Source organism: Sorangium sp. So ce375 (assembly GCF_051473855.1).
Classification (GTDB): domain Bacteria; phylum Myxococcota_A; class Polyangia; order Polyangiales; family Polyangiaceae; genus Sorangium.
Genome location: NZ_CP150335.1, coordinates 3230014 through 3345356, shown reverse-complemented (window position 1 = coordinate 3345356; position 115343 = coordinate 3230014). Strand labels below are relative to the sequence as shown.

81 protein-coding genes, 1 tRNA gene and 1 pseudogene (2 of these 83 only partly in view) are annotated in these 115343 nt (G+C 70.9%); 36 read left to right on the top strand and 47 right to left on the bottom strand.

The features are described from left to right. Nucleotides 1-322: the end of a transglycosylase SLT domain-containing protein gene (locus WME90_RS12685; protein ID WP_437281365.1), read on the top strand. Its footprint begins 380 nt before the window's first position; the window shows 322 of its 702 coding nt (coding positions 381-702); its start codon lies beyond the left edge, outside the window; it ends in the stop codon at nucleotides 320-322. A gap of 232 nt (nucleotides 323-554) precedes the next feature. Beyond that, nucleotides 555-1940, top strand: a complete 1386-nt coding sequence (locus WME90_RS12680; protein WP_437281364.1) for a KamA family radical SAM protein — start codon at nucleotides 555-557, stop codon at nucleotides 1938-1940. A gap of 182 nt (nucleotides 1941-2122) precedes the next feature. Here the strand turns inward: WME90_RS12680 and WME90_RS12675 are convergent, their stop codons facing one another. The 4 genes from WME90_RS12675 to WME90_RS12660 form a co-directional block, all read right to left on the bottom strand. After that, nucleotides 2123-3550 (bottom strand): WYL domain-containing protein, encoded by a 1428-nt coding sequence (locus tag WME90_RS12675; RefSeq protein WP_437281363.1) that lies wholly within the window; start codon nucleotides 3548-3550, stop codon nucleotides 2123-2125. A gap of 240 nt (nucleotides 3551-3790) precedes the next feature. Continuing rightward, nucleotides 3791-4411, bottom strand: a complete 621-nt coding sequence (locus tag WME90_RS12670) for a hypothetical protein (protein WP_437281362.1) — start codon at nucleotides 4409-4411, stop codon at nucleotides 3791-3793. Between the two features lie 260 nt (nucleotides 4412-4671). After that, nucleotides 4672-6735 (bottom strand): MopE-related protein, encoded by a 2064-nt coding sequence (locus WME90_RS12665; RefSeq protein WP_437281361.1) that lies wholly within the window; start codon nucleotides 6733-6735, stop codon nucleotides 4672-4674. A gap of 209 nt (nucleotides 6736-6944) precedes the next feature. Beyond that, nucleotides 6945-8591, bottom strand: a complete 1647-nt coding sequence (locus WME90_RS12660; protein ID WP_437281360.1) for a hypothetical protein — start codon at nucleotides 8589-8591, stop codon at nucleotides 6945-6947. A 202-nt stretch (nucleotides 8592-8793) separates the two neighbouring features. Between WME90_RS12660 and WME90_RS12655 the strand changes: the two genes are divergently transcribed. Together WME90_RS12655 and WME90_RS12650 are read left to right on the top strand one after the other, a co-directional pair. After that, nucleotides 8794-10119 carry a porin gene (locus WME90_RS12655; RefSeq protein ID WP_437281359.1) on the top strand — a complete coding sequence of 442 codons (1326 nt, stop codon included), beginning with the start codon at nucleotides 8794-8796 and terminating at the stop codon, nucleotides 10117-10119. Nucleotides 10120-10130: 11 nt separating this feature from the next. Continuing rightward, a complete protein-coding gene (locus WME90_RS12650) occupies nucleotides 10131-13760 on the top strand; it encodes a PHP domain-containing protein (RefSeq protein WP_437281358.1) in 3630 nt (1209 codons plus the stop codon). Between the two features lie 243 nt (nucleotides 13761-14003). Here WME90_RS12650 and WME90_RS12645 read toward each other — a convergent pair whose 3' ends face one another. The 4 genes from WME90_RS12645 to WME90_RS12630 all read right to left on the bottom strand — a co-directional run bounded on the left by WME90_RS12645 (nucleotide 14004) and on the right by WME90_RS12630 (nucleotide 20870). Then, nucleotides 14004-15734: an OmpA family protein gene (locus WME90_RS12645; protein WP_437283600.1), complete on the bottom strand. Its 1731-nt coding sequence runs from the start codon at nucleotides 15732-15734 to the stop codon at nucleotides 14004-14006. A 610-nt stretch (nucleotides 15735-16344) separates the two neighbouring features. Continuing rightward, nucleotides 16345-18183, bottom strand: coding sequence for an IgGFc-binding protein (locus WME90_RS12640; protein ID WP_437281357.1), 1839 nt, complete (start codon nucleotides 18181-18183; stop codon nucleotides 16345-16347). A 301-nt stretch (nucleotides 18184-18484) separates the two neighbouring features. After that, on the bottom strand, nucleotides 18485-19513 hold the full coding sequence (locus WME90_RS12635) for a cytochrome d ubiquinol oxidase subunit II (protein ID WP_437281356.1): 1029 nt from the start codon (nucleotides 19511-19513) through the stop codon (nucleotides 18485-18487). Continuing rightward, nucleotides 19503-20870, bottom strand: a complete 1368-nt coding sequence (locus WME90_RS12630) for a cytochrome ubiquinol oxidase subunit I (RefSeq protein WP_437281355.1) — start codon at nucleotides 20868-20870, stop codon at nucleotides 19503-19505. The genes WME90_RS12635 and WME90_RS12630 overlap by 11 nt, the downstream gene beginning before the upstream one ends. A 154-nt stretch (nucleotides 20871-21024) precedes the next feature. Between WME90_RS12630 and WME90_RS12625 the strand changes: the two genes are divergently transcribed. Genes WME90_RS12625 through WME90_RS12615 form a run of 3 tightly spaced genes read left to right on the top strand, consistent with a single transcriptional unit; the run spans nucleotide 21025 to nucleotide 24164 of the window. Next, a complete protein-coding gene (locus WME90_RS12625) occupies nucleotides 21025-22335 on the top strand; it encodes a thymidine phosphorylase (protein ID WP_437281354.1) in 1311 nt (436 codons plus the stop codon). Between the two features lie 49 nt (nucleotides 22336-22384). Then, a complete protein-coding gene (locus WME90_RS12620) occupies nucleotides 22385-23410 on the top strand; it encodes a sensor histidine kinase (protein ID WP_437281353.1) in 1026 nt (341 codons plus the stop codon). 49 nt (nucleotides 23411-23459) lie between these two features. Next, nucleotides 23460-24164, top strand: coding sequence for a response regulator transcription factor (locus WME90_RS12615; RefSeq protein WP_437281352.1), 705 nt, complete (start codon nucleotides 23460-23462; stop codon nucleotides 24162-24164). Between the two features lie 206 nt (nucleotides 24165-24370). Here WME90_RS12615 and WME90_RS12610 read toward each other — a convergent pair whose 3' ends face one another. Further along, nucleotides 24371-24811: a hypothetical protein gene (locus WME90_RS12610; RefSeq protein ID WP_437281351.1), complete on the bottom strand. Its 441-nt coding sequence runs from the start codon at nucleotides 24809-24811 to the stop codon at nucleotides 24371-24373. A gap of 129 nt (nucleotides 24812-24940) precedes the next feature. After that, on the bottom strand, nucleotides 24941-25408 hold the full coding sequence (locus WME90_RS12605; protein WP_012235064.1) for a DUF3293 domain-containing protein: 468 nt from the start codon (nucleotides 25406-25408) through the stop codon (nucleotides 24941-24943). Between the two features lie 313 nt (nucleotides 25409-25721). Here WME90_RS12605 and WME90_RS12600 point away from each other — a divergent pair, with 313 nt between their 5' ends. The 7 genes from WME90_RS12600 (at nucleotide 25722) to WME90_RS12570 (ending at nucleotide 33993) form a co-directional block, all read left to right on the top strand. Then, complete coding sequence (locus WME90_RS12600) at nucleotides 25722-26813, top strand: ABC transporter ATP-binding protein (RefSeq protein WP_437281350.1); 1092 nt, start codon at nucleotides 25722-25724, stop codon at nucleotides 26811-26813. Then, entirely contained in the window at nucleotides 26810-27556 is a 747-nt protein-coding gene (locus tag WME90_RS12595; protein ID WP_437281349.1) for an ABC transporter permease, read from the top strand. The genes WME90_RS12600 and WME90_RS12595 overlap by 4 nt, the downstream gene beginning before the upstream one ends. Continuing rightward, entirely contained in the window at nucleotides 27556-29244 is a 1689-nt protein-coding gene (locus WME90_RS12590) for a GldG family protein (protein ID WP_437281348.1), read from the top strand. Before WME90_RS12595 ends, WME90_RS12590 begins: the two co-directional genes overlap by 1 nt. After that, the gene (locus WME90_RS12585) at nucleotides 29244-31595 is read left to right on the top strand and encodes a DUF4340 domain-containing protein (RefSeq protein ID WP_437281347.1); all 2352 of its coding nucleotides are present in this window, start codon (nucleotides 29244-29246) and stop codon (nucleotides 31593-31595) included. Before WME90_RS12590 ends, WME90_RS12585 begins: the two co-directional genes overlap by 1 nt. A gap of 71 nt (nucleotides 31596-31666) precedes the next feature. Beyond that, on the top strand, nucleotides 31667-32581 hold the full coding sequence (locus tag WME90_RS12580) for an SH3 domain-containing protein (RefSeq protein WP_437281346.1): 915 nt from the start codon (nucleotides 31667-31669) through the stop codon (nucleotides 32579-32581). A 202-nt stretch (nucleotides 32582-32783) separates the two neighbouring features. Further along, nucleotides 32784-33266, top strand: coding sequence for a hypothetical protein (locus tag WME90_RS12575; RefSeq protein ID WP_437281345.1), 483 nt, complete (start codon nucleotides 32784-32786; stop codon nucleotides 33264-33266). A gap of 520 nt (nucleotides 33267-33786) precedes the next feature. Continuing rightward, nucleotides 33787-33993, top strand: a complete 207-nt coding sequence (locus tag WME90_RS12570) for a hypothetical protein (protein WP_437281344.1) — start codon at nucleotides 33787-33789, stop codon at nucleotides 33991-33993. Between the two features lie 113 nt (nucleotides 33994-34106). On the opposite strand, the gene WME90_RS12565 is transcribed toward WME90_RS12570, so the two are convergent. From WME90_RS12565 to WME90_RS12520, 10 genes are all read right to left on the bottom strand, one after another. Further along, nucleotides 34107-34592: a response regulator gene (locus WME90_RS12565; protein ID WP_437281343.1), complete on the bottom strand. Its 486-nt coding sequence runs from the start codon at nucleotides 34590-34592 to the stop codon at nucleotides 34107-34109. Between the two features lie 321 nt (nucleotides 34593-34913). After that, a tRNA-Phe gene (locus WME90_RS12560) sits at nucleotides 34914-34986 on the bottom strand. A 158-nt stretch (nucleotides 34987-35144) separates the two neighbouring features. After that, on the bottom strand, nucleotides 35145-36104 hold the full coding sequence (locus WME90_RS12555) for a hypothetical protein (RefSeq protein WP_437281342.1): 960 nt from the start codon (nucleotides 36102-36104) through the stop codon (nucleotides 35145-35147). Next, nucleotides 36101-38137, bottom strand: coding sequence for a M1 family metallopeptidase (locus tag WME90_RS12550; protein ID WP_437281341.1), 2037 nt, complete (start codon nucleotides 38135-38137; stop codon nucleotides 36101-36103). The genes WME90_RS12555 and WME90_RS12550 overlap by 4 nt, the downstream gene beginning before the upstream one ends. A 140-nt stretch (nucleotides 38138-38277) precedes the next feature. Continuing rightward, nucleotides 38278-39612 (bottom strand): hypothetical protein, encoded by a 1335-nt coding sequence (locus WME90_RS12545; RefSeq protein WP_437281340.1) that lies wholly within the window; start codon nucleotides 39610-39612, stop codon nucleotides 38278-38280. 34 nt (nucleotides 39613-39646) lie between these two features. After that, entirely contained in the window at nucleotides 39647-41476 is a 1830-nt protein-coding gene (gene dnaK, locus WME90_RS12540) for a molecular chaperone DnaK (protein ID WP_437281339.1), read from the bottom strand. 161 nt (nucleotides 41477-41637) lie between these two features. After that, entirely contained in the window at nucleotides 41638-43455 is a 1818-nt protein-coding gene (locus tag WME90_RS12535) for a DnaJ domain-containing protein (RefSeq protein WP_437281338.1), read from the bottom strand. Nucleotides 43456-43539: 84 nt separating this feature from the next. Further along, a complete protein-coding gene (locus WME90_RS12530; protein WP_437281337.1) occupies nucleotides 43540-44142 on the bottom strand; it encodes a hypothetical protein in 603 nt (200 codons plus the stop codon). After that, nucleotides 44142-44984: a hypothetical protein gene (locus WME90_RS12525; protein ID WP_437281336.1), complete on the bottom strand. Its 843-nt coding sequence runs from the start codon at nucleotides 44982-44984 to the stop codon at nucleotides 44142-44144. The genes WME90_RS12530 and WME90_RS12525 overlap by 1 nt, the downstream gene beginning before the upstream one ends. Then, the gene (locus tag WME90_RS12520; protein ID WP_437281335.1) at nucleotides 44981-45643 is read right to left on the bottom strand and encodes an RNA polymerase sigma factor; all 663 of its coding nucleotides are present in this window, start codon (nucleotides 45641-45643) and stop codon (nucleotides 44981-44983) included. Before WME90_RS12520 ends, WME90_RS12525 begins: the two co-directional genes overlap by 4 nt. Before the next feature lie 310 nt (nucleotides 45644-45953). Between WME90_RS12520 and WME90_RS12515 the strand changes: the two genes are divergently transcribed. The 3 genes from WME90_RS12515 (at nucleotide 45954) to WME90_RS12505 (ending at nucleotide 49182) form a co-directional block, all read left to right on the top strand. Further along, nucleotides 45954-46958 (top strand): rhomboid family intramembrane serine protease, encoded by a 1005-nt coding sequence (locus tag WME90_RS12515; protein ID WP_437281334.1) that lies wholly within the window; start codon nucleotides 45954-45956, stop codon nucleotides 46956-46958. 93 nt (nucleotides 46959-47051) lie between these two features. Beyond that, the gene (locus WME90_RS12510; RefSeq protein WP_437281333.1) at nucleotides 47052-47753 is read left to right on the top strand and encodes a PA14 domain-containing protein; all 702 of its coding nucleotides are present in this window, start codon (nucleotides 47052-47054) and stop codon (nucleotides 47751-47753) included. Nucleotides 47754-47880: 127 nt separating this feature from the next. After that, a complete protein-coding gene (locus tag WME90_RS12505) occupies nucleotides 47881-49182 on the top strand; it encodes a GTP-binding protein (RefSeq protein WP_437281332.1) in 1302 nt (433 codons plus the stop codon). A 21-nt stretch (nucleotides 49183-49203) separates the two neighbouring features. Here WME90_RS12505 and rodA read toward each other — a convergent pair whose 3' ends face one another. The 8 genes from rodA to WME90_RS12465 all read right to left on the bottom strand — a co-directional run bounded on the left by rodA (nucleotide 49204) and on the right by WME90_RS12465 (nucleotide 57743). Then, nucleotides 49204-50340, bottom strand: coding sequence for a rod shape-determining protein RodA (gene rodA, locus WME90_RS12500; RefSeq protein ID WP_437281331.1), 1137 nt, complete (start codon nucleotides 50338-50340; stop codon nucleotides 49204-49206). Then, nucleotides 50337-52292, bottom strand: a complete 1956-nt coding sequence (gene mrdA, locus WME90_RS12495) for a penicillin-binding protein 2 (RefSeq protein WP_437281330.1) — start codon at nucleotides 52290-52292, stop codon at nucleotides 50337-50339. Before mrdA ends, rodA begins: the two co-directional genes overlap by 4 nt. Beyond that, entirely contained in the window at nucleotides 52289-52813 is a 525-nt protein-coding gene (locus tag WME90_RS12490; RefSeq protein ID WP_437281329.1) for a hypothetical protein, read from the bottom strand. Before WME90_RS12490 ends, mrdA begins: the two co-directional genes overlap by 4 nt. A 4-nt stretch (nucleotides 52814-52817) precedes the next feature. Next, nucleotides 52818-53675 (bottom strand): rod shape-determining protein MreC, encoded by an 858-nt coding sequence (gene mreC, locus WME90_RS12485; protein WP_437281328.1) that lies wholly within the window; start codon nucleotides 53673-53675, stop codon nucleotides 52818-52820. Nucleotides 53676-53824: 149 nt separating this feature from the next. After that, nucleotides 53825-54859, bottom strand: a complete 1035-nt coding sequence (locus tag WME90_RS12480; RefSeq protein ID WP_276598056.1) for a rod shape-determining protein — start codon at nucleotides 54857-54859, stop codon at nucleotides 53825-53827. 114 nt (nucleotides 54860-54973) lie between these two features. Continuing rightward, nucleotides 54974-55135: a 50S ribosomal protein L33 gene (rpmG, locus tag WME90_RS12475; RefSeq protein ID WP_012235039.1), complete on the bottom strand. Its 162-nt coding sequence runs from the start codon at nucleotides 55133-55135 to the stop codon at nucleotides 54974-54976. 195 nt (nucleotides 55136-55330) lie between these two features. Beyond that, on the bottom strand, nucleotides 55331-56260 hold the full coding sequence (locus tag WME90_RS12470; protein WP_437281327.1) for an RNA recognition motif domain-containing protein: 930 nt from the start codon (nucleotides 56258-56260) through the stop codon (nucleotides 55331-55333). Nucleotides 56261-56771: 511 nt separating this feature from the next. Then, nucleotides 56772-57743, bottom strand: coding sequence for a prolipoprotein diacylglyceryl transferase (locus WME90_RS12465; protein WP_437281326.1), 972 nt, complete (start codon nucleotides 57741-57743; stop codon nucleotides 56772-56774). A 241-nt stretch (nucleotides 57744-57984) separates the two neighbouring features. Between WME90_RS12465 and WME90_RS12460 the strand changes: the two genes are divergently transcribed. The 5 genes from WME90_RS12460 (at nucleotide 57985) to carB (ending at nucleotide 66413) form a co-directional block, all read left to right on the top strand. Continuing rightward, complete coding sequence (locus WME90_RS12460; RefSeq protein WP_437281325.1) at nucleotides 57985-58521, top strand: MogA/MoaB family molybdenum cofactor biosynthesis protein; 537 nt, start codon at nucleotides 57985-57987, stop codon at nucleotides 58519-58521. Beyond that, nucleotides 58518-59735, top strand: a complete 1218-nt coding sequence (locus WME90_RS12455; RefSeq protein ID WP_437281324.1) for a molybdopterin molybdotransferase MoeA — start codon at nucleotides 58518-58520, stop codon at nucleotides 59733-59735. The genes WME90_RS12460 and WME90_RS12455 overlap by 4 nt, the downstream gene beginning before the upstream one ends. A 162-nt stretch (nucleotides 59736-59897) precedes the next feature. Beyond that, the gene (locus tag WME90_RS12450; RefSeq protein ID WP_437281323.1) at nucleotides 59898-61616 is read left to right on the top strand and encodes a carbamoyltransferase family protein; all 1719 of its coding nucleotides are present in this window, start codon (nucleotides 59898-59900) and stop codon (nucleotides 61614-61616) included. A 354-nt stretch (nucleotides 61617-61970) separates the two neighbouring features. Further along, the gene (gene carA, locus WME90_RS12445; RefSeq protein ID WP_437281322.1) at nucleotides 61971-63137 is read left to right on the top strand and encodes a glutamine-hydrolyzing carbamoyl-phosphate synthase small subunit; all 1167 of its coding nucleotides are present in this window, start codon (nucleotides 61971-61973) and stop codon (nucleotides 63135-63137) included. Between the two features lie 3 nt (nucleotides 63138-63140). After that, a complete protein-coding gene (gene carB / locus WME90_RS12440) occupies nucleotides 63141-66413 on the top strand; it encodes a carbamoyl-phosphate synthase (glutamine-hydrolyzing) large subunit (protein ID WP_437281321.1) in 3273 nt (1090 codons plus the stop codon). A gap of 324 nt (nucleotides 66414-66737) precedes the next feature. On the opposite strand, the gene WME90_RS12435 is transcribed toward carB, so the two are convergent. The 8 genes from WME90_RS12435 to treY form a co-directional block, all read right to left on the bottom strand. Continuing rightward, entirely contained in the window at nucleotides 66738-68069 is a 1332-nt protein-coding gene (locus tag WME90_RS12435; RefSeq protein WP_437281320.1) for a collagen-like protein, read from the bottom strand. Between the two features lie 970 nt (nucleotides 68070-69039). Further along, the gene (locus WME90_RS12430; RefSeq protein WP_437281319.1) at nucleotides 69040-69654 is read right to left on the bottom strand and encodes an HMA2 domain-containing protein; all 615 of its coding nucleotides are present in this window, start codon (nucleotides 69652-69654) and stop codon (nucleotides 69040-69042) included. Next, a complete protein-coding gene (locus tag WME90_RS12425) occupies nucleotides 69651-69935 on the bottom strand; it encodes a hypothetical protein (protein WP_437281318.1) in 285 nt (94 codons plus the stop codon). The genes WME90_RS12430 and WME90_RS12425 overlap by 4 nt, the downstream gene beginning before the upstream one ends. Beyond that, a complete protein-coding gene (locus WME90_RS12420; RefSeq protein WP_437281317.1) occupies nucleotides 69932-73108 on the bottom strand; it encodes an HAD-IC family P-type ATPase in 3177 nt (1058 codons plus the stop codon). Before WME90_RS12420 ends, WME90_RS12425 begins: the two co-directional genes overlap by 4 nt. A gap of 243 nt (nucleotides 73109-73351) precedes the next feature. Beyond that, the gene (locus WME90_RS12415; RefSeq protein ID WP_437281316.1) at nucleotides 73352-75715 is read right to left on the bottom strand and encodes a PAS domain S-box protein; all 2364 of its coding nucleotides are present in this window, start codon (nucleotides 75713-75715) and stop codon (nucleotides 73352-73354) included. A gap of 252 nt (nucleotides 75716-75967) precedes the next feature. After that, nucleotides 75968-76777, bottom strand: coding sequence for a tRNA (N6-threonylcarbamoyladenosine(37)-N6)-methyltransferase TrmO (gene tsaA, locus WME90_RS12410; RefSeq protein ID WP_437281315.1), 810 nt, complete (start codon nucleotides 76775-76777; stop codon nucleotides 75968-75970). Next, entirely contained in the window at nucleotides 76771-78615 is a 1845-nt protein-coding gene (gene treZ / locus WME90_RS12405; RefSeq protein ID WP_437281314.1) for a malto-oligosyltrehalose trehalohydrolase, read from the bottom strand. Before treZ ends, tsaA begins: the two co-directional genes overlap by 7 nt. A 1-nt stretch (nucleotide 78616) precedes the next feature. Beyond that, the gene (treY, locus tag WME90_RS12400) at nucleotides 78617-81820 is read right to left on the bottom strand and encodes a malto-oligosyltrehalose synthase (RefSeq protein WP_437281313.1); all 3204 of its coding nucleotides are present in this window, start codon (nucleotides 81818-81820) and stop codon (nucleotides 78617-78619) included. A gap of 382 nt (nucleotides 81821-82202) precedes the next feature. Between treY and WME90_RS12395 the strand changes: the two genes are divergently transcribed. Next, entirely contained in the window at nucleotides 82203-82853 is a 651-nt protein-coding gene (locus WME90_RS12395) for a winged helix-turn-helix transcriptional regulator (RefSeq protein ID WP_437281312.1), read from the top strand. 84 nt (nucleotides 82854-82937) lie between these two features. Here the strand turns inward: WME90_RS12395 and WME90_RS12390 are convergent, their stop codons facing one another. From WME90_RS12390 to glgX, 3 genes are all read right to left on the bottom strand, one after another. Next, the gene (locus tag WME90_RS12390; protein ID WP_437281311.1) at nucleotides 82938-84506 is read right to left on the bottom strand and encodes a serine/threonine-protein kinase; all 1569 of its coding nucleotides are present in this window, start codon (nucleotides 84504-84506) and stop codon (nucleotides 82938-82940) included. A gap of 238 nt (nucleotides 84507-84744) precedes the next feature. After that, nucleotides 84745-89793 carry an AAA family ATPase gene (locus WME90_RS12385; RefSeq protein ID WP_437281310.1) on the bottom strand — a complete coding sequence of 1683 codons (5049 nt, stop codon included), beginning with the start codon at nucleotides 89791-89793 and terminating at the stop codon, nucleotides 84745-84747. Between the two features lie 191 nt (nucleotides 89794-89984). Further along, complete coding sequence (gene glgX / locus WME90_RS12380; protein ID WP_437281309.1) at nucleotides 89985-92309, bottom strand: glycogen debranching protein GlgX; 2325 nt, start codon at nucleotides 92307-92309, stop codon at nucleotides 89985-89987. A gap of 261 nt (nucleotides 92310-92570) precedes the next feature. On the opposite strand from glgX, the gene WME90_RS12375 reads away from it, so the two are divergent. Together WME90_RS12375 and WME90_RS12370 are read left to right on the top strand one after the other, a co-directional pair. Beyond that, a complete protein-coding gene (locus tag WME90_RS12375) occupies nucleotides 92571-94211 on the top strand; it encodes a 4-alpha-glucanotransferase (protein WP_437281308.1) in 1641 nt (546 codons plus the stop codon). A gap of 229 nt (nucleotides 94212-94440) precedes the next feature. After that, complete coding sequence (locus WME90_RS12370; RefSeq protein WP_437281307.1) at nucleotides 94441-95748, top strand: ammonium transporter; 1308 nt, start codon at nucleotides 94441-94443, stop codon at nucleotides 95746-95748. Between the two features lie 233 nt (nucleotides 95749-95981). Here WME90_RS12370 and WME90_RS12365 read toward each other — a convergent pair whose 3' ends face one another. Next, nucleotides 95982-96773 carry a hypothetical protein gene (locus tag WME90_RS12365; protein WP_437281306.1) on the bottom strand — a complete coding sequence of 264 codons (792 nt, stop codon included), beginning with the start codon at nucleotides 96771-96773 and terminating at the stop codon, nucleotides 95982-95984. Nucleotides 96774-96878: 105 nt separating this feature from the next. Continuing rightward, nucleotides 96879-98387, bottom strand: a complete 1509-nt coding sequence (locus WME90_RS12360; protein WP_437281305.1) for a hypothetical protein — start codon at nucleotides 98385-98387, stop codon at nucleotides 96879-96881. Between the two features lie 172 nt (nucleotides 98388-98559). Between WME90_RS12360 and WME90_RS12355 the strand changes: the two genes are divergently transcribed. From WME90_RS12355 to WME90_RS12345, 3 genes are all read left to right on the top strand, one after another. Next, the gene (locus WME90_RS12355) at nucleotides 98560-100254 is read left to right on the top strand and encodes a recombinase family protein (protein WP_437281304.1); all 1695 of its coding nucleotides are present in this window, start codon (nucleotides 98560-98562) and stop codon (nucleotides 100252-100254) included. A gap of 646 nt (nucleotides 100255-100900) precedes the next feature. Beyond that, nucleotides 100901-101368 (top strand): hypothetical protein, encoded by a 468-nt coding sequence (locus WME90_RS12350; RefSeq protein ID WP_437281303.1) that lies wholly within the window; start codon nucleotides 100901-100903, stop codon nucleotides 101366-101368. Nucleotides 101369-101389: 21 nt separating this feature from the next. Further along, nucleotides 101390-101665 (top strand): hypothetical protein, encoded by a 276-nt coding sequence (locus tag WME90_RS12345; RefSeq protein WP_437281302.1) that lies wholly within the window; start codon nucleotides 101390-101392, stop codon nucleotides 101663-101665. A gap of 307 nt (nucleotides 101666-101972) precedes the next feature. Here the strand turns inward: WME90_RS12345 and WME90_RS12340 are convergent, their stop codons facing one another. After that, nucleotides 101973-102908, bottom strand: coding sequence for a hypothetical protein (locus tag WME90_RS12340; protein ID WP_437281301.1), 936 nt, complete (start codon nucleotides 102906-102908; stop codon nucleotides 101973-101975). A 450-nt stretch (nucleotides 102909-103358) separates the two neighbouring features. Here WME90_RS12340 and WME90_RS12335 point away from each other — a divergent pair, with 450 nt between their 5' ends. From WME90_RS12335 to WME90_RS12325, 3 genes and pseudogenes are all read left to right on the top strand, one after another. Then, nucleotides 103359-104948 carry an IS1182 family transposase gene (locus WME90_RS12335; protein WP_437281300.1) on the top strand — a complete coding sequence of 530 codons (1590 nt, stop codon included), beginning with the start codon at nucleotides 103359-103361 and terminating at the stop codon, nucleotides 104946-104948. Nucleotides 104949-105304: 356 nt separating this feature from the next. After that, nucleotides 105305-105463 (top strand): hypothetical protein, encoded by a 159-nt coding sequence (locus WME90_RS12330; protein WP_437281299.1) that lies wholly within the window; start codon nucleotides 105305-105307, stop codon nucleotides 105461-105463. A 130-nt stretch (nucleotides 105464-105593) separates the two neighbouring features. Continuing rightward, nucleotides 105594-105785: pseudogene (locus tag WME90_RS12325) on the top strand (hypothetical protein); the annotation flags it as partial. A 110-nt stretch (nucleotides 105786-105895) separates the two neighbouring features. On the opposite strand, the gene WME90_RS12320 reads toward WME90_RS12325, so the two are convergent. Next, nucleotides 105896-106264 carry a hypothetical protein gene (locus WME90_RS12320; RefSeq protein WP_437281298.1) on the bottom strand — a complete coding sequence of 123 codons (369 nt, stop codon included), beginning with the start codon at nucleotides 106262-106264 and terminating at the stop codon, nucleotides 105896-105898. A 1836-nt stretch (nucleotides 106265-108100) separates the two neighbouring features. Here WME90_RS12320 and WME90_RS12315 point away from each other — a divergent pair. Further along, a complete protein-coding gene (locus WME90_RS12315) occupies nucleotides 108101-108541 on the top strand; it encodes a hypothetical protein (protein WP_437281297.1) in 441 nt (146 codons plus the stop codon). Nucleotides 108542-108581: 40 nt separating this feature from the next. Then, nucleotides 108582-108938 (top strand): hypothetical protein, encoded by a 357-nt coding sequence (locus WME90_RS12310; RefSeq protein WP_437281296.1) that lies wholly within the window; start codon nucleotides 108582-108584, stop codon nucleotides 108936-108938. 212 nt (nucleotides 108939-109150) lie between these two features. Here the strand turns inward: WME90_RS12310 and WME90_RS12305 are convergent, their stop codons facing one another. The 4 genes from WME90_RS12305 to WME90_RS12290 form a co-directional block, all read right to left on the bottom strand. Continuing rightward, nucleotides 109151-109282, bottom strand: a complete 132-nt coding sequence (locus WME90_RS12305) for a hypothetical protein (RefSeq protein ID WP_437281295.1) — start codon at nucleotides 109280-109282, stop codon at nucleotides 109151-109153. A 16-nt stretch (nucleotides 109283-109298) separates the two neighbouring features. Further along, nucleotides 109299-109859 (bottom strand): sigma-70 family RNA polymerase sigma factor, encoded by a 561-nt coding sequence (locus WME90_RS12300; RefSeq protein WP_437281294.1) that lies wholly within the window; start codon nucleotides 109857-109859, stop codon nucleotides 109299-109301. 55 nt (nucleotides 109860-109914) lie between these two features. After that, entirely contained in the window at nucleotides 109915-110802 is an 888-nt protein-coding gene (locus tag WME90_RS12295; RefSeq protein WP_437281293.1) for a helix-turn-helix transcriptional regulator, read from the bottom strand. Between the two features lie 119 nt (nucleotides 110803-110921). Then, nucleotides 110922-112001, bottom strand: coding sequence for an RNA polymerase sigma factor (locus WME90_RS12290; protein WP_437281292.1), 1080 nt, complete (start codon nucleotides 111999-112001; stop codon nucleotides 110922-110924). Nucleotides 112002-112345: 344 nt separating this feature from the next. Here WME90_RS12290 and WME90_RS12285 point away from each other — a divergent pair, with 344 nt between their 5' ends. The 3 genes in view from WME90_RS12285 to WME90_RS12275 are tightly spaced (at most 51 nt apart) and all read left to right on the top strand, a layout consistent with a single transcriptional unit that may run on beyond the window. Continuing rightward, the gene (locus WME90_RS12285; protein ID WP_437281291.1) at nucleotides 112346-113338 is read left to right on the top strand and encodes a PEGA domain-containing protein; all 993 of its coding nucleotides are present in this window, start codon (nucleotides 112346-112348) and stop codon (nucleotides 113336-113338) included. 51 nt (nucleotides 113339-113389) lie between these two features. Continuing rightward, complete coding sequence (locus WME90_RS12280; RefSeq protein WP_437281290.1) at nucleotides 113390-114988, top strand: hypothetical protein; 1599 nt, start codon at nucleotides 113390-113392, stop codon at nucleotides 114986-114988. Between the two features lie 37 nt (nucleotides 114989-115025). After that, a protein-coding gene (locus WME90_RS12275) for a hypothetical protein (protein WP_437281289.1) crosses the window boundary here: on the top strand, nucleotides 115026-115343 show its 5' portion. 1212 nt of this gene lie beyond the right edge of the window; the window shows 318 of its 1530 coding nt (coding positions 1-318); the start codon lies at nucleotides 115026-115028; its stop codon lies off the right edge, out of view.

Sequence of the window (115343 nt, the reverse complement as noted above, 5' to 3'; positions counted from 1 at the left end):
CCCGCGGGCCGTCTCGCCCGTCGGCGCGCAGGGGCTGATGCAGCTGATGCCAGAGACCGCCCTCCGCATGCAGGTGCGCGACGCGTTCGACGCGAGGGAGAACATCTTCGGGGGAACGCGGTACCTGCGCATCCTGGCCAACCTCTTCAACGGAGATCTCGATCTCACCATCGCCGGCTACAACGCCGGAGAAGGGGCGGTCATGAGGCACGGCGGCATCCCGCCCTTCGAAGAGACGCAGGCCTACGTGACGCGCGTTCGGACCTACTACGCGCGCTACCGCACCACGCGGGACACCGCGGTCGCCTCGATCGAGCCCTGACCGGCTCGCCCGCCGCGCGCGCTCGCGCGTTCGCCGACCGCCCGTCCGCCCGCCAGCCGGGGACGCCGTTCGGCGACATGAGGCGCACATCGCCCCCGACCGGGGGACCGCGATGCTACGCTCCCAGGAACCGCTGCCGCAGCCTCTCCCGGGCAGGCCCCGGGACGCGCAGGCGCAGGCACGCGGCCATCCCCGACGCTCTCTTTGCTCCGCGCGAGCAAGGGTCCACGACATGACGACCACCTCGAGCCTCATCGAACTCACAAAGCGAAGCCACGACATCGCGCCCCTCAAGCCGCCGGTGGACCCGGCGTCCCTCCACCACGCGAACCTGCTCGAGCTGCCCGACTTCCGCAGGATCCCGGCCTACGCCGACGTGACCGACGAGCAGTTCATGGACCACCGGTGGCAGGCGAAGAAGTCGATCACCCGCCCCGACAAGCTGCTCGACACGCTGCGCGGGATGGTGTCGGACGACTTCATCCGGGACGCGACCGAGGGCTTCGCGCGCGCGCCGATGAGCGTCCGGGTCTCGCCGTACATGCTCTCGCTGATCGACTGGAACGATCCGTACACCGATCCGCTCCGGACGCAGTTCATCCCGCTGGCCTCGCGCTTCCTGCCGGATCACCCGAAGCTCGGGCTCGACTCGCTCCACGAGCGCGCGGACGCGCCCGTCCCCGGGCTGACGCACCGGTACGCCGACAAGGCGCTCTTCCTCCCGCTCGACACGTGCCCCGTGTACTGCCGCTTCTGCACGCGCAGCTACGCGGTGGGCATCGACACGGAGGAGGTCGAGAAGACCCACTTCAAGGTCGACGAGGAGCGCTGGAAGCGAGCGTACGCCTACATCGCGTCGCGCCCCGAGCTCGAGGACATCGTCGTCTCCGGCGGTGACGCGTACAACCTGCGGCCGGAGCAGCTCGGCGCGATCGGCGAGACGCTCCTCAAGATGCCGAACATCCAGCGCATCCGCCTCGCCACGAAGGGCCCGGCCGTGATGCCGCAGAAGATCCTGACCGACGACGAGTGGATCGACGCGGTCACGCGCACGGTCGAGCTCGGCCGGAAGCTGCACAAGGAAGTCGTGATCCACACGCACTTCAACCACCCGAACGAGATCACGGGCGTCACCCGCGACGCGATGAACAAGCTCTTCGAGCGGGGGATCACGGTCAGGAACCAGTCCGTGCTGCAGCGCGGGGTGAACGACGCGCCCGAGACGATGAAGCTGCTCGTGAAGCGCCTGGGGCACGTGCACGTGCACCCGTATTACGTCTACATCCACGACCTCGTCCGTGGCGTGGAGGACCTCCGGACCACGCTGGCGACCGGGCTCATGATCGAGAAGCACGTGCGCGGCTCGACCGCCGGGTTCAACACGCCCACGTTCGTCGTCGACGCGCCCGGCGGCGGAGGCAAGCGCGACGCGCACTCGTTCGAGCACTACGACCGCACGACCGGGATCTCGGTGTTCGAGGCGCCGAGCGTCAAGCCGGGGCAGCGGTACACGTACTTCGATCCGATCGATCAGCTCCCGCCCGAGGGGCGCGCCCGCTGGGCGGACCCGGCGGAGCACCAGAAGATGATCGACGAGGCGCTCCACGCCTCGCGCTGATGCGGGCTGGCTCCGCGTGTCGTGGATCCCGCAAGGGATCGCTGAACCGCGGAGCAAGAGCGGGGCGCAGATTCATGGGATACGGGCTCAGCCGCTAGGCAGGCGAGTGAGGCGTACGAAAGTACGCCGCAGCGAGCTTCACTCTGCGGCTGAGCCCGCAGCGCACGAATCAGCGCCCCGCTCTAGGCCTCGGCGGTCGACGGCGGCTCCTCGTAGCGCGCGAGCGCGCCGGCGAGCTCGCGCTTCACGCGGTCCACGAGATCGGGCGGCTCGACCACGCGCGCGGTCTCGCCGAAGCCGAGGACCCACGTCGCGAGCTCGGTCATGTCGCCGATGAGCATCGTGAGCCGCACGCCCCCGCCGGACAGCGGCGTGATCTCCTGGGACGGGTGCACTTTGCGGGTCCGCACGAACTCGGTCACGCGCTCGTCGAAGTCGATGACGACGCGCCGGGGCTCACCCCCGCGCCAGATGCCGAACTGGCCCTGGAAGTAGTCGTCGATGGAGAAATCCGGGGGCAGCTCGAAGCGCTCGGTGACGGCGCACTCCGTGTCGCGCATGCGATCGAGCAGGAACGTGCGCACCTCGCCGCGCCCCACGTGGAGGCCCACGCAGTAGATCGCGTCCTTGTAGAGGACGAGCGCGTACGGGTGGATGAGCACCCGCTCCTCGCGCCCGTCCCGCGAGCGGCGGTAGCGGCACCGCAGGGGGCGCAGGTCGGCGACGGACTGGAACAGGTCGTCGAGCTCCTCGGTGCGCGCGGCGTAGTCCTTCGGGGCGAACGGGAGATAGAGGAAGCGCTCCTCGAGCCGCGCGTCGGCGACGCCGGCGTTCGGGCCGCGCCCAGGCCTGCGCGCGACGCCGAGGAGGCGCTGCGCGGCGAGGTCGATCTCCTCGAACAGGGTCGAGCCGCGCATCGGCTCGAACAGCCGGCGCGCGGCGAGCAGGGCGTACGCCTGCGTGCGCCGCACCTCGACGCGCCGGGGCGCCTCGCTCGGGGAGAGCCGCCAGAGTCGAGGGCCCCCGGGGCGTGTGGCGACCGACACGAGATCGAGCTCGCGCTTGACCTCGACAAGGTAGCGCCGGAGCGAGCGCGGCGTGACGTTGAGCTCGCGCGCGAGATCGTAGATCGTCAGGCCGGCCGGGTGCTTCTGCAGCAGGCTGCGCAGCGAGTCGAGCCGCCGGTGCTGCGTGAACGGGCCTCGCGGCCGGCCGCGCTGCGCGCCAGCCCTGACCTCGTCGTCATCGTCGTCGTCCTCCGGCGGAGGCGGCCGCTTCGAGGCGGCCGCGGGAGGACCAGCCTCAGCTCGCGGAGAGGCCGCAGGAGGGCGCACGCTCGGCGCGGGCGGGGCCGCCGTGCTCGACCTGACGTCGAGCGCCGCATCCCCGGTGAGCCGCGGCGCGCCCGCGCGCGGCTTCGAGGGCGGCGTCGCGCCGCTCGAGAACGGGTCGGCGGTCTGGCTGGCGCGCGGGCGCGGAGCAGCCGCTGCCCCGCTCGCTCTACCGGCCCCCCGCGCGCGGGGTGTGGAAGACGACGAGGTGGCCGGCGCATGGGCACCCCCAGGGCCTGTGCGAGCAGCGCGCGCCATCAGCTCAGCGCTGTATCGCATCACCCCTTCCCGTCCAAGATGTTTGTCCCGCGCCCGCCGACCGAGCAGCGATCGCCGACCGGGCGCGCGAGGCGGCGCTCGTCGCTCGCGGAGCTCCGGGCGGTGGCGCGCGGCGCTCGCGAGGGCGCCGTGGGCCCGCGAAATGTCGTTCGGTTACGGGAATTTCGCTGCGGCGAGCCGCGGGACGCAGCGGCGAGCGGCGCGAGCCGGAGCAGGTCCGCCGCGCTGCCGGCGGGCGGCTCACCAGGGGCGATCGCGCATCGTCTTCTTGTACTGCTCCTTGTAGAGGTCGTGGCACTGCTTGCAGCTCGCCTTCGCGCCGTCGACATCGCCGGCCTTCGCCTTGGTGATGCCGGCCTTCGTGATCGCCACCCAGCTGCCCATGCCGGGCGGCGGCTTGCCGGCCACGTACTGCAGCGCCGCCGCGATCTTCGCCGCGTCGCCGCTCGAGGTCGCGGAGGCCATCGTGCTCTTCATCCAGGCCTGCATCGGGCAGAGCTTCTGGCCCTTCGCGCCGCACTCGAACTTCTTCTCGCCGGCCTGCGCAGCGGCGGTCGCCGCTGTTCCCGCGGCCGCGGCGGCCGTCGCCTTCGGCGCCGCCGTGGCGGCTGCCTCCGCCGGCTCGGCGGTCGCCGCGGCCGTCTCCGCCGGCGCGGCCGTCGGCTCGGCGGTCGCCACCGCCTGCACGGCCGCCGTCGCCGCCGGCGCAGCCGTCGTCGCCGCAGGAGCGGCGCTCTCGATCGGCTTGCCCTCGGCCTCCGCCCCCGGGGGCGTCGCGTCGCTCCCCTTGCTGCCGCAGCCGAGCGTGGCGAAAGACAGGCTCGCGAGCAACAGCGCGAGCGGCGTGATCGTTCTCCTCATGCAGTCTCCTTGGGTGATGAACGGAAGCGCTCTTGACGAGCGCGAGGCCGAGGGGTGCGTGCCGCGGTCCTCGGTGCGCCGCGCAGTGTAATCGGGTCGCCGTCCGTCCGCTGCGGTCGCGCGCCCTCCCTCGGGCGGCACCCCCGGAGCGCCGCTGCCTCACGGCGCCCTCGCCGGGGGCGCCGCCGAGGCACATCCATCAGGGCGTCGGGCGCCCACTCGCCCGGCGCGCCGCCTGCCAGACGGCCCTGCGCGGCGTTTCAGTCGCGCGTGCCGGGCGTCGAGGCAAACGTCGACCACTGGAAGTTGTCGAGGAGGGCCACGGAATCGTTCCAGGGATCGCCGGTATCCCAAAGTACGAAGCGCAGCTCCATGATCTCACCCGGGGTGACATTGCCGTTCATGACCAGCCACCCGGTCCCGCCGCCCGCGAGCTCGCTCGAGCCGCACCAGCCGGGCTCGCCGTCGAACTGGGCAAGCGGCCTCGTGACATCGAACCCCGTCCCGCGGAGCTGCGCGATGCCCGTGCAGGTGGTCGTCGTGCCGGGGGTGGCGCCGCCGCCGCACCCGGTCGGCCCGTTCACGCACTGGGTGAAGAGCCCTGTGCCGCCGAACGCGAGGTTCGTGCCCAGCGGGTAGAGCGGCTCCCCGGCGGGCGGAGGATCATAGAAGGCGAGGTTCCCGTCCGCCGGGTTCGGCGTGTCGCCTGGAAAGGGCTCGAACGTCGAGTCGAGGAGCGCCAGAAAGAAGTCGTTGAACCGGCTGCACACCCACTCGGGATACTCGGACGAGAGGAAGAACGTCGAGACGCTGAACGCGCTCGCGTTCGTCGGCACGCGGATGCGCAGCCGCAGCATCACGGGATCGTAGGCTGTCGCGCCGCCCTGTGGACCCGGGCACCCGGGCGCGTTCGGGAGGTCGCCGCCGTTCGCGCCGAGCCAGTCCGCGGGCACCCTGCTCGACGTCCCCATGTCCTGGCCGCCCTGGAACGCGGCGAAGCTCGGTCTCGTGTTGTTCGGCGCCGCCTGGGCTGCGGCGACGCCGGTCGAGAGCACCGCGAGCCGCGCGCCCCGGAGCGGCGCGATGCCGGATCCGAAGCCCTGGCGGATCGACCGCTGCGCCGCCGCCGGCGCGCCGGCGCCGTCGGCGCGGTGGAAGCTCGCGGAGAGGACACCCCACGTGCGCTGCGAGCGCGACGGCGGGCTCGCCGTCGTGGTGACGCAGAGGTCCATCGCCCTCGCGTAATCGAGCGCGGTCGCCGAGTCGCTCGCGAGCCCGGCGTCACAAGGCGCGGTGTTGTCGACCGCGCCGTCGCAGTCGTCATCGAGCCGGTTGCCCGCCACCTCGAACGCGCCGCGGTTCACGAGGGCCGGAGCGCCGCACCCGTCCGACGGGGCGTCGCAGCAGTCGCCGTCGCAGATCGTCCACCCGTCGCCGTCCTGATCGGGCGGGTTGTCGACGCCGCCGTCGCAGTCGTTGTCGATGCCGTCGGCGCACACGTCGAGCTGCGGCAGCACCTGGTCGAGGCACGGCCCCCACGAGAGGCCGCTCGGCCTGCAGGTGGAGACCCCGGGGGCGCAGGGAGCGACCCCCTCGGTGCCCGGCGATCCCTCGTAACACGCCCTCGTCGCGCCCGGCGCGCACGAACAGGGCCCGCGCTCCGCCTCGTCATGCTCGCACCCGTCCGCCGGGTCGTGGTTGCAGTCGAGAAACCCGTCCTCGCAGGCCGTGAGCGCGCACGCGCCCGAGACGCAGGCGATCCCGGCGTGCGAGAGCTCCGGGCAGGCGCGACCGCACACGCCGCAGCTCAGCGTGTCCGTCTGGAGGTCTCGACAGACACCATCGCAGCACGCCGCGCCACCCTGACACGGGTGCGCCGCCGAGCAGCCCTGAACGCACTCGCCCTCTGCGGTGCACAGCGCGCCCAGGGGACAGTCGCCATCGGTGATACAGGCAACACAGGTGTGCTTCGCGGGATCGCAGGTGAGCGAAGCTGCGCAGTCGGACTCGGCTTCGCAGCCGGCCAGACAGCGCTTCGCCTCGGGATCGCAATAATGGCCTGGCGGACACGCGAAAGGGCCGGGAAGACATGCAACGCAGTTGCCCGTCTCCAGGTCGCAGAGCGGCGCGCTCGGGTCCGCGGAGCAGTCGCTCGTCCGACAATCGGCGGCGTCTTCGCCTCCACCGCCCCGCGGGGCGTCGGGGCCTGCCGCGCCGGCACAGGACGGCGCCACGCCGGACGCGAGCGCGAGCCCGATCACGGCGGTGAGCCCTCCTGCCCAGGCCAGCGGGCGGCGGCGGACAGCGCGGGTTCTGGTCGACATCGGCAAGCGGCTCCCCTCCTCTCGGTGCGACGCACCCGAGGGGTGCCCGACCGCTGGGATCATCGTAGAGTACCCGGTCGGGACCTCGAACGACGGCGGATCAATGGGCGTGAGGCGCCTCGCCAGAACGGCGCCGGCGCGTTCGCCGGGCGCTCGGCGACGCGCGGCGCGGCCGGCTGCGCCGCGCCGAGGTGCGACCGGGGCGTCGATCAGCGCGTGTGCTCGTAGAGCGTGAAGGCACCATCGCGCTCGATCCGGCGAAACGAGCGGTGCGCCGCGGTGAACACCGGCCTATCCGGCCGCTCGTTCCGGAGGATGACGTAATCGTACGCGACGCCGTGGACATTCGGGTCGAACCGCTCACCGCGGTTCGCCGGCGGCGCGGGGAGACGGCGCTTCAGCTTGAAAGGGAAACCCACGTTATACCAGCCGTCCGCGCTGAAGCCCCCGTGCATGATCTGCACCCACGACGCGAAGTGGTTCGTGCCCTCGATGATCAGCGATTCATCGGTCCGCGGAGGCAGCGCCACGAAGAGGACCTCGGCGCCCGGCGGGATCCGCTCCACCAGCCGGGCGAACGGCTCGACCCGCTCGTCGAAGCGTTCGTATTTCTCCGAGAGGTGGAGCGGCAGCACGAGCGCCGCGGCCACTGCAGGGACCATGAGGAGGCGAGAGCGGCCCTGGAGCGGCGCCGTGATGGCCAGGAAGCCGAAGAAGCAGATGAACGGCGAGAAGCGCCCGCTCACGAACCACCAGTCGAACGGGCGAGCCAGGTGCAACGGCACGAGGAAATAGCAGGCTGCCATGGCCGCGCAGAGCGCGAGCGAGCGATGGCGGTGCAGCCGGTCGAGGAGCGAGCCGGCAGGCGGGCCTTCGTCGCGCGCCGGAAGGCGGCTAACGAGGGAGCGCGGAACGACGCCAGACAGGCCCAGCAGCGACGCGACAGCGAGCAGCACCCAGAAGACCCGGGTGTCGAGATCGCCCGATACCGAGTCGAGCGTGTACTCGGGGAACGATCGGAGCATCTCGTACCATGGCACCCAGGCGCCCTGGAACCGCGGGCCGCTCCGCAGATCGACCATGGGGCTCTTGAAGGCGACGAGCTGCCATAGAACGAGCGCGACGGCGGGCGCGAAGAGCGGCAGCGCGCCCGCGATCCGCGACCACCGGGGCAGGTGGCAGAGCATCAGCACGGCGACGCAGACGTAGTAGCCGAAGAGGATGAGCGGATGGCTAAGGCCGCAACCGACGCTGAGAAGGGCCACGGCGACGCCGCGCCCGGCGCTCGGCCGACCGAGGTAGGCGTCGAGCGCGACGACACCTGCGAGCAGCAGCGCGACGCCGACGAGGAACGGCAGGAAGCCGCACGCCCAGGAGAGGCTGAAGGCCAGCGGGAAGGTGAGGACCGAGAGCCAGGGGCTGCGCTGCGTCCGGCGCGCCCAGCCGAGCGCGGCCGCGGGGATGGCGAGCACATAGCCGGAGAGCACGACGCGATTCGCGTTCTCGAGGCCGACGCCATAGGCGATCACGTGCGTCAGGATGTGATAGGCGCCGTAGGGGGCCGGACGGAGGCTGAGCTCGTAGAAGTCCCTGAAGCGCGTCCACGGCTCATCGAAGCTGTGCCAGATATGGACGGCGGCGAGGTGGTTCGGCAGATCGAGCAGCGGCAGGAAGCGCACCCGCCATATCGGCACGATGGCCGCAACGGCGAGGAGCGCGAACACCACGACGAACGCCCTGTCGCTCGCCCAGCTCCAGGCCGCGGAAGGCGCCTCCGCAGCGGGGTGGCGGGGCGGCGGGGCGGCGGCCGGGGGCGTGGGATCGCTGTCAGTCGGGATCGAACCGGGCATTTCCATAAGAAGAGTGGCGCTCCCCTACCCTCGGCTGCCGCGCGAGGCGCCGCGAGGGTTAGCACAGGGCGCCGCGCGGATTGCAGCGCTGCGTGTCTTCCTCTAGTTTCCCGGGCGCCTCGCCGGCGGGCACGGCACGAGGTGACACCGACACGCCATCCGGAGCGGCACCGGGCGCTCCACGCAGCCCTCCAGGAGACCTGAATCCATGAGGCACCTCGCTCGCGTCGCAGGCGGCGCAGCAGTCCTGCTCGCCGCCGCCACGCTGCGCGCGCAGGAGCCCGAGCCCGCGGCGGAGGAGCCCGCCGCCGCCGCGAGCCCGGTCGACGCGCAGGCAGGACACGGCGACGCGACCGGCGAGCCGGATGACACAGGGGCGCCGGCCGCTCCGCCGAGCGCGCCGGTGCGAGGTCCGCGGCCGCGCGGGGCGCCCGCGGCGGCCTCGCCTGCGCCCGGGAGCGGCGACCTCCTTCCGCCAGGCTTCCGGGAGCGGGCGCGGGTCGCGCTCGGGCCGCTGGAGATCGCGCCGATCGCGCTGATCGCGCTGCAAGCCGCGCCCTACGTGGGCGACGACGCGCTGACCCAGGCCGGCGACGTCGCCGAGCAGCCCGGCTTCCGGCTGCGCCGGGCCCGCGCCGGGCTGCGCGGCGACGTCGCGGGGCTCGTCCGGTTCGCCCTCTCGACGGAGCTCGCCGAGGACGACGCGGGGACGGCGCGCATCCACGAAGCGTGGGCCGGCGTCATGGCGGCGCGCGCGCTCGAGGTGATCGCGGGCGCGCGCACCGTGCCCTTCTCGCGCTCGGCGATGACCGGCGCCGGCGACGGGGCCCTCGCCGAGCGGCCGCTCGCCGTCCGCGCGATCGCGCCGTTCACGCAGGTCGGGATCCAGGCCGAGGGGCACTTCGAGGACCGCGCCTTCAGCTATCATGCGGGCGTCTACAACGCCTTCCAGCGCTCCGATCGGTTCTACGCAGGCCACGCCGAGGGCCTCGCTCCCCTCGGCAACCGCTTCGAGGGGATCGCCGTCGCCGGCCGGCTCGCCACCGAGCCGCAAGGCCCGCTCGGCCGGACGCTCCAGGACGTCGCCCGCTCGCCCTTCCGCCTGGGGGTGGGCGCCGACGGCTTCTTCAGCGACGGCGGCGCGCGCACGCTCTACGGCGCGAGCGCCGATGTCCTTGTGCACGCCGCGGGGCTGCACGCGCTCGTCGAGGTGCTCTGGACCGCGGCGAACCCCAAGGCGGTGCCCACCCAGCCGATGGCGCAGGTCACCTCGGTCTCGTCCCTCGCGCTCGTGCTCGAGGCAGGCCACATGATCGTCGCGCGGAAGCTCGGTGTCTCGGGTCGGGTGGAGTGGATCGATCCCAACCTCGATGTCGAGGACGAAGGGGACAACCTCGTGCTCACCGGCGGCGTGAGCTACCACGCGTACGACGATCTGGTGAAGGCGCAGCTCGAATACACGCATCGTGAGGAGCTCGGCGGGCTGTCGCTCTCGAACGACGCGCTCCTCTTGCAACTCCAGCTCTCGCTGTAGGGGAGATCTCTGTGCGGCGAACCCACCGCTCGGTCACGAGAGCAGCGCTCGTCCCGCTCGCCACCGCGGCGCTCGCCGCCCCCGCGCTGCCGAGCTGCGGGGCCGACAGGCTGCTCCGCGCGAAGCGGATCGAGCAGCGCGCCGAGCTCGTCGGCGGCCCTGTGGCGATGGCGGACGTCGGCGACTTCCTGCTCGAGAACGACCAGATCCGCGTGGCGATCCTGGGCGGGCGGGACTCCCCTGGACCGGGGATCTTCGGTGGAGCCATCGTCGACGTCGACCGGCGGCGCGGGCGGATCGGCGAGGAGGGCGGACAGGGGCGGGACCGGTTCGCGGAGATGTTCTCGCTCGCCAACCTCATCGTGCCCGATCCCACGGCGACCGACGTCTCCGTGCTCGCGGACGGCTCCGACGGCGCGGAGGCCGGGATCCGCGTCGAGGGAGACGGAGAGTTCCTGTTCGAGGCGATAGGCCTGCTCCGGGCGCAGGAGGATCTGCTCGGCCTGTTCTTCCCCCACGTCCGCTCCAGGATCCGCTTCCGCACAGACTACCTCCTTCACCCGGGCGATCGGTTCGTGACGGTGCGCACCGCGCTCCTGCTCGACGACAGGCCGCCGCCCGGCTGCGAGCCCCAGAGGAGCTGCGGGCCGTGCCCGAACGGGTACCAGCAGGATCCGGACGGCTGCCTGACCTGTGCGTGCAGCGACGTCCTGCCGCTGGACAACGCCACGGCCCCCGTCTCGGTGTTCGGCGGCATCCTCGGCGATCCGCCGGAGGCCGCGCAGGAGGCGTCGTCGCGCCGCGCCGGCATCGTCGCCGGCGATTTCGTGTTCTTCGGCAACCAGAACGACGTCTTCGCGCCCGGAGCAGGCTTCGACGAGGACACGGCGGTCCAGGACGCGTGGAACGCTGGGCGAAACTCGTTCCAGGCGCCGCTCACCTTCGATTTCGTGGCCGCGGCGGGCGGCGACGTCAGCTACGGCTACTTCACGAGGGCAGCGGAGGGCGCGGCGCCGCCCGTGGTCAACGTGCCCCTCTTCGCGAGCGCGGCGACGGCGTTCGTGTCTGCCAGCCGATCGTGCCTGTACAGCGAGGAGGACGACGCGGCGTGCGACGCCCACCGCGCGTTCAGCTACGAGCGCTACCTGGCCGTCGGCGACGGCGACGTCTCGAGCGTGACGGGCGTGATGCACCGGCTCCGCGGGACGGCGACGGGCACGGTCAGCGGCCACGTTCTGTGGGAGGACACCCTGGAGGCCGCGCCGAACGCCCGGGTGTTCGTCTTCGCCGATCCCGATCCCTCGCGGCCCTTCGGCTCGCTGGACGAGCTCGTGGCGGCCAACCGGGAGACGCGCGGCGACGTGGGCCTCGTCGACGAGATCGACGCGGATCTCGGCCTCGACCCGTCCGAGGACGGCGATTTCCGCGGCGCCCTGCCGCCTGGCAGCTACCTGCTCGTGGCGAGGAACGCGTCGGGGACGGCGATGTCGGCGCCCATCCGGGTGCCCGTGCGGGCTGGAGACGAGGTCGCGGTGTCGCCGCGCCTCCCTGCGCCCGCGAGGGTGCGCTACCGCGTCGCGGACGAGGCCGGGCAGCGGGTGCCGGCCAAGCTCGCCTTCGTCTCGCTCGACGAGGCGGGGCGGAGGCTCCCGGGGGACGGCCGGCGCAGGGTCTACCTCGGCGACGGCCGGCTCGGGAACGGCAACCGCGCCGTCGAGGTCACGGCCACCGGAGAGGGAGAGGTCGAGATCGAGCCTGGGCGATACCAGATCACCGTGTCGCGAGGCATCGAGTACGGCATCTACGTGGAGCGCGACGTCACGCTCGCGCCGGGCCGTGTGTTCCAGCTCGATGCCACGCTCGTGCGCGAGGTCGACACGAGCGGCTGGATGTCGGCCGACATGCACCTCCACTCCGAGCCGAGCTTCGACAGCGGCATGGCGCTGCCGCGGCGTGTGGCCACGGCGGCGGCCGAGGGCGTGGAGCTCGCGGTGTCGACCGACCACGACGTCGAGACGGACTACCGGCCGACCGTGCGCGCGCTCGGGCTCGCGCCCCACCTGGCCACGGCGATCGGCGCGGAGATCACCACGCTGGAGCAGGGGCATTTCATCGGTTTCCCGCTCGAGTACGACGGGCTCGACGTCCCGGGCCACGGGGCGCACGACTGGACCTGCGAGCCCGGCGGGGCGATCCTCGACGCCATCCGCGCCTCCGGCGACGGCACGGTCGCGCCGCTGACGATCGTCGCGCACCCGCGCGACGGCTTCTTCGGCTACATCGATCAGCTGGGCGTCGACACCTACACGATGGGCCGGACGCCGACGTTCCTCGAGGAGAACAACCCCGTCTTCCGGACCGCGAGCTGCGCGTTCGATGCCATGGAGGTCATCAACGGCAAGCGGTTCGATCTGGTGCGCACGCCGAGCGTGGCCGAGGTCGCCGACTGGAACCGCTGCCTCGGGCGGCTGAACGCCGCCGGGAGCGCCGCCGAGATCGAGGCCGCGTGCCCCGAGGAGGCGGGCTGGCTGCGCGCACCGTGCGCGGCGACGTCCGCGCCGGGCGGCGCCTCCGGCGCGGGGGCGACCGCCGCCGTCGCGGACTGCAGGCGCCGCGCCCGCACCGACCTGGCGTGGGCGCTGATGAAGCGCATCCTGGCCCGGACGCCCGACGAGCAGGAGAAGAACTGGAGCTTCTCCGGAGCGACCTCCGACAGCCAGGAGCTCTGCGGGCCCGCTGCGCTCGGCGGCGCGCCGGTCCCCGAGGAGGAGCGCGACGCGCCTTGCACGTACCGTGCGGGCCAGGTGGACGACTATTTCCGCTACCTCGAGCGCGGCTTCGCGCCGGCGCAGATCGCCAGCAGCGACAGCCACGACGGCTCGAAGGAGCCGGGCTTCCCGCGGACCTATTTCCGGAGCGCGACCGACTCCCCTGCTGCCCTCGAGACGCCGGCCGCGGTCGAGAGCCTGAGAGCCGCGCACGCCTTCGCGACGTACGGCCCTTTCATCCGCGCGACGATCGGCGGCAAGACGTATGGTGAGGTGGCGGCGGCGAGCGCCGGGGAGCCGCTCGAGCTCCTCTTCGATGTCCAGACGGCGAGCTGGTTCGGCGTCGATCGGGTGGAGATCTACCTCAACGGCGGGATGGTCCGCTTGCTGGAGCCGGCCATGCCCCCGAGCGCGCTCGTGGACGTGCGCGGCAAGGTGACCTTCACGGCGCCGGCTCGCGACTCCTGGGTGGTGATCATCGCCATGGGGCTCGAGGACAGGAACCTCATGAGCCCAGTCGCTCTGGACGTCCCTTTCGGAGAGATCCAGCTCTCCCGGCTGGCAGGCGACGCGTTCGGCAGGATCCCTGCGCTCAGCGCCCTGTTCGCGGCCACGCCCACGGTGCCCGACTGGTCGCCGGTCCCGCCGTATGCGATCACCAACCCGATCTACATCGATGTCGACGGCAACGGCCGCTACGACGCTCCGCTGGCGAGGCCCGACTTCTGCTCTCGCCCCTGCAATCCCGACGTCCTCGCGCCGGAACAGTGTCCGGCGGACCAGGATTGCCTGACGGAAGAGGCGGTTTGCGGCTTTCCGATCCCGGGCAAGTGCGACCATCGCCGCCCGGCGCTCGGGTACCGCGACCACTGAACGCCGGTCCCCGAGAGCACCGCCGCGCGAGCGTGGGGCACCGCCGCGCAAGCGTAGGGCGCCGCCGCGCGAGCGTGGGGCACCGCCGTGCGAGCGTAGGGCGCCGCCGTGCGAGCGCGCCCGCCGCCCCGGCCGACGCCGGCCGGCTCTGGCGGGCGACGCTTGCGTGCACATGACGAGGCATGTGCGCGCAAACGTCGCTCGATCTAGGGGGGAGGATCGGCCAGCCGCTCCGGTCGGAGCTTACCGGCCCTCGATCGACTGCGACTTGATATGGAACTCGACGCGCCGGTTGCGCTGCCGGCCTTCCGGCGTGTCGTTGGACACGAGCGGCCGGCGGGAGCCATAGCCGATGGAGGTGAGCCGCTCCGACTGAATGCCCTTGTTGATAAGGTAGACCCTGACCGCGATGGCGCGGTTGTGCGCGAGCCGGTCGTTGTAGTCGATGGTGCCCTGGTTGTCGGTGTGCCCTTCGATGCTGAGCAGCTTGATCTCCGGGTTCGCCTTGAGCAGGCGCACGACCTCGTCGAGGATCGGATAGCTCTGCGGGAGGATCCTGGAGCTGTCGAACTCGAACTCGACCTGCTTCATGATCTCGATCTCGGCGGAGCCCGTGATCCTGCGGATGTAGAAGGGGCAGCCGTTCTTCTCCGGGTCCTCGACGACGACCTGCCCCGGCTCCTTCGGGCACTTGTCGACCGCATCGGGGATGCCGTCCTGGTCCGCGTCCTCCTCGGGGCAGCCGTCGCGGTCGTCGATGCCGTCCTTGTCCTCGGGGTCGTCCGGGCACTTGTCGACGACGTCGGGGATGCCGTCGCCGTCGCGGTCGGGCATGTCTGGGCAGCCGTCGCTCGGCTTCGGCTGCTTGCCGTCCTCGGGGTCTTCCGGGCAGATGTCGATGACGTCGGGGTAGCCGTCGCCGTCGCTGTCCTTCTCCGCGGTGATCACGTAGTTGAAGCCGGGCGAGCGGGCGTCGGAGTCGGTGATGCCGAACGAGCCGCCGACGAGCGCGACCCCGCGAAAATCGGGCGCGTAGCCGCCGCTCATGCGGGAGCCGACGCCGGCGCCGACGTAGACCGCCTTGTCCTTGGTGAGGAACATCTTGCTGTTGAGCTGCCACTCGATGGGCGAGGCATCGAGCTCGCCCGCGGTCTCCTTGAGGAGGCCGAACGAGCCGAAGATCTCGGCACCGAGGCGGAGCCTGCCGTCCTGCAGCGGGACGTAGCCGCCGACGCCGTACGTGAGCTCGCTGCCGACGACGAGATCGTTGAGCGCCACGCGCGGCCGGAGCGCTACGCCGGTGTTCAGGGTGACGAAGAAATCCTTGAAGTCGTACTCGGCGCCGAGGCCGAACGAGCTGCTCACGCCCCGGTCGCCGGCGAAGGAGTAGTTGTTGCCGATGGGCACGAAGACGGCGCCGGTGACGCCCAGCCGGAAGCGGCGCTCATCGAGCTCCAGGGCGACGAGGCGCGCGTCGACCCGGAGGTCCATGGGGGCGGCGGTCTTCAGATCGACGCTCTGGTTGAGGCCGAGCTCGCGGTGGTAGGTCTGGTTGCCGTCCTGGAACACGACGATAGGGAACGAGACCTGGAGCGCGCCGCGCCCGAGGATCTCGACGCCCGCGTTCAGGTAGGTGATGAGCTGGGAGGTGACGGGCCCGTCGCCCTCGATCCGCTCCTCGATGGCGAGGTTGTCAACGTAGTTGTCGTCGCGGAGCGGGTGGACCGACACCCCCAGCCCGAGCTGCCCGAAGAACCGCGTCCGTTCCCCCATGTGCGGGCGCCAGACGCCGATCCCGTCGTCGGGGGCGCCGGCCATCCTGAGGCGATCGAGGTAGAAGGTCCGGTCCTGCGCGCGGGCGGCGGAGGGCGCGAGCGCGGCGAGGGCCGGCGCGGCCAGGGCCGCTGCGGTCAGCGCGCAGCGAAGGCGCGACGGGCGTCGCGGCGTACGGCCCGGCAGGTGTCGTCGATCCATCACGGTGAGCAGTCCTCCAAGCAACGCTCGAAAAACGAGGTTGACGCGGGCGTTCCGCCGCATGCGGGCCGGCGTCCGGGCGGGAGATTACTCGGGCCGGGGGAGGATGTCTCCTGGGTCGAACCAGGAGGTGGGAGGATCGGCGAGCGAAGGGGCGACTGTGTCCAGGGCGCGCGGGGTGGGCGGGCAAGCGGCGCTTCCGCGTCCGCAGCGCGGTGTGTAGCGTAGGGCGCGTGGTGAAGGTGAAAAGGCGACGCACCGGCCACGGCGCGGGCGCGCGGATGGCTCCGCTAGCGATTGCGGCCGGGATCACCAGCTGCGGCCTGGTGCTCGGGGCTTGACGACTTCGAGGACGCTCCTCGAGCGAGCGCCGGGGGAGGCGGCGCCGGTGGCGAGGGCGATTCGAGCTCGGGAACGGGGCGTTGCGCGCAAGACGAGCGCGACTGCGTCGGCGACACGCCCCGACAGTGCGCAGATGGCGAGTCGCCGGGCCCTCCTCCGGAGCGCCTATGCCGGCGCCGAGTCGTGGGCCGACGCCGTCCCCGCGCCCAGCAGGGCCGTGCCTATGGCGATGACCGGGCGCTTACGGCAATATCGGGACGAGAACTAGCTAGTTGGCAATGGGCGGAATCTCGACCTCGTTGATGGGCAGGAACCCAGCACCGGCAGGGTAAGCGTAGGAAACACGATAGTTTTGCTGAATCGCGCCCCACCCCCATACCGTGACCCCGAAGGGAAGGTCGCTCCGCATCTCGTGCCGGCCATTGGCACAATCACCTACAGGATCGAAGTTCCCCGTGGTAATATCGACGACGGTGTACTCGTACTCTCCGTCGCCGACCGGTGTCCACCCGGTGAGCTTGCCTGCGCAGTCCAGCTCGACGTCGGCGAACTCGTTATTCAGCCTGGAACGGGTGCGGACGACGACGAGGCTCGTCTCGGGGTAGGTCGGATCTGTGAAGAACACATAGTAATCCAGGAATTGAGACGGCGGGACCACATTGACCCAATCCGGATCGCCGATGTTCGTGTATGCGCTACCGCCGGTCATGTACTGACCGACATAGAACGGATGATTCACGTCCTGGCTCTTGACGACAAATGGCCCGCCACTATCGAACTGATACACTTCACCGAGCTTGATGGTATCCGGCGCGCCCTCCGGCTTGGCCGGCTCCCAGGTGAGCTTCGTATCGTCCACCATGCCTACGATCCGCCAGGGCGGCGACTCCTCGCGATCCGCGATGCGGTTCCGGTAGCGGACCGACACGTACTCGCTCCCGGTAGCCCGAACCGGCGCGATCTGCTGTTGACCTGAATCGCAGTCGGCGACACCGTTCGGCACGACCATGCAAGCATGGGCTCCGAAGAGGCCGATGGGCTTCGTCGACTCGATAGGGCTGCCAGTCAGCTCTTCCGCCTGGGTAATCTGCAGGAATTCACCGGCGTTCAACCGGTAAGTCTTCGCCACACCTTGTTCGGCCCCCTCGACATCGGTGCTCTCCTGAATATTCACCTTCGGCAAGAGAGTCACATCCGTCTCATCCTGATGGGCGACGATGGCCAGCGAGGGAAACGCACCGCGGTAGGCGGCCGAGTCTGATGACGAGTAGCCGTTGATGGCGACGTAATTGGTGTGCCAGGCGCTGGTCGGCAAGAGCAAGGTCGCGGAGGTGATGGCGGCCTGCCCTCCGCCGTAGGGCAGCATCTGATAGGCTACGACTGGATAGTCGGTCGTGATGTGAAACGCTGTCCCACGACCGGTGCCATCGACACCGGTCTCCTCATCTAACGCGCCCGGCTTAGGACAATCAACGACGCTCGATCCCGCAGAGAGCCTCGAGAGGAACAGGACAGCGACCTCTCCGACGCCGAGCCCAGCGACCGGATCGTAGGGCTTATACTGGATGTCTTCGATGGCACCTTGCCCCTCCGGAATGTAGGCGAAGTTCTCTACTTGAAGCGGCTGCCCACCGCGCTCAACATTGATATGGACCGGCAGGTCCCACGTGTTCGCGACGATCGCGGAGAAACAGGCCCCCTGAGCGGTCGGACGGAGGGCCGTCTTGAGCGCCCAATAGTCGCATCCGTACGAGCTCTTCGACCTCTCCGCGGCCTCGCACGGGTTGGGCACGCACACCGCGTTGACGCAGCCCTCGTCAGGCTTGCACTCCTCGACCGTCACGCCATTGCAGCTGATGACCTTCTTCAGATCGTTGGAGCAGGTGTACTCGCACCGCCCCCCCTCCCCGAAGGCCCCCGTGCTCCCCGCCTCCCCGCCCGCACCACCGCTGGTGGCGCCGCCGCCGGTCCCGGTGGGGCCCGAGCCGGAGCCGGTGAGCGCGTGACGGTACGAGTCCGTGCACGCGGCGAACGAGCCCGTCACACCGGCTGTCGCTGCAAGTAACCCCACAATTGCGTGTCGACGGTATCTAGCCATGTTCGCCATCTCTACAGGGCTCCTTCCCCCACAAGCATCCTGAAAACTTCGCGCCTGCAAGCGTAACACGGTTCGCCCGCCATGGGGAGGCCCGCGAAAGCGCTCGCATTTTTTCGGGGGAGCCGCGAGAGCGGGTTGCAGGTCCCAGGAATGCAATAGGCAGCCGGCATCGCGCCATCACCCTCTGGCGTCCGGACGGACAGAGAGCCGCTGTTCCGCTCGCCGTCCTCACGCCTCTCTTGCGGGTAGGTCGAGGTGGTCCGTCAATTTCGGCTCCCGCGACTTCCACGTACGTCGGCCCCACTCCCGCTCAGTGCTCGTCGTCCCCGTCCGATGCCGCCCCCGCCCGTCCGCTGCCGAAGACACGGAAGAGCACGTACAGCGAAGGGAACAACAGCACGGATCCGACGCCGAGCACCCAGACAAGCAATCCCAACGTCCTCGGGTTCGCCGCTGCACCCGCGAGCGTCACGTCCGGTACCACGAGGAACGGGTACTGCGAAGCCGCCCAGCCGAGCAGTATCAGGGTGACCTGCGCCACCGCCGCGAGACGCGCCAGACGGAAACGGCGGGTCCACAGCCCGAAGAACGCCGCGATGGCCGCGAGGCCCGTCGTGACGTGGAGCGGCCACGTGATCGGATGATCCGTCAACCCCTCTCGGATGAGCGGGGCGCCCCGGAACGACGCCGCGAACGACGCCAGCGCGAGCGCCGCCACCACGCAGCCCGAGGCGAGCGCGCGGCGCCGGAAGTCGTCGATCAGCGCAGGCTCCTTCGCCTCGTTCGTGAGGTACACCGCCGCGAGGAACGCGAACAGCGCCAGGGCGAACAGCCCGACAACGAACGGAAACAGCGAGAGCCACGGCGCAAAGAAGCCGCTCGTCACCACCCCCGACGAGACCCGGATCCGCCCGGACGCCACCGCGCCGACGATCATGCCGAGCAGCACCGGCGCGGTCACGCTCGCGAGCGAGAAGACGAACCCCCAGCGCTTCTGCCGCCGATCCCCGCGAGCGTCGTAGCTGCGGAAGCTGAACGCCGAGCCGCGGAACACGACGCCCACGAGGAACAGCGTGATGGGGACGTGCAGCGCGATCGAGATCGCCGCAAACGCGGGAGGAAACGCGGTGAAGAGCAGCACCACGACCAGGATGAGCCACACGTGGTTGGCCTCCCAGATCGGGCCGATGACCCGCTCGATGAGCGCTCGCTGCTCCCGCTTCCGCGGGCCAGAGGCGAGCAGATCCCACACGCCACCGCCAAAATCGGCGCCCCCGAGCAGCGCGTACAGCACGAGCGCCGCGACCATCACCCCGCCGAGGAACCACTCAGTGCGCATCGGCCTCGCCTCCCCCGGACGCGTCGTCCGACGCGCGCGGCGCGGCGCCGCCGCCCGTCACCCCGAGCGGCGCCGCGCGCAGCTGGCGCACGAGCAGGTAGACCACCACCACGCCGAGGAAGACATAGAGCACCGTAAACGTCCAGAAGGGCGCCGCGAGGTGCGGGAACGGGGTCACGGCGTCGCGGGTGCGCATCGCGCCCCGCACGATCCACGGCTGGCGCCCGAGCTCCGTCACAAGCCAGCCGGCCTCCATCGCCACGATGCCGAGCGGGCTCGCCAGGATCGCCGCCCACAGGAACGGGCGCTGATCCGGGATCCCCTTGCGGCGCCACGCGAGCGCCGCCCCGACCACCGCGAGCAGCGCCATCGCGGAGCCCGCGGCCACCATCACCTGAAACGAGAGGTGCGTCGCCGCGACCGGCGGCCACTCGTCGCGCGGGACCGCGTCGAGCCCAGGCACCACAGCGTCAGGATCCCCGTGCAGGAACACCGAGAGCCCCGCCGGGATCTCGATCGCGTAGTCGACCTCGCCCCGCTCGACGTCAGGCAAGCCGCCGATGAGGAGCGGCGCGCGGGCCGAGGTCTCGAAGTGCGCCTCCATCGCCGCGAGCTTGTCGGGCTGCCCCTCCCCGACCTCCACCGCCGCATAGTGCCCGACGAGCGGCTGCGCCAGCGCCGTCACGCCGGCGATCGCGAGCGTCACCGCGAACGCCTTGCGGAACAGCGGGCTCGACGGGTGCCGCAGGAGCACCAGCGCGTGGATCCCCATCATCACGAACGCCGTCGCCTGATAACACGCGAGGATGCCGTGCAGCGTCTCGTGCTTCCACGGCGGGCTGAACATCGCCACGACCGGGTCGATGTCCGCCGGGCGCCCGTCCACCATGGTGAAGCCGGCGGGGTCGTTCATGCAGGCGTTCACCAGGATCACGAAGAACGCCGACAGCGCGCCGCTCAGCGCGACCAGCGCGCCCGAGAGCAGGTGCAGCCTCGGCGGGAGCTTGCCGCGCCCGTAGAGATAGATGCCGAGGAAGATCGCCTCGGTGAAGAACGCGAACCCCTCGAGCGAGAACGGGAGCCCGATCACCTCGCCGAACGTGCCCATGAAGCTCGGCCACAGGAGCCCGAGCTCGAACGAGAGCACCGTCCCCGACACGGCGCCGACGGCGAACAGGATCGCCGTCCCCTTCGCCATGCGCTTCGAGAACTCGAGGTAGTCTCGATCGCCCGTCCGGTGCCAGAGCGCGTCCGCGATGACCATGATCAGCGGCAGCGCCACCCCGGCGGCGGCGAAGATCATGTGAAACGCCAGCGACAGGCCCATCTGGGCCCGGGCGTAGAGGAGGCTGTTCATGAGGCCCAGTGCGGCTCCCTTCTCTCGCGCGACCGCGAACGGCGCCGTGCCCGCTCCTGCGGGGACGGCCGGCGCGCTCCCGCCGACCATAGGGGGGCCCGCGCCTGGGACAAATAGGGGCGAACCCGGCTTTGCTCGACTAAGCTCGACGGCGATGCAGACCCTTGTCGAGCTCGTCGCGAAGAAGCGCGACGGCGGGCGGCTGTCCGAGGACGAGATCGCGCGGATCGTCCGCGCCCACGGCGACGGCGAGCTCGCCGACTACCAGATGGCCGCGCTGCTCATGGCGATCTTCTTCCGCGGCATGGACGACGCCGAGACCGTCGCGCTCACGCGCGCGATGCTCCACTCGGGCGACGTCCTCGACCTGTCGGGCGTGCCCGGGCGGAAGGTCGACAAGCACTCGACCGGCGGCGTCGGTGACAAAGTCTCGATCTGCCTCGCCCCCCTCGTCGCGGCCTGCGGCGTCCCCGTCCCGATGGTGTCCGGCCGCGGCCTCGGCCACACCGGCGGCACGCTCGACAAGCTCGAGGCGATCCCGGGGTTCGACGTCGCGCTCGGCGTCGACGCGTTCGCGCGCATCGTCCGCGAGGTGGGGACGTGCATGATCGGGCAGACCGAGCGCATCGCGCCCGCGGACAAGCGGATCTACGCGCTGCGCGACGTGACCGCGACGGTCGAGTCGATCCCGCTCATCGTCGCGAGCATCCTCTCGAAGAAGCTCGCGGAGGGCATCGACGCGCTCGTGCTCGACGTGAAGGTCGGGCGCGGCGCGTTCATGAAGACCCTCGGCGACGCCCGCGCCCTCGCGACCGCGCTCGTGCGCGTCGGGACCGCGGCCGGCAAGCGCGTCTCCGCGCTGCTCACCGACATGAGCGCCCCGCTCGGGCGCACCGTCGGCAACGCGATCGAGACCCGCGAGGCGATCGAGGTGCTGCACGGCCGCGGGCCGGGCGACCTCGTCGCGTGCACGCTCGCGCTCGGGGAGGAGATGCTGATCGCCGGCGGCGCGGCGGCGAGCGCGGCCGAGGCGCGGGCGAAGCTCGACGCCGCCGTCGCGAGCGGCGCGGCGGCCGAGGTCTTCGCCCGGATGATCGCCGCGCAGAAGGGCGATCCGGCCGTGGTGCAGGACCCCGGCCGGCTGCCCCGCGCCCCCGTCGTGATCGAGGTCGGCGCGCAGGACGAGGGGTACGTCACCGCGGTCGATCCGCTGGAGATCGGCCTCTCGGCCGTCGCGCTCGGCGCCGGACGGACGCGCGCCGACCAGCGCGTGGACCCCGCCGTGGGAATCGAGCTCGCCGCCGTGCGCGGCGATCGCGTGGACCGCGGGGCGCCCCTCGCCCTCATCCATGCGCGCCGGGCGGACGAAGGGCAGGCCGCGGCCGATCGCGTCCGCGCCGCCTTCCGGCTAGGCCCGGCGCCCGCCGAGGCGCCCGCGCTCGTGCTGGAGCGGATCGAGGCATAGCCGCGCGCGGACGGTCGCCGGCGGCGCGTGGCCCCACTAAGCTGCCGGCATGCGGACCCCGAGGCGCGACCTCACCACGCTCGGCTACCGGCGGATCATCCAGCTCCTCGTCTACCTGGTGATCGTCCCCGGCGTGCTCCTGTCGGGCGTCGGCTTCCTCCTGCTCGTCCTCGGCGAGGCCAAGTACAACCTCATCATGGGGATCCTTGTCCTCACGTTCTGCGGGACGCTGGCGACCGGGGTCATCCTCGTGTGGGTCTTCCTCCGGCGCGAGCGCAACCTGTCCGAGCTCCAGGCCGATTTCGTGTCCAAGGTCTCGCACGAGCTGCGCACGCCGCTCACGTCGATCCGGATGTTCACCGAGACCCTCACGCTCCGGCGCGGCGACGCGGTCAGCGAGGATCGCTGCATCGAGGCGCTCACGAAGGAGAGCGCCCGCCTCCAGCAGCTCATCGATCGGCTGCTCGACTGGGGGCGGATGGAAAGCGGCCGGCGCGTCTACGAGCTCTCGGAGCACCACCTCGGGGAGATCGCCGACGAGGCGATCCACGCCTTCGAGCCGACCCGCGAGAAGCGCAGCGTCGACCTCGACGTCTCCATCGACGCGAACCTCCCGCCCGTGCTCTGCGATCGCAGCGCGCTCGTCGACGCGATCGTGAACCTCCTCTCGAACGCCTACAAGTACGGCGGTCAGCCGAGGAAGATCAGCGTCTCCGCCCATGTCCTCAACAGGTCGGCGCTGCTCACGGTCCGCGACAACGGCAAGGGCATCGCCCGCGCGGAGCACAAGCGGATCTTCGAGAAGTTCTACCGGGTCGACGATCTCCTGGCCCGGCAGCAGGAAGGCTCCGGGCTCGGGCTGTCGATCGTCAAGCACGTCGTCCGCGCGCACAGGGGCAAGATCCTCGTCGACAGCGAGCCCGGGAAGGGCAGCACGTTCACCCTCGTGCTCCCACTCCGGGGCACGCCCAAGGCGGGCGCCGTCGAGCGACGCACGAAGGACGCCGCGCCCGCGGTCGCCGCGGCGCGCCGCGACGCGGCCGATCACGGCGCCGACGCGAGCGCGCCGCCGTAGCGCGGCCGCCGCCGGTCAGGACATGGACATGCTAGAGGACCTCCTCAGCATGACCCGAACCCCTCAGACACCGGCGCGGACCGTCCTGCTCGTGGAGGACGACCCCAGCATCGCGATGGGTCTCGAGATGAACCTGACCGCGGAGGGCTACAGCGTCGTCGTGGCCGAGGACGGCGAGCGCGGGCTCGCGGTCGCCCGCGGCGGCGGGATCGATCTCGTCATCATCGACGTGATGCTCCCCCGCTTGAACGGCTTCGAGCTGCTCCGCATGCTCCGGAGCGAGCGGCACACCCTGCCGGTGATCATGCTGTCCGCGCGCGGCGCCGAGATGGACAAGGTGATGGGCCTCGAGCTCGGCGCCGAGGACTACATCACGAAGCCCTTCAGCCTGGCCGAGCTGCTCGCCCGCGTGAAGGCCGTGCTCCGGCGCGACGCGATCGCGCGCGCTGACGGGGCGCAGCTGCGCGCGGGCGACATCGTGATCAACGCGGCGACGCGCGAGGTCCGCCGCGGCAACGCGCTGATCGAGCTGACGGCGACCGAGTTCGACGTGCTGCTCTGCCTCGCCGAGGCGGGCGGCCGGGTGCTGTCGAGGGAGCAGATCCAGGCCAAGGTCTGGGGCCCGACGCACCACGGGACGCCGCGCACCATCGACAATTTCATCCTCCAGCTCCGCAACAAGCTGGAAGAGAACGCGACGACGCCGCGCCACCTCCTGACGGTGCGCGGCGTCGGCTATCGCTTCGTCCCCTGATCGCAGGCGCTAGAGCGGCGGTCACCCGCGTCGGATACGGGCCCATCTCGACGTTTTCGGTGCTCAGCGCACAGGAGTGCGCTTCCGCGCCGAAAACGCCGATCTGGGCCCGTCTCCTGTGCGGGTGACCGCCGCTCTAAGGCCGCGCCGCCCGGCGGCCCGGGCGCGCCGCGATCGAAGAGGGAGCCCTTCGGGGGCGCCCCCCGTCAGGGGGCCTGACAGAACTTGTTGATGTTGTCGACGAGGGGATCTTCCTGCTTGATCGCCTTCTCGATCGCGGCCTGGGCGGTGTTGCTCTTCTCGGCGTCGTTGGCGTCCGCCGCGGTCGCGAGATCGCGCGCCGCTTTGGCGACGTCCTTCGCCATGGCCTGGTACTCGCCCGAGAACTTCTGCAGCTCCGGCGTGGTCAGCTTCACCTGCGCCGCGTCGGCCGCCACCTTGTCCATCGCATCGGCCATCGCCTTCAGCTCGCTCGACCCGCCCTGCTCGGTGCCGGCCTTCGTGCCTTTCTCGATGCTCTGAACGCCCTTGTTGATGACCTCGATGAGCGCGTTGCACTCCGAGACCTTGTTCTGGCCGCAGCCGCCAGCGCCGGCGACGAGCCCGAGCGCCGCGACGAGCGCTGCGAGGGTGACCTGGGTGCGCATTCTGCTGTGTCTCCTCATGTGGTGAGCGAGGCCGGTCCGCCCATCCCTAAACGCCAAGGCATGAACCCACATTTTGCGGGTACGTTTCAACATGGAATCGGCGATCCGCGTCCGCGGGGGCCGCTCCGGTCAGGAGCGCACCCGCCAGTTGCCCTGGAAAGTTCGGCCGATGTCGTCTGCTGTCGGATCCGTGATGATGAGCTCCGGCCGGCCGCCTTGCGCGAACACGATCGTGTTCTGCCGGAAGACGCGGCCGAAGGCGATCGCCTCGTCCCGGTCCATGCCGTGGACGAGCCAGGCCGGCTCACGCCAGATGCCCTCCGGCTCCGCCTCGGAGCCGACGCACGGCTCGACCCGGTAGCAGCCGAGGATCAGGAGATCGCGGAGGACGTGGTGGCGCTGATCGTTGACCCGGCGGGGAATGAGCATCGACCGCGGGTTGTAGGCGGTGAGCACCGCGAACTTGCGGGTCAGGAGCTCGGGGAGCCCGGCCTGATCCTGGACGATCTCGCCGTCCAGCGAGACGCGCAGCGTCCCTGCCGGCGTGGGAAACTCGTAGATGGTCGAGAAATACGACCGGAGGAGCGTCTGATCCATGGTGCAGCGGTGAGTGTGAGGGGGCCGCTGCGCTCGGCGCACCGGGTGCGTCGCCTTGCAGAGGGGCCCATGGCGTGAGCGCCCGGGCCGCCGGGCGCGACGGCGCAGGGTTACCAGAGACGCGCGGCTCTGGCTACTCGCCGGCGTCCATCGTCGCGCTCGTCGTCGTGCGCTTCGTCCCCAAAGCGCGCCAGAGCCCGGCGCGCGCTTCCCCTGCCCCGCCCGGTGCGCTAAGCGTTCCGCGCGATCGACCGGCCTGCCCGCGCGCACCGCGCCGCGCCGGCGGCCCTGACCCCTTGCGCCCGATGCCACGATGATCGAGGTCGAGCACCTCTCCAAGTCCTACGGTTCCCACCAGGCGGTGAGCGACCTCTCGTTCCAGGTGAGCCAGGGGGAGATCGTCGGGTTCCTCGGGCCGAACGGCGCAGGCAAGAGCACGACCCTCCGCATCCTCGCGGGGTTCCTCGGGGCGACGTCCGGCCGGGTGCGGGTCGCCGGCCACGACATCGCCGAGGAGCCGATGCGCGCGCGGGCCGCGCTCGGGTACATGCCCGAGACGTCGCCGCTCTATCCGGAGATGCGCGTGTCGGAGTACCTCGCGTTCCGCGCCGAGCTCAAGCTCGTGCCGCGACGCGCGCGCCGCGAGGCGGTCGCGCGCGCCCTCCGCGACGCGCGCGTCGAGGACGTCGCGAGCGTCCTGATCGGCCACCTCTCGAAGGGCTACCGCCAGCGCGTCGGCCTCGCGGACGCGCTCGTCGGCGACCCGCCGCTGCTCATCCTGGACGAGCCGACGGCGGGCCTCGATCCGAACCAGATCCGCGAGGTGCGCGCGCTCGTGCGCCGGCTCGGCCGGGACCGCACCGTGCTCCTCTCGACGCACATCCTCTCCGAGGTCGAGGCGACGTGCACGCGGGCGCTCGTGATCGCCCGCGGGAGGCTCATCGCAGAGGGGTCGATCGACGAGATCCGCGCGATGCGCCGGTCGTCCGGCGTGCGCGTCGTCGTGCGGGGAGCGGCGGACGCGGCGCTCGCGGCGGCCCGCGGCGCGGCGGGGGTCCGCTCGGCGGAAGCGGAAGCGGAGGCCGCCGGCGACGCGGCGCGGCTCACGGTGGAGTTCGACGCGGGCGCCGACGCGGGCGAGGCCGCCGAGCGCCTCGTGGCCGCGCTCGTCGGCGCGGGCTTCGGCGTGCGCGAGCTCGTGCCCCACGCGCCTTCGCTGGAGCAGGTCTTCTCGGAGCTGACCGCGGCCGACGACGCTGACGCGCGGAGCGCGCGGGGCGTCGACGGAGACCCGGCCGAGCCCGGAGCGGACGGCGGCGAGGCGCCTCGGCCGGCGGTCCGCAAGCCGAAAAAGAGCGGCGCGCTGCGGCGCGGCGCGGGCGGCGCGGCGAAGGAGCGGCGGTGAGGGGCTTCTGGCCGATCTTCAAGCGAGAGCTCTTCTCGCTCTTCGTGACGCCGCTCGCGTGGGTGCTCATCACCACGTTCCTGCTCGTGCAGGGCGTGCACTTCTTCCTGATCGCGACCCAGTTCGCGGGCGAGGTGGAGCTCTCCGCCGACACAGGCCCGGTGCAGGTCTTCTTCGGCCAGACGATCCTGATCTACCTGCCGCTGCTCTTCGTCTGCCCGCTGCTCACGATGCGCCTCCTCGCGGAGGAGCGCAGGAGCGGCACGATCGAGGCGCTCCTCACGGCGCCGGTCAGCTCCGCGGGCGTGGTGCTGGCGAAGTACGCCGCGGCGCTCGTGACGTACGTCGCCATGTGGGCGCCGACGCTGCTCTACGTGGTCCTCATCGGCCGGACGGGCGAGCTCGACTGGCGGGTCGTGGGGGCGAGCTACCTCGCCGTCTTCGCGGTCGGCGCCGGCTACCTCGCGATCGGGACGATGACCAGCGCGCTCACGAAGAGCCAGCTCATGGCCGCGGTGCTCAGCACGATGGCGGTGATGGGCCTGTTCATCCTCGGCATCGGCGAGTTCATCTTCCCGGACGGCCCGGCGCACGACCTCTGCGCCTACATCTCGGTGTGGACGCAGATGAACGATTTTTCCCGTGGGATCGTGGATCTGCGCCGCCTCGTGTTCGACGGGACGGTGATCGCGCTGCCGCTGTTCGTGACCGTGCGCGCGGTGGACGCGTGGAGGTGGGGCTGATGTCCGGAGAGCGGCCCGCGCAGGCCGGGGCTCCGCCGCCGGGCACGTCGCTCGGCGAGAAGGTCTCGGTGAGCATCGGGATCATCGCGGCGATGGTGCTCGCGGTGCTCGTCAACTTGCTCGTCGCCCGCCATTACAAGCGCTGGGACTGGACGCAGGGCGGCCTGTACACGCTGAGCGACGCGACCGTCTCGACCCTGCGCTCGATCGAGGAGCCGATCCGCGTCTACGTCCTGCTCTCCGAGGGCGACCCCCTGACGCTGTCGGTGCGGCACCAGCTCGACGCGTACCGGGCCGAGAACCCGCGGATCGAGGTCCAGGTGACCGATCCCGACCGGCGCCCCGCGGAGTTCCTGGCGGTGCAGCAGCGCTACGGCGTCGTCGCGGGCAAGACGGAGGACGGGCGCATCGTCACGGACGCGGCGATCATCGTCGCGCGCGGCGATCGGCCCCATTTCCTGACCGCGAGCGACCTGGTCGAGGTCGAGGACGAGGACGACCTGCGGTCGCGCCCGCGGCTCGAGCAGGCGCTGACCGGCGCGATCCGGAGCGTCCTGCGCAGCGAGCGGCCGATGGTCTGCTTCGCGACCGGGCACGGCGAGAAGTCGATCGAGGCCGGCGGAGCCGGCGGGCTCGCGGCGCTCAAGGACCGGCTCAACAAGAACAACTACGAGGTCGCGGAGCTCGGCGGCGGCCGCGGCGACGACGGACACGGCGACGAGGAGGAGGCCCGCGCCGCGCCGGCGGAGCCCGCGCCGGAGGTCGATCTCGGCCGCTGCCGTGTCCTCGTCCTCGCCGGGCCGAGCCAGCCGGTGCCGGCCAGCGACGTGGCCCGCTACCGCGCGTTCATCGAGAAGGGCGGCAGCGCGCTGCTCGCGCTCGGCCCCGTTCCGGACGAGAGCGATCAGCAGTACGTGGATCTCGGGCTCTCGAGCCTGCTCGCCGTCGCGGGGGTCGAGCTCCGGTCGGACTTCGTGTTCGAGCTCGACCCGAAGCTCCGCTCGACGCAGGGCTTCGGCGAGACCTTCTCGCCGATCGTAAGGCCACACCCGATCACCGAAGGTCTCGTCAAGGCGGCCGATCATGGGCTCGGGCCGGTGCTCACCGTGGCGAGCTCGCTCGCGTCCACGGCGAGCGGGCCGGTGGTCCCGGCGCCCCTGCTCGTGACGAGCGACAGCGCCTTCGGCATGGTCGATTTCTTCGGCTGGGCCCGGGACCCGTCCGAGCCGAAGCCGCGCGACGGCGATCACCCAGGACCGCTCACGGTCGCGTGCGCCTCGGAGCTGCCCAAGCCCGCGGGATCCAGCGCCGCGCACGGGCCGCGCGTCGTGGTGGTCGGCTCGCCCGGCGTGCTCTACGGCGCGAACTGGCAGAGCCCCGAGCTCCGCGGGACGGCCGTGTTCGTCGAGAGCGCGCTGTCCTGGCTCGCCGCGAGCCCGCCCATGCTCGACATCCCCGACAAGCCGTCGGTCACGGCGGGCCTGCGGATCAGCGAGGACTCGCTCGCGGGGATCTTCCGCTACGTCGTCGTGTACATGCCGCTCGCCGCGGCCCTCCTCGGCCTCGCCGTGTACCTCGCGCGGCGCGGCGCCGAGCGCCGCCCCGGCGACAAGGGGGGCCCCGGCTCGCCGGCCGGCCGCGGCGCGCGCGGCGCGTCGGCCGAGGCCGAGCGCGAAGGACCGCCGTGATGCGGCCCCTCCGCCGGCACGCGACGACGTTGCTCCTTGTCGCGCTCGCCGCCGCGGCGGCCATCGCGCTGTTCGTGCTCGACCGGGGCTCGGTGTCCACCGACGAGGCCGGGCGCCGCAAGAAGCACCTGTTCGAGGCGTGGCGGCCCGACGAGATCACCGAGCTCACCGTGACGATGGCGTTGCCCGGAGCGCCGCCCGGCGCGCAGCAGACCGCGCGGCTCACCCGCGGCGAGCCCGACGACGCGGGTCAGCGCGCCTGGAACGTCGAGATCGACGGGCAGCGTTACCCGGCCGACGAGCCCACGGTCGACCAGCTCCTCGGCACGCTCGAGTTCGCGACCGCGGAGCGCCGCGTCTCCGCCGAGGCGAGCGACCCGGCCGCCCTCGGCCTGGCCTCGCCCAGGATCTCGATCGCGCTCGCGATGGGCCCGCGCCGCGAACGCCTGCTGCTCGGCGCCGGCGCCCCCACGCCGCCCGGCGCTGTCTACGCCGAGGTCGCGGGCCGCGGCGTCTTCGTCATCACGAAGCAGCTCGCCGCGGCCCTCGACGTGCCTCCGGATCGCTTCCGCTCGCGGAGCTTCGTGCCCTACGTCGCCGCGGAGCTCTCGGGCCTCACGCTCGACGGCGACGGCGGCTCCCGGCGTTTCTCGCGCGCCCCCTGGGGCGGCGGCCGTGGGGCCGGCTTCCGCTTCGAGGAGGGCTCGCCCGAGGGCAGCGGCGTCCGGGTCAGCGCGCCGGCGCTCGACCTCGTGCTCTCGGCGCTCGATCGCATGCAGGCCGAGGCGTTCCTCTCCGAGGAGGAAGCGCAGCAGGCCGCGGCCTCCGGCGGCCCCCGGGTCACGCTGACGCTGAAGCCGAGCGATCCCTCGGCGAAGCGCGGCGTGATCGACGTCGGCGGCGCTTGCCCAGGCCGGCCCGACCACGTCGTCGCGGTGCGGCGCGAGCCCACGCGCGCGGCCGCCTGCGTGCCCGCGAGCGTGCTCGACCCGCTCACCGAGGAGGCGTCGCGCTTCGTCGATCTCGCGCTCGTCGCCGCCCCGCTCGACGAGATCGCCGAGGTGAAGCTCGTTGCCGGCGAGCGCTCGTTGGAGCTCGCGCGCACCGGGAGCGAGTGGCACCTGCGGGCCCCGGAGGACCGGCCTGTCCCGACGGAGACGGGCCGCGCCCTGGCCCAGGCGATCCTCGACGTCCGCGCCACCCGCCTCCTGCCCGGGGCCAGCGATCTCGAGGCGCTCGGCCTCGCCCCGCCCCGGGCCACCCTCCGCGTGGTCTCGACGCCGCCCAGGGCGACCGACGAGGGCGAGCCGCAGGAGCGGATCGAGACGCTCGAGATCGGCGCCGAGCGAGAGGGCATGGTGCACGTCCGGCGGCTCGAGGACGGCGCGATCGCCGAAATCCCGGCCCTGGCCGCCGGCGCGCTCCTCCCCTCCGACGTGTCGTTGCGCTCGATGAAGGTGTTCGATTTCGCGCCCGACCAGATCAGCGCGCTGCGCGTCGAGCGCCACGGCCAGGTCCAGCGGCTCCGCCGGACGGGGGACGGCGCCTGGCGCCTCGTCGAGCCGAGCGGCGAGGGCCTGGCGGCCGACGGCGGGTTGGCTGACGAGCTCGCCGAGCAGCTCGCCGACCTCCAGGCCGAGCGCTGGGTCGCCGCGGGCGCCGGCCAGGGCTATGGGCTCGGCGCGCCCCGGCTCGTCGTCGAGGCCGAGCTCGGCCCCGGGCCGGAGCCCGGCGAGGGGACCGCCGGCTCGGCGACACACACGGCCCGCGTGGACCTTGGCGCGCGCGCCGGCGCGGGCTCCTTCGCGCGCACCGGAGACGGCGCCACCGTGTTCATCGCGCCGCCGGCGATCGAGGCCGCGGCCGATCGCCTGCTGCTCCGCCGCGACGTCTTCCTCGTCCCGCCTGACGAGCTCGCTCGGGTGACGCTGGTCCCTCAGGGAGCGAAGCCGGTGGTGATCGAGCGCTCGCCGGATGGCTTCACCCTCGTGGGAGCGGCCGATCCGGCGAGCGCCACCGCGACGGCCGCAAGCGTCCGGGACGCGCTCGCCGACCTCCGGGCCGAGGGCGCCGTCGCGCTGGGCGAGCCGGAGCGGCACCATGGCCTCAGCCCGCCGCGCCTCCGGATCACCGTCGAGCTCTCCCGGCCACGGGCCGCGCCGGCGGGTGACGGCGACGCGGGCCCGCTGCGTGCGCCGACGGGGTCCTTCACGATCGCGATCGGCGCGGGCGACGTCTACCGCGGCACGAACGTCGTCTATGCCAGGCGCGATGGCGTGCGAGCGGTCTACGCCATCGCCCAGTCCCGGGTGCGACCGCTCCTCCAGGCGGCGGGCGCCGCGGGCGACTGAGCGGCCCGCGGCCCCGAGCGAACGGACTATTTCGTTCTGACGGCTCACCTGTGCTAGGCGACGTGCTGGACATGGCGAAGGCGGACATGGCGAAGAGGCAGCGCCCGCTGACGGTCGACATCCCCCGTCCCGGTGATGAGCAGCCGGTCTGGTCGCGGATCGGGGTGATCGCGCTCGTGGGGTTCGTCGTCGGCATCGCGTGGCCCAAGCTCGCCGGCGTCCGCATCGGCCCGACCGTGCCCGCCGACACCAAGCCGACGGCCGAGGCCACGGCGGCGCCCGCGCAGCCACCCCCCGCGGCTGCCGCGCCCGGGACCGCGGAGCCCGAGGCCAAGCCTCAGGAGGCCGCCGCGAAGAACCAGCAGCAGGTCGTGGTCGGCCCCGGCAGGATCACGCGCTGCTCCGACAAGAAGAACAAGAAGGTCGAGGACTGCGGAGAGCTCCAGTTCGATCCGATCGCCCTGCCCCGCCTGAAGGAGCTCGCCCAGTGCCCGGCGGCGCTCGGCGTCGACGGCAAGCTCCCGATCGGCTTCGAGCTCAACTTCGAGAAGAAGGAGGTCCAGGTCGTCAAGGGGAAGAAGACGAGCCTGCCCGGCTCGACGGTCAGCGCCATTCTCCAGTGCGCAGCGCGCGAGTTCTCGAACGTGTCCCTCGAGGAAGTCCCGCACAAGTACCGCCGGTACTCCCTCGTTTACACTGCCACGTTCCTTCCTCCGGGCGCGCAGGCCGACGCCGCGAAGGCGGAGGCGGGCGGCGACGAGCGGGAGCAGGCCGCCGGCACGACCACGAGCGAGACCGCGGTGAGCGGCATGGCCACGGTGAGCTGGGACACTGCGCTCGTCCGCGGCGCGCCCAAGGAGGGCGATGTGGTCATGCGGCTCGTGCGTGGCACTCGGGTCAAGCTCGTTGGCCGGCAGAACGATTGGTACAAGGTCGAGCACCGCGGCAAGACGGGGTGGATGTACCGCGGCGCCATCGGCCTGTAGCCGCGGGCCGGCAGCGCCTGCCTTGCGGGAGACACCCGGGCGGCTTCAGGCGCGGATTCCGGGACTGCCCCCGAGCGAGGGCGCGTCGGTTCGGGTAGAATGATCGGGGTCGATGGTGCGCAAGCTCTCGCTCCCCCTGCTCCACCTGGGCCGCGCCGATCGCATCACAGCGCCTGCCGCCGCGCCGCCCACGGTGGACGCGGTGCGTGAGCGCCTCGGCGGGCGCGCGTCGAGCGAGCCGGGTGTGGGTGAGCTGGTCATGCTCACGACCGCCACGGGCAAGGCGCTGCCCGGGGTGGTTCTTTTCAGGCGCGGGGCCACGGTCGACGTGTGGGTCGACGCCCCAGAAGCAGCACATTCCGTCCACAACGAAACAGACCTGTCGGTGCCTGCGCGCTCCAGGAGCCATCGTGGCCTGGTTCGCCGCGCTCGCCTCGCGGATATCGCGCCATTGCGCGTCCCCGCCCGGGAATCCCTCGGTGTCGTGGCGGCGGACGCCCGCGTCTTCGCCGCCCTGAGCGAAGGACAGCGTATCCGGTTTCAGGACGGCGGTGATCTCGCGGAAGGCACGCTCATCGAGAAGTGCCGTTTCGGGGGCCTGGTGCAACGCGACGACGGCGTCATCCTCGGCGTCGGCTTCCGTCGGCTCTGGCCGGCGCAGGCTGACGGCGCCACGCGGAACTGAACGGGACGGGGTCGCATGGAGTGGGAGTTGAGCGGAACGAAGCGGGCAAGGGCGGCCCCGGAAATACCTGCGTGGGCGGGGGTCCGATGGCCAATACCGCTCGTCGCCGGCGCGGGAGCCTCCGTAGAGGCGTGAGCCGGGCGCATGAGCCCCGGCAGCAGACGAGTCGACGCGCTGCGTGGCCGGCATGGCGAAGCGACGGCTGCAAAGGTGCCTGGAGGCACGCGGGCGAACGCGCCGCCGGGCGCCATCCCGCAGCGCCGCGAGCGCGCTGCCTCGCGTGCTCAGGAGGCCGAACGTGCGACTTGTACCTCCTCCGCAGACGGGATAGACAGGCTACAACATCGTCGCTCGCGCGCCGCGCGACCAGCTCGGAGGTACGACATTGAAGCTCGCTTGCTCGTTCACGGTCGCCCTTGCGCTCGCCATGCTTCCGGGCTGTGGGACATCTATCTCGGGTATGTGCGAGGACACGTGCAATTGCACAGGGGACTGCAGCCCAAACGACGAAGAGGACTGCGTGGACGACCTCGAAGACATCGAGCGCGACGCAGTAGCGGAGGGCTGCGAAGACCAGTTCGACGAAGCCCTCTCCTGCCTGGATGACGAGTTCGCGTGCCGCGGCGGTGTGGTCGACGCCGATGGCTGCAACGCGGAGGTCGACAACCTGGATGGCTGTGTCGGTCTCGGGACCAGGCTCAGGTTCTGGAACGCCTTCGCCCATTAACAACTGATCGCTGACCGCGCGAAGGGCGCCGGGCGCCTGTCCGCGTAGAGTCTCGGCTCGGTTCCCGGAGCGGAGCCTCCTGCGCCCCGGACACGCCGGGGAGGCGAGAGCGCTTATTCGCCGAGGTGGGTGCGGACCTTCGTGAGCAGCGTATCGCTGTCGAAAGGCTTGATGAGGTAGTCGGTACACCCGTTCGCGAAGCCGATCTTGATGCTCGTCTGATCGCTCCTCGTCGTCATCATGATGATCGGCACAGTCTTCGTCGCGTCGAACGCGCGGAGCCACCTGCAGGCCTGGAAGCCGTCCATCGCCGGCATGACGACATCCATCAGGATGAGATCGGGGCGCTCTGCGATCGCCTTCGCGATGGCCTCCTTGCCGTTGCGCGCGATGACGATGTCGTAGTCGTCCACGCCGAGCGTCAGCTGCTGTGACAGCAGCGAAGTCAGCGAGTCGTCGACGACGAGGATCTTCTTCTTCCGAGCGGTCTCGCTGGCCTCGCTACTTGGCGCGGACGGCCGGCTCCGCGGCGCCGAGTCGGAAGCGGAGGCCGTTTCCGGAGAGCTCTTTCGCGAGGAGTCGACACGACGATCGGCCATGAGGGAGCCTCCATGAGGAGACGCCGTTCCCTGGGGCGCCTCCGGAGTGTTCAGGTTGCAACGAGTGATCCCCCCGCCACCTTATCAGGATCGCTACCGCACCGGAACCAAGTTCCACTGTCACCCGATGTGGCCAAACCCGCGAAAGTATTCCTGAACAGGCCGCTGCGCCTCGCTTGCGAGCCGGCCGCCGAGGCCGCCTGGCGAGAGGCGGAGTTCGCGAACCCACGACAAGGGTTGCAGGCGTAGCTGCAGCTCACACAACCACTGCGAGGATGGTGCGGCTGCGTCTGCTCGCCGGTACAAGAAAGAGAAGGGTAGTGCCCAGGGACGGAATCGAACCGCCCACACGAGGATTTTCAATCCTCTGCTCTACCAACTGAGCTACCTGGGCTTGCTGCGGGCCCCGCGCTTGCGCCGGAGGCGTCGGTCACGGGCGGGCTACGTTACGCGGATGTGGCCGAATGTCAAGGAATTCTTCGGCACGTTCCCTACCCTGCCTACCCTACCTACCCTACCCGCGCGCGGGCCGCAGGTGCGGGAGCGGAGCGGTCATCCGGCCCCGTCGTCTGGCACCGTGTGCTCGTCGCGCTCGTGCGTGGGCGCGGCGCGATCCAGCAGCCGGAAGGCGGCCGCGAGCCACGAGGCGCGCAGGTAGGCCGCGGCGGCGAACGCCGCGAGCTGCGCGGCGAACGCGGCGGCGACGCTCGGGCCGTCGCTGGCGCCGGCAAGGTGCACGCCCCACGCCCCCCCGGCGAGCGCGACAACCGTGAGCGCGCCGCGGTACGCCCACGCCCAGGCCGCCGCGAGCGGCGCGGCGCGCAGCGCGTCGAACCCTCGGGAGACGGCCATATAGAAGCCCCGCTGCTCGCCGACCACGGCGACCCGCGCGAGGTCGTGGACCAGGCCGAGGGCGGCGACCGGCACCAGCGCGATCACGGCGACGGCTATCGCCGCGAGGTCGCGGTTGCGCGGCAGCACCAGGAGCTCCGCGCACAGCTTCGTCCCGGGGAGCAGGACGAGCGCCGCGGCCGCGACCTGCGCCGCGAGCGCGATGCCCCAGAGCAGCGCGAGCGGGCCGAGGGCGCGCGCCGCGCGGCCTCCCACGGCCTGCGCGGAGAGCGGGCCCCCCTGGCTCAGCGCGGCGAGGAGCACCGCGAGCGGGACCAGCCCGAGCGCGGCGGCCAGCAGGGCGCCCACGCCGAGCTGCACGGCGAGGGCGGCGGCGGCGAGCGCCGACAGGCGCACGAGCTCGCGGAGCATCAGTCCGCCGGGATCGAAGAGGATCGCGTCGCCGCGCGGGTACTCGCCGACGACCCGGGCGACGAATACCGAGAGCGGCGCCGCGACGACGAGCGAGGCGAGCGCCCGGTAGCCGAAGTAGAGCGCGACCGCGGCGGGCCGCTCGTGCGCTGCGGGGCGCCCCGCAGCGCGCCGCTCGCGAGGCGGGTCGACCCCCGCGGTCCCCTGCGAGCCCGGATCGCTCGCGCTCCGCTCCACCGGCGCGCTCATGGCCCGAGGAGCGTGAGCGCGAGCCCCACCGTGAAGCTCGCCCGCGTGAGCACGCCGGGCGCGAGGAGGTCAGGATCCGCTCGGCGCGCGTTGTTCGTGAGGTCCTCGTCGAGCAGCACCCGGTGGTCGGGGTCGATCACGACGGCGACGAGCGGGGAGGCGCCAGCGTAAGGGATCGCGGCGACGCTCTCGCGCGCCTCCCACCGCGCCCGCTGCACGCTCCCGTCCTCGCCGTGCAGCGCGATGTCTACGGGGAGCACGAGCGAGCCGCGGCGCCGAACGACGGCGCGGCCGCGATAAGCCGCCGCCTCGAGCCCGGCCTCGCCCGGCGCGGGCTCCGCGCCGTCCGCGGGCCACGCGTCGAACGCCGCGACGGTGTAGTCGACCCACGCGCGCTCGAAGATCCCGGCGCGGAGCGCCTCGGCCGCGCCGTCGCCCACCTCCTTACGCACAGCGTCGAGCAACGCCTCGGGGCCAGGGTGCCGGAACCGGTTCTCGCGCGCGTAGCGGCCGACGGCCCGGCGCACGAGGTCCTCGCCGTATACGCCGGCGAGGGTCGCGAGGAGCGCCGCGGGCCTTCCGTACACGAGCCCGAGGTAGTCCGTCCCATCGACGAAGCCCGCGGCCGGCTGGCTGATGGGGCCGTTGTGCCCCGACGTGAGCGCGTCGGCGCGGTACTGTGCCCAGAGGTCGATCTCGATCCCGAGCAGGCGCGCCTCCGAGCCGGCGCCGTAGCGCGCGCGCAGCGCGTCCGCCTCCGCGTAGGTGGTGAGGCCCTCGTCGAGGAACGGGTAGCGGTGCTCGTTCGTCGCGACGATGCCGTAGAACCACTGGTGCGCGAGCTCGTGCACCGTGACCGCCTCGGTCAAGCGCAGGCCCACGGCGGGCCAGAGCCAGCTGCCGCCGGTCGTGATGAGCGTCGGGTACTCCATGCCGCCCGCCTCCTCGGCGCCCTCCGGCGGGTGCACGATCGTGAGCGTGCCGTAGGGGTAACGGCCGAACGCCGCGCCGAAGCGCGCGAGGCCGAACCGGACCAGGTCGATCTCCAGCTCCGCAGCGCGCTCGCTCCCCTCGGGGAAGAGGCACCGGATCGCGACGCCGTCGTCGGTCGTCGCGCGCATTTCGCGGAAGCGGTCCCACGCGGCGAAGGCGAAGTCGTGCACGTCCTCCTGCACGAACCGGCGGATCGCTCGGCCGTCGGCCCGTCGCTCCTCCATGAGCCGGCCGGTCGCGCCGACCGCGAAGCCCTCCGGGACATCGACGGTCACGTCGTAGGCCCCGAAGTCGGCGTAGAACTCCGAGAGCCGGTGGTAAGGGAAGTGCGCCCAGGTCCCGTCGGGCTCGAGGCGGGCGATCTTCGGGAACCACTGCCCCACCATGTGGAAGCTCCCGTAGTGGCCCGTCCTGAGCGCGAGCGACGGGAGGTGCGCGTCCCACGCGAGATCGATCGTGATCGCGTCGCCCGCAGCGACGGGCCTCGGCAGCTCCACGCGGATGTCGGTCTCGTCGTCGGGATCGCCGGGAGTCGTGGGCGTTCCCTGGGGCCAGACGTCCGCGCCTTCCATCTCGCGCACCGCGAAGCGCTTCACCTGGATGTGTCCGTAATCGTACAGGAAGTCGCTGCCGCGAAAGCCGTCGACGGGCGAGCGGAGGAACACGGTGCGCCGGTTCTTGAAGGCGTTCAGGTAGAGGTGGACGAACAGCTCGCGCTGCGGCTCGCGCGAGGCGTTCCGCCAGACCAGCGTGCCCTCGCCGCGCATCGTGTGCTGCGCCGGATCGAGGCTCACCCGCAGCGTGTAGCTCGCGATCGGATCGGCGTGCGCCGCGAGATCGGCGTCCGGCGGAGGCGCAGGCGCCTGCACCGAAGCCGCGGGCGCCGGCGCGGCGCTGGCCGCGCCGAGGGGAGCGGCCGGCGGCGGGTGCGCTGAGGCGCCGAGCTCGATCGGCTGGATCGTGGAGAGGAGGGACACGCCCGTGCGGCCGGCCAGCAGCGCGAGGAGGAGACCGACAGCGGCCTGGAGAGCCGTGCGCACCGGTGCAACCTAGCGAGCTTGCGCTTTCACGGAAAGGCGCGTCAGGAGACGCAGCGGCCCTTCAGGAACGATCCGAAGCGATGCGGCGGCCCGCTCGAAAGGATCCGACGCGGCGCGGCGACATCAGCCGATGTCGACACCTAGACGCTGCAGACGATCCCCTCTTGCACGAGCTCGTACAGCAGGCGCAGGGCCTCGAGGGTCTGCATGCCCGACACGTCGAGGATCTCGTCGATCGAGCTGTAGCCGTCGATGCACGAGAGCAGGAAACCCGCGCGGTGATCGAGGTTCAACGAGCGGAGCTGATCCGGCGACACCGCGAGCCGCAGCACGCGCGAGCCGTCGCCGAGCCGCGACTGGTACATCTGCCGGAGCATCTCGACGCAGCTGTCCGCATACTGCCGCGCCATCCAGTCCTTCGGGTTCTCCTCGAGGAGGCCCTCCGCGAGGACGAGCGCGCCGCCGAAGTCGCCCTGATCGAACCGGTACTGCATCTGCTCCCGCGGCCCCTGGGCGCCCAGCTGAGGCTCGGTCGCGCGCGAATGGACCCCCTTGTCGACCTTCGCAACGGCCGCGGGCGCGCGCTCCGTCTCGGACCTGCGCGGAGCACGCGCCGCGCCCTGGGCGTCGGCCGAGACCCTGTACGAGGTCGATCCGGCGAGCGCCCCCGTCCCGCCGCGGAATGCGGGCTCGTCGTCCTCCACGATCAGGCCGTAACGGAGCGTGCCGGGCGGCGGCGTGATCGGGGGCTCGTCCATCGGAGAGCCCGGCTCCTCGAAGCCGAGGTCGAGGCGAAAATCGATCCCCAGCGGCCCTCCGTCGTCCGGACCGGGAGCGCGCCCCCTCGGTCCAGAGGGGACGTGGACGTCCCGCGCGTCGACCGGCGGGCCGCCGAAGACGTCGATCTCGCCAAAGCTGCGCGGGTACGGCTGGCTCGGCTCGCGCAGGAGATCGTCGTCGAGCTCCGACCCGAAGTCCCGCTCGGCGTCGAGCGCCCCGAAGCCCATCCGCCCGCCTGGACGCGAAGGGACCCCGGGCTCATCACACTCCAGGCCGAGCCGCGCGGCCTCTCGGCCGAGAGAGACGTGCTTGCCCGGGAACGAGGTGCCGGGCGGCGGCTCCCAGGGGATCGTCCTGCGCGGAGGCGGCACGGGCGGGTACCCCTCCGGAGGAAGGGCCTCCGGAGGGCGCTGCCGCTGGGCGGTGATCTCGGAGCTCGAGTGGGAGCGACGGGTCATCATCTTTGCCACGTAGTCGCTGACCGGGATCGGCGGCGGAAGCGTGATCTTGCCCTCGGCATCCGGCTCCATGGGCGTGCCGGCGGGCGGGGTTTCCATGCGGGGTGAGCCCTTCTCCTCGCGAGCGAGCGCGGCCAGCGCGAGGAGCTCCTTCGAGGCGACCGGTTGGGTGTCCTCGAGCTCGTCCACCTCGTCGAGCCCCCAGGAGGAGTCCAGGGTCTTGGAGTCAGGCGGCACCGACCGCATCGTCTTCCCTCATCGCGGCCACCCTTCACCCCTGTGGCCTGGCTACGACACCCTTGAACATCCGGTGGGTGCGCGAGAGCGCCTCCATCTGCTCCTTGACCGCGGCCGCGTCGCGCCGACCGATGGCCTGACGCGCGCGGTCCACGATCCCGCGCGCCTTGCCGATGGCGTCGCGGCCGAAGTCGCTGGACGCCACGATCTGCTCGACCTGCGGGAACATCCGCTCGATCTCGGCGATGAGCTTCTCGGCCTCCTGCCGGACGCCCTCGAACTGGTCGCTCGCGCGGCGATCGACGAGGTACTCCTTCGCCGCCTCCATCATCTCGCCGACCTCCTCCTTCGTGAGGCCGCTCGACGCGGTGACCTGGATCGACTGCTGCTGGCCCGTCTCCAGATCCTTCGCGCTCACGGAGACGATGCCGTCGCTGTTGATCTCGAACGTCACCTCGATCTCGACCTGCCCCTTCGGCGCGCGGCGCAGGCCGGTGAGGATGAACTCGCCGAGCAGCTCGTTGTCCGTCGCCTTCTGGTGCTCGCCCTGCATGACCAGGATCTTCACCGCGGTCTGGTTGTCGCGGCTCGTCGTGAAGATCTTCGACCGGCTCGTGGGCACCGTGGTGTTCTGCGGGATGAGCTCCTCGAAGTTCGACCCGAAGGTCATGATGCCGAGCGCGTGCGGCGTGACGTCGAGCAGGATCATCTGCTTCGTCTCGTCCACGAGCGCGGCGCCCTGCACCGCCGCGCCGAGCGCGACCACCTCGTCGGGGTGCACCCCCTTGCACGGCTCGCGCTCGAAGAAGTCGCGCACGGCCTCCTGCACCCTGGGCATGCGCGTCATGCCGCCGACGAGCACGACGTCCTCGATCTCGTCGCGATCGAGCCGCGCGTCCTCGAGCGTCTGGCTGCAGATCTCGATGCACCGCTCGACGAGGTCCTCGCACAGCTCCTGCAGCGTGGCCCGCGAGAGCGTCCGCTGGAGGTGCAGCGCCTCGTTCCGCGCGCTCGAGATGATGAACGGCAGGTTGATCTCGGTCTCCAGCACGCTCGACAGCTCGCACTTCGCCTTCTCGGCGGCGTCCTTGAGCCGCTGGAGCGCCATCCGGTCCTGCCGCAGATCGACGTCGTGCTGCTCCTTGAAGCCCTGCACCAGCCAGTCGATGACGCGCGCGTCGAAGTCCTCGCCGCCGAGGAACGTGTCGCCCGCCGTGGCGATGACCTTGAAGACACCGCCCGCGCCGATCTCGAGCACCGAGATGTCGAACGTGCCGCCGCCGAGGTCGAAGACGGCGATCGTCTTCTCGACGTTCTTGCCGAACCCGTACGCGAGCGCGGCCGCCGTCGGCTCGTTGACGATGCGGATGACGTCGAGCCCCGCGATCTGCCCCGCGTCCTTCGTCGCCTGCCGCTGGTTGTCGTTGAAGTAGGCGGGGACGGTGATCACCGCCTTCGAGACCGGCTCGTTCAGGTAGTCCTCGGCGAACAGCTTCATCTCCTGAAGGACCATCGCGCTGATCTCGGGGACCGAGTACGTCTTGTCGCGCAGCTGGATGCGGACGTCGCCGTGGGGCCCCTCGACGATCTTGTACGAGGCGGTCAGGATCGCGTTCTTCACCTGCGGGGACGACCACTTCCGCCCGATCAGCCGCTTCGCGGCGTAGACCGTGTTCTCGGCGTTGGTGATCGCCTGCCGCTTCGCGATGTGCCCGCAGAGCCGCTTGCCGGCCTCGGTGATCGCGACCATGGACGGCGTCGTCTTGTACCCACCGCGATTCGGGATGACGGTCGGGACGCCCTCCTCGACGATGGCAACGCACGAGTTCGTGGTGCCAAGGTCAATGCCGATGACACGCTCCATCGATGCCGCTGCTCCTCTTGTGATCTTCGGCCCGAACGGCCGCCGAGGCCACGATGCTAGACCGTTTCGCGGAGCCGAGCGGGCCAATCGTGCGCCGTCCCTGCGGAAGGCGCCACCCCGGCCCTGCCCGAGGCCGGCGCGCCTTCCGTAGGAGCGCGGCGCTAGACTTGCTTCCCCTGTAGCTTGGCCTGCTCGCGCGCCTGCGCGACGAGGCCGCGCAGCCTACCATCGTTCCCCGCGAGCTCGGCAGCGCGTTCGAGCTCGCCGGCCGCGCTCTTCGCAAGCCCCGCGGCCGCGTACGAGAGCGCCAGCGTGAGCCGGTACTCCACGGAGGTAGGCACGAGCTCCACCGCCCGCCGCGCGAACTCCACCGCCCGCCGCGAGCTCTCCCCGGCCTGGAGCGTCGCGTAGGCGACCCGCTCGTGCGCCCCGGCGTCGTCCGGACGCCCGTTGCACACCTTCGCGTAGCTCAGCGCCGCCTCGACCCAGCGGCCGTTCTGTGCCTCGTACTCCGCCTGCTTGAGGTAGCCGTGCGCCAGCGCCACCGCCGCGAGGCGCTCCACCTCGGCCGACGCCCTCTGGAGCGCGGCGTCCTCCGGAGCCAGCGACGCGGCGATCCGGTATGCGTTGGCCGCGCTCGCGAATTCGTTCCGCTCGAGCGCGGCCCGGGCCACCTCGGAGTACCGCGCGATCTGGCTCCGAAGCGCCTCGTTGCGGGCGCTCTCGTAGCGCGCCTTGAGCGCTTCGACCGCCCGTATCGACTCCGGCGAACGGACGCCGGAAGGGGTCTTCGACGCCGCGGCCACGGAGCCTGGCGCCGCAGCCGGCGCGACGGCAGCCGCAGGCGCAGCGGCAGCCGCTGTAGCCGGCGCAGCGGCTGCCACGATAGCCGGCGCGACGGCCGCCGCAGCCGGCGCGACGGCCGCCCTGGGCGCAGCGACTGCCGCCGCGGAGGGCGCCGCCGCCGGAGGGCGCCGCAAGCCCCCGGTGAGCTTGCGCGCGAACGTCTCACGCCGGTCCTTGGCGCTGGGAGCAGGCGCGGCAGGCGAGGCCGGCGCTGCGCTGTGCGCGGGTGCGCCTCCGGTGTCGGGCGAGCCACCTCCGGAAGACGGCGCCGCCGGCGCGGCCGCAGGGGAGGACGCCGCGGGCGCGCCCTGCTCTGCGGGCAGGCGCTCGGAGGAATAGCGTCCGGGCGACGCGCCCGCGTCGCGCGGATCGGCAAACGCAGCGCGCACCGTGGCGTCGACGGCGGTCGTTATCGTGGCGATATCGCGGGGCGTCTGCTCGATCAGCGCCGCCATCACCCGGTTCTTGTGGGTCTGCTCGAGGTACGCGTCGTACTCGGCGCGCCGCTGCTTCGACGTCAGCGCGTCGTGCGCCAGCGTGATGCGCGTGAAGATGGCCTCGATCTTGGGCTTGTACGAGCCGAGCTGCTTACGGAAGTAGGTGTCCGGATGGAACTCCGGCGCGAGCTGGTAGTAGGCGCTCTTGATCTGCTTCTTGTCCGCCTGATCCGAGACGCCGAGCAGCGCGTAATAGCTGAGATCCTCGAGGCGGTAGTAGAGGTCGAGGATCCGCCGCTTCCGGTCGGGGGCGAGCTCGACCGGCTCGTCGAGCTCGGCGGGATCGTAGAGCGGCAGGGACTCTGCTTGCTGGAGCGCGTCCCGGCCGAGCGGAATGGCCTCGGCACCGGCGGGCGCCGGCTTCTCCGGATCCGCCGTGACCGCGCGCCGCGCGGCGTCCGCCGCGCCTCGCGGCGGAGGATGTCCGGAGGGCTCCCCGTCCAGGAGGATCGCGCCGAGATCGCGCAAACGACGCAGCGCCTCGACGGTATCGCCGTGCGACATGCCCGTGATCAAGGACAGATCCCGATCGGTCAGGACGCCGTCGATCCGGGACAGGAGGAACGCCTCCGCGGGTCTCAGCGGAAGCGATTTGAGATCGTACCCGGGCCTGGGCCTTGGAACACGGAACGTCATCGGGTCGAGCAGCGGCCCCCTCCCTCTCGAGTCTAGCGACGAACACGCGCCCGTCGCAATTGCAGACCACGGCGGGCGCGCCCTTCAGCGCGGCTTTTCCCGGGAGCCCTTCAGGGCCTCGGTAATAACCTGATCCTGGATCGAGATCGCCCGCTCCAGCAGCCCGACCGCCCGCGCGCGGGCCTGCGTCGCCGCCTCGCGATCCCCCTTCGCTTCCAGCGCCTTCGCGCGGCGCTCCTCCACCACGCCCGCGACCTCGTAGAGGTGGCCGCGGTAGTGAGAAGGACCCGGCGCGAGCTGGAGGCCCGCGTCGATGTCGCGCGCTGCGGCGTCGAACTCGCCAGCCTCGCTCCGGAGCTCCGCCAGCCGGGCGTACGTATCCGCCGTCACCTCGGCGACCTCCGGCGGCGCCCCCGGCGGCCTCGGCGCGGCGATGATCCCCTCCAGGGCGCGGAGCGCAGCCGCGCGATCGCCCGCGCCGAGCGCGACGTCGGCGGCATGGTGCGCGGCGCGCGCCCTCGAAAGGAAAGCGAGGAGGGTGGGATCGACGACCTGGGCAGGTGCGCACGCGCACGCCGGATCACCCGGGCCCCCGGCGGCGTGCGCACGCTCGTCGTCCGGGGCGCACCCGAGGTGCGCCGCCGCGAGGAGCCCCAGACAGGCGGCGACGAGGCGTGAGCCCCGCATCAGCGCACCCCCCACGCCGCATAGCGGTTCTGGCGCAGATCCGACGCGCGCGCGGCGGCGATGCGATCGATCCGCTCCGTCTGACCGCCCTCCCGCGGGAACGGCGCGGCCGGATCGAAGAGCGCGGCGGTCGAGCGCGCCTCGATGAGCAGAGACCGCGGGGCGGCCGCCGCGGCCGGAGCAGCGCCCGCGGGCGCGCGCGCGACGGAGGCGCGCTCTTCCTTGATATGGCCGAAGATCAGCGCCGCGGCGGCCGCGGCCGCGGCGAGCGTCGAGAGCGCCGCCATCGTCAACGGCGCGATGCGCCGGGGGCCGCGCGCGGGTGAGGCGCGGAAGGCGCCCTCGATGAGCGCGCGCCCCCGGAGCTCCGGGAGCGCCGGCGGACGCCACGCGACCCGGAGCGCGGCCGCGAGCTCCGCGAGCTCGTCGGGCGAGCCGAGCGCCCCGTCACCAGCAGGGCCGCCGCCCTGCCCCGGCCCGCCGCCAGGGGCGCGCGGCTCGAGCGCGTCCCGCAGGCGCTCGGCGGCGCGGAGCTCGGCCCTGGTCGGCGGCGCCCCCTCGTCGCCGAGCGCGCGCGCGAGCAGCGCCTCGTGGTCCGCCCTGTCGAGACCGGTGGGGCGCGCGGCCGCCCTGAGCGCGGCCGCGAGCGGGACCTCGCCCCGATCGAGCGCCTCCGCGAGCTCGCGCGCCGCGCGCAGCTCGTCGTCGGACGCGGGGGCGAACGACTCGGCCCCGGGTGCGACGAGCGCGAGCCGCGGGCCGCGATCCGGGCCGACGCCGCGCTCCCGGGGCCCGCCACCGGTCGGCGGCGGGCGCGGATCCGAGGGCAGCCGCGGCTTCATCGCGCCCCTTCCTTCCGCTCGACGCGCGGCGCGGCCAGCGCCTTCTTGAGCGCCGTCATGGCGCGGTGCAGGACGACATCGAAGGTCGCCACGCTGACCCCGAGCGCGAGGGCCACCTCGTCGCGGGATCGCTCGTCGAGCACCCGTAGCCGGATGGCCTCGGCGTAGCGCGGGTTGAGGCGCCCGAGCGCGTCCTCGACGCGCGCCCGCGCGTCGGCGAGATCGCGCTTCTCGCAGAGCTCGGCCTCACCGCGGGCGGTGAGGTCGGTCTCCGCGGCGTCGATCTCGCGCTGCAGATCCTCGGGCTCGAAGAGCGCCTCGCGCCGGCGCGCGCGGAGCATGTCGAGCGCGATGCGCAGGGCGATCACGCGGAGCCAAGGGTAGATGCCGCAGCTCTGCCACTGGAACTGGTAGAACCGCTCGATCACGCGCGCGTACGTCTCGGCCAGAGCGTCCTGCGCGGCCGCGTCGGAGCCGAGGCGCGGCAGCAGCACCGCGCGGTACAGCGCGGGACCGTACTTGCGGAGCAGCTGCCCGAGCGCGAGGCGATCGCCCTGCGCCGCGCGCTCGCACAGCAGGCGCTCCGCCTCGAGATCGGGCCTCGCTGCTGCCACCGCCGTCACAGCGGCGACGATACCCGGACGCAGCGCGGATCGCACCGGTGTCCGCCTCGCGCCCCTCTCGGGACGGCGCGCCCCGCGGTCCAGGAGCGCGGGCGCGCCGCCGGCGAGCCACCGCGCGCCGCCTGCGAGGAGGGCGCGCGCACCGACAGGCGGGACCGAGCGCGGGAGGGCGACGGCGTTCACCCCTCGACAACGGCCCAAAGCCGTGGACCTTACGGCCAGGAGCCGCCACATTGTGCCGGCCTCGAAGCGGAGCGTCCGTCGTGAAAGGAGCCCAGGTGACCCTCGGTACATCGTTCAGGTCCCACCCACGCCCCGGCGTCGGGCGGCGCGCCGGGACCGCCCAGTGACGGCGGGGCCGACCGGCGAACGGAGGCGCTCGCTGCACTGCGCGCGCTGCGGTGCCCTCAACGGAGGCGACTTCAGCAGCTGCATCCGCTGCGGAGCGCCGCTCCTCGCGCCTCCGCCCTACGCCGCGCCGGCGAGAGGGCGCCTCGACGGGCGGAGCCTGCTCGCGACAAAGATCCTGGGCGGGCTCACGGCGTTCGTGTTCGTCGGCCAGCTGGTGGCCGCGCACTCCCGCGATCTCGGCCTGCTCTCGGCGTGGGACGCGTCGAGCTACCTCCGCTTCGGCGCCCTCCTCCTCGTGCCCGGCGCGCCCTTCGAGCCCTTCCGGCTGCTCTCCGCCGTCTTCGTCCACATGGGCGTCCTCCACTTCGGCATGAACATGGTCACGCTCGGCATGCTCGCCCGCGCCGCCGAGCCCGCCGTCGGCTCGGCGCGGTTCGCGATCGCCTACGTGCTCACGGGCCTGCTCGGCTTCGGCGCGAGCGCCGCATGGAACCTCTTCGTACAGCCCGAGGTCGTGTGCACCGCGGGCGCGAGCGGCGCGGTGTTCGGCGTGATGGGCCTCCTGCTCGGATGGCTGCTCCGCCGCCGCGACCCGCGATGGAAGGACCTCGCGCTCCAGGCGGTGTTCTACATCGTCCTCTTCGGCTTCGTCGTGAACGCGTCGAACACGGGCGTTCGCATCAACAACGCCGCCCACATCGGGGGCCTGGCCAGCGGCGCGCTGCTCGGGCTGAGCTACGCGGGCCCCGCGCGAGGTCGGTACGAGCGCGTGATGAACGTCGGCGCGCTCGCCAGCGTGATCGCTTGCCTCGCCGCGCTCGCGCTCGCCCAGCGCTCGCCCGTCTGGCGCGCCGCGGAGTCGCTCGACGGGATCTCGCGCCTGGAGGCGCCCGGGCGCGAGGGGCGCGTCCAGCCCGAGAGGCCTCAGGCGGACCCTCTCGAGGCGCTCGCTCCTCGGTCGGCGGGCTCGCCCGCGACGGGGGCTCCCGGCGCGACGTGACGCTGATTGCGGCCCACCGCTCGAACGTCTAAGCGCCATCCTCGCAATCACGTGGGGGCGGGCCGATCCGTCCGTTCCCTCTCAGGAGACGTCATGGTCCGAACCTCGTCGCACATCGCCTCGTGCGTGCTTGCCGCGTCTCTCCTCAGCGGCTGCCATGTCACCATCCAGAGCGGTAATACGCCGGCAGAGGCCGCGCCGCCGCCCCCGCCTCCCGCCAAGACGGCCTCCCGGTCGCGCAAGCCGGCCAAGCCCGACCCGGAGCCTGAGCGTCGCAGGCCCCCGAAGTGGCGCCTACCCACGAACAACGCGCCGCGCATCACCGCCCCGAACGCGTTCGGCAACGGGGAGGGCGGCGCGTTCCGGGGGCTCGCGTACGTGATCCCCGAGAACACCCAGAAGCTCCCGACCTTCGACGGGTTCGTGCCGTTCGCGGTGCTGTACACGGACAAGTTCGAGGTGAAGTCGCAGGACTTCTCCGGCGGCTTCCCCGGCGCGCTCACGCAGAACGAGTGGTTCGCCATCCGGTTCGAGGGCGAGTTCAAGGCGCCCCAAGAGGGCGTGTTCCAGCTCAGGCTCACCTCGGACGACGGCGCGGTCCTCTACATCGACGACAAGCGCGTGGTCGCGAACGATGGTGTCCACAACGCAAAGACCGTGGACGGCGAGGCCCGGCTCACCGAGGGGACGCACCGGCTGCGGCTCGATTATTTCCAGGCGCAGCGGGGCCAGGTCGCGCTCATGCTTCAGATCGGCCAGAAGGACAAGTTCGAGCCGCTCGTCGGGATCCGCTGACGGAGCGCCGTGAACGCCGCCCCCCGGCGCCGCCCCGGCGGGCTCGCGGGGCGCGCGGCGGCCTTCCACGCGCCCGCGCACGCCCTGGCGCCCTCGATCGCCTTTTCGTGTATCGTCACCGCCGCCCATGGCGTCGGTGAACCCACTGTCGCGCGAGCTCGTATTCAAGATCGTCTATTACGGGCCCGGCCTGGGCGGCAAGACGACCACGCTGGAGTACTTGCACGCCACGGCGAAGCCCGAGTACCGCGGCAAGCTCGTCTCCCTGGCGACGCCGGTCGACCGGACGCTCTACTTCGACTTCTTGCCGGTCCGGCTCCCGCAGCTGCGCGGGATGAACGTGCGGCTCCAGCTGTTCACGGTGCCAGGGCAGGTCTACTTCAACGCGACCCGCAAGCTGGTGCTCACGGGCGCCGACGGCATCGTGTTCGTCAGCGACTCGCAGGCCGTCCGCGCCGACGCCAACCTCGAGAGCATGGAGAACTTGCGCGAGAACCTCGCCGAGCAGGGCCGGGCGCTCGAGCAGGTCCCGCTCATTTTCCAGCACAACAAGCGCGATTTGCCCGATCTGCTGCCGCTCTCGGAGCTCGACGCGATGTTGAACCCGTCCCGCGTCTTCTCGCTGGCCACGTCGGCGAAGACGGGGCTCGGCCTCTACGAGGGGCTCGAGGAGATCAGCGCCGCGGTCCTGCGCGCCTTCGAGAGCCGCCTGCCCGACGCGATGGGGAGCGGGCTGGGCGGGTTCGACGCCATCGAGGGCGGGCTCGCCACCGCCCTGCGCGACGCGTCGCCGCCGCCGTCCGCGCCGCTCGACGCGGTGATCTCGCGGCTCGCGCCGCCCAGCAAGCCGTGGTCGACGATGCCCCCGAACTCGACGATCGGCGATCCGAGCGAGGGCGCGGCCGCGCCCGGCACGGCCGGCGCGCCGGGCGTCGAGATCGCGCCGCGCAGCGCTGGCGTCAGGGATCCGGCGAGCCGCGGGCTCCCTGCATCGCTGCGGCCCGCTGCCCGGAGGCTGGCCACGCCTGCGGACGCCCCGGCGACCGCGCGAGCGGACGGTCCGTCCGCGGCGACGAGGCACCTAGCGCAGCCGGGCCTCTCGTTCGTGGCGCTCTGGCCGACCGCCGAGCGGGAGGCGATCGCGGAGATCGAGGCGGCCATCGCCGCGGAGCGGTATGCCGTGGCGCTCGAGCGCTGCGAGGCGCTCGTGTCGGGGATCTTCGACAAGGCGGCGGAGCTCGCTGGATCGAGCGAGACGGCGCGCGACCCCGCGACGGTGCCGGCGCTGCTCGGCCTGGACGGGCGCCGCTACCTCGGCTTTCGCGCCGCGGTCCGGAGAGCGCGCACCGGCGGCGAGATCACGGAGCGCGACGCGCTCAAGGCCTTCGCGTTCGTCATCGAGACGCGGCTCGCCGAAAGCGCGATTTGACACGGCGGGGCATGCGCGCCCTCACAGCCGATCGAGCGAGGCGACGCCGGAGTAGCGGCGCATCGAGACGCTCATGAGGAGCGCGATCGCCACCATCACCGTGGTCACGCTCGAGCCGCCGTACGAGAACAGGGGCAGCGTGACACCGACGACCGGGAGCACGCCCGACGTCATGCCGAGGTTGATGACCGCGTGCCAGAAGATGATCGCCGCGCAGCCGACGCCGAGCACCGCGCCGAAGCGATCCTTCGCCATCGAGGCGATGCGGATCCCCCACACGACCAGGAACGCATAGAGGCACACGAGGAGCATGCACCCGACGAACCCCCACTCCTCGGCGAAGACGGGGAACGGGAAGTCCGTGAACTGATCCGGCAGGAAGAGGAACTGGTTCTGGGTGCCCCGCAGGTACCCGGTGCCGAACAGACCGCCGTTGCCGATCGCGACGCGCGAGTGGTGGGCGTGCCAGCCACGGTGCAGGAGATCTTCCTCGGGGTGGAGGAACACGAGCACGCGATCGCGCTGGTAGGGGAGCAGCACGTACTCCCAGACGATCGGGATCGCCACCGCGATGGACACGACGAACAGCGCGGCGCTCCTCCACCGCACGCGCGTGACCGTCGCGATCGTCAGGAAGACGAACACGAGGATGAGCGCCGTCCCGAGATCGGGCTGCTTGAGCACGAGCAGCGCAGGGACCGCGGTCAGCGCCGCCGGGATCGCCAGATCGCGCAGGGTGCGGCCCTCGTTGCGCGGATCGTCGTGCAGGAACTTCGCCAGCGCGATGACCAGGAACACCTTCATGAACTCGCTGGGCTGGAACCGGAACGCGCCGAACTCGATCCACCGGGCGGAGCCGCGCACGTCGCGCGCGAGGACGAAGACGAGCGCCAGCGAGAAGACGCCGAACGTGTAGAGCACGTAGCCGAGGCGCTCCAGGTGCCGGTAGTCGAGCGCGATCAGCACGCCGCCGATGATGCCGCCCATGAACAGCCAGTACACCTGGCTGATGTAGAGCTCCGCGCGCGCCCCGGAGTAGACGCTCGTCGCGCTGTAGAGGTTGACGACGCCGAGCACCGCGATGGACACCGCGGCGATGAAGAGCGGCCAGTCGAAATGATCGCGATCGCGCGAGGAGAGAGAGTCACCCCGGATCATGGCGTGCGCCCCGACGCGGCGGGCGCGCGGCCCGCGCTGTTCTTGCCCGCGCGCGGCCCCTCGTTCGGGCCGCCGCGACGCTCCTTCGCGAGCTCCTGGTACGCGCGGACGACCTCGAAGGCGACCGGCGCCGCGTGCTTACCGCCCGTGCCGCCGTGCTCGACGAGCACGACCACGGCGACCTCGGGCGAGCGCGCCGGCGCGTAGCCGGCGAACCAGGCGTGCTCGCGGTTGAAGTACCAGACCCGCTCGGCCTCGACGCCGCGCGTGAGCCGGTGCGAGACCTGCGCCGTCCCCGTCTTGCCCGCCATCTCCACGCCCGCGACGCGCGCCTTGAACGCCGTGCCGCCCTCCTCGTTCACGCCGGCGACCATCGCCCGATGCACGAGGGAGAGGTTCTCCGGCCGGATGTCGATCTGGCGGCGCACACGCGGCGTGAACTCCTGGACGACCGTGCCGGCGCTCGTCTCGACGGCCCGCACGATCTGCGGCTGGTACAGCGTGCCCCCGTTCGCGAGCGCCGCGTACGCGAGCGCGAGCTGGAGCACGGTCACCGTCGTCGCCCCTTGGCCGATCGCCGCGTTCAGGCCGAACCCGAGGCGGAACTGCCCCTTGTTCCGCAGCGTCATCCACGCCCGGGTCGGCATCCTGCCGCCCGCCTCGGCGTTGATGCCGAGCCCGGTCCGCGCGCCGAGCCCGTAGCGCTGGCCCATCTCCGCGATGACGTCCATGCCGACGCCGTACTCCGCCGCGAGCCGGTAGAAGTAGACGTTGCACGACTCGGCGATCGCCTTCTGCATCGCGACCGGTCCGTGCACGTGTGTGCACCGGAAGGTGCGCTTGCCGAACGTGAGCGCGCCCCGGCACCGCGAGGACTGACGCGGATCGATGAGCCCCTTCTCGAGCGCCGCCAGCGCGGTGAACGGCTTGAAGGTGGAGCCGGGCGGGTACGCCCCCGACAGCGTCTTGTCGAGGGCCGGCTTCAGCGGATCGGAGTAGAGCCGCCGGAACGCGTCGCGGATGACCTGCTTCCCCGAGCCGCCGGAGAGCGCGTTCGGATTGTAGCCCGGCTTCGAGTACAGCCCGAGGATCCGCCCGGTGCGCACGTCGATGACCGCGACGCCGCCGGCCAGCTCGCCGCGCATCGCCTTGTCGATCGCCTTCTGGATGTCGGCGTCGAGCGTCAGCCGGAGATCGCGCCCGGGGATCGGATCCACCCGCCGCGGCTCCTCGATGATCCCGTCGCCGCCCGTCCTGCGCCGCCCCTTGGCGTCGACCAGCACCTTCTCCCAGCCGCGCGTGCCGCGCAGGTAGCTCTCCCAGGCGCGCTCGATGCCGGTGACGCCGATGCGGTCGCCCTCGATGTAGCCGACGCTGCGGAGCGACGCGAGCCGCTCGGCGTCCACCTCGGCCATGTAGCCGAGGACGTGCGAGCCGACCTCCTCGTACGGGTAGTAGCGCACCGGGACCGGCACCACGTCGACCCCGGGCAGCTCGGCGTCGTGCGTCGCCAAGGTCGCCACGACGTCGCGCGAGACGTCCTCCTTGAGCAGGATCTGCTGGTTCTTGCGCGGGCCCTCGTCGGCGCGGATCGAGGTGATCAACGCCTCCAGCCTCGCGCGCTCCTCGATCCCGACGCCGAGGTACTCGACGAGCTTCGGCCAGATCGTCTCCATGTCGAGGCGCCGCGGGACGACGTAGACGTTGTACGACGGCCGGCTCGCCGCGAGCACCTTGCCGTTCCGATCCCGGATGATCCCGCGCGTGGTCGCGAGCGTCACGCGCCGCACGATGTTCTCGCGAGCGATGGCCTTGTTCTCGTCGACCTCGAGGATCTGCAGGTAGAACAGGCGCCCGAGGAGCACCATGAAGCCGACGACCATGCCGAGCGCGATCCACCGGAAGCGCCGGCGGAACTCGCTCACGTCGGAGCGCTGGACGAGCAGGCTCACCGCGGGCTCTCCCCTGGCCGCGGGACGTTGATCGTCGCCTGGTGCACGCGCTCGGCCAGCCGGAAGACGAACGGCGCGAAGAGCGCCGTCGAGACCGCGTGCGGCGCGACGAGCAAGGCGAGCGCGCGGGGGCGCGCCGCGTCGCCCCCGAAGATGGCGGTGAGGATCACGATGAGCACCCCCTCGACGAGTCCGAAGACGAAGGCCAGCGCGATCTTCGTGAGGAGCGTCTGCGCGGCGAGCCGCACGCCGGCCGCACGCGACACGACGAAGGTCGCGACGGTGATGAAGGTGAATAGGCCGACCGGCGCGCCGGTGAAGAGATCGAGCAGGTACCCGAGCAGGAACGCGAGCGCGGCGCCCCGCGCGATCGAGTACTCGTGCACCCCCATGAACACGACGAGCGGCAGGAGCAGGCTCGGCGTGGAGCCCGGGATGTTCAGCTTCCCGATCAGCCGGAACAGGTTCGACTGGAGGATGAGCAGGCCGGCCCCCATCGCCAGGAACGCGGAGTTTCTCATCGCGTCACCTCCGCTGCGCCTGGGGGGGCGTCTCCTCCGACGGCGTCGTCGTCACGATGAGCACCTCTTCCAGCCGGGAGAAGTCGACCGCCGGCGCGACGTACACCTGCTGGTAGATGCCGAAATCGCGGCGGACGACCTGCGTCACGGTCCCTACCGGGATCCCCTTCGGGAAACGCCGGCCGACGCCGCTCGTCACGAGGAGATCGCCGACCTCGATCTCGTCGGTGCGCTGCACGTACTCGACGCTGCAGGAGTACTTGCTCTCGTCGCCCGTACCGCGGACGAAGCCGCGCGCGCCGGTGCGCTCGACCACCACGTCGACGCCGCTGCCCGCGTCGACGACGAGCCGCACACCGACCGTGTCGCCGGCGCTCTTGAGCGTCGTGCCGACCACGCCGTCCGCGGAGAGGACCGGCAGGTTGGAGCCGATGTCCCGCGCCTCGCGATCGAGCGTCACGCTAACCACGCGGAAGAAGTCGTTGGTGCTCTTGCCGACGACCTGGGCGCTCACCACGTCGGTCCGGAGGCTCTGGCGCAGGTCGAGCAGCCTGCGCAGGCGGCGGTTCTCCTCCTCGAGCGCCTCGAGCTTCCGCACCCGCTCCCGGAGGCGAGCGATCTGCGAGGCCTGCCTGGCGTTGTCCTCCTTGACGTCGACCAGGTAGATGTAGTCGCCCCAGAGGTTCGAGAGCCCGCGCGCCAGCGTCGCGGTCGCGTATTGGATCGGCGCCGCGATGCCGATGATGATCCTGTCGGCCCCCGTGTTCTGCTTGGGGTCGCGCATGCTGGCCCGCAGGAACCAGAACGGCACCGCGAGCGCCAGCAGCACGATCACGAAGTCGCGGTAGCGTTTGAGGTTCACCGTGGCTCCCGGACCCAGGTAGTACGAGGTGCCCCGCGAGGCCACCCCTCTCGACGCCGCGCGCGGCGCCCACCCCGGCGCGGGGCGGCTCGCCGCGCGCCGCAGACAGCCCCGCCGGCGAGCTCACGGGCGGGACACGAAGACGACCCTCAGCTGATCGTGACCTCTTTCAAGAGCTCGAGGTGATCCAGCGCCTTGCCGCTGCCGAGGACCACGGCGCTGATCGGATCGTCGCACACCATCACCGGCAACCCCGTCTCCTCGCGGAGGAGCACGTCGAGGTTCTTGAGCAGCGAGCCGCCGCCGGTGAGCACGATGCCCTTGTCGACGATGTCGGCCGCCAGCTCGGGCGGCGTGCGCTCGAGCGCGATGAGCACGGCGTCCACGATGGCGTTCGTCGGCTCGCTCAGCGAGTCGCGAATCTCGTCGGAGTTCACGACGACCGTCTTGGGGATGCCCGCGACCATGTCGCGCCCCTTGACCTCCATCGTGAGCTGCTGCTCGAGCGGGTACGCGTTGCCGATCGTGATCTTGATGCGCTCCGCGGTCTGCTCGCCGATGGCCATGTTGTACTTGCGCTTCATGTAGGCCATGATCGACTCGTCCATCTTGTCGCCGCCGACGCGCACGCTCTGCGAGTAGACGATGCCGGCGAGGGAGATCACGGCGACCTCGGTCGTGCCGCCGCCGATGTCGACGACCATGTTGCCGCTCGGCTCGGTGATCGGCAGCCCGGCGCCGATGGCCGCAGCCATGGGCTCCTCGATCAGGTAGACCTCGCGCGCGCCGGCGCCCTCGGCGCTCTCCTTCACCGCCCGCTTCTCGACCTCGGTGATGCCGAACGGGACGCAGATGATGATGCGCGGCTTGACGAGCGTGCGGCGGTTGTGTGCGCGCGCGATGAAATACCGAAGCATCGCCTCGGTGATCTCGAAGTCGGCGATGACGCCGTCACGCAGCGGTCGCACCGCCTGGATGTTGCCGGGGGTACGGCCGAGCATCTCCTTCGCCTCGCGGCCGACGGCGAGCACCTTCTTGCCGCCGCGAGCATCGCGCTGGACGGCGACCACAGAGGGCTCGCATGACACGATCCCCTTGCCCTTCACGTAGATGAGGGTGGTGGCAGTGCCGAGGTCGATCGCGAGATCGTTCGAGAACAGGCCGTAGAGCCAGTCGAAGATCATCGCTCCGTCCTAAAAAAAGGAACAAGGCTAAGCCGAGCACTGCGAGGGCGCAGCTGCCCGACCCGAGACCCGCAACCGCGGGCCCGGCGGCAGCTGCCAGCAGTGCAGCGTGGCCTAGCCCTTCGAGATCTTGCCTTCTTTGTGCTCGGTGTGCTTGCGCTCGGTCGGGCAGAACTTCTTGATGACGAACTTGTCCGTCATCGTCCGCTTGTTCTTCGTCGTGTGGTAGTTCGCGCGGCCGCAGTTGCCGCACGTCAGCTTGATGATGTCGCGCATCGGAGGTCTCCGAAGACAGGGCCGGCCTGCTTCCACAGGCGGCCCTGGTTGAACCTAGGTACGGGCAGCACGGGAAGCGCTAGCACCGCAACCGGCGGGGGGCACCAGAGGACATATGCCGGATCAGCGACGCCCGACCGCCCGTCTGGAGGGCGCTACCCTACGAGAAACGGTGCAGATGTCAACCGGGAGCGCTCATTCGTCGTCCCAGTCGTCACCGGTGCGGCCGCGATCCCAGTTCTTGTTGTTGCTGCGCCGGCCGCCACCGGCGCCACCGCCGCCGCCACCGCCGCCGCCGGGAGGACCGTCGCCGTCATGGCCGCCGCGCCGCCGTCGATCGTCGAAGGTCTTGCGCGCAGGCGGCGGAGGAGCGCCGCCACCGCCACCGCCGAAGCCCCCGCCGCCGCCGCCGAAGCCGCCGCCACCACCGGCGAAGCCACCACCGCCGCCACCGGCGAAGCCACCACCGCCGCCGCCGAAGCCGCCCGGACGCTCCTCGCGCGCAGGCCGCTCGCCCTTCGGGTGGGCGAGGTTGACGACGAGCCGCCGGCCGCGCACGTCCACGCCGCGCAGCGCATCGATCGCGGCGCGCGCCGCCTCGGCGCTCGCCATCGTCACGAAGCCGAACCCGCGCTTCCGACCGTCAGGGTCCATGGGGAGGTGGACCCGCACCACCGGCCCCGCGCCCGTCGAGCCGATGAGCCCCTCGACCTCTTCGACGCTCGCGTCGTAGGGGAGATTGCCGACGTAGAGGGTCCGATCCGGCGCTGCAGCAGGCCCGCCGCCCATGCCGCCACCAGCGCCTGGGCCACCGGGACCGCCAGGGCCGCCACCGGGGCCCATCGGGCGCCCCTCGCGCCGCGGCGGCTCGGCCTGGAAGGGGCGGACCGAGATGGACTTGCCGCCCTGGAATGAACCGTCGAGCGACTCGCGCGCGGCGTTGGCTTCGCCGGTCGTCGAGAGCGTGACGAAGCCGAACCCGCGCGGACGACCCGTCGCGCGATCTTTCGGAAGACTGACCTCGACGACGTTGCCGCCGGTGGCCTCGAAGAGCTGCCGCAAAACGTCTTCGGTGATGGAGTCGGGCAAGCCCGCCACGAACAACTTACGCGAATCTTCAGCCATTGTAGAAAAACCTGGGGTTGGCCCCTGCGTTCCCTCTTATTTGGTCCACTCGCTCCGTGATCGATGTCGATGATACGGAGCCTCTCACGAGCGCGCCTCGATCGACCCCTCCGTCGGCGGAAGGAGCGACCGAGCTCAATCGAGCGAAGGTCGGCGGGCCGACCCTCTGGTGCAAACTCCACCCCACGATATCTAGCGCCCCTGGCGCGTCAAGGGACCCGCCACGGGCGGGCGAGCCAAATGCAGGCCCGGAAGGAGCTGTCCCGGCTCCTTACGCCCCTCACACCCCTCACGCGAGTCGCCGGTCGGAGGACCGGGAGCGCCGGTCCAGAGGACCAGGAGCCCCGCGGCGCGCGCGCTCCGTCAGAGGCGGGCGTCGCCAGACCCGCCCCGGGGAAGCCCGGCGCGCAGGAAGGCCGGGCGGTCCGCCGCCGGCCAGCTCAGGACGGCATCGCGCCGCGTGGATCTGTCGACATCCGACACGACCGGTCCGAGGTGCCCAGGCACGAGATCACCGTTCGGTCCGGGCGCGGGAGGCCCGAGGCTCCTCGGTCGCGTCGCCCTCGTCGTCCTCGTCGGACGTGCCGTCGTCCTCGTCGTCCGCGACGCGCGGAGCGCCCCCCAGCGAGCCCACCCCGGCGTTCGATGGCTCGCCGCGCGCTGCCATGCGCAGGAAATACAGCCCGATTGCGAGCAGACCAAAGCAGGCCCACTGCGCCGGAGTGAGACCACCGTAGCGCGGATCGCCGCCGAGGACCGTGCCCTCCCGCTCGCGCAGGAAATCGAGCCCGAAGCGCACCGGAGCGTACGCGGTGCACATGATCCCGGTGTAGAACCCGAGCGGACGATGGGGGTTCCGGCGCCAGAGCACCGCGAACGCGATCGCGAGCGGGATCGCGAGCAGACACTCATAGAGGCCGAGATCGAACCGGCCGACGTATCCCGTACCGAGCGGATATCGGACCGCGAACCACGCGTCGGAAATGCGGCCCGGATGATCGTGGACCGACGCGCAGCCCGCGCGACCGAAGACCCACGCGAGCGGAAACGCGCTGTTGACGACCTCGCAGTAGGGAAGGATCCGCTCGCGACGATAAAAGCGCCAGGAGACGGCGCCGATCAGCGCGCCGGTGAAGCCGCCGAAGCTCGACAGGCCGTCCCAGAGCGCGAACAGGTAGAGAGGATCGCGAGCGACCCGCTGCGGGTGATAGAAGACCGCGTCGAGGACGTGCCCGCCGATGAACCCGGCCGCCACGACCCAGAAGATGAACTCGCTCATCTTCTTCTCGTCCAGACGCCGCTCTCGAGCGTGCCGCGTGGCGACGATGGCGCCGATGTAGACGCCGATCGCCACCAGCGTGCCGAACGGCTTGATCGAGGGCGGCTTCGCCGGATCGATGAGCTGCCCCACGAGCGGGATGTGCTCCAGGAAAGCGAGCGGGATCTCGGGGAGCTCGATGTAAGGGATCAGAGGGCCGGACACGCCGCTCCCCTAGCGCAGCGACGAGACGAAAGCCATCCGCCGTCGATGACGTCGGGGCGACACGGCCGCGCGGCTCGCGCCGGACGGCTCGCTGGACGGGCGCGGGCGCCAGGGACGCAGCGATGCCGCCCGCGCGCCCGATTCTCCAGCGCGCCAGCGCGCTCGCCCGAAGTCCGCCGCGGCGTCGCGCCGGTGTCGTCAAGAGTTCGCCAACGGCGGGGGACGGGCGTACACCTGCCGCATGAGCCGCTCCCCCGTGCGCGTCGCCACGCTGACGCTCAGTGACACCCGCACCCTCGGCGATGACGAGGGCGGACAGCTCCTCGGCGAGCTCCTGAAGAGCGCCGGCTTCTCCGTGACATCCCACGCCGTCGTGCGCGAGGAGCCCGAGCTCCTGCGCGCGGCGATCGAGCAGATCGCGGACGCAGGCTCGGCCGACGCGATCGTCACCACCGGCGGGACCGGCATCGCCCCGCGCGACAGGACCCTCGAGGCGCTCGCGCCGCTCTTCGAGAAGACGCTCGACGGCTTCGGCGAGGCGTTCCGGCGCCTCAGCTGGGACGCCATCGGGCCGAACGCGATCCTGTCGCGCGCCGCCGCGGGCGTCGCGCGAGGGCTCGTGGTGATCGCGCTGCCCGGCAGCCCGAAGGCGGTCGAGCTCGCCGTCACGCAGATCATCGGCCCCGTCCTTTCGCACGCGGTCGCGCTGGCGTCCGGCAAGGGCGGCCACCACCACCGGCACGCACAGCCCAGGCAGGGCGAGGAGCAGCGCGGATGATCCCCTTCGAAGAGGCGCTCGATCGGCTGCTCGCGGCCGCTGTGCCCGTCGGCCCCGAGCGGGTGTCGCTCGACGACGCAGCAGGACGCGTGCTCGCCGAGGACATCGCGGCCGCCGACGCGATGCCCGCCTTCGATTACAGCGCGATGGACGGGTACGCCGTCTCCTCCGCCGATTTCGCGGGCAGCGGGCCCTTCAGGCTGCCCGTCCGCGGCGAGAGCGCGGCCGGCCGCGCGCTGCCAGCGCTCCAGCCGGGCACGGCGTGCCGGATCTTCACCGGCGCGCGGCTGCCGCCCGGCGCCGACGCGATCGCGCCGCAGGAGGACGCAGCGCGCAGCGGCGACGAGATCACCTTGCGGGAAGCGCCGCGCGCCGGCGCGTGGGTGCGCCGCCGGGGCGCCGACCTCGCGGAGGGGGCCGTCCCGCTGCGCAGAGGGGCGCGGCTCACGCCGGGGAAGGTGGCGCTCGCGGCCGCGCTCGATCGCCCGAGCGTCCTCGTCGCGCGCCGCCCCGTGGTCACGGTGATGTGCTCCGGCGACGAGCTCCGCGCGCCCGGCTCGCCCGGCGCCGCCGGGACGATCCCGGAGTCGAACGGGTACTTCGTCGCCGCGACCGCGCGCGCGGCGGGCGCGGCGGTCCGCGTCGCGCCGTTCGTCCCCGACGACGCGGCGCGCGCCGCCGAGGCGGTGTCGACGGCGCTGCGCGGCTCCGATCTCGTGGTGACGGTCGGGGGCGTGAGCGTCGGCGACCACGACGTCGTCCGGCCTGCCCTCGAGGCCGCCGGCGTGGCGCTCGATTTCTGGCGCGTCGCCATCAAGCCGGGCAAGCCGCTCGCGGTGGGGCGCGCCGAGCTCTCGCGGTGCGGCGTCGTCCACGTGCTCGGGCTGCCGGGCAACCCGGCCTCGGCCTCGCTCACCTTCGTCCTCTTCGGCGTCCCGCTGCTCCGCGCGCTCCAGGGCGACGCGGCGCCGCGGCCGCCCCGCGTGATCGTCCGCGCGGACGGCGCGCTCAGGCGCCAGACCGGACGCGCCGAGTTCCTCCGCGCCCGCCTCGACGTCTCCAGCGGCGAGCTCGTCGCCCGCATCGCCGCGAACCAGGCGTCGGGCGCCGTCACGAGCTTCGCCGAGGCCGACGCGCTCGTCCTCGTGCCCGCCGATCGGGAGCGCATCGACGAAGGCGATCGCCTCGAGGCGATCCGCCTCGCGGAGATCTGACCGCGCGCCGCGCATTGCCCCGCAGCAGGCGGCATTGCCACCGCGGGACGCGTCGCCACGCGGCTGGCGAATTTACGTCACGAACCCCCGCGCCATCTGGCCCCGCTCGCGCGGAGGGCTCGCCTTGACCCTCGCGGAGGAGCGCCGGAAGATGGCGGGACCATGCTCATCCTCGGGATCAACGCCTACCACGGCGATGCGTCGGCCGCGCTGCTCGTCGACGGACAGCTCGTCGCGGCGGCCGAGGAGGAGCGGTTCAGCAGGGTCAAACACTGCGCGGGCTTCCCGCGGCTCGCGGTCGAGTACTGCCTCGGCGCCGCCGGCGCGCGGGTCGAGGACATCGATCACATCGCGATCAGCCGCGACACGCGGGCGCACCTCGGCGACAAGCTCCTCTACGCGCTGACCCGGCGCTCGCCGGCAGGGCTCCTCAAGGGCTCGCTCGGCGCGAGCGACCCGAAGGTGCACCTCGGCGCCGCGCTCGGCGTCGACCCGAAGCGCATCCGCGCTGCATCGCACAACGTCGAGCACCACCGCGCGCACCTCGCCTCGGCGTTCTTCCCCTCGGGCTTCGACGAGGCGGCGGTCGTGTCCATCGACGGCTTCGGCGACTTCGTCAGCACGATGTGGGCGCACGGCCGCGGCAACAAGCTGGAGATCCTCCGGCACGTCGGCTTCCCCCACTCGCTCGGGCTGTTCTACTCGAGCCTGACGCAGTACCTCGGCTTCCCCAAGTTCGGCGACGAATACAAGGTCATGGGCCTGTCGGCCTACGGCCAGCCGGATCTGCTCGACAAGCTCCGGCAGGTGGTGCGCGTCAAGGACGGGGCGTTCGAGCTCGGGCTCGAGTACTTCCAGCACCACACGAAGGGCATCGCGATGACCTGGGAGGGCGAGCCCCGCTACGGCACCATCCACTCCGAGCGCTTGATCGATCTGCTCGGCCCCGCGCGCAGCCCGAAGAGCCGGATGGAAGACCGCTTCATGGCGGTCGCCGCCTCGACGCAGGCGGCGTTCGAGGAGGTCTACTTCGAGCTGCTCGCGACGGCGAAGCACCTCACCGGCGCGCCGCGCCTCGCGCTCGCGGGCGGCTGCGCCTACAACGGCGTGGCCGCCGGGAAGATCCGGCCGAAGGGGCTCTTCGACGACGTCTTCATCCAGCCCGCGGCCGGCGACGCGGGCACGTCGTTCGGGGCGGCGCTCTACGTCCACCACCACAAGCTCGACAACCCGCGCGGCTTCCACCAGACGCACAGCTACTTCGGCCCGGCCTTCTCGCAGGAGGCCATCGACGAGCTGCTCCGCAAGGAGCAGGTCGCGTTCGAGACGCTCCCCGACGAGGACCTGATCCCCCGCGTCGCCCGGGCGATCGGCGACGGCAAGGTGGTCGGCTGGTTCCAGGGGCGGATGGAGTACGGCCCTCGCGCGCTCGGCAACCGCAGCATCCTGTGCGACCCGCGGCGGGCGGACATCAAGGACGTCATGAACGAGCGGATCAAGCGCCGCGAGACGTTCCGCCCCTTCGCGCCGGCGCTCCCCCTCGAGCGTGTAGGCGACTACTTCGAGCAGACCTCGCCGGACCCGTTCATGGTCAAGGTCTACAAGATCAAGCCCGAGCGCCGCGCCGAGATCCCCGCCGTGACCCACGTCGACGGCACGGGCCGCCTCCAGACGGTGACCGCCCAGGAGAACCCGCGCTACCACGCGCTCCTCAGCGAGTTCGGCCGGCTGACCGGCACGCCCGTCCTCCTGAACACCTCGTTCAATGCGAGCGAGCCGATCGTTTGCACTCCAAAGGAAGCGCTCGACTGCTTCCTCCGGACCAAGATGGACGTGCTCGTCCTCGAGCAGGCCTACCTCGAGCGCGCGCGCGTCCTCTGAGCAGACCGGCGCGCCCCGGCCGGGCCGCAAAAGCGCCCCGAAAGCGGCCGGGAAAGCTCGGCCGCAAGTTCGTGGTTGACGTGGAGCGAGGGGACGGCAAATGGGCGTCCCCGGCATGAGGAAGAACGGGACGCCAGGCGCCCTGCCCACCTCGACGGAGCGCCGGAGGGACCGGCCCCGACGAGCAGGGGTGCTTGGACGCCCCGCCTCGAGCATGATGCCGGCCCGCCGCGCGGCGTGCGCGCGGACCTGGTACCCCATGGGCCCACGGCGCTGCATGCGCTCACGGCCCCTCCTGCGTAAGGGTCCGCGCCGCGGCGGCCCAGGCGGTCAAAGAGGATGGATGCGAATCGGATGAAGCTCGTACTCGAAGACGGCACGACCATGATGGGCCGGTGCTTCGGCGCCCCGCGCGCGGTAAGCGGCGAGGTCGTCTTCAACACCGGCATGACGGGGTACGTCGAGACGCTCACGGATCCCTCGTACAGAGGCCAGATCCTCACGATCACGTACCCGCTCGTGGGCAGCTACGGCGTGCCCGCGCCACGGAGAGCTGGCAGCGTCGACGGGCCCTACGAGGCCGACCGCATCCAGGTGCAGGGGCTCGTGGTCCAGAGCTACGTGGAGCGCTACAGCCACCACGCCGCGGTCCGCTCGCTCGGCGCCTGGCTCGCCAGCGAGGGCATCCCGGCGATCACGGGGATCGACACCCGCACGCTGACGCGGCGGCTCCGGGAGGTCGGGACGATGAAGGGCTGGCTGTTCCCCGCCGAGATGGACCTGGAGCGGGTGAAGCGCTCGGCCGAGGCCGTGGACATGCGCGAGGAGGTGTTCCGCCTCGTGGCCCCCCGCGAGCCGATCACCTACGAGGGCGGCCCCTTGAAGGTGCTCCTCATCGACGCGGGCGCGAAGGACAACATCGTCCGCTCGCTCCTGCGGCGCGGGGTCACGGTCATCCGCGCGCCCTACCACGCGCCCATCGCCGAGCTCGCCGAGAGCGCCGACGGCATCCTCATCGGCAACGGCCCGGGCGACCCCAAGGACCTCGGCCAGCTGGTCGCCGCGGTGCGCGGCCTGCTCGGCACCTACAATAAGCCGATCTTCGGCATCTGCCTCGGCAACCAGATCCTCGCGCTGGCCGCCGGCGGCGACACCTTCAAGCTGCCGTACGGCCACCGCGGCGTGAACCAGCCGGTGCAGGACCTCCTGAGCCGCCGCTGTTACGTCACGAGCCAGAACCACGGGTACGCGGTGAAGCACGAGTCGCTCCCCGCCGAGTGGGAGCCCTGGTTCGTCAACATCAACGACGGCACCAACGAGGGCATCCGCTCGCGGCTCCGGCCCTTCTTCAGCGTCCAGTTCCACCCCGAGGCGACGCCCGGGCCCGAGGACGCAGGCTACCTGTTCGACGACTTCCTCCGCCTCTGCGGCGCGATGAAGGGGTCCTCCGATTCACGACTCAAGACCGCTGGGACCGCTGCCGCGGATCCCCGCTCCACCCCCACCGCAGGAAGGAGCTGAGCCATGTACGGCGCCTATCTCCCCAAGAAACCCCGGCGCGTCCTCGTGCTCGGCTCCGGCGCTCTCCAGATCGGTCAGGCCGGCGAGTTCGATTACTCCGGATCGCAGGCGATCAAGGCCCTCAAGGAGGAGGGGATCGCCACCGTCCTCGTGAACCCCAACATCGCCACCATCCAGACGAGCGAGGGGCTCGCCGACCGCATCCACCTCTGCGCGGTCACCCCGGAGTTCGTCGAGCGGATCATCGTCAAGGAGGAGGTCGACGCGATCGCCCTCTCCTTCGGCGGGCAGACGGCGCTCAACTGCGGCCTCGAGCTCCACGACTCCGGCATCCTCGACAAGTACGGCGTGCGGGTGCTCGGCACGCCGATCAAGGCGATCCGCGACACCGAGGACCGCCGGCTCTTCATCGAGCGCCTCGACGAGATCGGCGTGAAGACGGCCCGCAGCCGCGCCTGCCGCTCGCCTGCCGAGGCCATGGCCGCGGCGCGCGAGATCGGGTTCCCCGTGATGCTCCGCGGCGGCTACGCGCTCGGCGGCAAGGGCAGCGGCATCGTCGAGAGCGAGCGCGACCTCGATGACGCCGTGCGCCGCGGCTTCGCCGGCGGCGTGCCCCAGGTGCTCGTCGAGGAGTGCCTCCGCGGCTGGAAGGAGATCGAGTACGAGGTCGTCCGCGACGGGCGCGACAACTGCATCACCGTCTGCAACATGGAGAACCTCGACCCGATGGGGATCCATACCGGGGAGTCGATCGTCGTCGCCCCGTCGCAGACGCTGAACGACGAGGAGTACCAGCTCCTCCGCTCGGTCGCGCTGAAGACGATCCGCCACCTCGGCATCGTGGGCGAGTGCAACATCCAGTACGCGCTCGACCCGCACAGCGCCGATTACCGCGTCATCGAGGTGAACGCGCGCCTCTCCAGGTCGAGCGCCCTCGCGAGCAAGGCGACGGGCTACCCGCTCGCCTACGTCGCCGCGAAGATCGCCGTCGGCTACACCATGCCGGAGATCGCCAACGCGATCACCCGCAGGACGACGGCGTTCTTCGAGCCGGCGCTCGACTACCTCGTCTGCAAGGTCCCTCGCTGGGATCTCGGCAAGTTCCGCGGCGCCTCGATGCGGATCGGCAGCGAGATGAAGAGCGTCGGCGAGGTCATGGCCATCGGCAGGACGTTCCCCGAGGTCATCCAGAAGGCGCTCCGCATGCTCGACATCGGGGTGAAGGGGCTCGACCCCGACGCGTTCACCTTCAAGGACCTCCGCGACGAGCTGCAGAACGCGACGCCGCTCCGGATCTTCGCCGTGGCCCGCGCGCTCCAGGAGGGGATATCGGTCGACGAGATCCACAACCTCACGAAGATCGACCGGTGGTTCTTGAACCAGATCGAGCCGATCGTGCGGATGCACCGGGACCTGAAGACGCTCAAGGTCGCCGTGCCGGCGCAGGCCGACAAGGCAGCGGCCGCGCAGGAGCCCGCGTTCGATGAGGCGACCCTCCGGGAGGCGAAGCAGCTCGGCTTCAGCGACCGGATGATCGGCACGCTGACGGGCGCGCCGCGGGGCTCGATCCGGGAGGCCAGGAAGCGGCACGGCGTCGTGCCGCACCTCGCCCAGATCGACACGCTCGCGGCCGAGTTCCCCGCCGAGACGAACTACCTCTATTCGAGCTACCACGCGTCGGCCACGGACGTCGCGCCGTCCTGGCGGAAGAAGATCATGGTGCTCGGCTCCGGCGCCTACCGCATCGGATCGAGCGTCGAGTTCGACTGGTGCTGCGTCAACGCGATCCGCGCGGCCTCGGAGCTCGGCTACGAGACCATGATGCTGAACTACAACCCGGAGACGGTCAGCACCGACTACGACACGTGCGACAAGCTGGTCTTCGACGAGATCAGCTTCGAGACGGTGCTCGACATCTACGAGCGGGAGCAGCCGTACGGCATCGTGGTCAGCATGGGCGGGCAGGTCCCGAACAACCTGGCGCTCCGGCTGCACGAGGCGGGGGCGCGCATCCTCGGCACGAGCCCGGGGAGCATCGACACCGCCGAGGACCGGAAGAAGTTCAGCGATCTGCTCGACCGGCTGGAGATCGATCAGCCGCGGTGGGCGCACGTCGTCGACGCGGCCCAGGCGGGCGAGATCGTGAACAAGCTCGGCGGCTTCCCCGTCCTCGTGCGCCCGAGCTACGTGCTGAGCGGCGCGGCCATGAGCGTGGCGCACGAGCCCAACGAGCTCGATCGCATCCTCGCCCGGGCCAAGGCCGTCTCCCCCGCCTACCCCGTCGTCGTCTCCAAGTTCGAGACCCACGCCCGCGAGGTGGAGATCGACGCGGTCGCCGATCGCGGGGAGATCATCCTCTGGGCCATCAGCGAGCACATCGAGAACGCCGGCGTCCACAGCGGCGACGCGACGCTCGTCCTGCCCCCGCAGTCGCTCTACATCGCGACGATCCGCAGGATCAAGCAGATCGCCCAGCAGGTGGCGCGGTCGCTCTCGATCACCGGGCCGTTCAACATGCAGTTCTTGGCCAAGCACAACACGGTCAAGGTGATCGAGTGCAACCTGCGCGCGTCGCGGAGCTTCCCCTTCGTATCGAAGGTCACGGGGAACAACTTCGTCCGGGAGGCGATGCGCAGGATGCTCGGCGTGTCGCAGCCGGTCGAGAACCGCGGGCTCGACCTCGATTACGTCGGCGTGAAGGCGCCGATGTTCTCGTTCTCGCGCCTCGTGGGGGCCGATCCGATGCTCGGCGTGGAGATGGCGAGCACCGGCGAGGTCGGCTGCTTCGGCGACGACATGCACGAGGCGCTGCTGCACTCGCTGCTCGCGACCGGCTTCCGGTTCCCGAAGAAGGGCGTGCTGCTCTCGCTCGGGCCGCTTGAGGACAAGTACTGGTTCGCCGACGAGGCGCGCGTCATCGCCGAGCACCTGAAGCTCCCCATCTTCGCGACGCCGGGCACGGCCGAGGCGCTCCGGGCGCTCGGGCTCGCGTGCACGAGCCTCGCGAAGCAGCCCGACGAGGGGGAGACGGCGATGAGCGCCATCGAGCAGGGGAAGGTGGATCTCGTGATCAACATCCCCCGCGAGTACGACCAGCTCGGCCGTCCGGACGGCTATCTGATCCGGCGGCGCGCGGTCGACGCGAACATCCCGCTCCTCACGGACCTCCAGCTCGCGCGGGCGGTCATCGGGGCGATGCGCGCGAAGAACATCGAGGATCTGCGGACCCTGTCTTACGACGAGTACCTCGCGCGGAGCCCGGTGGCGCTGCGCTGACACGGGCGGCGCGGAGAGGGGTCGGGTGGCTCGGGAGTTGTGCCGAGCTGCCCGGCCTCCGCCTTAGTTCTGAACGAACTACGGCTCTCTCCACTCCTCGCGAAGGATAACCCCGCAGGGGGCCAGCTGCCTTCGCCAGAGCAGAGATGGAGCAAACAACGGATCTCTCGGCGCCCCGCAACGGACACCCCCGCAGCCGGCCTCCGCCTTTGTTCTGAACGAACAACGGCTCTCTCCACTCTTCGCGAAGGATAACCCCGCAGGGGCCTGCTGCCTTCGCGAGAGCAGAGATGGACTCGGCAACCTGGACGGCGGAGCTGGCCCTCAGTCGCGCGTGACGATGAACCAGCCGTTCACCATGCTGCCTGCAGACGTCGCGGTCGCCCCCTGGATCGTGTTGGGCCCCTCATTGCGGACGCACATGCCGACATTCCACGATCCCTCGCCAAGCGCGATCGTGGCGGAGACTGAGTAGGTGGCCCGGACCGACGTGAAGAAGTGGTTCGTAAAGCCGGATCCGAAGAAATTGACTATCTCGCCCATGCCGCCGGCGCGCTGGTAACAAAGACCAACGGCGGCGAGCTGCGGGCTGGTGCTCGACGACGGCAGCCCGAGCACGGCAGAGGCCGAGCCGGTCACACGCTGGCCTGCCCCGGTGATGGTCACCATCGCCGGAGGCCCCACAAAGGCATAGGCGGAGATGACCCCGAAGTTGTTGGCAACGTTGCCCGCGATCGCGATCGTCGCGAGTACACCCGTCGGCCCCTGAGGCCCTGTCGGGCCCTCCGGCCCTGTCGGCCCCTGAGGCCCTGTCGGGCCCTCCGGCCCTGTCGGCCCCTCGGGCCCCGTCGGCCCTTCGGGCCCCATCTCGCCCGGCACGCCAGCCAGCCCCGGCATCCCCTCGGGCCCCATCGGGCCCTGAGGCCCCGTCGGCCCTTCGGGCCCCGTCGGTCCCTCGGGCCCCGTCGGTCCCTCGGGCCCCGTCGGCCCTCTGTCACCGGGCACACCAGCCGGCCCCGCGGGCCCCATGGGCCCCGTCGGCCCTTCGGGCCCCGCCTGCCCCTGAGGTCCCGTCGACCCCTGAGCCCCCGCCGGCCCCTCAGGCCCCGCCGGCCCCTCGGGCCCCGCCGGCCCCTCGGGCCCCGTCGGCCCCCGAGGCCCTGTCGGCCCCGCGATTCCGCTCGAGTCGCCCACCCAGTTGCCGCTCTCGTCGATGACGACCCTGCCGCCGATCTTCACCAGCTTCGGCGTGATCTCACCAACAGCGTTGTTCGCGACCATCGCATACGGGACGCTCCCTATCGAGGCGCGAGGCTCCATCTCACGATCGTCCCCGACAGTGATTCCGAGGTAGCGAGCCGAGCCGTCAAAGACCTTCGCGGCCTGCTCCTCGGTGAAATCAAGCACCGTGGAGAAATAGCCCTCATCGAACGAGAGCGCGATCACCTCGCTCCAGAGAGGCTCCGCGTCGTCCTCGGCGGCATAGATGGCGAACGTCACCGAGAGGACGTCATTGACCGGCTCGCCATTGGCCGTGAAGAGCCGCCCCTGATGCGAGATCTGCATCGGCACGGCGGCGGCCGCGCTGCCCACGAGGCCGACGGAGGCGGCGAGAAGAACACCTATCGCGAGGACACTCCGTCCCAACCCGTTCATGGCAAGCTCCCGTTCGCCCCGACCAGACCGCCCTGCATGCGGTAACTCGGTGAGGTCGTCTTTCCCTGATTCTGCGTCGGCTGACCGAGCGTGAAGACCATGCGATAGCTCGGACTCCTCACGACCTTGCCCGCGCTGACCATATCGCTCGCAGCGACGCTCCGATCTCCGACCTCGGGCCGCCCACCTGCCCCACCCCCGCCCGCCGAAGCCACAGGATCGCCCGCCCCAGCCCCGCCACCACCCCCGAGACCCTCACCCCCCGACCCGGGCCCAGCCACGGTCACGTCAGGACTGCCACAGCTACAGCCAGGAGACACGGCGAGCGATGCAATAGTTAGGCCTAGCCACACCGGGAATTGCAGTCGCACCATCAACGTGTTCCCCTCTGCTTCCGGGGCTTACGATCCGGACCAAGAAGGTACGCGCCCAGCCACCAAGGTTCAATCTATTCCCGAGCCATCGTGAGACATCGCCGCTTTACGTCGGGGTCGACGGAAGGCGCCACCAGCTCGAAAGCGCTCCGACACGCGCGCGCCGCAACCGCAACGAGATGTCCGAAGCGAGGCGAACGCCGAGAATCCTGGCCCCGCCGCCGGAATGCCCTCGTTCCACGCTCTCAGCCCTCCGTGCGCGCCGCCGCGCGCCGACTTCGTCGGCGCGTCCGCCGCCCTCGTGCTGAGCACGCTGATCGCGGTCGCGCTCGCCGAGGTGGTGAAACGCGCGCCTGAATCCGCGCTGGACTCAGGGCCTCGCCGGCGCCCTGCTCATCGTGATGGACGGCATCTACATGGTCGGCGCGCTGCGCCAGGGCGCGGGGTAGCCCGCCCCGGCAGCCGCTCCAGCGCGGGGTGCAAGGTTCGCGTGATACGGGCTCAACCGCTAGCCGGGCGGGCAAGGCGTACGAAAGTGCACCCCAGCGAGTCGAACGAGGCGGCTGAGCTCGCAGCAGAGGAAGATGCGCCCCGCGCTAGAGATCGTCGCACATCGGCCCCGCCTCGTCGGACCCCTCGCCCGCGAGGTCCGGCTGGCCCGGCGCGCCGCCACCGCTGTGCAGCTCCTCCGAGATCGCCCCGGGGTTGAACGTCATGAACCACCGCAGCGACCACCAGAGCAGGTTGAACCAGGCCGGCACAGGAAGCCTGCGCGTCGCCCCAACCTCCGCGAGCCCCGCCGCCGCGAAGACGACCGGCAAGATGGTGCCCAGATCCGCGCGGTAATCCATCGCCTCGCGCACATCGGCGTTGATCCCGGCAAAAGCGTGCGCAACGGCGCGTGCGACGCGCGTCGGGCCAGGGTGGCCCTCGGGCCGCGGCGCGCCGATCGGGTGGCCGTCGTCGTCGCACGCCCCGTCGACCAGCCCGGCGAGCCGGGCGCGGAGCCGCTCCGGATCGAGCCCGCCCTCGGAGCGCTCGATGATGACCGAGCCCGTGTTCGGACGGACCGAGACGACCTCGCAGGCGGGCTCGGCCGCGAGCTGCTCCGCAATCCGCTCGCACACACGACGATGGCCGGCCAGCGCCGGCGCGCGCAGGCGGACGCGCCGCTCCAGGGCGTGGACGACGAGGACCGGCGGCAACCTCATGACGACGGCTCGCCGTAGAGCTCCGAAGCGCCGTTGCTCTTGTGCGCAGCCCGCTCGCCGCGCGCCCCGCCCGTGGCCTTCTGCCGCACCCGCTCGGCGACCTCGGCGAAGAGATCCTCGACGTGCTCCCGCTGGCGCTCGATCACGGCGAGGCCCAGCTTGCTCAGGTGTAGCCCGAGCGCCGCGATCTCGACGACCACCGGCCGGAGGTGCTGCTTCTTGCCCATCAGGAGGACGGCGGCGCCGACCCCCAGGGCGAACGACGGTGGATGGAACTTCATCGTGCCATGTCTCCCTTGCGCAGCCCGGCGACGCGCGCGCGACGCACGCCTTGCGCGCGTCCCGCGGCCGCCACCGCACCCTGGTCTGCGCGCTCTTCGGTTTCTTCTGCGCTCGCTTCTGCTTCCGCTGATGCGCCTGTTGCTGCTTCTGCTTCAGCTTCCGCGTCTGCTTCTGCTTTCGCTTCAGCGCGCCTGCCGTTGACGATCACGATCTCGCGGCCAGCGCCTGCGGAGCGCCCCAGAGGGCCGCGGAGCAGCATGGGCAGCGCGCCCACGCCCACGGCGAGCGCGAGCTCCCCGGCCCGGAGGCGCCGCGCGCCGAGCAGGCGGCCGAGGGAGCGGGAGCCGAGCGCGAGCGCCTGGAGCGCGGAGGTCACGGCGAGCGCGCGGGCCACGTGCGGGTTGTCCCGGCGGAGCGCGGCGCCCGGAGCGCGATCCTCGGCGCCGGCGCGGCAAGCGAGGATGTGGAGCAGCTGCGCGGTCACGAGCGCCGTGAACGCCCTCGTCCCCGCGGTAGGGCGATCGCCGAGCGCGTACGCCGAGAGCGACGCGCCGGACATCATGGCCGCGTCCACGCCGAGCGCGCGGAGGTCGGCCGTGCCGAGCAGCCGCGCCGCGGGGTCGCGCGGCGGGCGCCGCATGATCCCGGGCTCGGGCGGCTCGAGCGCGAGCGCGAGCGCCGGCGCCACGTCGGTGAGCAGGTTGATCCAGAGCAGCTGCAGCGGCGTGAGCGGCGAGGCGCCGCAGAGGGCGCCGGCCAGCATCGCGAGGACCTCGCTCGCGTTCGTCGCGGTGAAATACGCGATCGCCCGGCGGACGTTGTCGTGCAGCCGCCGCCCCTCGCAGACCGCCTCGGTGAGGCTCGGCAGGTCGTCCTCGGCGAGGACGACGTCGGCCACGGCCCGCGCGATGTCCGTGCCGCGCTTGCCCATCGCCACGCCGACGTCGGCCGCCTTGAGCGCGGGCCCGTCGTTCACGCCGTCGCCCGTCATCGCCACGATCGCGCCGCGCTGCTGGAGCGCGCGCACGATGTCGAGCTTGGCCTCCGGGGTGACCCGGCTGTGCACGGCGTCCGGCGAGATGCCGAGCTCGACGCCGATCGCGCGGGCGGTGCGCTCCTGATCACCCGTGAGCATCAGGGTGCGGATGCCCGCGCCAGAGAGGGCCGCGAGCGCCTCCCGCACGCCGGAGCGCGGCGGGTCGCGGAGGCCGACCAGGCCTGCGAGCTCGAGCGGCGCGTCGTTGTCCGGCCGGCCGTTCTGCCGCCACGCGAGCGCGAGCACGCGCAGCCCCCGCGAGGCCATCGCGTCGTTGTGCCGCAGCACCTCGTCGTGCGCATCGACGCCTGGAACGTCGCAGCGCGCGACGACCTGCTCGGGCGCGCCCTTCACGAGCTCGATGTGCCCGAGCTCCGGGTGGTCGTGGACCGTCACCATGAACGCGCGCTCGGCCGAGCGGCGCGCCTCGCTCACGCGCCGCGCCGTGAGGCGCCGCGCCGACACGGGGTAGCCGGCGGCGAGCGCGAACTCCACGAGGGCGCGCTCGGTGCCGCTGCCCTGGACGACCTTGCCCGCCTCGCTCAGCTCGACGTCGGCGTTGAGCGCGGCGATGCGCGCGAGCGCGTGGACGCGCGGGGCGGCGGCGTCGACCTCGCGCCCATCCTCGCCGATGAGCGCGATGCCGCTCCGCTGCCCCGCGCCGCGGCCCTGGCGCGGGGCGCGCTCGACCCGCAGCGCGCCCTCGCCGGGGAGGAAGATCTCGGCGACCTGCATCCGGTTCTCGGTGAGCGTGCCGGTCTTGTCCGCGCAGACGACGCTCACCGCGCCGAGCGTCTCGGCCGCGGCGAGGCGGCGGATCACGATGCCGGAGCCGCGCAGGCGGCGGCTCGCGAGCGCGAGCGCCGTGGTGCCCACGGTGGGGAACCCCTCGGGGATGGCGGCGACGCCGAGCGCGACGGAGCTCCGCAGGAGCGCGCGGAGCGGCCTCCGGCGCGCCAGGCCGACGACCATCACCGCCGACGAGCTCGCGAGCGCGAAGGTCGCGAGGCGCCGGCCGATCCACGCGAGCTCCTGCTCGATCGGCGGGGTGCGCTCGGACTCGCGGGAGAGCGCGCGCTGGATGTCCCCGAGCGCGGTCCACCGGCCCGTCGCGACGACCACCGCCGCCCCCTCGCCCGACGCGATCGTCGTGCCCGCGTACACCATGCTCCGGCGCTCGGCGAGGGGCGCTCCCCCGTCGACCCTCGCGGCGTCCTTCTCGGCGGGCTCGCTCTCGCCGGTCAGCGTGCTCTCGTCGGCGGCGAGCCCGCTCGCGTCGACGACGCGCGCGTCGGCCGCGACGGGCTCGCCGGCGCGCAGCGCGAGCACGTCGCCCGGCACGAGCTCCGACGCGGCGAGCCGCTGCTCGCGCCCGTCGCGCACGACGCGCGCCCACCCGACGCGGAGCTCACCCCAGGCGTGCAGGAGCTCCTCGGCGCGCGACTCGGTGTACGTGCCGATCGCGGCGTTCGCGCCGACGACGAGGAGGACGGCGCCCGCGTCGATGAGGTCGCCGAGCGCGAGCGACAGGCCCGCCGCGCCGAGGAGCATCGCGGTCGGCACCGTGAAGAGCTGCCCGGCGAGGATCTCGATCGACGAGCGGGTCGCGACGCCCGCGAGCTCGTTCGGGCCGAGCTCGCGGAGGCGGCGGCGCGCCTCGGCGGCAGAGAGGCCTCCGCGCGGGTCGACGCCGAGCGAGCGGGCGACCTCGCCCGGGTCCTCCGCGTGGGCGCAGAGCACCACGTCGACGCGGCGGGCGCTCTCGCCTCCGGGCTGCGCGGCCGGCGCCCCCTCGGTGCCCCAGGTCCTCGCCTGCCACGCGCGGCGCGCGTCCCCGCCCGCCTCGCCGTCGTGGGGGTGCGCAGAGCGACGCGCCGAGCGCACGAGCGCGCCCACGCCCTCGAGCACGGCCCGCGCGGCGCGGCGCACGGACGGCGGCGGCGGGGCGCCGGGCACGGCATTGACGCCGAGGACGAGCGCGGCCGCGTCGGCCACGTCCTCCCGCACGCGCACGAGCACCCGCCCGGTGCGCGCGCTCGCCCGCGCCGAAACGACGCCGGGGATCGCGGCGAGATCGCGCTCGATGCGCGCGGCGCGCGCAGCGTCTCCGAAGAGGCCGGCCACCTCCGCGCGCACCCGCGCGATCCTGGCGCGCCCGTGCAGTTCGCGCGCAGGCGTGCGATCCGCGCGGGAACGCCGCCGCGCGCCCTCGCCGCGGCCCCTGCGCCCGCCAGGAAGACCGATCCAGCCCGTATACCGACGCTCCATGATCCTCCGCGGTAGAGCGGAAGCCTTTTCAAAGGTCGAGCCAGCGCCTGTGTGCGAGCGAGCCACATCGAGCCACCGGGCCGGCGCGGCGGCGCCCGGCCCCTCGCGCCGTCACGCCCGCGTCGCCACGGAGGCCAGGAGGCTCTGCAGCGAGCCCGGGTCGATCGGCTTGACGAAGTGCATGTCGAAGCCGGCCTCGCGGATCCGGCGCTGATCCCGCTCCTGGCCGTAGCCCGTCAGGGCGATCATCAGCGACGGGGCGACGTCCGCGCTTTCCTTCAAGGTCCTCGCCACGCCGCAGCCGTCCATCCCGCCGGGGAGGCCGATGTCGCACAGGAGGACATCCGGCCGGAACGAGCGGGCCGCTTCCACCCCCGCGGCCCCGGACAGGGCCACCTCGACCTGATGGCCGTTCATGGCGAGGAGCGCCTGCAGCATCTCGGCGGCGTCCTCGTTGTCCTCGATGATCAGGACGCGCAGCGACCTCGAGACGCCCGGCGACCCCGCGTCTAGGCCCGACGGCGGCGCGGTGCGCTCCGGGGACGCCTCGGGCCCGCGCGCGAGCGGCAGGCGGAGGACGATCTCCGTCCCATGGCCGAGGCCCGCGCTCTCGGCCGACGCCGTCCCGCCGTGGAGCTCGACCAGGCCCTTCACGAGCGCCAGCCCCAGCCCGAGCCCGCCCCGGTTGCGGTCCAGGCTGCGTTCGGCCTGGCTGAACGCCTCGAACATGCACGCCAGCGTCGCCGGATCCATCCCGACGCCCGTGTCGCGGACGCGGATCGCCGCGGAGCCGTCCGACGTCGACAGCGCGACCGTCACCCGGCCGCCGGCGTCGGTGAACTTGTTGGCGTTGTGCAGCACGTTGCTGACCGCCTGAGAAAGGCGCGTGGGATCGCCGGAGACCCAGAGCGGCTCGTCCGGCACATCCAGCCGGAGCTCCAGGCCGCTCGCCTCCAGTGTGCTGCGGTAGTCCTCCGCGGTCTGCCGGAGCAGGCGAGGCAGATCGCAGCGCTCCTTCCGCAGCTGGATCCTCCCGCGCGCCACGCGCGACACGTCGAGCAGATCGTCCACGAGCCGGGCCATGTGCGCCACCTGCCGCTCGATCACGCCGCACGCCCGCAGGAGCGACGGCTGCTCCGCCCCCGGGCTCCGCAGGATCTCCACCGCATTGCGGATGGGTCCGAGCGGATTGCGCAGCTCGTGCGCCAGCATGGCCAGGAACGCGTCCTTGCGCTGGTCAGCTTCCCTCAACGTCGCCTCCGCCTGCTTCCGCTCGGTGACGTCGTGGGCGACGGAGACCAGGAGCCGCCTGCCCGCCGCGTCCTTCCCCAGCGGAGCGGCGCTGAAGACCCACGTGCGCCTGGCGCCGCTCGCCGTGATGATGGTGAGCTCGTTCTCGTCCGAGACCCCGTTCAGATCGAAGAGGGACGCCACCCTGGCGCGGACGGCGGCCCCCGTCGCCCCGTACGCCCTGTCGAACCAAGCCGTCACGGAGGGGATCTGCTCGTGGGTGTACCCGCTGATGTCCGTCCACGCGCGGTTGACGCAGACGACATGCCCGTCCTCGGCGTGGATCATGATGGGAAACGGGGTCTCCATGATGGCGCGGCGCAGGCCCTCCTCGCGCTCCTGCAGCTGGAGTTCCGCCTCCTTGCGCTCGGTGATGTCGATGATCGAGCCGACATAGCCGAGGAACTCGCCGCCCGGGGCGAGCCGCGGAGCGGCCGAGTCGATGCACCAGCGGTACACGCCGTCGCGGCGGCGCACGCGGAAATCCATCCTGTAGGCTTCGTGCCGCTCGTGGGCTCGCCGGAAGGCCTCCTCGGCCGCCGACCGGTCCTCGGGGTGCACCGCCTCGAGCCACCCGCTGCCCAGGGCGGCCGACTCGGTCTGGCCCGAGAAGTCCAGCCAGCCCCGGCTCGCGTACGTGCAGCCGCCATCGGCGCCCGTCATCCAGCTCATGACGGGCGCGTGATCGGCCATGGTGCGGAAGCACACCTCGCTGTCCCGCAGGGCCTCCTCGGCGCGCCGCTTGGCGGTGCTCTCGCGCCCGGTCTCCAGGACGAGCCGCCGGCGCTCCGCCCCTTCCACGAGCCGCAACCGGCTCTCGACCACGATCTCCCGGCCGTCGCGGGTCGTGCGCCGGAGCTCGCCCTCCCAGAGGCCGTCCCGCGTGAGCGCCGCCTCGATCTGCTCGAGCGGCGCCGGGAGCGCGGTGCGCAGGAGATCATGGCTCGACCGCCCCAGCGCCTCGCGCGCCGGGAAGCCGTAGAGCTGCTCGGCCCCGGGGCCGAAGTACACGATGGCGCTCGCCGCGCCGAGCTCCCACGCGAGCGCCGCCTCACCGAGATGATCGAGGAGGGCCGCCTTCAGCCGCAGCTCACCCGCGGCCTGCCCCCTGTCGCCGCGGCCGTCCTCCGGCGAGGCTGAGTACGGGACCGGCGAGGGCTCGCAGACACAGTGGAGAGGGCTCACCCCCTGATCGGCCACGTCGCCGCAACGCTCCGGCCGCACCGTCAGCAGGCGTCTCCGTCGAGCGCGCCGGCTCGATATCCAGGTGAGATGTCACCGACGAACACGCAGACCATTTGTCCGCCTCGAGCGCGTGCTGCAAGCGATGCAGGGCGTGAATCGACACGGGAGATCCGCGGAAATCCAGGCGATCTGCGCGCGCCTGGCGAACAGACGATCCGCGCGTCGGGCGATCTGCGCGTCGATCGACGACCGCTAGCCGCGGCCGAACCGCTCCACGAACCGCCGGTGCGCCTCGATCTCGGGGCCCTCGCCGCCGACGAGCTCCTTCTCGCGGTAGCCCGTCGCCACCGACAGCACCTCGATCCGGCGCCCCTCCGCCCTGAAGCGCACCCGCCAGGACGTCACGGCGAGGCGCATCGCGTCGCCATCGGCGCGGATCCGGCGGTAGGGGTGCGGCTGCGGGCCGAGCGCGAGCACCCGGTCCACGCGCTCCCGCAGCGCGAAGCCGTGCGCCTCCTCGATCCACGCGGCCTGCTCGGCGGCGCGCGCGCACCACGCCACCTCGAAGCCGGGGTCGGGATCGACCGGCGCTTCGGCGCCCGGATCCTGCGCGAGCGGCGCGAGCCAGCCGGTGCGCGCGCTCGGGTACGCGTCCGCGTACGGCACGTAGGGCTTCAGATCGAGCACCGGCGTGCCGTCGATCATGTCCACGCCGCCGACGCGCAGGGTGAGCCCGTCCACCGCGAGGAGCCTCACCGCGCTGAGGCCGATCGGGTTCGGGCGGTGCGGCGAGCGCGTCGACAGCACGCCGCGCCGCTTGCCGGCGCTCCGCGGCGGCAGCACCTTCGGGCGCCAGCCCTCATTGAGGTGGAACCAGAAGACCACCCAGAGGTAGTCCCACCCCTCGATGTCCGACAGCGCGTGCTCCAGCCCGAGGCCCGGCACGAGCTCGATCGTCCCCTCGGCGCTGCCCGCCGCGTTGGGCTGCCGGGGCGCGCTCACCCGATCGGAGAACGGCGTGCGCACCACGCCGATGGGCGTGAACGTGACGGGCTTCAGCACGCCGCCCCGGAGGGCTCGGGCACCTCGACGATCAGGACCGCCGGCCCCTCGAGCTCCACGCGGCCGCGATCGAGCGGGGGCCGCCGCGCCGCGCCGCCGAACCTCGTCTCCTCGCTGAACGCGAGCGCCCGCGCCTCCGGGCGGCCGAGGTCGAGCGAGAGCGCGCCCCGGAGCGCGTAGAGCGCGATCACGAGGGCCCCACCGCCGCGGCGCTCGAGGCAGATCGCGTCCGGCGAGAGCGCGTCGGCCGAGAAGGCGCCGCGCGCGCGGCTCCGCAGCGCGGGGTGCGACGCGCGGAGGCGGAGGAGCTCGCGGTACCACGCGAGCACGCCGGCGTGCTCGGGCCGCCGCCGCTCGGCGTCGTCGAGCTTCGATCGCTGGAACGTGCGCGGATCCTGTGGATCCGGCACCTCGGCGCCTGCGAACGCCGCGAAGTACTGGAACTCGCGCCGGCGGCCCTCGGTCACGAGCCGGCCGAGCTCCGCCTCGTGATCGGTGAAGTACTGGAACGGCGTCCGCGCGTTCCACTCCTGGCCCATGAACAGGAGCGGCGTGTACGGCGTGAGCAGGAGGAGCGCCGACATCGTCCGGAACGCCGCCGGGCTCACCGTGTCGCCGAGCCGATCGCCGACAGCGCGGTTGCCGATCTGATCGTGGTTCTGGATGCAGTGGACGAAGCGCGGCGGCGGCACCGGATCCGCCAGCGTACCCCGCGGCTTGCCCGAGTGCTTCGAGATCTGCCCCTCGTAGAGCCACCCCTTGCGGATCGTCGCCGCGATGTCCTCCGCGGTGCCCGTGTGATCCTCGAAGTAGCCGTCGCGGTCCCCGGCGAACAGGACGCGCAGCTCGTGGTGGAAGTCGTCGGACCACACGGCGTCGAGGCCGTACCCGCCCTGCTCGACGGGCGTCACGAGGCGCGCGTCGTTGTGGCTGTCCTCGGCGATGACGAGGACGCGCCGCCCCTCGCCGGCCGCCCGCGCGCGCTCGCCGATCTCCCGGAGGATGTGGGGCTCCGAGTCGTCGACGATCGCGTGGGTCGCGTCGAGGCGGAGGCCGTCCATGTGGAAGTCGCGGATCCACATCTCGACGTTCTCCAGGACGAGCGCGCGGACCTGCTCGGCGCCCTCGCCGTCGTAGTTCACCGCGTCGCCCCAGGGCGTCTTGTGGCGATCGGTGAAGTAGCGCCTCGCGTAGGCGCGGAGGTAGTTCCCGTCGGGGCCGAAGTGGTTGTAGACGCAGTCGAGGATCACCCCCATCCCCGCGGCGTGGGCCGCGTCGACCAGGCGGCGCAGGCCCGCCGGGCCGCCGTAGGCCGCGGCGGGCGCGAAGAGGTCGACCCCGTCGTACCCCCACCCGCGCTCGCCCGGGAAGCTCGCGACCGGCATGAGCTCGATCGCCGTGATCCCGAGCTCCCGGAGCTCGGCGAGCCGCCCGATCAGCGCGTCGAACGTGCCCTCCGGGGTCGCCGCGCCGACGTGGACCTCGTAGAGGACGAGATCCTCGAGCGCGACGCCCCGCCACCCCGCGTCGGTCCACGCGAACGAGGGATCGTCGACCGCGGACGGGCCGTGGACGCCGAGCGGCTGGGCGCGGGCGTACGGGTCCGGGAACGGCCCCTCGCCGTCGATCCGCACCTTGTAGAGCGCGCCGGCCCCGAGGCCCGGCGCCGTCGCCTCGAAGTAGCCGCCGCCGGTCGGGGCCGCCGGCAGCGCGCCCGTGACCTCCTTGCCGTCGGCCCCGTAGGTGACGAGCTCGATCCGATCGTGGTCGGGCGCCCAGACGCGGAAGCGAACCGCGCCGCCCTCGATCCACGCGCCCATCGTGCGCATCGCCTTCATCTCACTGGCCTCGCTGAGCCGCCCGCAGCAGCAGGGCGACGGGGAAATCGGAGAGCACGCGGTCGAGCGGGAGCGTCGCGCCGTCCCTCGGCTCGGAGGGCGCGGCCGCGTCGCGCGGCGGAGCGACGGAGGGCGACGCCGCGATCTCGGCGCCGGTGAAGAGATCCGTGTAGAGGCCGGGCTCCACGTCGATCGAGGTGCCGGCCCACGCCGCGCCGATCGGCGGGGAGCACGCGCCGCCGAGCAGCCGCGCGCTGAACCGGGGCGCGACCACGACGACCGAGCGCCCGTCCGGCGCGCGGCGCGCGAAGGCGACGACGTGCGCCTCGCGATCGCCGATCACGGCGCGCGGCGCGTAGTCCCCGTCGGCCCCGAAGAGCGCCGGGTGGCGCCGGCGCAGATCGAGCGCGACGTGCGTGACGAACAGCTTGACGCGGCCGTCGGGCGCCTCGGCGCAGAGCTCGCGCGCGAGCGCGCGGCCCCCGCCGCCCTGTTGCCCGCGCCGCGCGCGGATCTCCGCGAGCGCCCGCTCGCGCGCCGCGTAGTCGACCGGGCGGCGGTTGTCCGGGTCGACGAGGCTAAAGTCCCACACCTCGTTGCCCTGGTACACGTCGGGCACGCCCGGCGACGTGAGCTTCAGGAGCGTCTGCGAGAGCGAGCCCCACATGCCGTGGTACGCGACCACGCGCGCGAGCGGCAGGAGCGCGCCCAGGACCTCCGCGGACGAGACCGCCTTGCGCACGAACGCCTCGACGGCGGCGTCGTACTCGGGCTGCGCGTCGATCCAGGACGTGTTGACCTTCGCCTCCTTCGTGGCCTTGCGCATGTACTCCACGAGGCGGTCGGCGTACGCCGAGAGCGCGTCGCCCTCGGGCGCGCGCGGGCCTCGCGCACCGCTGGGCCCGCCGAGCAGCGGCTCGATCGGAAGGCTGCCTAGGAGCGTCTGGTAGAAGAGGTACTCCTCGTTGCTGTCCGGCGCGAGGCGGCCCTCGATCTCGGCCTTGAGCGGCGCGGCCGCGGCGGCGGCGCGGTGGAGCGCCTCCTCCCAGGCCGACGGGAGCTCCGAGAGCACGCTGATGCGCGCCCGCACGTCCTCGCTCCGCTTCGTGTCGTGCGTCGACGTCGCGAGCATCGAGTACGGCCACGCCCGCTGCCGCTGCACGTTGCCGCGGTGGAACGCGAGGACGCTCGAGCCGTAGCGCTCGGGCTCGCCCCCGACCTCGTTCAGCGACACGAGCCGGTTGTAGATGTAGAACGACGTGTCCTCCAGCCCCTTGGCCATCACCGGCCCGGTGAGCTGCTGGAACTTCATCACGAAGTCGCAGAAGAGGTGCCGGTCCTCCTCGCGGTAGAGATCCGTGCCGTCGAGCATCAGGACCGAGCGCACGAACGTGAAGATGGATCCCTCCATCGTCGGGTTCTGCCGGCGCGCGAGGGCGACGGCGCGGCCGATGGCGACGCGGTCGTGATCGGAGATCGTCGGCGTCCGCTCGTTCATGTAGGTGCGGTAGACCGGGAAGCACGCGATGACCTCGCGCAGCGCCTCGTTGAGCGAGCCCAGCGTGAAGTCGCGGAAGCGGCGGTCGCGCTCGGTGAGCCGGTTCAGGGCGTGGGTGAGCACGTTGAGCTCGCTCGCCAGGGCCGTCCGGAGGATCACCTTCTTCTTCTCGTACACGAGCTCCTCGAACGCCATGTGATCGCCGATGAACCGCTCGTAGATCGCCGTCATCTGCCCCTCGCTGGAGGCGTCGACGAAGAGCTCGCCCACGGCCGCGGTGAAGTCGTAGCCGCTCGTCCCGTGGACGGGCCACGCCTCGGGCAGCGTCTCGCCGCGCGCGAGGATCTTCTCGACGACGACGTAGAGCGGCCTCGTGATCGACGCCCCGCTCGCGGCGCGCTCCGAGAGGACCGCGCGGAGGGCCGGCTCCAGCCGGGCGAAGCGGGCCTCGGGGCGGCGGCGCGGGTCGAGGAAGCTCTTCTGCTCCGGCTCGCTCGACGCCTCGGCGAGGAAGCGGCGCCGGCAGCGCTCGATGAGGTAACCCCGCTGCAGCTCCTCGAAGTAGCCGATCGGGTCCCAGAGGCCGTCGGGGTGGTCGATGCGCAGCCCCGTGACCTGCCCCCGCTCGCAGAGCTCGAAGACGAGGCGGTGCGCCTCGGTGAACACCGGCCGGTGCTCCATCCGGATCGCGGCGAGGTCGTTGATGTCGAAGAACCGGCGGTAGTTGATCTCCTCGGCGGCGGTGCGCCAGAAGCTGAGGCGGTAGGCCTGCTCCTCGAGCAGCGCCTCGATCGGGTCGAAGCTCCGCGGATCGCCCGCCTTGCCGTTGATCCGCAGGACGCCCTCGGCCAGCGCCGCCGCGATGTCGGGCGAGTCCGCGACGAGCGACGCGAGCCGCCGCTTGAGGATCTCCTTCTCCCGGCGCCGCTCGATCACCTTGGCCCGCTGGGTCTCGGTCCGCGGCGGCATGTTGCGGAGCCCGGTCAGGATGCTCTGCAGCTCGAGGAGCGCGTCGTGCTCCTCGCCGAGCGCCGCGACGAGCCCGGGCACGAGCGGCCCGATGATCATGCTGTACGTCCGCGGGTTCACCGGGAAGACGTGATCGAAGTACCGGAGCATGAACGCGCCGTTGTCGAACTCGATCTTGAGCTCGCCGCGCTCGAGCACGCGCCCGAAGTGGTCGCCGAGCACGGGGAGCAGCACCTTGTGCTTGAGCTCCGTCTTGAGCGGCGCCCAGTCGATGTCGAAGAACGGCGCGTAGAGCGAGCTCGGGCCGTTCTGGAGGACGTCGTTCCACCAGGCGTTGTCGGAGGTGCCGATGCCCATGTGGTTCGGCACGAAGTCGAGCAGGAGGCCCATGCCGTGCGCCGCGAGCTCGCCGGTGAGGCGGTCGAGATCGGCGCGATCGCCGATCGCGGGGTTGAGCGCGTTGTGGTCGACGAGGTCGTAGCCGTGCATGCTCTCGGGGCGCGCCTTGAAGAACGGCGACGAGTAGAGGTCGCTGATGCCAAGCGCGTCGAGGTAGGCGACGAGGCGCCGCGCCTGCTCGAAGGTAAAGTCCTTGTTGAGCTGCACGCGGTACGTTGCGCGCGGCAGGCGCGGCGCCACGCCTTCGCACGCCGCGTCGATGAGCTGCGCTGCCGTCGCCTGCAGGCCGGCGCCGTCCGCATGGCCGCTCGTCTGCTGTTCGTCTGACGTTCCGGTCATCCCTCGGTTGCCTCCGGCGGCAGAATCTACTGCGAACGAAGCGATGGGCATCCACGGATCTGCGCAGCTCGCGCGGCTCCTGTGGGCGCGGCTCGCGACACGAAGGGAGAGCCTGATGCGCCTACGGGGAACACAGCAGCGATGATGCGGCGCTTTGGCCAGCGCCACGGCACGCGGGAACGGGCGGAGGTGCGGAAGCGGAAGAGGAGCGCTGGGCTCAGCGGCTGTCGGACGCGCACCGGGCTCAGCCGTGCCCCCTTGTCACGCCGTCGCTTCGTACCAGAGCACGACGTTCCCGTTGCTGAAGCTGCGCGTCTTCTAGTTAGTCCTACTTTAGGATTATTTGGTCCTCCTTCGCAAGTTCTATTAGGATGCGGCGGCCATGACCGGTCTGAGAAGCTACGGAGATCCTTGCGGCATTGCGCGAGCGCTCGATCTCGTTGGCGAGCGGTGGGCTCTCCTCATCGTGCGTGAGCTCCTGCTCGGCCCGAAGAGGTTCACGGACCTCCGCGACGGCCTTGCCGGCGCGAGCCCCAACGTGCTGTCGCAGCGGCTCCGCGAGCTCGAGGGCGGCGGCGTCGTGCGGCGGCACAAGGAGGGCGCGCCGACCTACGAGCTCACGGACTGGGGCCGCGAGCTCCATCCGCTGCTCGTGCAGCTCGGCCGGTGGGGTGCGCGCTCGCCCGCCCGGCCCGCAGGCCCCCTGAGCGTCGACGCGCTGATGATCGCGCTCGAGGCGACGTTCGTCGCGGACGAGGCCACGGGCCTCTGCGCGATGTACGAGCTTCGACTCGGCGAGGCGCGGCTCTCGATCGCGGTCGATGGCGCGACCATCGCCATCGCGCGGGGCGCTCCGCGCCGGCCTGACGCCGTGATCGCGACCGATCCCGCCACGTTGCGCGCGGTCGTCTTCGGGGATCAGAAGCTCGCCGACGCGCCGGTCGAGCTCCAGGGCGACAAGCGCCTCGCTCGGGCGTTCTTCCGTCTCTTCGCTCGGCCGCGGCCAGGCCATCAGAGCGCGCCCGCTGGATAGCGGGCCAGCCCGACGGTCACGGCGCGCCGGAGGGGCTCATGGAGATCGACCTGCGGGCGCCACGGCGCGCCTCGCGATCGACGCTCAAAAGATCGCGCTCTTCCGCGTGCCTGCGTCGGTCGCCCGCTTTCGTGAGGGCGCTCTGCCGGTGCTCGCCGGCGCGCCTGACGCACGGGCGGGGCTCGCCACGGCTGGCCGCGGCGCGGGCGCCGGAGGTTTCGGGACGGGGCGCGCCGCGGCTGGCCGCGGCGTGGACGCCGGCGACGTCGGGGCGGGGCGCGCCGCGGCCGGCTGCGGCGCGGGCTCCGGAGGCGGCGGGACGGAGGACGGCGCTATCGCGGGCTCGGCCGCGGGAACGGTCGAACACGTGTCCACGTGCGGCGCCGTGGGCGCCTGCGCCACGGGAGCGCGGTGGGCGGCGGCGAGCACCTCGCCGCTGATCGCACGCAGCTCGGAGGCGGCCTCCGAGCGCTGCGACGGCAGCGCGGCGGCGAACGAGAGCCCCAGCCCGAGCGCCGCGATGAGGCCAGCCGCCGCGAGGAGCACCGGGGTCCGCCGCGTCATCGCGGCGGGCGCTGGCGCGGCGTTCGCGCCCGACGCGAAGGCCGCGGCCACGAAGGCGGAGATCATCGGCTCGATGGAGGGGAATCGCTCCGCCGGATCCAGGGCGAACGCGCGCGCGAACCACGTCTCCAGCGCCGGCGGCGCGTCCGGGCACAGCGTCGACAGCGGGGGGCGCGCGCCCTCGATGATGGAGGCGAGCACATCGGCGATGGTGCGGCCGGCGAAGGGCTGCTGGCCGGTGAGCGCCACGTGCGCGACCACCGCGAGGGCCCACATATCGAGCTGTGGATCCGACTGCCCGTCGCACGTGTGCTCCGGGCTGAGGTAGCCCGGCGTGCCCAGCACCACGCCGTCCGCGGTCTGGCGGGGGAAGTCGGCCGCCAGATCCTGACGGATCCACTTGGCTATCCCGAAGTCGGCGACCTTGGCGCGGAGGCGTCCGTCGCGCCCCTCGCGGAGCAGGATGTTCGATGGCTTGATGTCGCGGTGCACGATCCCGAGGCCGTGCGCCACGGCGAGCGCCTCTCCGATCTGGCGGAGGAGCGCGGCCAGATCGGCCGCGGGGACCGGCCCTCGCTCGTGGATCAACTGCCGGAGGGACCGGCCGTGCACGTACTCCATGACGAGGTACGGGCCTGCCTCGGCGTCCTCGCCGGCGTCGTGCACCGTAACGATGAAGTCGGTCTTCCGCCCGAGCTGGGCCGCGACCTGCGCCTCGAAACGGAAGCGCTCCATCACGTCGATAGCGAGGTTCTGGCGCGGGAGCACGAGGAACTTGAGCGCGACGTCGAAGCGCCGGACGTTATCGTGTGCGCGCCACACCTCGCCCATCGCGCCCTGGCCGAGCGGGTGGAGGAGCCTGTACCGCCCGCCGACGACGCGGCCGGGAAGGAGCTGCGCTCGGGCCTCGTCGCGCGCTGCGCCCCCCGGAGCGAGAAGGCCGGGCGGCGGAGGCTGCCCGCCCAGCGTGGTAGCCTCGCGCGCGGCGTCCCTCGCCGGGGAATCGGGCTGTCGGCCCAGAGAGGGCGGCTGCAGCACGCCGGTGATCTTTGTGCCGCCCCCGTTCCCCGGACCGATCGCTGTGTCCATGGGACAGCGACCTGTGGAGAGGGGCGACGACATGTCCTCAGCGTATCGCGAATGCGGATGCCTTTGAACGGCGAATGCCCTGGCCCGCTCGCGCACGCGCGCCGCATGCCCACGCGACAGCGACGTTCGACGCAGCGCAGCTGTACTTATCGTTCGATCGCGCTGCCGAGCTCTCGCGGCGTGGAGCTCCCTGGCTCCCGCCTCCCGTTCAGGCGCGGCGCTGGCCGGAGATAGCTGCCTACAGCAGCCGACTTTGACCCAGGCGGCGGAGCGCGAACGCGATGCCGCTCTGCAGGCTCCCCTTCACCACGATGGACTGCAGCTCGACATCGAGGTCGACGAGCGTCCGCGCGACCTCGGGGCGAATGCCCGTGAGCACCACCTTCGCTCCGATGAGCCGCAGCGCGGTCGCCGCGCTCACCAGCATCGCGGCGACGCTGCTATCGACCGACTTCACGCCGGTGACGTCGATGATCACCACCGCCGCGTGGGATTGCTGCGCCCCCTCCAGGGCCGTCTGGACGATCTGGCGCGCCCGCGCTTGATCCACGGTCCCGATGAGGGGCATCACCATGATCCGGTCGGTGATCGGGATGAGCGGGGTCGACATCTCCGACAGCCGCTCCGTCTGCCCCCGGATGATCTCGCCCTGGAGCTTCGCCCGCTCGTCCTCGGCTCGCTCGCGCTCGCGGAGCTCGAAGACGAGCCGCTCGTTCGCCCGGCGGAGCTCCTCGGTGCGGTGGGTGATCCGATCCTCCAGCGCCTCGTTCAGGCGCCCGAGCTCGCGCGCCGAGGCCTCCGCGCGCGCGACGAGCCGCGCGTTCTCGACGGCGATGGCGGCCTGCGAAGAGAGGAGCGCGCACAGGTCGATCCGCGCCGGGTTGAAGACCTCGGTCGCCGCGCCGTTCTCCAGATAGAGGATGCCCGTCAGCTCTCCCTTGTGCATCATGGCCATGCAGAGCAGCGATTTCGGCTGCATCACGGCGATGTAGGGGTCCCCCGCGAAGCGGCTCTCGCTGGAGGCGTCGCCGAGGACCACGGGCTCACGGGTCCTCTCGACATACTGCACGACGGAGCGCGCGATCTCGTCGCTGGTCTCCGCCGGGACCGGAGGGCCGATCGTGACCTTGTGGGGGTCGATCGTGATCGTGGCCTCGAGCGTGAGCCGGCCGTCCTGCTTGAGGAGGAGGACGCCTCTCTGCGCGCCCGCGTGCTCGATCGTGAGCCTCATCAGGCGGTCGATGATCTCGTCGAGGACGATCTCGCCGGCGATCGTCTGCGCGGCGCGGCTGATCGTGATCGTGTCGAGGATGGACGTCCCCCTGCCCGTCGTCGTCCTCGTGATGAGCTCCGCGCCCTTCGTGACGGGCGGCGCCGCGAGGTGCAGGAAGAGGTGCGGGTGCTTCCCGGCGAGGTCGTCCGCCTTCGCCGTCGCGCCCCACCGCAGGTAGCCTTGATAGGCATCCTTCATGTGAATGGACGCGATCTTCTTTCGCCCGCCCGCCAGGTGGAACCTCGCGGCGAGCTCGCTCGCGAGCGCCTCGTGGTGGAAGAACTCGCTCCGTCCTGCGGCCTCGACGGCCGCGTCGTAGAGGTTCGTGGCCTTGAGCTCGTCGCCCTCGATCCGCGCTCGCTCCGCCTCGATGAGCAGCTTCTTGTGCAGGTAGTTCTCGGGGCAGCCTTCCGCCCATTCAGCGAGCTTTCGCTGGTGCTTCGTGAGCAGCTCCGCGAGCTCCCGCTGCTCGGCGGCGTCCCTCGTCGGGTAGAGCCCGCAATAGACCAGGCAGAGGAAGAAGACGCGATCCGTCTCGGCGTGGGTGCCGTTGGCGACCGCGTTCTGCGCCTCTGCGAGGAGCGCCATCGCGAGGGCGCCCTCGTACTCCTCGTAGAGGGTCGAGAGCTCCATCTTGACGGTGTAGTACCAGGCGGCCGCCATCATCATCCCGGGCTGCTCGAGCGTCGCGACGAAGGAGTCCTCGTCGAACGTCTCGTCGCTCAGCGACAAGGGGCCCCTCGTGCGCCCCGTGAGGGCCACGATCATCTGCTTGCTGATCCGGAGGATGACCTCGGTGAGCGGGGTCCTGGTCCGCTGCATGAGCGCGAGGAGCCCGTCGGCCTCGTCCTCCACGGCGCCGAGCTCGTCGCCCAGGCCCAGCCGAAAATCGAGGTTGCGGTGAGCGGTGTAGGCGAGGAAGAGCAGATCTCCCGACTCGAGGCCCGCGCGCTGCGCCTGCTCGAAGTAGCCAAGCGACGATCGGAGCGGCTTGTAGAACGCGTTGACCTGCCCGAAGATGAAGCCCACCTGGCACCGCAGCGCGACGGCGTTGAACCGCTCACAGAGGTCCAAGGCGAGCCTCGCGAACCTGTACGCCTGCTCGTACGAGCCCAGCCAGCCGCACAGGAGGATGGCATACGCCCCGAAGATGCCGGGCGACTGCTCCGAGAGGCCATACGTCAAGGAGAGCGTCATCTCCTTGGCCATGATGAAGGAGCAGAACCGGGCATCGACCATGTAGGCTGCGGGGGCCAGGATCCTCAGGATCGGCATCACGGCCTTCTTGTCGGGATCGGTCATCGCGGGGGCGTGCAGCAGATCTTCGATCCGCCGCCCGATCAGCTTCGCCTGCGCTTCTGCGATCTCCGCGTCTGCCGCCGCCTTGCCCGCCTCGGCGGTCTCGGGCAGCTCGATCCCGAAGGGCGCGAGCGCCGTCCGGCCGACATCGATGGCCTTGTCGAACTGGTTCCTCGCGCAACAGACGACGATGCTGAGCGTTCGAACGCGCGCCACGTCGAGGTGGGACGCCGCGCGGCGCAGCAGGGTGTCGAGCGAGGATTCCGCCGCGTCGAACGCCCCGCTCGCGTACTCGCACTCGGCCTGCTCCATGTGGAGCGCGAACGTCAGCGCGTAGTCCTTGCCCCAGGCCGCCTCGCCGAGCAAGGACAGGCCGGCCCGGTAGTACCCGACGGCCGCCTCGTAAGCCGCCGACGCCTTCGCCTTCCGGCCCGCGGCGAGGTTCAGGCGCGCGAGCGCGAGCCGCTCGCCCGGCTCCTCGATCAGCGCAGCGCCGATGTTCAGGTGGTTCGCGATCTCGAACAGGGCCTCGTCCCGCGGCTCGTCGCCGCTCCTCGCCCAGAGGAGCCGCCCGATCCTGAGGTGCGCCGCCTGCTTCTCGTCCTCCCCGACGAGCGAATACGCGGCCTGCTGCACGCGATCGTGCACGAACCGGTAGGCGACATGGAAGGTCTCGGCGAACCCCGAGAGCGACGCGTCCTGAGCCGCGCGGTCATCCAGGAAGCGGTACTCCGCGTGGAGGGGCAGGACGAGGCCCTCCCGGAGCGCTTCCCAGAGATCAGCGGCCATGTCGACCTGCGATCGCTCCTGGATGATCGCGAGCGAGCTCAGGTCGAACCGGTAACCCATGCAGGCGGCGAGCTTCAAGGCATGTCGGGTGTTCTCCGTCAACCTCAGGATCTTGCCTGCCATGAAGTCGACCACGTTGTCCGTGATCATTCGCTCGCGGATTCGCTCGACATCCCAGCTCCAGCTGTCCGAGGGCGCGTCGAACGTGAGCAGCTCCTCCTGCTCGAGCGCCACCACGAACTGGTTCAGGAAGAACGGATTGCCGTGCGTCTTGTTCCACACGAGCGCAGCAAGCGGCGCGATCGGCTCCTTGCCGCAGCCGAGGGCGTCCGCGATCAGCTGCGTTGTGTCCGGCAGGGAGAGCGGTTCCAGCGCGATGTGCGACACCGCGGCCCCGGCCTCCCGGAGCCGCTCCAGGGCGAGCGTCAGCGGGTGGGCCTCGTCCACCTCGTTGTCGCGATAGGCCCAGAGCACGAGCAGATGGCCGCGCTCCGGATCCGACATGATCTGCTCGAGGAGGCTCAACGAGGCCGGATCTATCCACTGGACGTCGTCCAGAAAGACCGCCACCGGGTGCTCTCGGGTCGCGACGGCGCGGAGGAAGCGCTGGAATACAAGGGCGAAGCGGTGCTGCGATTCGGTGGGCCCGAGCGGCGGGGCGCTCGGCTGCGGCCCGATCAGGAGCTCGAGCTCTGGCACCAGGTCGACGAGGATCTGCCCGCTCGATCCGAGGGCGAGCTGCAGGCGGCTCTTCCAGCCCGAGAGCCGCTCCGCGGGCTCCGCAAGGAGCTTCCGGCAGAGCTCCCGTAACGCGCGCGCGACAGGCGCATACGGCGTGCTGCGGTCGAGCTGGTCGAACTTCCCTTCGATGAAGGCTCCGCCATCGCGGGCGATGAATCGGTGCATCTCATGGACCAGCACCGATTTGCCGACACCCGCGTAGCCGGAGACCAGGAAGAGCTCGGCCGCGCCTCGGGTCGCGCGCTGCCATGCGCTCCCGAGCGCCGTCGTCTCCGCCGCTCGCCCATAGAGCCTCTGCTGGAGACGGAGCTTGCCCGACCGATCGCGCCGGCCGAGCGGGAAGGGCTCGATGCGGCCCGTCATCGAGAGCTTCGCCAGGCACTCGTCCAGATCGGCCTTGAGCCCGCTCGCGGTCTCGTAGCGATCCTCGGCCGCCTTGGAGAGCAGCTTCATCACGATGTCGGAGACGACGGGCGGGATCTCGGGCGAGACCTCGTGCGGAGGGAGCGGCCTCCGCGCGATATGGCTGTGGACGAGCTCCACCGGATCCGTGGATTGGAACGGCAAGGCGCCGGTCAGCATCTCGTACAGGGTGACGCCGAACGAATACAGGTCCGTGCGGTCGTCGAGGATCCGGTTCATCCGGCCCGTCTGCTCCGGAGACATATAGGCGAGCGTCCCCTCCAGCGTGTCGGGGCGCTCGGCGCCCTGCGTCTCCCGGGAGAGGCGGGTGGCGATGCCGAAGTCGATCAGCTGAGCCGACCACGTCTCTGGACGAGACAGGATGTTGTGCGGCTTGATGTCCTTGTGGATGATGCCGTGTCGATGGAGGGACGTCAGCGCGCCCGCCACCGAGGAGGCGACCTTCAGCGTGGCGCCGAGGTCGAGCCTGCGCGTCTTCAGGACGACGTTGAGGGGGGAGCCGCCGAAATCCTCCAGGATGAGCGCGAGGCTGCTCCCGTGCCTCTCGAGGCCGTGCGTCTTCACGACGCCCGCCAGCGAGAGATCTCTCAGGATGCCATACTCGTGCCTGAGCTTGGCGAGCACCCTCGGGTCGGGACAATCGCTCTTGGGGATCTTGATGACCACTGGCGCACGATCGGTGTTCCGGTAACCGCCGTACAACACGGCATCGGAGCTCTGTTGGATCTCCGAGGTGATCGTGAACTGAGGTATTTGGACCATTCCATCCCCACTTGATTACTCCACCTTTAATAAAAGAGCGGAGCACCTAGGAGATGCAAAGTCGTTGCACCCTGTCAAGGGGCAGCTCGGCGAGGAGCGATCTCCAGCGCAGCGCGCCGGGCGCCGCGTGACAGGATGTCGACGTGGGCGAGAGGGGCCAGCGCGGCGCGCTGGGCGGCGGGTCGGGACAGCTACGCGCGCTGCGCCTTCACGCGCTTGACCTTCTTCTTCTCCTTGCGCTCCAGGAGCCGCAATACGGCCACGGACCGGTCGACGAGCAGGTAGCGCTCTCCCCCTGCCCTCGCCGGGACCGTGCGCGCCGGCTCCCCGGCGGTGCGGGTGTCGATGAGCACCTCCCACCGCTCGCCGAACTCGATCGCGGGCAGCACGAACTCCAGCGGCGAGTGGTTCGCGTTGATGAGCACGAGCAGCGTGTCGCCGGAGATCGGCTCGCCGCGCGGGCCGAGCGCCCAGAGGGCGTCGCCCCCGAGCAGGTAGCCGATCGCCCGCGCGTTCGGGTGGGTCCAGTCCTCCGGCGTCATCTCGGCGCCGTCGGGGCGGAACCACACGATGTCCTTGAGCCCGCTCCCGTGCACGTAGCCGCCCGAGAAGAACATCCGCCGGCGCAGCACGGGCTGGCTGCGCCGAAGGGCGATGAGGCGGCAGGTGAACTCGAAGAGCTGCTTCCGCCGCTCGTCGAGGTCCCAGTCGTGCCAGGAGAGCTCGTTGTCCTGGCAGTACGCGTTGTTGTTGCCGAGCTGCGTCTTGCCGATCTCGTCACCGGCGTTGATCATCGGCACCCCCTGCGAGAGGAGGAGCGTCGCGAGGAGGTTGCGCTTCTGGCGCTCGCGCAGCTCGATGACCACAGGGTCGCTGGAGGGGCCCTCGACGCCGTGGTTGTAGCTGTGGTTGTTGTTGGTGCCGTCCCGGTTGCCCTCGCCGTTCGCCTCGTTGTGCTTCTCGTTGTACGAGACGAGATCGTTCAGGGTGAAGCCGTCGTGCGCCGTGACGAAGTTGACGCTCGCGTACGGGCGGCGCCCGCTCGACGCGTACAGATCGCTCGACCCGGTGAGCCGATACCCGAGGTCGGCCGCCAGCAGATCGCCCTTCCAGAAGCGGCGCACCGAGTCGCGGTAGCGATCGTTCCACTCGGTCCAGAGGACCGGGAAGTTGCCGACCTGATAGCCGCCCTCGCCCACGTCCCACGGCTCCGCGATGAGCTTCGTGCGCGAGAGCACCGGGTCCTGGTGGATGATGTCGAAGAACGAGCTCAGGCGGTCAAAGTCGTGGTGCCCGCGGGCGAGGGCCGACGCGAGGTCGAAGCGGAATCCGTCGACGTGCATCTCGGTCACCCAGTACCGCAGGCTGTCCATCACCAGCTGGAGCGTCTCGTAGTGACGCGTGTTCACCGTGTTCCCGCAGCCCGTGAAGTCCATGTAATAGCGCGGGTTGTGCGGGACGAGCCGGTAGTAGGTCCAGTTGTCGATCCCCTTCAGCGAGAGCGTCGGACCGAGGTGGTTCCCCTCCGCCGTGTGGTTGTACACGACGTCGAGGATCACCTCGATGCCCGCGGCGTGGAGCGCCTTCACCATCGCCTTGAACTCGGTCACCTGCTGCCCGAGCCGCCCGCTCGACGAGTAGCGGCCCGCGGGCGCGAAGTACGCGAGCGTGTTGTAGCCCCAGTAGTTGACGAGCCCGCGCTCCCAGATCTCGCGCTCGCTCGCCATCTCGTGCACGGGGAGCAGCTCGAGCGCCGTCACGCCGAGCTTCTTGAAGTGGGCGATGGCCGCGTCGGAGGCGAGCCCCGCGTAGGTGCCGCGCAGGTTCGCCGGGATGCCCGGGTGCCGCTGGGTGAAGCCCTTGACGTGGACCTCGTAGATGATCGTGTCCTGCCAGCGCGTGGCCGGCGGCCGGTCGCCGTCCCACGCGAAGCGGTGGTCGACGACGACGGACTTCGGCGCGCCCCAGGCGCTGTCGCGGTGGCAGATCTCCAGGTCGTCGAGCGGGGCCGGCGGGGGCGGCGGCGTGGAGTCCTTCCCGCGCGCCTCGGCGCGGCGCTCGCCCGCGGCCTTGCCCCCGCCCTTCTCGGGCGCCGCGCCGTCCCTGCCCGCGTCCTTGGGTCGGCCGGCGCCGCCGTCGCCGCGCTCGGGGTGCCCGCCGCGGTCGTAGGCGAAGAGCGGCGCCTTCCAGTTCGGCTCGCTGGAGAGCGCGTACGCGTAGGGATCGACGAGGAGCTTCGCGGGGTTGAAGCGCTGCCCGGAGCGCGGGTCGTAAGGCCCGTGCACCCGGTAGCCATAGAGCTGGCCGGGCTTGAGCCCCGGCACGTAGCCATGGAAGACGTGGGCCGTCCGCTCGGGGAGCTCGATGCGCTCGCGCTCCACGACATCGTCGACGGCCTCGAAGAGGCAGAGCTCGACCTTCGTGGCGGACTGGGAGAACAGTGTGAAGTTGACCCCCTCGCCGTCATAGACGGCGCCTAGGGGGGTCGGCGTGCCGGGCCATATGCGTCTGGTCATCTGAAAAACCTGTGAAGCCGCCCTATTCGCGAGATCGGCGCCGCTGTCGAGACACAAGCGCGCGCGGCCCCATTTTTCGGTCGCCGCCCCCGGGATCGTCGGCGGCCCGGCCGCGAGCCGGGCCCGCCCTCGCGCCGCGCTCGGCGTCGCTGCGGCGGCGGCAGCGCGACCACGCGATCCACGGAGCAGAAGGGCATCCCGGACGGCGCGACCCGGGCTAGACTCCGCCCCTGAACGCCTGGAGCCAAGCGAAAAACGCCCATGTCTTCCCCCTCTGCCGAAAATCAGTCCCAGAGCTCCCCTCGTCCTTCCGACGCGCGCCGCCGCATCGCCGGCGTCACGGTGCCGCTCTTCTCCCTTCGCAGCGATCGCTCGTGGGGCATCGGCGAGATCGGTGATCTCCCCGAGTTCGCCGCGTGGATGCGCGCCGCGGGCCTGCGCCTCGTGCAGCTCTTGCCGCTCGGCGAGGTGTCGGGGGGCGAGACGTCGCCGTACATGGCGCTCTCCGCGTTCGGGATCGATCCGATGTACATCTCGCTGTCCGCCGTGCCCGAGCTCCCGGCGGAGCGGCTCGGCGAGGCGCTCGGCGACGACATGGCGGCGCTCGATGAGGCGCGGAACAGCGCGCGCGTCCACTACGATCTCGTGCGCCGCGTGAAGCGGCGGGCGCTGCGCTTCGCCTTCGACGTGTTCGAGCGCGAGCACCACGCGAAGCAGACGCCGCGCGCGGCCGAGCTCGGCGAGTTCGTGAAGCGGCAGTCGGACTGGCTGCCCGACTACGCGCAGTTCCGCGCGTTCAAGGACGCCTTCGAAGGCGTCGCGTGGTGGGACTGGCCCGAGGCGATCCGCGAGCGCAAGCCGGAGGCGCTCGAGGCGCTGCGGCGCGAGCGCGCAAGGGACATCCTGTTTTACGAGTACGTCCAGTGGCTCGCGCACACGCAGTGGGAGGCGGCGCGCGCGGATCTCCGGGGCAAGGGCGTGGAGATCATGGGGGATCTCCCGTTCATGGTGGCGCGCGACAGCGCCGACGTGTGGGCGCACCAGGGCGAATTCCGGCACGACATGACGGTCGGCGCGCCGCCCGACCAGTTCGACACGGAGGGGCAGCGGTGGGGGCTCCCGCCGTACTTCTGGGCCCGGATGCGCGAGAACGACTTCGCGTGGCTCAGGCGGCGCTGCCGCTACACGGGGCTGCTCTACGACCGGTTCCGGATCGATCACCTGGTCGGCTTCTACCGGACGTACATCTTCCCGGAGCAAGGGAGGACGGCCGAGGGGGGCGAGCGGCCCAAGGCGACGTTCGATCCGGCGGAGGAGGCGGAGCAGCGCGAGCACGGCGGCCGGGTCGTGGGCGCGATGCTGGCGGGGGCGGCGGAGACCGGGGCGCAGCTCGTGGCGGAGGATCTCGGCGCGGTGCCGCAGTGGGTCCGGGAGTCGCTCACGCAGCTCGGCGTGCCGGGCTACAAGGTGCTGATCTGGGAGAAGGACGACGTCGTGTTCCGCGATCCGGCGGAGTATCCGGAGCTCTCGGTGGCGTGCTTCGGGACGCACGACACCGACTCGGTGGTTGTGTGGTGGGAGTCGCGGGACGACCGGGAGCGCGCCGGGGTCCTCGAGCTGCCGCAGCTCGCGCCGCGCCGGAACGAGCTCGGCCGGGAGTTCACGAAGGAGGCGCACCGCGCGCTGCTCGACCTGATCCTCGGCTCGAAGAGCGAGCTCGTACTGCTGCTCCTCCAGGACGTGCTCGCCACGCGCGATCGGATCAACGTCCCGGGGACCGTGGGGCCGCAGAACTGGTCGCTCCGGCTGCCGGCGCCGCCGTCTGCGCTCGATCGGGATCCCGAGGTGCGGGCCGCGCTCGATCGGGTGCGCGAGAGCGTCGAGGCCAGCGGGCGCGGATAACGCGTCATCTCCCGCCGTCTCACGCCCCCTCGGGCCACCGGCGATATAGTCTCACCAAAAATCCGTCGATTCGCTGTAAGAGCGAGTCGGCCAGCGCGCTGACGGCGGAGGCGCCCACGCGCTGACTCGCTGCGTCGTCGCGGTATGCTTCGTGCAATCGCGAAGTATATGCCGACGAAACATTCCGGAAAACTGCCTTCTCTTACTGTCGCTGTCGAGGAGGCCACCAGTGAACGAAATCAACGCCTCGGACACCACCTGGCTCCTGGTCTCGTCAGCAATGGTTCTGCTGATGACGCCAGCGCTGGCCCTGTTTTACGGGGGCATGGTCCGAACGAAGAACACGCTCAGCACATTCATGCACAGCTTTTTCGCCATGGGGATCGTCACCCTGGCGTGGGTGACGCTCGGGTACTCGATGGCGTTCGCCGAATCCAAGGGCGGGTTCATTGGCGGCTTCGACTACGCGTTCCTGAACGGCGTTGGCACCGAGCCGCGCGCCGGGACGACGGTACCTCACCTCCTGTTCATGGCGTTCCAGATGATGTTCGCCATCATCACGCCGGCGCTGATCTCGGGCGCCTACGCGGAGCGCATCAAGTTCTCTTCGTATGTGGTGTTCACGCTGCTCTGGTCGCTCCTCGTCTACAGCCCCATCTGCCACTGGGTGTGGAACCCGGGCGGATGGCTCCTCGCGCGCGGCGCGCTCGACTTCGCCGGCGGTACCGTCGTTCACCTCGCCTCGGGCGCGAGCGCGCTCGTGATGGCGATCGTGATCGGCAAGCGCAAGGGGTACCCGACGCGCAAGATCGTGCCGCACAACCTCACCATGACGCTGCTCGGCGCCGGCCTCCTGTGGTTCGGCTGGTTCGGCTTCAACGGCGGCTCCTCGCTCGCGGCGAACGGGCTCGCCGCGGTGGCGTTCGTGAACACGCACATCGCCGCGGCGATCGCGGCGCTCGCCTGGGCCCTCATCGAGGCCGTGCGCTTCGGCAAGCCGTCGCTCCTCGGCGTGGCGTCGGGGCTCGTCGCGGGCCTCGTCGCCATCACGCCGGCGGCGGGCTTCGTCGGGCCGATGGCGTCCGTCGCGATCGGGCTCGCCGCGGGCGCGGTGTGCTACGGCGCCGTGATGCTGAAGGGCAAGCTGGGTTATGACGACAGCCTGGACGCGTTCGGCATCCACGGCGTCGGCGGGCTGCTCGGCGCGCTGCTCACCGGCGTGTTCGCCTCCAAGGTGTGGAATTCGGCCGGACAGGACGGCCTCATCAAGGGCAATTCGGCGCTGCTCACCGAGCAGGCCATTGCGGCCGTGGTCGCCGCGGCTTACGCGGCGGTGGTCACCCTCGTGCTCGTGAAGGGGATCAGCGCGGTGATGGGCTTCCGGGTCGACGAGGAGGTCGAAGACGAGGGCCTCGACGGCGCCCTCCACGGCGAGGAGGCCTACTCGCTCGGCGAGGGCGGCGCTCACGCCGCCGAGAGCGTGCCCCCGGCCCCCAGGCCGGCGCCGGCGCCCGTCCTCGCGCGCGAAGGCGCCTGATCCAGCGCAGCGGAGGCTCACGCGCGGAGGCCGCCCGGCGGGTGCCAGGCGGCCTTCGCCGCTTTGTCCCCTGCCCTTCTTCGCCGAGAGCGCTCGACAACAAGGCGCTCGGAAGCTCCTTTATCCCTCCGTGCCCTCTGGACCGCTGTGGATCGAGCTCTCTCCGCGGCGCGACGCTCGCGCATCTCATGCGCGCGTCTCGCCGAGCGTCGAGCAGCGCGGCGAGAGGGGCGTCACCTGCACGTGAAGGTGGGCTCGCCGGTCTCCTCGCAGCCGTGCTCGCAGGTGACCTTGGCGCACCCGCAGCGGCGAAGCGCGCCGCGATCGCCGTCGGCGCGCTGATCGCAGTCGTCGCTGATCGTGCGGCACTCGTCGTGGCAGCGCCCGATCTGGGCGGGCGACGGCGCGCAATCGACGGGCGCCGCACCGCCGGACGAGCCCGCGCCGCCGCACAGCTCGACGGACGCGACCTGCTCCAGCAGCGGGATGCGCCCCCCGATCATGCACTGCGCGTGCGGCTCGCAGACGAGATCCCGCAGCACCGCCACCACGCGGACGCGCTGCCCCCTCAGCGAACGCCAGTCGGCACCGAGCCAGCGCTCGGCGTCCTCGCGCGACAGGATCCTCCCGGCGATGAGGGGCTGCGAGCCCTTCGTCAGCTCCAGCGCGCCGACCCAGCGCTCGCGCGCGGGCGCCTCGCCAGGTCCCCCCGTCGGCGGAGAGACCGGCGGCGCGCCGGCAGACGCGGCGCCCACGGCGGGGGCCGGTGCAGCGCCCCGCGCCGTCGGCCCCGGCGAGGCGACCGGCGCCGTCGGCCCCGGCGAGGCGACCCGCGCCGTCGGCCCCGGCGAGGCGACCGGCGCCGTCGGCCCCGGCGAGGAGGGAACGCTCTCCGCGCAGCCCAGCGCCCCGGCGCAGCACGCGCCGAGCAGCGCCCCCAGGAGCGATCGCCGCGCCCCCGCCGCGACGGGAGCGCGCCGCGGGGCACGCACCGAGCTCATGGAAGGCACGAGCCACTCTACCACGCGCCATCGTGCGCGCGCGCCATGGGGCGCGTCGCTCCTGCGAAGCGAGCCGCACGGGCGCAGCGGCCGTGCGCCCGAGAGCCGCGGCCGTGCGCCCGCACGGCGTCAGCTCGCGGCGCGCAGCCACCGCCGGGAGAGCTCGATCACGCGCGCGTTCTCGGGGATGTCGAGGAAGCCCCGGCGGTGCGCCGCGGGCAGCGCCTCCGCCCGCGCGAGGAGCCGGGCGCGCGCGCCGGCGATGACCGCGGACGCGCCCTCCCGCTCGCCCGCGGCGTGCAGCGCCTCCGCATGGACGAGGTCGGCCAGCGCGCTCTTGTACCCCGGCACGCTCCAGCGCTCGTGCGCCGCCGCGACCTCCCGCGCCGTGGAGAGCGCGTCCGCAGCGCGGCCCACGGCGAGCTGGATCGAGGACAGGAGCGCCTTCGCCCCCACCTGCTCCAGCGGGAACGACGCGAGGAGCTCGATCGCGGTCAGCGCCTCGCGCTCCGCGGCCTCGAGGTCTCCCTCGCCGCGGAGCACGCTCGCGAGCGCCCAGCGCGCGAACCCTTGCTGCAGCGGGGTGCGCCGCTCGATCCCCACCCCCAGCATCCTCGCCGTCTCGGCGCGCGCGCGGCCCAGCGCGCCGAGGTCGATCAGGACCTCGATGCAAAGGAACGTCCGGAGCCACGAGACCGGCCCCAGCTCTTCGCCCGCGGGCATCGTCTCGCCGAGCTCGCGCTCCGCCCGGCGGAGATCGCCGAGCAGCCGGGCGACCATCCCGATCGCCACCTGCGCGACGATCGAGCCGCGCCAGTACCCCGCCTGCACGAAGCTCGCGCGCGCCGCCTCGGCCGTGCACAGGCCCGTCCACAGGTCCCCGTCGGTCCACGCCTCGTAGTACGCGAGGGCGCTCTGCAGCCAGCCGCGCGCGACGGGATCCCGCTCCGCGACCGGCTCCGTCACCTCGCGCACCCGCCTGATCAGCGCGTCGGCGAGCCTGAACTCGCCCAGCTGGGCGGCGTAAAAGCACCCGGCCGCGAGCGCGAACGCCGCCGAGCCGATCCCCTCCGGGGCGAGCTCGACCGCCTGCAGCGTGCGCACCGTCGCCATGAGCTCGTCGAGCCGGCCGAGGTGGATGTCCGCGGAGATCTTCGCGGGCACCGTCCTCACCCAGGGCATGCTCCCGGGCGTCAGGAGGCGCTGCGCCTCGTCGAGGTACAGGCAGGCGTGGTCCCACTCGCTGCGCCACGCGTGGACCTCCGAGAGCACGCCCAGCAAGCTCAGGTGGACCGCGTCCGGCGCGCCGCACTCGAGCCCCCGCCGGGCGCGCGCGATCGCCGCGTCCTGATCGCTCCCCCGGAGCGCCTGCTCGGCGGCGCGCAGGTAGAAGCTCCCGGCGCGCGCGAGGTCCAGCCCGCGCTCGAGGTGCTCGGCGAGCATCGCGGGATCGCTCGCGCCGCTCTCCTCCAGGAAGGCGGCGGCGAGCCGGTGCCCGAGGACGCGATCCGTCTCCGTGAGCATCTCGTACGCCCCCTCCCGCAGGAGCGCGTGCCGGAACATGAACTCCTCGTCCCCGGGGAACCGGCCCTCCTTGCGGCGGACGATCACCTCCCTGTCGACCAGCTCCGAGAGCACGTCGTGCGGAGAGGCCCACGGCGCCGCGCTCCCGAGGAGAGCCGCGACGCCGCCGCGCCAGAGTAGCGGAACTTTTAGTACACGCAGGGGAGGCCGAAATTCCGGCCAAAACCGGCGATTTGCTCAGCCGGCCGGGCTGAACTACGATCAACCTTTCTGACAGGTAAAACAAATGACACACGCAACCCCCAACGCCGCGATCAGGCGGACGCTCGGCTACCCGCGCGTCAGCACGAGGGAGCAGGAGATCGCAGGCGTCTCCCTGGACGCCCAGGCCGAGAAGATCGGCAACTACTGCCGGCTCCATTCTCTGCCGGAGCCGATCCTGTTCCCGGAGGTAGAGAGCGGCGGCGAGGAGAACGAGGCGAACCGGAAGAAGGTTGCCGCGCTCCTGGCGGACGTCCGCCGGGGGGACATGGTCATCGTGACGGACATCGACCGCTTCGGGCGCGACGTGGTCTTCATTGTCAAGAACGTCCGTCAGATCATGCGCAAGGGCGCCGTGTTCGTCGCCATTGACAAGGGGTTCGATTCGCGCTCGCCGATGGCAGAGGACACGCTCGCCAACTGGGCGGTCGGGGCGGAGCAGGAGCGACGTCGGATCAAGGAGCGAACCGAAGGGGGGCGGAAGCACCTGCGTGCCCAGGGGTACTTCGTCGAAGGGCATCCGCCGTTCGGCTACGAACGCCAGCCGAAGCCCAAAGGGACGAAGACGCCGCTCCCCCTCCGCGTGGTTCCGGAGCACGCCGCGGCGGTTCGCAGGATGTTCGCGCTCTCACTGGAAGGCTATAGCGTATTCCAGATCGCCAAGCGGCTCCGCCAGGAGTATGGCAGCATCAAGGCGTTCGGACGCGCCTGGGTTATTACCGCGCTGCGCAACCGAACCTACACGGGCCGTGTCGCAAAAACCAGCGTGCGACCGAACGCCACGCGCGGCGTGGTACAACTTCCGGCCGAGTGGATCGTTGCGCACGAGGCGATCATCGACGATGAAACATTCAACAACGTTCAGCTTGCACTGAGAGGCCGTCGCCGCGGTAGGAAGCCCCAGGACGATTCTGGGACGGCTAACCACTTGCTCCGTGGCATCTGCCGCTGCGCGGAATGCGGCGGTAGCGTCGCTGCCGTTCCGGTGGACCGCAAGGGCCGGCATAAGGTGGGCTACTACGTTTGCCGTGGCCATGTGGAGCAGAAAGAGAAAGGTGTCCGGTGCAAGCTTGGTGCATGCCTTCGCCAGCCCGACGCAGACGCGGCCGCGAGCGAGCAATTCTTGACGTTTGCTCGCTCGCTCCTCACTTCGCTAACTCGACCGCCACGCCAGATCGAGAAGCCAGATTTCACCGCCCAGCGCCGCGAGATCAAGACCTCGCGACAGCGAGTTGTGGAATTTGTCGCGAAGGGTCTCTTCACCGTCGACGATGTGAAGATGGAACTGAATCGACTCGATGACGCGCTTGCAGCCATTGAGGCAAAGGAAGCCGAGCTCAAGGAAACAGCAGGCAACGACACTGTCGAGACACGAAAGCACGCACATGCCTATGTCCAGCAGATAGTCGACGAATGGGGCGTTTTTCCGATAGAGATTCGACGAGCGCTGATCCGCGCGTTCTCCTCGAAAGTCGAGAAAACGAAGGACCGGCAGATCAGGACCACATGGCGCGATCCATCGCAGATATCCGCGGCACATGGAGCGCAGGAGTTGCCGGCGCTCCGCCCTGCGACGAACGTCGCTGCGCTGCCCGCCCCCTCGCCCGTCGCCCCTCTGTCCCCGATCGTCGCTGCGCTCCCAGCGCCGTCGATGTCGGCGCGTGACTATCTTGGCACGATGGAAGGTGCTTCAGCTCCGGTCGAGCGTTCGCAGAGCTGACTACCGGGCTCCGCGTCCTCCGCGCGGACGGTGATGACGCCCAGGATAGTTGCTGCGGTATTGCGCAGGCTGCTTGCTAGCCATCGCGAGAGTGAGCGGTACCGGTCACGCCAATACACCTCATCGCGAGGGGGAGCGCTCGCGGTCACGGCCGTGGCGGTCGGCCCCCCTCCGAGATGCCCTGCTTGCCGCTGAGTAGCAACCCGTCCCGATCTGCTCCGCCGGTTTCGCCGTGATCCACTTGACGGCTCGGCCATAGACTGCTGCCTCCCTCGGGCGTTGCCGGCCGCCATCTCCGACGATGCGTAGACGCATTCCGGGTACCTGCCTCACACTCTCTCCTCGAAGCGCCCTCCTTGCCACTCTCGCCGACCCGAACGCGATCCCCTTGGCTCGTGCGAGGCGATCCGCTTCGCGATCCCGCCTGCGAACCACGAGGCCGGTCCCTCGTAGCGCCCGCCGCGTCCGGCGTGGGGGGGGGCGCCGACGTTTTCCGGCGGCGGGTACTCGACGGGCCGGCACGGGGCGGCCGCCGAGAGGCGGCTGGCATCGCGAGGATGGGGGCAAGCGCACGTCCACGACGTCGGTCCCTCTTGACGTCCGTTCCTGGCGCTGGTCTTTGTCGCTGCGTCTCACACCTGGAGGGATGATGAAATCTGCCTTGTTCACTTCCTGCATTCTGTTCGCTCTCAGCGCGGCGATTACCTCGGGGTGCAACGAAACGAAGCAAGTAACAGAGTCGCTTGCCGACCATGCTGGGGTCAACGTCCGCACACCTCAAGTGGTAATTGACGAGGAGATGGCAATCGACGCTGATGGATGGCAGGCAAGGGGCTTCTCGCTACCATCGCCAAGGCCCGTTCAGGTTACCGCGCAAGGCATCAAGCACACCGACAAGGGATTTCGTGTTTTTCTCATGGATTCAGCCCAACTTAAGAACTTCAAGGAAAAGAATGAGTTTCGACACATTCCGAGCTTTGAAGGGCTAAAGATTCGTTCGTACTCTCACACCGGCGAGCTCCCGGCAGGAAGTTGGGTTGCTGTTGTGGTAAATTCGGAGAACATCATCAATAGCATGGTCGTAAAGCTCAAAATCGTTGTTGATCCCAAGTAGCCCGGCACAGGATCGGTTCATATGATCGTACGCTATCGATGGTCGGCGGTCGGTACATCGTCGCTGCTGACGATACTTGGCCTTATGATGAGCGGGGCTCTTCTCGACAATCCGGGCGTGGATCTCATCATAGGGATTCTGGGAGTGGCTACGGTGCTCGTCAGCCTGGTCCAACTTGGCGCGTCGTTCATGATACCGGACGACGTGCGATGCCCGAAGTGCGGCGAAGGATGCCGCCTAAAAATGCGGATGTCCGGCGTGCCGGAACTCCGGTCAATTGTCGACGGTGAGCGCTGAAACGCTGGCGGATCCGACACGCCTGGACCTCCGAGCAGGAGATCATCAAGTAAGCACAGCCACGCCGCCGATGACGGCGCGCTGACGGTCGCACGCGAGGAACTACGCGAGCGCGGCCGTTCGCCACCGCTCGGCGAGGATCTGCGCGTGCGACCCGCGCGCCACCGTCCCGCCCGAGCGCTGCCCCCTCGCGGCGCGGTGAGGCAGTCTGCCGCAGTTGACGGCGCCCTGACGGTCGCACGCCAGGAGGCACTCGCTACCCGCCGCGCGAAGCGCGGCCAGAGCGGCCACGCGCACGGCCGTTATATCAGGAAAGCAACGACGAAGGGTTGCGGACGCCCAAGATGTCTTCAATACACTTATCGAGGCTCGCTGCATCCTCGCACAATCGGATGCGTTCCCGGTCAGCGTCAGTGAGTGTGAATCCGATGCGAGTTAGAAGGCGAAGACTCGCCTCACGCCTCCCGTTAAGCTCCCGCTGGGTAAGCTCGTGCTCATCAGATTGGGGCACGTTGCCTGGCCGCTGCTCAGCTTGCCGCGACTCTACCCATTCCGACCACATCGGCGACGCACCGAGAAGTCCGTGAATCACCTGCTTTGCGCGTTCACGCTCCTTCTGGTTCCTGTCCCACTGGTCGAACGAGTAATTCATTGCTGGGTCGATACGCTTGACGATCACACGCTTCGAACGAATGGACACGCACCCGACCCGAATCGGCGGCTGCGTATATCCATTGTCCAGGTGATCATACAGCTTGTCAAGCATTGCCTCGGTGACCAGTACCTCTCCCGATGCACTTGGTCCAAGCAGCGCGCCATGAACGTAAAGGTTTCGGTGCAGCCATTTACGCGCTTGGACACCTGACGAAACTCCAACCACCTGGAGAGCGTTACGCAGCGCGGCCATGTCACGAAATAGTTGTGCGAAATGCGAGAGCTGCAACGACTCGTCTTTGACTTCGACGAGGTGAACATGGAGGTTGTGCCCCCAACCATTCGAGTGTCGCACCGCAAAGTACGTCTCGACGAGGCCAACAACGCTGTCGCCGCCGACAGGACCGCTTCCAGGAATGACGACTCGTCGTCTAACCTGGTGCTCACACGTATCGTAGCCGAAGACCTCTCCTTCGCTGGTGACCGAACGATATGCTTTCGCCCTCGGCAGCACCTCGTCGAATACATCTGCCGCCCGTAATTCAAGCCAGCGGCCATAAATGGTTTCCGCGAGTTCCACGCTGGCCATGATACGCGTTGGCCGCTGCCTGTCAACGGGATGCAGATCGACAGGACCAGAGCACGACCGGCTTCAGGCAAAATTGATACGCTCATCGGCCCCCCAGTGCTTCGACACGGTTCTGATGAACCGTCGACATGCTCGGAGCCAGCCGTTTCGTAGGGGTTCCGAGCGACAGGATGGCGCACCAGGGCCGCGGTGCGGCACTAGCCAGACGACCTGCCGGTCAGTCCGCTCGCCTCGCTGGTGCGAGTAGAGGATCTCAAGCACAGACGCCACCGGGGCTGTGACTGGCGCAGGTAGCGTGCGAGCGGCGAACGCATGCGCCGGGTTGGTGGCGCGGCGCGATGAACGTCTAGAGGACCGATCAGTTTGATTTTGTGGTAATCCCGAGCGCTTCGATGGAAGGCTCGACGGCCTCGCCGGGCCATGATCTCGTCCGCGCCTGGAGGTGCACGGATGGAACGATGGTTGCCGCCGGTGGAGCTGTCGCGGCAGGAACAGGCGCTCATGAAACGGTTGAATCGGGTGCGAGCCCTGTTCGGCTTTCTCAGGCTGCACCGGCACGAGCTATTCGACGAGACGTTCCAGGAGCAGCTGGAGAGCATGTACCGGACCACGGGAGCAGGTGAGCCGCCGCATCCGCCGGCGCTGATGTGCATGGTCACGCTGCTCCAAGGCTACGTCGGCGCATCAGATGCCGAGGCGGTGGAGCTGTCGATCGTCGACCTTCGCTGGCAGATGGTGCTCGGTTGCCTGGGGGCGGCCACGCCCGCGTTCGCGCAGGGCGCGCTGCAGGCGTTCCGAGAGCGGATGGTCGAGCATGAGATGGACCGGATGCTGCTGGAGCGGACCGTGGCGCTCGTTCGGTCGGGCGCGATGACGGAGAGCGAGAAGCGGGCGGTGTCCAAAGCGCTGCGCGTGGCCATCGATAGCCGCCCTTTGGCGGGAGCCGGGCGGGTTGAGGACACGATCAACCTGCTCGGCCATGCAGCACGCAGCATCGTCCGCGTCGTGTCGAAGATCACGGAGCGCCCGCCCGAGGAGATCTGTCGCAAGGCGGGCATCCCGCTGCTTCTGGCTCCCAGCATCAAGGCCGGGCTCGATCTCGATTGGAGCGACCCGAGACAGAAGGCGGCGGCGATTCAGATCCTGGAGCGGCAGGTCTCGTCCCTGCAGCAGTGGGTGGACCGCCATCTGGACGACGTTGTCGAGCAGCCGCTCCGCTTCTATCTGGATGCGGTCACACAGGTTCGGGACCAAGACCTGGAAACGGCTGAGGATGGGACCGTTCGCATCCGTCAAGGTGTTGCAGCTGACCGCCGTGTCTCCATCGAGGACGCCGAGATGCGCCACGGAAGAAAGAGCCGCTCGAAGAGGTTCGATGGCTACAAGGAACATATCGCACGCGACCTGGACCTTCCCGTCATCGTCGCCTGCGCTGTCACGCCAGCGAATCGCCCCGAAGAAGAGGGGGCCGCACCGATCGCCAAGGACATCCAACGTCAGCGGCTGTGCCTCAGCGAGCTCCATATCGATCGCGCCTATGTGAACAGTCCCGTCGTTGACGACGTGATACGCGACGGTGGCCAGGTGTTCTCGAAGCCTTGGGGACAGCGTGCTCGCAGACCCAACCTGTTCAGCAAGCGCGACTTCAAGATCGACCTGCGCACCAAGACGATCACCTGTCCGGCGGGACAGGTCGAGGTATTCGAGCCGGGCGACACCGTCGAGTTTGATCCTGAGGAGTGCGGCGCGTGCCCCCTCCGAGCCAGGTGCACCCAAGCCGCCTCGGGACGGGGACGGACCGTGTCCATCGCGGAGGACGAGGCTTTGCAGCGCAAATTCCGGAAGCTACAGCAGACGGGGGCAGGTCGCGCCGTGCTCCGCCAGCGGGTGGCTGTGGAGCATGCGCTCGCCCACATCGCGGCACGAAAGGGCCACACTGCACGCTACATCGGCGCCAGGAGAAATCTGTTCGACCTCCGGCGCGCAGCAGCGATCCAGAATCTCGAGGCGGCCCAACGCCTGATGCAGCAGGCAGCGTAACCTACCGTAATTTAATCGTTTTCAATGTGTTCGCCGCTCTAGCGGTTGGTCGTACGGGTGGACACGTCGGTGTGCACTCCACGCGAGGATGGGCCCCGAGCGTGCCGTGGCGATAGGATGACGGCTGCGCGTCCGGAGGGCACGACGGTGCCCGTGCGCCAGCGTACCCGCCGAGCGCAGCCCGTCGCAGCGCCGTGGGGCTGGCCGCCGCGCGACGATCTCGCGCTGACGGCCACGCGCAAAGCGTTGCGCGCGCGGGCCCATGCGCCGGCGTTCCCGCCGAGCGCGGCCCGTCGCGGTGCCACGGGGCAGGCCGCCGCCGATGGTCGCACGCAAGGAACTGCCCGAGCGCGCCCATGCGCAACCCTCCGCCGAACGTGGCCGGTCGCGGCACCACGGTGCAGGCCGCCGCCAACGGGGGCGCGCTGATGGCCACGTGCGAGGAGCTGCACGGCTGCGCGAGCGGGCCCGTGCTCCAGCGTTCCTGCCGAGCGCGGCCCGTCGCGGTGCCCTGAGGCAGGCCGCCGCCGATGACGGCGCGCTGACGGTCGCATCCCAGGAGACGCACGACCGCGGCCGTGCTCCAGCGTTCCCGGAGGTGTGTGCATGGGTCCACGGCGAGCCTGACGCGAGCGGCGCCAAAGGGGCGACGGCGGCTCTGGCGGCCCCGGGCGTCGCGGTGACTCGATCGGAATCGCGTACCTCGACGAGGGCCAGCTCACGCTGGAAGGCGTCACGTGCGAGCTGGGACCGCCGGACCAGGGCGGCACTCGCTGGGATTGGTCGGGCGAGATGGTAACGGGACGGGGTCCGGGTCGAGAAGCTCCGTCTGTCTGATGGGATCGGCGAGCGGGCGCGATATGCACGCACGGGAGAGCTACGCGGCGGAAGTGCAACGCGACGCCTCTTCATGTGCTCGACTGGCGTGCTTCCCACCGGGCAGCGCTTCACCGCAGACGAGCATGCCGATCGCCCGGACGTGGGCTTGGCACCGCGCGCGTCCTGCGCTCCGCCGCCTCCCACGCGGCTCGCAGGCTGCTTTCAAGTTTCCCTCCCCCCTCCGTCGGCGGTCCCATTCGCTTCAGCGCCTCCAGGCGTGCAGCCTCCAGCCTCGACCGGCGCGGCGCCGTCGCCCGGCGCTTCTCCACGAGCTCACCGAGCACCTGCGCCGCGCGCTCCCACTGCTCCGCCGCCCCCGGCGCGTGCGCGATCCTTCGCACGGCGTTCCAGGGCGCTTCAAGCTGATCACACAGGTTGCCGATCTCGGGGTGCAGCCGTGCGATCGCGCGCAGGTGACACCGGGTCTGCTTGTTCATCTGGAAACACTCTTCCAGGACGTGGCTCGGCGCGCGGACAACTCCGCACGCGAGCTCGTACCAGCGCCGCGAGCTCATGCGTCTACAAAAGCACCGAACCAGAAACCTGCCAGAGCGAAGCCTTCATTTTCCGTTCAACTTTAAAGAGCGTTAAAGCACAGTACAAGAGTCGGCTCCTGGCGAGGGCGACGGCATTAAAGTCTGATGTAGCGTGTGACCAAGAGGACGCCGTTTTCACGTGGCACCGTGACCTGACTGGCATTCGCTGGGGCCCGATCAGGTGACCTCGGTGTGCGGGGTGACCCCTCCCGGCGATCCCACGGCCCGGCCGTCGAGCGGGGCCTCGCCCAGCGCCACGGCCGCGAGCCGCGATGGCGTCCACCTGGGCGAGTTCCGCCTTGCACGAGCCTCCCGCCTGGACGAGCTCCGCGGCCCCGTGCGCCGAGTTCGCGCCCCGCCGCGTGCTCGGCTCCACGCCCAGGCCGCCCCGGCGTCCGCCGGGAGGAGCTCACGCCGCGCTCTTCGGGCCGCCCCGCGGTCGTGCCCGCCGCGCGCCGCCCTTGCCTAGGTATGCGACAAAACGGACGTCGGCGGCTCGCCGGAGCCCCTCAGCCGACCCCGCGCAAAATTACCAAATCGACCCCCTTCGCCCCCCCCAAATCGGCCCCTAGGGCGCTCCCTCGAAACGGCCTAACTGCGCGTCACCACAGCGGGTTTCTCGCCTGACCAGATCCCGGTAACTCGCGACGAGTTACCGGGTCGTCAGAATTACCATTTCGTGCCTCCTCACGGGCTCTCGTTCAGGCTCCGTCCCGAACCCGAAACACCCCAACAACCGAGGTTCCGATGCGGCAGGAGCAGCTACCCTCGCGCCGTCGGCGGCTCCAGACGCGCGGTCGTCGGGCCGCGCTGACGGGCAACGCTGCTGCACGGGCGGCATCGTGCCCAGCCCCAGGCGTTCGGCCGTTAGCGCGCAGTGACCGCGACCTGCCCCACGGCGCGCTCCAACGAGTCGCCCGCGCGCGGAACGGCCGCACAGGGACGGCGTCGTGCAGGTCCAGGCGTCCGGTCGTCAGCGCTCCATCAACGCCGTCGAGCGCCGCCCTGCCCACGACGCCGCGCCGGGCCGGGCTGGCGTACGACGTCTGTGGGGCCCTCGAGCGCGGCCCGTCGCAGCGCCGTCGGCTGGCTGCGTTGACGGCCGCGGGCGTGGAACTGCACGACGTCGATCGTGCGCCAGCGTCGTCCGCGAGCGCGGAACCAGCGCGGACGTCGCAGGCGGGCCGCTGCTCGGAGCGCGCAGACGACCGAGCGCCTGGAGCTGCACGACGCCGTCCGTGCGTCCACGTTCGCCGATACGTGTGCCATCGGTCCCGAGTGCGCATGAGACGAGGGGCGGCGAGATGCACGCGCGCCGCAAGCTGTTACGTCGCCGCACCAGCGGGGCCCTCCCGACCGGCCGGCGCACGCCCTCGTGAGCGGGACCTTCTGAGCCGACCGGCGCACGCCGCCGTGGCACGGCCCACGCTCCAGCGCTCGCCACGGCAGCGGGCCTCGTGGCGCCGATCGCCGCACAGCGCCCTGACGGGCCCCCAGCGCCCCCGCCGGCGCAGGCGGCGATACCCTCCGCGCGGTTGACGCTACCCTGGCAGAGTTAGGGAGGGGCTCCTGAAGTGGCGCCATGCATACATCAGCCCACCATTTTCAGTCGCGATGCTGCGATACCGGTGGGACGGAACGGCACGGGGCGGAACGAGCGGCCGGGGGCGCCTCGGGACCGAGGAGCGAAACCCGGAGCCACAGGCGCATGGGAGCCGATCATGATATACGCCACTGATGAACGAAGAGCATTTGGACGACGCTCGCCAGAAGCGAGCAGCCTTCTACGAGCGTTTACAGCTGGCACATGTCGCCGGCGCCGCATTTAAGGGCTTCCCACACCCGGACATAAGGAACGCCGCATTCAATGCTTTCGATAAGCTCGCTGACGTGGAGCGACAGGCGGTTGCGGCCCATCAGCGAGCATACGGCCATCCTACGACTGCGACAGAGGTGCTTTTGCAGGCATGCGCCGAAGCGGAATTCCCGTTCGAGCACGCCCCCGAAGATCATGATCACTGGAAATCTTGGATCGAACGGGTCTACTCGGCCGCAAAAATGCCACTAGAGAGCCTCGGGCGCGAATTCCTCCCACACGCGTGTCGATATGCGCGAGAAGGACGTTTCCTTATGGCCGCCCACATGCTTCGCCTGTTTGTGCAATCATCAGGCAGATAAATAGCACACGAGTTTATCGCAGCAACGAATGGAGGTCGCGATGAAAAAATCCGAATCGAACAACCTAGTCGAAGTATATGAAGTGGAACCCCGGAAGGGTCGGCCGGGTTACAGCTTCAAGAGCGGTGCGCTGGAGTTTTTGCCGGCGGATGGCCCCCTTCCGCAGGTTGGAGACATCATCCTTCTTCCGCGCAACGTAAGCGGCGACAATGAAGAGCAAGCGTACGTGATGGGTATGGTGGCCCCGTTTCGTGTAGTTGAGCGTGAATACCTCTATTACCGGGAGCCGAAAGAGACGCACGACCCCATCGACACCAAGCCCGCTCGCTACCTCAAGACATGGATCTTCGTCCGACGTATTTCCAAAGATGAATACAAGCGGGATCCTGGAACATGACTCCTGGCACTCGACGCCCGCTTCGTGAGCTTTCGGCCACGCGACCCGGAGCGTTGGCGCGCTTGCGGTCGGCGCTACTTCGGGCCGAAGGCTAACCGTTCAAATGAGACCAGAACTCAAATGATGGAAATTCTGTCAAATGACCGCACGGCTCGCTTGCGACGTCGCGGGGCGGGTGCGTTGATGCCGCAGTGACGCAGGCTCGTCGGCAGCTAGATCGAGCCCTCGTCGTCCGTCAGAAGCACACGAATCTTATCGAGAGATTCTCGATTGATCCGCTGCCGGTTCAGGTCGTCTTCGTAGCCGATCTTGACAGGTGACACCTTCGCGACGCCTTTGATCATGCTAGGTCATTGACGCTCACCGCGCTCCTATTCTTCGTGCGGAGATCTCGCCGGCTTCACGAAGTATAATTATGTTGCGCAACTCGCCGATGGCCCGCGTGCGCCGCTTGTAAAGCGTGGAGAGAGGCAGCCCTGCGTCTTGGGCTATCTGGGTCATTGAAGCTCCGTTCAGGTCGTGCGCCACGACAACAAATCGCAGTTCCGGATCGAGCCCATTCACCGCGTCCATCGTGCCAACCCTGACGTCGTCGGACTCCATCGCAGCAGCAGCATCCGGCGCTGGATCAAGCACCTCGATCACATCAACCAACTCCTCCCTCCGGTGTCGCGCACGTTCGTGGTAGTGGGAGGCAACGTGTACGGTGATCGCGTTCAACCAGCGCTCCGGCCTGCCGAACTTCGGATCGAACCTCGGCCAGCTCTCGCAGGCGTTGAGCCAGACCTGGCCAGCGACGTCGCCACGATGGCACCGAGGGACCCCCAGCCTCTCTAACCAGCCCAACACGGCACGAATCAGCCTCGGGCAAAACAAGCGCGCGTACGCCGCAGCGCGCTCGCCTTCATTCGGACGATCCATGGCTTTACCCCCTCAGGGAATCGCATCCTATGAGAAATGCGAGGCTCGGCTACGCTCACCCACGGCTCCCTACTCCCGGAAGGGTCGTGTTCAGCGGAGAGCGATCTACGTCCTCCCAATCGGCAGCGTTTGCGGAACCCGGCCCGCCTTCGTCACGCAGTACCGGGATGCTCGTCAGCGTCGCAGCGCGACGGGCGGGCTCAGTCCCCGTGGCGGCGCGGACAGGGAGCGGCGACCGGAGCCGCGGCAGTGGAGGCGGCGGGAGCTTCGCCCGCGGGCTCCTCGCCGCGAGCTCGGGAGACGGCACCACAGGCGGAGGAACGTCGAGCGCGCGGGGAGGTAGCGTCGGCGGTGTCGAGCTCTGCGCCGACGACGACGTGGGACGCGCCGCGCTCTCGCGCTTGGTGACGGGCTCGCCGACATGGATCACCACGGTCTCCTCGGCGTCCGTCCGGTGGTCGTCGTGCAGCTGCCAGAGGCGCTCCCAGTACCGCGCCGCCGTGCCGGTGAAGGCCTCCAGCTGCCGGGCAAGGCCCGGCGTCATCGGGAGGTCGCTCCTCAGCAACCGCTCCACCTCCCTCGGTTCCAACCCCGTGCTCTCGGCCAGCTTTCTTCTCCACGAAGGCATCGTCGCGCAGAACGACTCGAGCACTCTTCCTGGCCAGGGGACGGGGCGCGCGCGGGGGACTGTCAGCTCCGCGAGCGCCGCGTCGACATGACAGTCCAGAAGGCGCCGGTATCGATCCCGCTCTTCCGCTGCCTTCTCCTTCGCATCGATGAGGGCGGACTCCTCGTCCTCGTGCGCGTGCTCGCGCGCCTCGCGAAGCCCGCGCTCGCGTCCCAGCGCTTCGCGCGCGGTGACCGCGAAGCCGATCGCGACGCAGGCTATCATCGCGAGCCCGAGCGGCGAGGCGAGCCACATCGCACCCAGCATGTCCTCCATAGCAATTCTCCTCCTGGACGTAAGCATTCCTACGCAAGACAGATCTCGACCCTGTGCTGTCTGGTCTGAAGACACCATCAGCGTCACCCTCAGCTCGCCGTCGATCGACGGCCGCCGATTCAGCGAATGTGCCTGAACAGCGCCTCGCGTTCCGCTGCGAGCCGACCGCGCGGAAACTCCCGCGCATGGGCTTCGAGCAGCAGGCGCGCCTCGTGATCGCCCTCTCCGTCGTTGTCCTCAATGGCCCTTCGGGCCTGGCTGATCAGGCGCATCTCGCGTGCGGTGACCGCTGGCCACATGGGGCTCCCCGGGGACGAGATACGAGGTGCTGTCGTCACAGAGGGCGCGGGCGTGCTGCTCACCACAGCCTCAGCGCGCGCGCTGCCTGTTGCCGCCGGCAACGAGCTCTCGGGCGCGGCGGGCGCGGCAGCGGAATGCGCGCTGTCACGTGAGCCTTGCGCCGTGACGTCGTCTGGTGCGGGCGCGCGCACCGGTGCGCGGAATGCCGCCGGGTGCAGCCACGATTCCGCGCTGGGCAGCGGCGGCACCGCCGAGAGGAGCGCGCCGGTCAACACGACGAACGCCCCCTGCACGACGATCCTCACGCCAAGCCGGCGCAACCAGGCCGTCCACGACGCACGGCGGTCCAGTCCGAGCACCAGCGGAACGCAGGCGCTCTCGTCCCTGCCGTGCGCGGGTTGCCGGGCCCTCCACCGCTTTGAAGCCGCATCGAGCCGATCCCAAGCCCGGCGGTGCTGCGCCCTCACTGTATCCAACGGGACGTTCAGCTCGGCGGCGATCGTGGAGAGCGGTGTCCCCTCCAGCTCGTGCTTGACCAAGAGATCCCGGTACTTGGGGCCGATCCGGTCGAGCAAGTCCCGGGTCAGCTCTTCCCGCTGCCGCAAGCGCAGCAGTTCCTCCGGCGTGGGGCATTCGTCTCGGGGATCGCGCTCCTCGAACGACGTCAGCACCTCTCCGCGGCGGCGCTCGTTCCGCCTGTGCTTCCGTGCCTCGTTGAGGGCGATCGTGACGAAGTACCGCGCCGGATCGCCGCTCAGCTCGACCCGACTCGCCACTTCCAATCCCCGCAGCAGCGCGTTCTGCGCGACGTCCTCGGCGTCGCGCGCCGGCACGCCGTGAAGCCTGGCCAGGCGCCGGAAGCGGTTGAAGCTGAGGAGATGGGTGGCTGGCTTGCCCACGGTAGGTAGCATCCCTGAGCCGCTCGAAACGGTGCAGGAAAGTGCAAGGAGCGGCAACTTTGGTAGCACCAGGTGGCACCGATACATGCGTTCAGGCGATCGAGCCCTCGCTGCCGCGAGGAGGCGATCGCATTGCCGCACCCGAACGCAATTTGCCACTGCCAGGGCCACTTTGCATCGATTCGCTCTCGTTGACGCCGCGCGGCTGGCGCGAGTACCGTCCAACCATGCGATGTTCCGCATGCGCTCTGCTCTTCTCTGCGCTCCTCGCCGCATCCGGCGCTGCGAGCTCGGCCAGCGCGGAGGACGCCTATCCGGCGCCAGGACCACGTGACGGCGCAACGGTGAAGGACCATGTTCGCCGCGGTCGCAGGGCACGCAACGCCGGGCAGTGGACCGAGGCATACGCCGCCTACAAGGCCGCCTTGGAGGCAGCAGACCCAGCGTCCAGCACGGAGCGAGAGCGCGCGGAGCTCGCCGGCGAGCTTGGTCTCTGCGAGCTCGCGCTGCGCAAGTACCGCGATGCCGCCGAGCACCTGGCCTTTAGCCTTGAGCAGCGCACGGCGCTGCCGCTCGCGCTTCAGCTACGATTCGAGAAAGGAGAGCGCGAGGCAACAAAACATGTCGCGACTCTCTTGCTCTCGGTCGATCCGCCGGATGCCGAGGTGCTCGTTGACGGCAAGCGGGTAGGCCGGGTCGCGCGGACCTACAAGCTGTTCTTGGAGCCCGGCCAACGCATGGTGCGGGCCCGCGCACCGGGCCGCGAGGATCGTTTCCATGAGTTCGGGGCTGTGGCCGCAACAGAGTACAACATCAGAATGCCGTTGGCGCGTATAGCGGTGAGCCAATCTCCGGAGAGCGCGCCGGGTTTACCGAAGGAAACGCCGAAGACCAGGAGCTCTTCGCCTGCCGTGCGGGGCCGGCCGCTCAGCCCTTGGACATCCTGGCCAGGCGCGCTGCGCATCACCGGTATCGGGTTGACCTTGGCGACAGGCTCGCTCGGTGCGGTCTTTATGGTTCGTGCGAGGGCCGCCGACGGAGACCTGGACGAGCGGAACGCGAAGCTCGACGCCGTGGGCGTCTCTCAAGGGGTATGTCGGGGAACGCCGAAGCCCTCCGCGTGCGGCGAGCTGACGAGTCTCCAACGAGAGCGGGATCTCTTCGCCGGGCTCGGCACGGCGATGGTGGTGACGAGCGGTGTGGTGGGCGCTGCGACTCTGGCTTCGTTCTTCACGGACTTCTCTTTACTGCAGGCTGAACCGACCAAAGCTCGGGTCGCGCTGGTGCCGACGGTCGCGCCGACACAGGCCGGCCTCGTTGCGTACGGCGCGTGGTGATCAGGGGGCCAGGACATGTCTCTTCTCGAACCGCGACGAATGCGGCTGCTGTTGGCTGTAGGCACCGTCTCCACGGTCGGCGCGGGCGGCCTCTCCGGGTGCGCCTACGACGATAGCTGCTACGACCGGCGCCTCTGCCTCACACCGCCGACGGCTCTCTGTAACGGCGACCCCATCACGGCGCCGGCGCTCGACGAATGCGGGGTGTTCGTCAGCGCGTCGTCGGGTGACGACAGCAACCCCGGCACGAAGGGCGCGCCGGTGAAGTCCCTGCAGCATGCGATCGGGCTCGCCGCGAGCGGACGAGACCACGGCGAGGCGCCGACCCGGCGCGTGCTTGCGTGCGGCGGCTTGTTCGAGGAGGAGATCTCGCTGCCTTCTGGGGTCGACCTCTGGGGCAGCCGCCTCTGTAATGACGGCGGCGATTGGTCGTATGAATGGTCGGGCATCGGGCCGAATGCGTCGACCGTCATCGCTCCGCCCGTGGGGATCCCGGTGCGGGTCCTCGGCGGGGACGACGCGGTCAACGCAGGGGACGACGCGACGTCGGTGATCTTCGGCGTGCGCGCCGTGGCGGCCGACGCCTCCGCGAGCGACCGCAAGTCGTCGATCGCGATGCTCCTGAGCTATGGAGCCAGGGCAATCGTGCGGGAGAGCGAGATCCTCGCAGGCGACGGTAAGGATGGAGAGCCGGGCGAGGACGCGCCGAGCTACCGCGCGAACGCCGGCGCTTTGGGGAACGACGGCGTGGATGCGTGTACGGCGAACATGGCGCCGGGCGCCCTTCCGGTCGTGACCGTGTGCGGCGAGGGGATCGAGTCGACGGGCGGCCAGGGGGGCGATGGAGGCCTCGAGACGGGGGATGATGGGACGTCAGGACTGCCGGAGCCGGTCGAGATTCCGGACAATCGCGGCTCGGCTGGCACCGGCGCGTCCAGCATGCCGTGCACGGTTGGGGGCCGCGGAGCAGACGGCTCCGACGCGGAGCGCGCTGCCGGAGCGGCAAGCGCTGGCCTCCTGGGCGTCGAGGGATGGGTCGGCGCCCGCGGGAAGGACGGGAAGCCGGGCGGCGTCGGTCAGGGCGGCGGCGGGGGTGGCGGTGGCAAAGGGCGCGACCCCATGAACGCGTGTCCGGCGGGTCGGCCCCAGGGCGGTGCGGCCGGCGGATCGGGGGGCAGCGGCGGCTGCGGCGGCAAGGGGGGCAAAGGTGGCGATTACGGCGGTGCGAGCATCGGGATTGTGGCCTTGCAGGGAAGTGACCTCACGGTCGAGGACAGCAAGATCCTCGGGGCCAAGGGCGGCAATGGTGGGGTCGGCGGAACGGGCCAGTGGGGCGGATTAGGCCCCGATGGCGGCCACGGTGGGCACAGTCTTGGGCCCGACTGGTCGCGAGGCTGCGCCGGCGGCGGTGGCGGCAACGGCGGCCGCGGGGGCGATGCCGGCGGCGGCCTCGGTGGCCACTCGCTCGGCATCGGCTCCGTGAGCGCGACCGTGACCCTTGGGTACAAGGCGACGGTCTTGCCCGGACAAGCCGGCACCGGGGGGCTCGGCGGCAATTCAACCCCGGAACGCCCGCTCGGCAAGGGGAACGATGGGACTGCGCAGTTCTGGTACCGGTTCGATGCGCCAGACCCGGAGCCGCCTCAATGAACTGCCCTGTGCGGGCGGCGCATGTCAGGAGACGCCCATGAGGAAGACCACCGCTGGTACCTTCGTCCTTCTGTTGTCGCCGTGGGCCACTGGCTGCGGAACTGCTCCCGGCGTGAATGACCCTGGCGTGACGCCGTGTGAAGGCACCTCGTGCGAGAACGAGCCGCCTCCCGAGTCGGTCTGCGTCGAGCACGTCGCCGCCGGAATCCTCGACGACGGCTGCGGCGTGTTCCTCGCCGGAAACGTCGGTGGCGGCGACGACAGGAACCCCGGCACGAAGGCGAAGCCGGTGTACACCGTCGCGCGCGCGATCGAGCTCGCGCGCGCTGGACGGGGGCGCGTCTTCCTCTGCAAC

Coding starts and splice junctions, on each gene's coding strand:
- WME90_RS12455 (WP_437281324.1), top strand. CDS start 58,518: ATGATCCCCTTCGAAGAGGCGCTCGATCGGCTGCTCGCGGCCGCTGTG.
- WME90_RS12580 (WP_437281346.1), top strand. CDS start 31,667: ATGGCGAAGGCGGACATGGCGAAGAGGCAGCGCCCGCTGACGGTCGAC.
- treY (WP_437281313.1), bottom strand. CDS start 81,820: ATGACCGGAACGTCAGACGAACAGCAGACGAGCGGCCATGCGGACGGC.
- WME90_RS12300 (WP_437281294.1), bottom strand. CDS start 109,859: ATGGATCGTCCGAATGAAGGCGAGCGCGCTGCGGCGTACGCGCGCTTG.
- WME90_RS12505 (WP_437281332.1), top strand. CDS start 47,881: ATGGCGTCGGTGAACCCACTGTCGCGCGAGCTCGTATTCAAGATCGTC.
- rpmG (WP_012235039.1), bottom strand. CDS start 55,135: ATGCGCGACATCATCAAGCTGACGTGCGGCAACTGCGGCCGCGCGAAC.
- WME90_RS12535 (WP_437281338.1), bottom strand. CDS start 43,455: ATGACGTTCCGTGTTCCAAGGCCCAGGCCCGGGTACGATCTCAAATCG.
- WME90_RS12565 (WP_437281343.1), bottom strand. CDS start 34,592: ATGGCCGATCGTCGTGTCGACTCCTCGCGAAAGAGCTCTCCGGAAACG.
- WME90_RS12335 (WP_437281300.1), top strand. CDS start 103,359: ATGGAACGATGGTTGCCGCCGGTGGAGCTGTCGCGGCAGGAACAGGCG.
- WME90_RS12330 (WP_437281299.1), top strand. CDS start 105,305: ATGCGCAACCCTCCGCCGAACGTGGCCGGTCGCGGCACCACGGTGCAG.
- WME90_RS12605 (WP_012235064.1), bottom strand. CDS start 25,408: ATGGATCAGACGCTCCTCCGGTCGTATTTCTCGACCATCTACGAGTTT.
- WME90_RS12375 (WP_437281308.1), top strand. CDS start 92,571: ATGTCTTCCCCCTCTGCCGAAAATCAGTCCCAGAGCTCCCCTCGTCCT.
- WME90_RS12680 (WP_437281364.1), top strand. CDS start 555: ATGACGACCACCTCGAGCCTCATCGAACTCACAAAGCGAAGCCACGAC.
- WME90_RS12630 (WP_437281355.1), bottom strand. CDS start 20,870: ATGAACAGCCTCCTCTACGCCCGGGCCCAGATGGGCCTGTCGCTGGCG.
- WME90_RS12460 (WP_437281325.1), top strand. CDS start 57,985: ATGAGCCGCTCCCCCGTGCGCGTCGCCACGCTGACGCTCAGTGACACC.
- WME90_RS12450 (WP_437281323.1), top strand. CDS start 59,898: ATGCTCATCCTCGGGATCAACGCCTACCACGGCGATGCGTCGGCCGCG.
- WME90_RS12390 (WP_437281311.1), bottom strand. CDS start 84,506: ATGGACACAGCGATCGGTCCGGGGAACGGGGGCGGCACAAAGATCACC.
- WME90_RS12675 (WP_437281363.1), bottom strand. CDS start 3,550: ATGCGATACAGCGCTGAGCTGATGGCGCGCGCTGCTCGCACAGGCCCT.
- WME90_RS12490 (WP_437281329.1), bottom strand. CDS start 52,813: ATGAGAAACTCCGCGTTCCTGGCGATGGGGGCCGGCCTGCTCATCCTC.
- WME90_RS12635 (WP_437281356.1), bottom strand. CDS start 19,513: ATGCGCACTGAGTGGTTCCTCGGCGGGGTGATGGTCGCGGCGCTCGTG.
- WME90_RS12655 (WP_437281359.1), top strand. CDS start 8,794: ATGAGGCACCTCGCTCGCGTCGCAGGCGGCGCAGCAGTCCTGCTCGCC.
- glgX (WP_437281309.1), bottom strand. CDS start 92,309: ATGACCAGACGCATATGGCCCGGCACGCCGACCCCCCTAGGCGCCGTC.
- dnaK (WP_437281339.1), bottom strand. CDS start 41,476: ATGGAGCGTGTCATCGGCATTGACCTTGGCACCACGAACTCGTGCGTT.
- WME90_RS12350 (WP_437281303.1), top strand. CDS start 100,901: ATGATGAAATCTGCCTTGTTCACTTCCTGCATTCTGTTCGCTCTCAGC.
- carA (WP_437281322.1), top strand. CDS start 61,971: ATGAAGCTCGTACTCGAAGACGGCACGACCATGATGGGCCGGTGCTTC.
- WME90_RS12385 (WP_437281310.1), bottom strand. CDS start 89,793: ATGGTCCAAATACCTCAGTTCACGATCACCTCGGAGATCCAACAGAGC.
- WME90_RS12315 (WP_437281297.1), top strand. CDS start 108,101: ATGAACGAAGAGCATTTGGACGACGCTCGCCAGAAGCGAGCAGCCTTC.
- WME90_RS12295 (WP_437281293.1), bottom strand. CDS start 110,802: ATGGAGGACATGCTGGGTGCGATGTGGCTCGCCTCGCCGCTCGGGCTC.
- WME90_RS12430 (WP_437281319.1), bottom strand. CDS start 69,654: ATGAGGTTGCCGCCGGTCCTCGTCGTCCACGCCCTGGAGCGGCGCGTC.
- WME90_RS12620 (WP_437281353.1), top strand. CDS start 22,385: ATGCGGACCCCGAGGCGCGACCTCACCACGCTCGGCTACCGGCGGATC.
- WME90_RS12480 (WP_276598056.1), bottom strand. CDS start 54,859: ATGATCTTCGACTGGCTCTACGGCCTGTTCTCGAACGATCTCGCGATC.
- treZ (WP_437281314.1), bottom strand. CDS start 78,615: ATGAAGGCGATGCGCACGATGGGCGCGTGGATCGAGGGCGGCGCGGTT.
- WME90_RS12640 (WP_437281357.1), bottom strand. CDS start 18,183: ATGGCGAACATGGCTAGATACCGTCGACACGCAATTGTGGGGTTACTT.
- WME90_RS12660 (WP_437281360.1), bottom strand. CDS start 8,591: ATGGAAATGCCCGGTTCGATCCCGACTGACAGCGATCCCACGCCCCCG.
- WME90_RS12610 (WP_437281351.1), bottom strand. CDS start 24,811: ATGCGCACCCAGGTCACCCTCGCAGCGCTCGTCGCGGCGCTCGGGCTC.
- WME90_RS12510 (WP_437281333.1), top strand. CDS start 47,052: ATGGTCCGAACCTCGTCGCACATCGCCTCGTGCGTGCTTGCCGCGTCT.
- WME90_RS12340 (WP_437281301.1), bottom strand. CDS start 102,908: ATGGCCAGCGTGGAACTCGCGGAAACCATTTATGGCCGCTGGCTTGAA.
- WME90_RS12590 (WP_437281348.1), top strand. CDS start 27,556: ATGTCCGGAGAGCGGCCCGCGCAGGCCGGGGCTCCGCCGCCGGGCACG.
- WME90_RS12645 (WP_437283600.1), bottom strand. CDS start 15,734: ATGGATCGACGACACCTGCCGGGCCGTACGCCGCGACGCCCGTCGCGC.
- WME90_RS12600 (WP_437281350.1), top strand. CDS start 25,722: ATGATCGAGGTCGAGCACCTCTCCAAGTCCTACGGTTCCCACCAGGCG.
- WME90_RS12305 (WP_437281295.1), bottom strand. CDS start 109,282: ATGATCAAAGGCGTCGCGAAGGTGTCACCTGTCAAGATCGGCTACGAA.
- WME90_RS12395 (WP_437281312.1), top strand. CDS start 82,203: ATGACCGGTCTGAGAAGCTACGGAGATCCTTGCGGCATTGCGCGAGCG.
- WME90_RS12435 (WP_437281320.1), bottom strand. CDS start 68,069: ATGAACGGGTTGGGACGGAGTGTCCTCGCGATAGGTGTTCTTCTCGCC.
- WME90_RS12555 (WP_437281342.1), bottom strand. CDS start 36,104: ATGAGCGCGCCGGTGGAGCGGAGCGCGAGCGATCCGGGCTCGCAGGGG.
- WME90_RS12320 (WP_437281298.1), bottom strand. CDS start 106,264: ATGAACAAGCAGACCCGGTGTCACCTGCGCGCGATCGCACGGCTGCAC.
- WME90_RS12585 (WP_437281347.1), top strand. CDS start 29,244: ATGCGGCCCCTCCGCCGGCACGCGACGACGTTGCTCCTTGTCGCGCTC.
- WME90_RS12470 (WP_437281327.1), bottom strand. CDS start 56,260: ATGGCTGAAGATTCGCGTAAGTTGTTCGTGGCGGGCTTGCCCGACTCC.
- WME90_RS12345 (WP_437281302.1), top strand. CDS start 101,390: ATGATCGTACGCTATCGATGGTCGGCGGTCGGTACATCGTCGCTGCTG.
- WME90_RS12670 (WP_437281362.1), bottom strand. CDS start 4,411: ATGAGGAGAACGATCACGCCGCTCGCGCTGTTGCTCGCGAGCCTGTCT.
- WME90_RS12525 (WP_437281336.1), bottom strand. CDS start 44,984: ATGAAGCCGCGGCTGCCCTCGGATCCGCGCCCGCCGCCGACCGGTGGC.
- WME90_RS12665 (WP_437281361.1), bottom strand. CDS start 6,735: ATGTCGACCAGAACCCGCGCTGTCCGCCGCCGCCCGCTGGCCTGGGCA.
- rodA (WP_437281331.1), bottom strand. CDS start 50,340: ATGATCCGGGGTGACTCTCTCTCCTCGCGCGATCGCGATCATTTCGAC.
- WME90_RS12625 (WP_437281354.1), top strand. CDS start 21,025: ATGCAGACCCTTGTCGAGCTCGTCGCGAAGAAGCGCGACGGCGGGCGG.
- carB (WP_437281321.1), top strand. CDS start 63,141: ATGTACGGCGCCTATCTCCCCAAGAAACCCCGGCGCGTCCTCGTGCTC.
- WME90_RS12425 (WP_437281318.1), bottom strand. CDS start 69,935: ATGAAGTTCCATCCACCGTCGTTCGCCCTGGGGGTCGGCGCCGCCGTC.
- WME90_RS12355 (WP_437281304.1), top strand. CDS start 98,560: ATGACACACGCAACCCCCAACGCCGCGATCAGGCGGACGCTCGGCTAC.
- WME90_RS12615 (WP_437281352.1), top strand. CDS start 23,460: ATGACCCGAACCCCTCAGACACCGGCGCGGACCGTCCTGCTCGTGGAG.
- WME90_RS12530 (WP_437281337.1), bottom strand. CDS start 44,142: ATGCGGGGCTCACGCCTCGTCGCCGCCTGTCTGGGGCTCCTCGCGGCG.
- WME90_RS12310 (WP_437281296.1), top strand. CDS start 108,582: ATGAAAAAATCCGAATCGAACAACCTAGTCGAAGTATATGAAGTGGAA.